Source organism: Leptotrichia sp. oral taxon 218 (genome assembly GCF_018128225.1).
In the GTDB taxonomy this organism is placed as follows: domain Bacteria; phylum Fusobacteriota; class Fusobacteriia; order Fusobacteriales; family Leptotrichiaceae; genus Leptotrichia.
The window spans coordinates 807,401-922,743 of record NZ_CP072377.1 but is presented as its reverse complement, the minus strand read 5'-3'; the positions used below and the strand labels follow the sequence as shown (position 1 = coordinate 922,743).

General features: G+C 28.0%; 89 protein-coding genes, 4 pseudogenes and 1 riboswitch (2 of these 94 running past the window's edge). Of the genes and pseudogenes, 8 read left to right on the top strand and 85 right to left on the bottom strand.

Going from position 1 to position 115,343, the window contains the following annotated elements:
* Window positions 1-551, top strand: partial view of an MATE family efflux transporter gene (locus J5A73_RS04270; protein ID WP_211616941.1) — the end only. 802 nt of this gene lie to the left of the window's left edge; the window shows 551 of its 1,353 coding nt (coding positions 803-1,353); its start codon lies off the left edge, out of view; its stop codon occupies window positions 549-551.
* A gap of 392 nt (window positions 552-943) precedes the next feature.
* Here J5A73_RS04270 and J5A73_RS04265 read toward each other — a convergent pair whose 3' ends face one another.
* Together J5A73_RS04265 and J5A73_RS04260 are read right to left on the bottom strand one after the other, a co-directional pair.
* Window positions 944-1,294: a hypothetical protein gene (locus J5A73_RS04265; RefSeq protein WP_211616939.1), complete on the bottom strand. Its 351-nt coding sequence runs from the start codon at window positions 1,292-1,294 to the stop codon at window positions 944-946.
* A 317-nt stretch (window positions 1,295-1,611) separates the two neighbouring features.
* The gene (locus J5A73_RS04260) at window positions 1,612-3,582 is read right to left on the bottom strand and encodes a lipopolysaccharide assembly protein LapB (protein ID WP_211616937.1); all 1,971 of its coding nucleotides are present in this window, start codon (window positions 3,580-3,582) and stop codon (window positions 1,612-1,614) included.
* A gap of 286 nt (window positions 3,583-3,868) precedes the next feature.
* Here J5A73_RS04260 and J5A73_RS04255 point away from each other — a divergent pair, with 286 nt between their 5' ends.
* A complete protein-coding gene (locus tag J5A73_RS04255; RefSeq protein ID WP_249069395.1) occupies window positions 3,869-4,168 on the top strand; it encodes a YciI family protein in 300 nt (99 codons plus the stop codon).
* A 70-nt stretch (window positions 4,169-4,238) separates the two neighbouring features.
* Here J5A73_RS04255 and J5A73_RS04250 read toward each other — a convergent pair whose 3' ends face one another.
* From J5A73_RS04250 to J5A73_RS04210, 9 genes are all read right to left on the bottom strand, one after another.
* Entirely contained in the window at window positions 4,239-4,973 is a 735-nt protein-coding gene (locus tag J5A73_RS04250) for an esterase family protein (protein ID WP_211616933.1), read from the bottom strand.
* A gap of 9 nt (window positions 4,974-4,982) precedes the next feature.
* Window positions 4,983-6,182, bottom strand: coding sequence for an acetyl-CoA carboxylase biotin carboxylase subunit family protein (locus J5A73_RS04245; protein ID WP_211616931.1), 1,200 nt, complete (start codon window positions 6,180-6,182; stop codon window positions 4,983-4,985).
* A gap of 37 nt (window positions 6,183-6,219) precedes the next feature.
* Window positions 6,220-7,434: a pyridoxal phosphate-dependent aminotransferase gene (locus J5A73_RS04240; RefSeq protein ID WP_211616929.1), complete on the bottom strand. Its 1,215-nt coding sequence runs from the start codon at window positions 7,432-7,434 to the stop codon at window positions 6,220-6,222.
* A 27-nt stretch (window positions 7,435-7,461) separates the two neighbouring features.
* Complete coding sequence (locus tag J5A73_RS04235; RefSeq protein ID WP_249069394.1) at window positions 7,462-8,382, bottom strand: N-acetylmuramoyl-L-alanine amidase; 921 nt, start codon at window positions 8,380-8,382, stop codon at window positions 7,462-7,464.
* A gap of 397 nt (window positions 8,383-8,779) precedes the next feature.
* On the bottom strand, window positions 8,780-9,553 hold the full coding sequence (locus J5A73_RS04230; protein WP_211616927.1) for an RNA methyltransferase: 774 nt from the start codon (window positions 9,551-9,553) through the stop codon (window positions 8,780-8,782).
* 122 nt (window positions 9,554-9,675) lie between these two features.
* Window positions 9,676-10,017, bottom strand: coding sequence for a histidine triad nucleotide-binding protein (locus J5A73_RS04225; RefSeq protein WP_211616925.1), 342 nt, complete (start codon window positions 10,015-10,017; stop codon window positions 9,676-9,678).
* A gap of 310 nt (window positions 10,018-10,327) precedes the next feature.
* Window positions 10,328-10,756, bottom strand: a complete 429-nt coding sequence (rpiB, locus tag J5A73_RS04220; RefSeq protein ID WP_211616923.1) for a ribose 5-phosphate isomerase B — start codon at window positions 10,754-10,756, stop codon at window positions 10,328-10,330.
* Window positions 10,757-10,802: 46 nt separating this feature from the next.
* Window positions 10,803-11,189, bottom strand: coding sequence for a thioesterase family protein (locus J5A73_RS04215; RefSeq protein ID WP_211616922.1), 387 nt, complete (start codon window positions 11,187-11,189; stop codon window positions 10,803-10,805).
* Between the two features lie 89 nt (window positions 11,190-11,278).
* A complete protein-coding gene (locus tag J5A73_RS04210; protein WP_211616920.1) occupies window positions 11,279-11,521 on the bottom strand; it encodes a KH domain-containing protein in 243 nt (80 codons plus the stop codon).
* A 330-nt stretch (window positions 11,522-11,851) separates the two neighbouring features.
* Here J5A73_RS04210 and J5A73_RS04205 point away from each other — a divergent pair, with 330 nt between their 5' ends.
* A complete protein-coding gene (locus J5A73_RS04205) occupies window positions 11,852-12,394 on the top strand; it encodes a C40 family peptidase (RefSeq protein ID WP_211616918.1) in 543 nt (180 codons plus the stop codon).
* A 239-nt stretch (window positions 12,395-12,633) separates the two neighbouring features.
* On the opposite strand, the gene galU is transcribed toward J5A73_RS04205, so the two are convergent.
* The 5 genes from galU to J5A73_RS04180 all read right to left on the bottom strand — a co-directional run bounded on the left by galU (window position 12,634) and on the right by J5A73_RS04180 (window position 18,824).
* Window positions 12,634-13,530, bottom strand: a complete 897-nt coding sequence (gene galU, locus J5A73_RS04200) for a UTP--glucose-1-phosphate uridylyltransferase GalU (protein WP_211616916.1) — start codon at window positions 13,528-13,530, stop codon at window positions 12,634-12,636.
* 34 nt (window positions 13,531-13,564) lie between these two features.
* Entirely contained in the window at window positions 13,565-14,155 is a 591-nt protein-coding gene (locus tag J5A73_RS04195) for a hypothetical protein (RefSeq protein ID WP_211616914.1), read from the bottom strand.
* Window positions 14,156-14,235: 80 nt separating this feature from the next.
* The gene (locus J5A73_RS04190) at window positions 14,236-14,862 is read right to left on the bottom strand and encodes a YdcF family protein (protein WP_211616912.1); all 627 of its coding nucleotides are present in this window, start codon (window positions 14,860-14,862) and stop codon (window positions 14,236-14,238) included.
* A gap of 294 nt (window positions 14,863-15,156) precedes the next feature.
* Window positions 15,157-17,097: an ABC transporter ATP-binding protein gene (locus tag J5A73_RS04185; RefSeq protein WP_211616910.1), complete on the bottom strand. Its 1,941-nt coding sequence runs from the start codon at window positions 17,095-17,097 to the stop codon at window positions 15,157-15,159.
* Window positions 17,097-18,824, bottom strand: coding sequence for an ABC transporter ATP-binding protein (locus tag J5A73_RS04180; protein WP_211616908.1), 1,728 nt, complete (start codon window positions 18,822-18,824; stop codon window positions 17,097-17,099). The genes J5A73_RS04185 and J5A73_RS04180 overlap by 1 nt, the downstream gene beginning before the upstream one ends.
* 392 nt (window positions 18,825-19,216) lie before the next feature.
* On the opposite strand from J5A73_RS04180, the gene J5A73_RS04175 reads away from it, so the two are divergent.
* Complete coding sequence (locus J5A73_RS04175; RefSeq protein WP_211616906.1) at window positions 19,217-19,474, top strand: SemiSWEET family transporter; 258 nt, start codon at window positions 19,217-19,219, stop codon at window positions 19,472-19,474.
* Between the two features lie 78 nt (window positions 19,475-19,552).
* Here J5A73_RS04175 and J5A73_RS04170 read toward each other — a convergent pair whose 3' ends face one another.
* The 13 genes and pseudogenes from J5A73_RS04170 to J5A73_RS04115 form a co-directional block, all read right to left on the bottom strand.
* Window positions 19,553-20,206, bottom strand: a complete 654-nt coding sequence (locus J5A73_RS04170) for an epoxyqueuosine reductase QueH (RefSeq protein WP_249069474.1) — start codon at window positions 20,204-20,206, stop codon at window positions 19,553-19,555.
* Between the two features lie 153 nt (window positions 20,207-20,359).
* Window positions 20,360-21,337: a sulfite reductase subunit C gene (asrC, locus tag J5A73_RS04165; protein ID WP_211616904.1), complete on the bottom strand. Its 978-nt coding sequence runs from the start codon at window positions 21,335-21,337 to the stop codon at window positions 20,360-20,362.
* 43 nt (window positions 21,338-21,380) lie between these two features.
* A complete protein-coding gene (gene asrB, locus J5A73_RS04160; protein WP_211616902.1) occupies window positions 21,381-22,202 on the bottom strand; it encodes an anaerobic sulfite reductase subunit AsrB in 822 nt (273 codons plus the stop codon).
* A complete protein-coding gene (gene asrA, locus J5A73_RS04155; protein ID WP_211616900.1) occupies window positions 22,202-23,233 on the bottom strand; it encodes an anaerobic sulfite reductase subunit AsrA in 1,032 nt (343 codons plus the stop codon). The genes asrB and asrA overlap by 1 nt, the downstream gene beginning before the upstream one ends.
* 51 nt (window positions 23,234-23,284) lie before the next feature.
* Window positions 23,285-24,046: pseudogene (locus J5A73_RS04150) on the bottom strand (formate/nitrite transporter family protein).
* 143 nt (window positions 24,047-24,189) lie between these two features.
* The gene (gene dusA, locus J5A73_RS04145; protein WP_211616898.1) at window positions 24,190-25,209 is read right to left on the bottom strand and encodes a tRNA dihydrouridine(20/20a) synthase DusA; all 1,020 of its coding nucleotides are present in this window, start codon (window positions 25,207-25,209) and stop codon (window positions 24,190-24,192) included.
* A 187-nt stretch (window positions 25,210-25,396) separates the two neighbouring features.
* The gene (locus J5A73_RS04140; RefSeq protein WP_211616896.1) at window positions 25,397-26,188 is read right to left on the bottom strand and encodes a M48 family metallopeptidase; all 792 of its coding nucleotides are present in this window, start codon (window positions 26,186-26,188) and stop codon (window positions 25,397-25,399) included.
* A 360-nt stretch (window positions 26,189-26,548) separates the two neighbouring features.
* A complete protein-coding gene (locus J5A73_RS04135; RefSeq protein ID WP_249069392.1) occupies window positions 26,549-27,913 on the bottom strand; it encodes a peptide ABC transporter substrate-binding protein in 1,365 nt (454 codons plus the stop codon).
* Window positions 27,877-28,149 carry a hypothetical protein gene (locus J5A73_RS10425; RefSeq protein ID WP_249069390.1) on the bottom strand — a complete coding sequence of 91 codons (273 nt, stop codon included), beginning with the start codon at window positions 28,147-28,149 and terminating at the stop codon, window positions 27,877-27,879. Before J5A73_RS10425 ends, J5A73_RS04135 begins: the two co-directional genes overlap by 37 nt.
* Before the next feature lie 91 nt (window positions 28,150-28,240).
* Window positions 28,241-29,392, bottom strand: a complete 1,152-nt coding sequence (gene metK, locus J5A73_RS04130; RefSeq protein ID WP_211616894.1) for a methionine adenosyltransferase — start codon at window positions 29,390-29,392, stop codon at window positions 28,241-28,243.
* Window positions 29,393-29,479: 87 nt separating this feature from the next.
* Window positions 29,480-29,580, bottom strand: a riboswitch (SAM riboswitch).
* Between the two features lie 122 nt (window positions 29,581-29,702).
* Window positions 29,703-30,881 carry a tetratricopeptide repeat protein gene (locus J5A73_RS04125; RefSeq protein WP_249069389.1) on the bottom strand — a complete coding sequence of 393 codons (1,179 nt, stop codon included), beginning with the start codon at window positions 30,879-30,881 and terminating at the stop codon, window positions 29,703-29,705.
* 39 nt (window positions 30,882-30,920) lie between these two features.
* Window positions 30,921-32,549, bottom strand: a complete 1,629-nt coding sequence (locus J5A73_RS04120) for a phospholipase D family protein (RefSeq protein WP_211616892.1) — start codon at window positions 32,547-32,549, stop codon at window positions 30,921-30,923.
* Window positions 32,550-32,559: 10 nt separating this feature from the next.
* Window positions 32,560-33,915 carry an MATE family efflux transporter gene (locus J5A73_RS04115; RefSeq protein ID WP_211616890.1) on the bottom strand — a complete coding sequence of 452 codons (1,356 nt, stop codon included), beginning with the start codon at window positions 33,913-33,915 and terminating at the stop codon, window positions 32,560-32,562.
* 300 nt (window positions 33,916-34,215) lie between these two features.
* Between J5A73_RS04115 and J5A73_RS04110 the strand changes: the two genes are divergently transcribed.
* From J5A73_RS04110 to J5A73_RS04100, 3 genes are all read left to right on the top strand, one after another.
* Complete coding sequence (locus J5A73_RS04110) at window positions 34,216-34,596, top strand: hypothetical protein (RefSeq protein ID WP_211616888.1); 381 nt, start codon at window positions 34,216-34,218, stop codon at window positions 34,594-34,596.
* A gap of 283 nt (window positions 34,597-34,879) precedes the next feature.
* On the top strand, window positions 34,880-37,561 hold the full coding sequence (secA, locus tag J5A73_RS04105) for a preprotein translocase subunit SecA (RefSeq protein WP_211616886.1): 2,682 nt from the start codon (window positions 34,880-34,882) through the stop codon (window positions 37,559-37,561).
* Window positions 37,562-37,800: 239 nt separating this feature from the next.
* On the top strand, window positions 37,801-38,898 hold the full coding sequence (locus J5A73_RS04100) for an RNA-guided endonuclease TnpB family protein (RefSeq protein WP_211616884.1): 1,098 nt from the start codon (window positions 37,801-37,803) through the stop codon (window positions 38,896-38,898).
* A gap of 153 nt (window positions 38,899-39,051) precedes the next feature.
* On the opposite strand, the gene J5A73_RS04095 is transcribed toward J5A73_RS04100, so the two are convergent.
* The 16 genes from J5A73_RS04095 to J5A73_RS04020 form a co-directional block, all read right to left on the bottom strand.
* Window positions 39,052-39,498: a hypothetical protein gene (locus tag J5A73_RS04095; RefSeq protein WP_211616882.1), complete on the bottom strand. Its 447-nt coding sequence runs from the start codon at window positions 39,496-39,498 to the stop codon at window positions 39,052-39,054.
* A 106-nt stretch (window positions 39,499-39,604) separates the two neighbouring features.
* Window positions 39,605-40,345, bottom strand: coding sequence for an orotidine-5'-phosphate decarboxylase (gene pyrF, locus J5A73_RS04090; protein WP_211616880.1), 741 nt, complete (start codon window positions 40,343-40,345; stop codon window positions 39,605-39,607).
* A gap of 82 nt (window positions 40,346-40,427) precedes the next feature.
* Entirely contained in the window at window positions 40,428-41,393 is a 966-nt protein-coding gene (locus J5A73_RS04085; protein ID WP_211616878.1) for a dihydroorotate dehydrogenase, read from the bottom strand.
* A complete protein-coding gene (locus J5A73_RS04080; protein ID WP_211616876.1) occupies window positions 41,383-42,264 on the bottom strand; it encodes a dihydroorotate dehydrogenase electron transfer subunit in 882 nt (293 codons plus the stop codon). The genes J5A73_RS04085 and J5A73_RS04080 overlap by 11 nt, the downstream gene beginning before the upstream one ends.
* Window positions 42,265-42,325: 61 nt before the next feature.
* Window positions 42,326-42,787, bottom strand: coding sequence for an aspartate carbamoyltransferase regulatory subunit (gene pyrI / locus J5A73_RS04075; protein ID WP_211616874.1), 462 nt, complete (start codon window positions 42,785-42,787; stop codon window positions 42,326-42,328).
* 83 nt (window positions 42,788-42,870) lie between these two features.
* Window positions 42,871-43,797 (bottom strand): aspartate carbamoyltransferase, encoded by a 927-nt coding sequence (pyrB, locus tag J5A73_RS04070; protein ID WP_211616872.1) that lies wholly within the window; start codon window positions 43,795-43,797, stop codon window positions 42,871-42,873.
* 369 nt (window positions 43,798-44,166) lie between these two features.
* Window positions 44,167-46,359 (bottom strand): ATP-dependent helicase, encoded by a 2,193-nt coding sequence (locus tag J5A73_RS04065; RefSeq protein WP_211616870.1) that lies wholly within the window; start codon window positions 46,357-46,359, stop codon window positions 44,167-44,169.
* A 21-nt stretch (window positions 46,360-46,380) separates the two neighbouring features.
* Complete coding sequence (locus tag J5A73_RS04060) at window positions 46,381-47,457, bottom strand: thymidine kinase (protein WP_211616868.1); 1,077 nt, start codon at window positions 47,455-47,457, stop codon at window positions 46,381-46,383.
* Between the two features lie 112 nt (window positions 47,458-47,569).
* A complete protein-coding gene (thrB, locus tag J5A73_RS04055; RefSeq protein ID WP_211616866.1) occupies window positions 47,570-48,463 on the bottom strand; it encodes a homoserine kinase in 894 nt (297 codons plus the stop codon).
* Between the two features lie 230 nt (window positions 48,464-48,693).
* Window positions 48,694-50,286, bottom strand: a complete 1,593-nt coding sequence (gene serA, locus J5A73_RS04050; RefSeq protein WP_211616863.1) for a phosphoglycerate dehydrogenase — start codon at window positions 50,284-50,286, stop codon at window positions 48,694-48,696.
* 192 nt (window positions 50,287-50,478) lie between these two features.
* A complete protein-coding gene (locus J5A73_RS04045; protein WP_249069388.1) occupies window positions 50,479-51,327 on the bottom strand; it encodes an endonuclease/exonuclease/phosphatase family protein in 849 nt (282 codons plus the stop codon).
* Between the two features lie 116 nt (window positions 51,328-51,443).
* Window positions 51,444-52,016 carry an elongation factor P gene (gene efp, locus J5A73_RS04040; RefSeq protein WP_211616861.1) on the bottom strand — a complete coding sequence of 191 codons (573 nt, stop codon included), beginning with the start codon at window positions 52,014-52,016 and terminating at the stop codon, window positions 51,444-51,446.
* 42 nt (window positions 52,017-52,058) lie between these two features.
* Entirely contained in the window at window positions 52,059-52,814 is a 756-nt protein-coding gene (locus tag J5A73_RS04035) for an SIMPL domain-containing protein (protein WP_211616859.1), read from the bottom strand.
* Between the two features lie 153 nt (window positions 52,815-52,967).
* Window positions 52,968-55,112: a S8 family serine peptidase gene (locus J5A73_RS04030; RefSeq protein WP_211616857.1), complete on the bottom strand. Its 2,145-nt coding sequence runs from the start codon at window positions 55,110-55,112 to the stop codon at window positions 52,968-52,970.
* A gap of 279 nt (window positions 55,113-55,391) precedes the next feature.
* Window positions 55,392-56,486: a DUF5710 domain-containing protein gene (locus tag J5A73_RS04025; RefSeq protein WP_211616855.1), complete on the bottom strand. Its 1,095-nt coding sequence runs from the start codon at window positions 56,484-56,486 to the stop codon at window positions 55,392-55,394.
* A gap of 42 nt (window positions 56,487-56,528) precedes the next feature.
* Window positions 56,529-58,676, bottom strand: coding sequence for a S8 family serine peptidase (locus tag J5A73_RS04020; RefSeq protein ID WP_211616853.1), 2,148 nt, complete (start codon window positions 58,674-58,676; stop codon window positions 56,529-56,531).
* A 625-nt stretch (window positions 58,677-59,301) separates the two neighbouring features.
* Between J5A73_RS04020 and J5A73_RS04015 the strand changes: the two genes are divergently transcribed.
* Window positions 59,302-62,442 carry an autotransporter outer membrane beta-barrel domain-containing protein gene (locus J5A73_RS04015; RefSeq protein WP_211616851.1) on the top strand — a complete coding sequence of 1,047 codons (3,141 nt, stop codon included), beginning with the start codon at window positions 59,302-59,304 and terminating at the stop codon, window positions 62,440-62,442.
* A gap of 550 nt (window positions 62,443-62,992) precedes the next feature.
* Here J5A73_RS04015 and J5A73_RS04010 read toward each other — a convergent pair.
* From J5A73_RS04010 to infB, 40 genes and pseudogenes are all read right to left on the bottom strand, one after another.
* Window positions 62,993-64,414, bottom strand: a complete 1,422-nt coding sequence (locus J5A73_RS04010) for a phospholipase D-like domain-containing protein (protein ID WP_211616849.1) — start codon at window positions 64,412-64,414, stop codon at window positions 62,993-62,995.
* Between the two features lie 126 nt (window positions 64,415-64,540).
* The gene (locus J5A73_RS04005) at window positions 64,541-65,965 is read right to left on the bottom strand and encodes a hypothetical protein (protein WP_211616847.1); all 1,425 of its coding nucleotides are present in this window, start codon (window positions 65,963-65,965) and stop codon (window positions 64,541-64,543) included.
* Window positions 65,966-66,214: 249 nt separating this feature from the next.
* Complete coding sequence (locus tag J5A73_RS04000; RefSeq protein WP_211616845.1) at window positions 66,215-67,339, bottom strand: N-6 DNA methylase; 1,125 nt, start codon at window positions 67,337-67,339, stop codon at window positions 66,215-66,217.
* On the bottom strand, window positions 67,329-67,916 hold the full coding sequence (locus tag J5A73_RS03995) for a restriction endonuclease subunit S (protein WP_211616843.1): 588 nt from the start codon (window positions 67,914-67,916) through the stop codon (window positions 67,329-67,331). The genes J5A73_RS04000 and J5A73_RS03995 overlap by 11 nt, the downstream gene beginning before the upstream one ends.
* A gap of 251 nt (window positions 67,917-68,167) precedes the next feature.
* Window positions 68,168-68,836 (bottom strand): IS607 family transposase, encoded by a 669-nt coding sequence (locus J5A73_RS03990; protein WP_211616841.1) that lies wholly within the window; start codon window positions 68,834-68,836, stop codon window positions 68,168-68,170.
* A 173-nt stretch (window positions 68,837-69,009) separates the two neighbouring features.
* Complete coding sequence (locus tag J5A73_RS03985; protein ID WP_211616839.1) at window positions 69,010-69,603, bottom strand: hypothetical protein; 594 nt, start codon at window positions 69,601-69,603, stop codon at window positions 69,010-69,012.
* A gap of 94 nt (window positions 69,604-69,697) precedes the next feature.
* A complete protein-coding gene (locus J5A73_RS03980; protein ID WP_211616837.1) occupies window positions 69,698-72,619 on the bottom strand; it encodes an autotransporter domain-containing protein in 2,922 nt (973 codons plus the stop codon).
* 295 nt (window positions 72,620-72,914) lie between these two features.
* Window positions 72,915-74,639, bottom strand: coding sequence for an AAA family ATPase (locus tag J5A73_RS03975; protein ID WP_211616835.1), 1,725 nt, complete (start codon window positions 74,637-74,639; stop codon window positions 72,915-72,917).
* A 39-nt stretch (window positions 74,640-74,678) separates the two neighbouring features.
* Window positions 74,679-75,116, bottom strand: coding sequence for a CGGC domain-containing protein (locus tag J5A73_RS03970; RefSeq protein ID WP_211616833.1), 438 nt, complete (start codon window positions 75,114-75,116; stop codon window positions 74,679-74,681).
* A gap of 223 nt (window positions 75,117-75,339) precedes the next feature.
* On the bottom strand, window positions 75,340-76,437 hold the full coding sequence (locus J5A73_RS03965) for an RNA-guided endonuclease TnpB family protein (RefSeq protein ID WP_211616831.1): 1,098 nt from the start codon (window positions 76,435-76,437) through the stop codon (window positions 75,340-75,342).
* A gap of 236 nt (window positions 76,438-76,673) precedes the next feature.
* Window positions 76,674-78,386: an AAA family ATPase gene (locus J5A73_RS03960; protein WP_211616829.1), complete on the bottom strand. Its 1,713-nt coding sequence runs from the start codon at window positions 78,384-78,386 to the stop codon at window positions 76,674-76,676.
* Between the two features lie 64 nt (window positions 78,387-78,450).
* Window positions 78,451-80,162 (bottom strand): annotated as a pseudogene (locus J5A73_RS03955) (AAA family ATPase).
* A gap of 250 nt (window positions 80,163-80,412) precedes the next feature.
* Window positions 80,413-82,647, bottom strand: a complete 2,235-nt coding sequence (locus J5A73_RS03950) for a tetratricopeptide repeat protein (protein WP_211616827.1) — start codon at window positions 82,645-82,647, stop codon at window positions 80,413-80,415.
* 18 nt (window positions 82,648-82,665) lie between these two features.
* Window positions 82,666-84,486: a tetratricopeptide repeat protein gene (locus tag J5A73_RS03945; RefSeq protein WP_211616825.1), complete on the bottom strand. Its 1,821-nt coding sequence runs from the start codon at window positions 84,484-84,486 to the stop codon at window positions 82,666-82,668.
* Entirely contained in the window at window positions 84,483-84,713 is a 231-nt protein-coding gene (locus J5A73_RS03940) for a hypothetical protein (protein ID WP_211616824.1), read from the bottom strand. The genes J5A73_RS03945 and J5A73_RS03940 overlap by 4 nt, the downstream gene beginning before the upstream one ends.
* Window positions 84,691-86,508, bottom strand: coding sequence for a tetratricopeptide repeat protein (locus J5A73_RS03935; protein ID WP_211616822.1), 1,818 nt, complete (start codon window positions 86,506-86,508; stop codon window positions 84,691-84,693). Before J5A73_RS03935 ends, J5A73_RS03940 begins: the two co-directional genes overlap by 23 nt.
* 42 nt (window positions 86,509-86,550) lie before the next feature.
* Window positions 86,551-88,299, bottom strand: coding sequence for a tetratricopeptide repeat protein (locus J5A73_RS03930; RefSeq protein ID WP_211616819.1), 1,749 nt, complete (start codon window positions 88,297-88,299; stop codon window positions 86,551-86,553).
* Between the two features lie 213 nt (window positions 88,300-88,512).
* Window positions 88,513-88,812, bottom strand: a complete 300-nt coding sequence (locus J5A73_RS03925) for a hypothetical protein (protein ID WP_211616817.1) — start codon at window positions 88,810-88,812, stop codon at window positions 88,513-88,515.
* Window positions 88,813-88,851: 39 nt separating this feature from the next.
* Window positions 88,852-90,477, bottom strand: a complete 1,626-nt coding sequence (locus tag J5A73_RS03920; RefSeq protein ID WP_211616815.1) for an Hsp70 family protein — start codon at window positions 90,475-90,477, stop codon at window positions 88,852-88,854.
* 415 nt (window positions 90,478-90,892) lie between these two features.
* Window positions 90,893-91,603 carry a hypothetical protein gene (locus J5A73_RS03915; RefSeq protein ID WP_211616813.1) on the bottom strand — a complete coding sequence of 237 codons (711 nt, stop codon included), beginning with the start codon at window positions 91,601-91,603 and terminating at the stop codon, window positions 90,893-90,895.
* A 105-nt stretch (window positions 91,604-91,708) separates the two neighbouring features.
* A complete protein-coding gene (locus tag J5A73_RS03910) occupies window positions 91,709-92,665 on the bottom strand; it encodes a hypothetical protein (protein WP_211616811.1) in 957 nt (318 codons plus the stop codon).
* A 367-nt stretch (window positions 92,666-93,032) separates the two neighbouring features.
* Window positions 93,033-93,749: a tetratricopeptide repeat protein gene (locus tag J5A73_RS03905; RefSeq protein WP_211616809.1), complete on the bottom strand. Its 717-nt coding sequence runs from the start codon at window positions 93,747-93,749 to the stop codon at window positions 93,033-93,035.
* A 309-nt stretch (window positions 93,750-94,058) separates the two neighbouring features.
* Window positions 94,059-95,780: an AAA family ATPase gene (locus J5A73_RS03900; RefSeq protein WP_211616807.1), complete on the bottom strand. Its 1,722-nt coding sequence runs from the start codon at window positions 95,778-95,780 to the stop codon at window positions 94,059-94,061.
* Between the two features lie 229 nt (window positions 95,781-96,009).
* Window positions 96,010-96,228: pseudogene (locus J5A73_RS03895) on the bottom strand (PD-(D/E)XK nuclease domain-containing protein); the annotation flags it as partial.
* Window positions 96,229-96,285: 57 nt separating this feature from the next.
* A complete protein-coding gene (locus J5A73_RS03890) occupies window positions 96,286-97,020 on the bottom strand; it encodes a hypothetical protein (protein WP_211616805.1) in 735 nt (244 codons plus the stop codon).
* Window positions 97,021-97,040: 20 nt separating this feature from the next.
* Window positions 97,041-98,345 carry a sel1 repeat family protein gene (locus tag J5A73_RS03885; protein ID WP_211616803.1) on the bottom strand — a complete coding sequence of 435 codons (1,305 nt, stop codon included), beginning with the start codon at window positions 98,343-98,345 and terminating at the stop codon, window positions 97,041-97,043.
* A gap of 481 nt (window positions 98,346-98,826) precedes the next feature.
* Window positions 98,827-100,155 carry a hypothetical protein gene (locus tag J5A73_RS03880; RefSeq protein ID WP_211616801.1) on the bottom strand — a complete coding sequence of 443 codons (1,329 nt, stop codon included), beginning with the start codon at window positions 100,153-100,155 and terminating at the stop codon, window positions 98,827-98,829.
* A gap of 82 nt (window positions 100,156-100,237) precedes the next feature.
* Window positions 100,238-101,212 carry a M48 family metalloprotease gene (locus J5A73_RS03875; RefSeq protein WP_211616799.1) on the bottom strand — a complete coding sequence of 325 codons (975 nt, stop codon included), beginning with the start codon at window positions 101,210-101,212 and terminating at the stop codon, window positions 100,238-100,240.
* 88 nt (window positions 101,213-101,300) lie between these two features.
* The gene (locus J5A73_RS03870; RefSeq protein WP_211616797.1) at window positions 101,301-102,926 is read right to left on the bottom strand and encodes an Hsp70 family protein; all 1,626 of its coding nucleotides are present in this window, start codon (window positions 102,924-102,926) and stop codon (window positions 101,301-101,303) included.
* Window positions 102,927-102,931: 5 nt separating this feature from the next.
* Complete coding sequence (gene grpE / locus J5A73_RS03865; protein WP_256438658.1) at window positions 102,932-103,519, bottom strand: nucleotide exchange factor GrpE; 588 nt, start codon at window positions 103,517-103,519, stop codon at window positions 102,932-102,934.
* Window positions 103,506-103,820, bottom strand: a complete 315-nt coding sequence (locus tag J5A73_RS03860) for a hypothetical protein (RefSeq protein WP_211616792.1) — start codon at window positions 103,818-103,820, stop codon at window positions 103,506-103,508. Before J5A73_RS03860 ends, grpE begins: the two co-directional genes overlap by 14 nt.
* 274 nt (window positions 103,821-104,094) lie before the next feature.
* Window positions 104,095-106,458, bottom strand: coding sequence for an endopeptidase La (gene lon, locus J5A73_RS03855; protein ID WP_211616790.1), 2,364 nt, complete (start codon window positions 106,456-106,458; stop codon window positions 104,095-104,097).
* Window positions 106,459-106,573: 115 nt separating this feature from the next.
* Window positions 106,574-107,824 (bottom strand): ATP-dependent Clp protease ATP-binding subunit ClpX, encoded by a 1,251-nt coding sequence (gene clpX, locus J5A73_RS03850; RefSeq protein WP_211616788.1) that lies wholly within the window; start codon window positions 107,822-107,824, stop codon window positions 106,574-106,576.
* A gap of 37 nt (window positions 107,825-107,861) precedes the next feature.
* On the bottom strand, window positions 107,862-108,437 hold the full coding sequence (clpP, locus tag J5A73_RS03845) for an ATP-dependent Clp endopeptidase proteolytic subunit ClpP (protein ID WP_211616786.1): 576 nt from the start codon (window positions 108,435-108,437) through the stop codon (window positions 107,862-107,864).
* A 436-nt stretch (window positions 108,438-108,873) separates the two neighbouring features.
* The gene (gene tig, locus J5A73_RS03840; RefSeq protein ID WP_211616784.1) at window positions 108,874-110,160 is read right to left on the bottom strand and encodes a trigger factor; all 1,287 of its coding nucleotides are present in this window, start codon (window positions 110,158-110,160) and stop codon (window positions 108,874-108,876) included.
* A gap of 61 nt (window positions 110,161-110,221) precedes the next feature.
* A complete protein-coding gene (locus J5A73_RS03835; protein ID WP_256438657.1) occupies window positions 110,222-110,896 on the bottom strand; it encodes a DHHA1 domain-containing protein in 675 nt (224 codons plus the stop codon).
* Window positions 110,897-110,937: 41 nt separating this feature from the next.
* Window positions 110,938-112,186, bottom strand: a pseudogene (locus J5A73_RS03830) (RNA-guided endonuclease InsQ/TnpB family protein).
* A gap of 602 nt (window positions 112,187-112,788) precedes the next feature.
* Entirely contained in the window at window positions 112,789-113,838 is a 1,050-nt protein-coding gene (locus tag J5A73_RS03825) for a DHH family phosphoesterase (RefSeq protein ID WP_249069383.1), read from the bottom strand.
* 34 nt (window positions 113,839-113,872) lie between these two features.
* The gene (rbfA, locus tag J5A73_RS03820) at window positions 113,873-114,226 is read right to left on the bottom strand and encodes a 30S ribosome-binding factor RbfA (protein ID WP_211616782.1); all 354 of its coding nucleotides are present in this window, start codon (window positions 114,224-114,226) and stop codon (window positions 113,873-113,875) included.
* A gap of 110 nt (window positions 114,227-114,336) precedes the next feature.
* Window positions 114,337-115,343, bottom strand: the end of a protein-coding gene (infB, locus tag J5A73_RS03815) for a translation initiation factor IF-2 (protein ID WP_211616780.1). The gene runs 1,897 nt beyond the window's last position; 1,007 of the gene's 2,904 nt are visible here — the last part of the coding sequence; its start codon lies beyond the right edge, outside the window — the gene reads right to left on this strand; its stop codon occupies window positions 114,337-114,339.

The window sequence follows — 115,343 nt, the reverse complement described above, 5'->3', positions numbered from 1 at the left end:
AAGTTGAAACATATGGAGCAATTTCTTTAAATGCTCAAGGAATCGCAGCCAATATAAATTCAATTTGCTTTATTTTACCAGCTTCTATCGGAATAACTGTCACAAATATGATAAGCATGAATATGGGAATTGGAAATATCAAAAAATCTAAAAAAATTTTTTATTGTGGAATAGCGACAAGCATAGCCATAGCAATTTTAATAATCGCTTTAATTTTACCTTTAGATAAAATACTAACTTTATCTTTCACAAGAGAAAAATCTGTTTTAGAAATTGCAAATAAAGCCTTAAATATTTACACTTACTCCGTAATAAGTTTTGGAGTTTTCTGCGTTTGTCAAGGAGTTTTCATCGCTCTTGGTCGAACAAAAGTTCCAATGTTTATGTCAATTTTAAGGATTTGGCTTTTTAGATATTTATTCATACTTTTTACAAAATCATTTTTAGGAGTTTACTCTGTTTTTTGGGGAAATTTATTTTCAAATATATGTGCTGGACTTTTATTTTTTATTTTAGTTTTAAAAATAAATTGGTTGAAAAAATGTGTTTAAATTAAATTTGTTAATTATGATCAAACACTCAACTTTATTTGTGAAATATTTACAAAAAAATTAAAGAATACATATAAAATATTGAAAATGTGATATTTAGAATAGTTAATTAAATAAATAAAATAATAAATAATGAAAAATCTGTTGTTTATTATTTTATTTTTTTTTTACTAAATTTTTTAAAAGGTTGTGTATTTTGTATTGATTTAAAATTTATATTTTTATAAAAATAATGTCCGATAATATTTTTTAAAAAATATTATTAATACTCTTTATTTTTATTTATTCAAATTATTTATTTTTTTAAATAAAAAACTCCAGTTCTTTATTTATAATTTAATTTTTATTATAAATAAACACTAGAGCTAAAAATTATTTTATTGTTAATTTATTTATTTTTTTTTTATAAAATTTGAATTTATTAATTCATATCCGTAAAATAAAATGCACATGATACCTGCTAATATTCTTAAAATTGCTGTTATATTTGCATCAAAATCCAACCAAATCATTATTGAATTTGCAAAAGTTAATATTGAAATTGCTATTAAAAAAAAATTTTTTGTGTTGCACATACAAAAGAATAAGGAAATTGAAAAAAATATGTACGCCACTCTTATTAATCCTATCCGTGTTGCCAATTCTTGCGAAGAAGTTACCAAATCATTAAAATATGGCGAACTTTCTAAAAAAACTCTTGAAATATCTACAGCCATTGAAACTGCGATAAAAATTAAAAACATGATATTAAAACTCAAATTTTCTCTATTTCCTTTTTTATAAACAAAAAAAATTGTCCAAAAAAGAAAAATCCAAAAAAGAAAACTTACAAAGGTCAAATGAGTTGTTATGTAATGAATTTTATTGTTAGGAAACTCTTTAAAAACAGTATTATAAAAATCCAAATTTAATACTATAAAACGAAGCGATATAATTATTCCAATCAAATTTCGAAAGAACTTTAAAATTTTTTTTATTTCTGAAGGATTTTTGTTAAATTTTTTTGATATTTTTTCTTCTAAATTTTTAATTTTTTTAGTTTTCATGAAAACTCTCCCAATTAACTTTCTTTTTCTTCAATAAATCTTTTTACCCATTCGACATAAGTTGAATCTGTTATATTCAATGCTTCTAAATTAGCTAAAAAGTTTTCTTCATCGTCAAAAATATTAAAAATGATCGGCGCCAAAACTTTCAATGTCTGAGTTTCAAATATTCCTTCAATATTCATGCTGTAAATTAAAGGTTTATGCTCTTTTAACAACTGGCTATTCGTTCTTTTAATTTCATACAGCAAAGCCAACAAATTTATTTTTTTCAAATCGTTTTTTCTATCTTCCAAAACTACATCAATTTGATCCGAAAGAAGTTTTTTATAACGCCAAGAATGATGTTTTTTATACTCTTTTGGCTCTAACAAAAATTTTAACTTTTGAGAAAATAAAACTAAATTTCCCATATCTCTTTCATATTTTATTGCAATATTTCTATCAAAAAATTCATTTATTTTTTTTAACAAATCATTTTGCAGCAAAAAAAGATTTTGTTCGTCATAAGTTCTGCTCACAAGTACCAATTTTTGTTCATTAAAGACATCATATAAATAAACTTCTATCTCATATCTTTCAACATTTTTACTTTTTAAAATATTTCCTGCCAAAACATAATTTAAATTTGTGTTTGATTCTCGAATTTTTTTCATATAATCAACACTATATTTAGTTTTTGAAACAAATAAATTTTCCCCACGATATCCAATTGCCACTTGATAATTCAAATTTGTTTTATAATGCAAATTTTCATTCAAATAAAGCGGCAAAGAAATCGCCAAGTTTTCTGCAATTTCAGACTTTTCACCAATTGAAGTCAATGGCAAAATCAAAATATTAGGTTTCACTCTTTTAGTCTGGTTTAGCAAAAACTCAGGTTTATTAAACACACTATACCAAAGTGGCTTATTTGTTGAAAAAAACTTATTTTTTGGAAGCAAGTGATTTTTTTCGATTTTGTTTTTACTTTTACTTTCAATTTTTTTAATTTTTAATTTTAAAAATTTTTCTTCTAATTCCATAAATTTTTTATAATATTCAATCCAAGGATATTTTGAAACAAATTTACAAAGTTCCAAACCTTCCTTATACTTTTTCTTTGAATAATAATATTCTAATATATTTAGAGTCGTTTGAACTCCATGTTTTTCAGGAGCATAATATGGCAAAACATACTTTTCAAATTCTTCATACATTTCATTTAAAATATAAATACTTGAAGTAAGACTCATTACTTCAGAATTATAACTAGATTCTTTAAGTGCCGTTGTCAAATAAAAGGTTCCCATTTCCTTATCTCCACGCTTAAAGAAAATTACCGCCTCCATAACTTTTGCACGCCAATTTCCTTTTATTGAAGATAATTTTTCTATTTTACTTTCATATTCCAGATTGCTTCTTTTTTTCACAATATCAAAATATCTTTTAAACGCCACCGATGAATTTGGATTTTTCTCCAACGCATCCAAATACTTTTTTTCAGCTTCCGAATGTTTTTCTTCCATTTCTAATGCTTCTGCATAAGAAATACAAAGTGATTCTGTCATATTCTCACTGTTTAAATTTCTCTCATAAAGTTCTATTGCTTGTTCTGGAGTTCCAGTTTTAATATAAAAAGTTCCAAGTAAATTTAGCTTTCTCTCAAAATTATGATCTTTGGCATAAAATCTAAAAACAGCTTCTTTTACTTCATTATATAAATTTTTTGAAAAAGCATCTATAATCACTGGATGTAAATTTTCTACATTATTCCAATTCTTTTTTATTGCAGGTTCTAATTTTTTTTGTATCCATTCTTTTTTTTTCATTTTTATTTCTTTCCCAAAGTTGTCATAACAAGAAACTTCTTCCAATTCACTGGCATCTCTCACTATTTTAAATTCATCGACAAACTTTTTTTTATTGATTTCAGTTTCTTTTTTTTTCTCTTCGGAATTATGCTTTTTTTCTTCAGGTTTACTAAAAAAATCAAAAATTCCCATAAATTTCTTCCTCCCAACTTTTAATCTCTAAAATTTTAAATTTGACTATTTTCTAGTCAATTATTATAATAAGTGATTTTAAATAAATTTTTTCTTATCCTATTTTTCAAATTTCAAAATAAACACTTAGCACTTCATATAACAGTATACCATAAAAAGGAATCTTTTTAAATAAATTTTTTTATTTTCACAAAAAATTTATTTTTTGTTTTTTATCTTTTATTAATTTAAAATTTATGATAAAATATATAAAATAAAAAAGAAAGGAATTTGATTAAAAATGAGTATGTTTGCAGTTATTTCAACTTACAAAAAAAGTTTAGACGAAGTTGATAAAAAAAGAGAAGAACATTTAGCTTATGTTAAAAATTTTATTCTCTCTGGAAAATTTTTAGTTGTGGGAAGAAAAAATCCTGTTGATGGTGCTGTCATTATCGCACACAACTTAACAAAAAAAGAATTGGAAGAAATTTTTAAAAACGATCCATACTATATGAATGGGTTAGCAGAATATTCAATAACTGAGTTTAATCCCGCATCTTTTGCAAATGGAGTAAAAGAAACTTTAGAAAATTTAGAAAAATAATAAAAATAACAAAAAAACATATAAAATTTTATTAGTTAAACTAATTTAATAATATATGTTTTTTATTAATTTATAAAATATGTTCCATAAAGTATCTTATTTGAATTCGCCACCAAGGCCAGTCATGAGCAACATCAAATCCCCAGTAATCAAACCAAGCAGGAACTTGTTTTTCACATAAAATCCTGTCAAGTTCTCTGTTACTAGGAAGAAGTTCTCCTTCCCATGCTCCTTGTCCAATACAAATAATTATATTTTTTTGTCTATACAAATCTAAATAAGGATGATCCCAAGGCATATCTCTTAAAAAGTCAACAACTGAATTATTGTAAACCAAGTCATCCATATAATTTCCAAAAAACATTCTTGCATCAAATTCTCCACTTAAAGAAATCAATGTATCAAATAAATCTGGTCTACGGAAAAATAAGATTCCAGCGTGAGCTCCTCCCATACTGCATCCTGTAACAATTATATCACTTCTCCAAGAAATATATTGAATTCTAGGAACCATTTCGTAACAAATGTGCTCAAACCATTTTTCCTGCATTTCAATTCTATATCTAGGATTTCCATTTAAATCCGACCAGCTTTCAAGATCAACACTTCCCACGCAAAAAACTTGAATTCTCCCTTGTTCAATAAAATCTGACAAAACATCAATCATTCCAAAACTTTCATATTGATTACAATCTCCATCTTGTGACGGAAATACCAATACTGGTTTTCCAGAATAACCGTATCTTTTAAATTCTACTTCTCTATCAAGTATAGGACTATATTCTCTTATGTATTCTATTTGCATCTTATCTCCTTATTTTCTCTCATGAACCATTTTTTTAAATTCGTTCATTTCTTCTTCAGTTTTAAATTTTGCAGTGTACATATAATTTCCCATTGCTCCAGCAAAAATATCTGGCATTCTTTCATCCATTACAATTTCATTTGCATATTTTTCTTTTATTTGTTCATGCGAGTAAACATATTCGTTATTATCTCTTCTACTTGCATAAAAACAATAATTTTTTTCAAGATTTTCATTCAAATCAGCATTTCTTATTTCGTCAAAAGCTACCATATCAGCCCAGATTTGATAAACATCAGTATTGTTTGCATAATTGTACATATCTGGTGTGTATCCACCTGCAGGACGCATATTTGTTTCAAGTCCGATATAATCACCTTTTTTACCCAATCCTTCTTTATCTTCTCTCAATTTAAAAAATTCTAAGTGGACAAATCTACTTTTCACTCCAAATCCTTTAATTGCTGCTCTTCCAATTTCAAGAAGTTTTTGCGGCATTTCTTTTTCAACATAATAATAAACATCTAACCCTTCATTTACAACATCCATAATTGTTGGCTCTAAAATTCCTGTTTCAAAAAGTGGTTCTCCTTTAGAATTTATTATCGCATCGTAAGAAACTAAATCGCCATCAATATATTCTTCCATTATATATTTCACATCTTTATTTAATGTTTTAAAAAAAGTTTTTAATTCTTCTTCATTTGAAATTTTGTGAGTGTCACTTGCTCCAACACCATTGTCAGGTTTTACAATAACAGGATAACCCACTTTTTCAATAAATTTTTTAGCTTTTGCCAAAGTTGTTACCATTGAATAATCTGCTGTTGGAATTCCAGCTTTTTTATAAGATTTTTTCATTTTTGATTTTTCTTTTATTCCAGAAACTTTATTAAATTGAATTCCTGTCGTAACATTAAAATCTGTACGAAGTCTTGAATCATTAACAAGCCAATATTCATTATTTGATTCAATCCAATCTATTTTTCCATATTTGTGAGTAAAAAATCCCACGGCTTTTAAAACTTCATCATAATTTTCCAAAGACGACACTTTGTAATATTCAGTCAAAGCATTTTTCAATTTAGGATCTAAACTATCATAATCAACATCCGCTATTCCTAAAACGGTTACTCCATCTTTTTTTAATCTATCACAAAATTCCCAGTTTGTTTTTGGAAATTGTGGTGAAATATAAACAAAATTCATATTTTATTCATCTCCTTTAAAAATAATTTAAAATAATTTATTTATTGTTTTTGTTATACTCTTCTAAGGCGTGTTTTAAAACTTTCATTCCATTTTCAATTTCAATTAAGTTATGTGTACAAAATGAGAATCTAGCTTCTTTATTCCCTTTTCCAGGTGTCGTATAAAATCCAGGCCCTGGCGCAAATGACAATGTCTGATTTTCATATCTAAATTCTTTAAGCAACCAAATTACAAACTTTTCAATGTCGTCCACAGGAAGTTCTGCAACCAAATACAATGCACTACTCGGTTTATAAGTGATAACTCCTGGAATCTTTGTTATATTTTTAAAAATCATATCTCTTCTAACTTTATATTCTAATTTTGTATTATCAATATAAGTGTCAAGAGTATTAATCAAATTTGCACTCGCATATTGCTCAATTGTCGACACAGAAAGTCTAGCTTGACAAAATTTTAGAGCTTGTGCAATAAATTCTTTATTTTTTGACGCGATAACTCCAATTCTTGCTCCACAAGCGCTATAATGTTTTGAAATACTATCAACCAAAATAACTCTGTCTTCAATTTCTTTCATTGTTAAAAACGATTGATATTGCGATTCAATTTCTTCATCATAAATAAACTGTCTGTAAACTTCATCAGAAATTACAAATAAATCATATTTTAATGCAATTTCTTTTATTATTTCCATCTCTTTTTTTGTAAATACAATTCCTGTCGGATTTGATGGATTTGAAAATAATATCGCTTTAGTTTTTGGCGTAATCAATTTTTCAATTTCTTCCTTTTTTGGAAGGTGATAATGATTTTCGATAACAGTTTCAATTGGAACCAATTTTGCATCAGCCGCTCTCAAAAAACTATCATAATTTGTGTAATAAGGTTCTGGAACCAAAATTTCATCACCTGGATTACAAATTGTCTGAAGTGAAATTTGAATTGCTTCACTCCCACCTTGAGTTATCAAAATTTCATCAGTTGAAATATCAATTCCCACTTTTTTGTAAGCCTTCACGAATGTTTCACGCAGTTCCAATATTCCTGCTGAATTTGCATATTTTACAATTTTTTCTTTATAATTGTCCAATCCTTCAAAAAAAGTATCGGGAGTTTCCACATCAGGTTGACCAATGTGAAATTGGTAAACTTTCACTCCTTCTTTTTTTGCTTCATCAATGTAAGGAACAAGTTTCCTAATCGGTGAATAATGCATATTTTGCACTCTATTTGAAAATCTATTTTTCATTTTCCCTCTTTTCTTGTATAAAATTAACTATTTATTATTATATTTTTCATTTAATGCCTTTAAAATTGCAAATGTTTCTAAATCAATTTTTCCATCATATTTTGATGGTCTAAAATGATGCTGAAACACTTTTATTACATTTTGAGTCTGTTTATCCCATGTATTTGTAACATTTATTGTATAACCAAATTTTTTCAACTCATTTTGTACTACTGACGGTGTAACAGTATTCCAAGCACTTGAATATTGTGTTTCATAGGCTTGTTTTCTATCATTATCATACCACATTCCAATATTATATTTTTGGTACAATTCTTGCCAAGGAAATAATGGACCTGGATCAGACTTTCTTTGTGGCGCTATATCTTCGTGACCTAAAATATTTGTTGCAGGTATCTCATATTTGTCAGCCAAATATTTTACAAGAACAGCGACATTTTTTATTTGGAAATTTTTATATGGAACAAATGATCCATGTGCGTCACCATCATTTACAATTTCTATCCCAACCGAACTATCATTTAAATTTTTAGTTGTTTTCCATTCACTGGCTCCTGCGTGCCAAGCTCTTTTATCTTCATCCACTAAATAATAAACTGGATCATTTTTCTGATCAGAAACTAAATAATGTGCACTAACTTCTTCTTTTGTCAAAGTTTTAAGTGAACCTTCCTTTCCAACCGCTGTATAATGAAGAATTATAAATCTTTGTCTATAATTCTGTCCTTGTGAAGTATAGTCAGAATTTACCGTAATACTTCCTATTGAATTTGTAATTACTTTATTTCCACCTCTAGTTGCACCTGGATTTGAATTACCATTATTACTTTCACCATTATCTATTATCACTTCAATTGGCTTTTTAACATCTTTTGAATTATCTTTATTATGAGCTGTCAAAGGAATAGCAGCTAATAATATTGATATTATCATCAAAATTTTTTTCAAAATTTTTCCCTCCTTAATAATTAATTAAATAAGACAAAATTAATTTTTTATTTCTTGCTTTTCACTTCTCAAAATTTTTAATATATATTTTTCTTATATTATTATATATTTATATTTTATGATAGCATTTTTAAAAACTAATTTCAATATGAATTTTTATAAAAAATTTTAATTTAAAAATTCAAAAAAATCATATATAATTCTTATTTTACCAAAATTCCACTGTTCTTTCAAGTGATTTTAAAAATTTTTTGAATATCTCTGTTTATTTTTATAAAATAACTAGACAAATAATAACAAATAATTTAGATTAAATTGCAAAATTTCTATAAAAAAATCACAATATATTAATTAAATAAAAAATAATTAAAATTAATTAATAACTGTGATATTTTTTTTATTTTTTTTTGATAATTTTTTCTCTCATTTTATACAAAAAAACTCCAGTTGCGACACTTACATTAAGTGATTCGATATTTCCATAAATGGGGATTATCGCTTTTATATCTGAATTATTTATCATATACTCTGAAACTCCGCCACCTTCATGTCCAAAAACAAACGCATTTTTTTCTTTTAATTTTATTTTTTCATATGAAACAGAATCTTCATGAAGTGCAGTTGAAATTATTAAATAATTATTTTCCTTCAAAAATTTTACGATATTTTCAGGCGTTTCATAAATAATATTTAATTTAAAAATTCCGCTCATTGTCGCTCTCACTGTTTTTGGATTATAAACATCTACAGAACCTTTTGTAAGAACCAAATTATAAAAACCAGTTGCAATCATTGTTCTAATAATTGTTCCAACATTTCCAGGATCTTGAATATCATCTAAAATTACGACATCTCCTTTTATATCAGAAATCGTATTCAAATTTTTGGAGTACAAAAAAATTATTCCTTGACTATTTTCTTGCGTTGAAACTTCGTCAAATAAATTATCTTTTAAAATTGTTAAATTTTCGTTTTGAGAAATATTATATTTTTTTTCAAAATATTCAAATTTTGATTCTTTCACAATAATTTTATTAAAATTTATATTTTCACCTAAAAATTTTTCTCCCTCAGCTTTAAAAATACTATTCTCATCTCTATACTTTTTTTTATCCAATTTTTTTAACAATTTATAAAATTTATTATCCGAACTCGCTATTATATCTTTCATCAAATTTATTTTCTCTTTCTCTGATTTTTTCTTTTTACTTTACTTTAACTTTTTTTTATAAAATTAAATTTATAAAATTAATCTTTCTATAATTAAATAAGTTTAATATTGTTTAAATTATTTTATTTAAAACTTTCTGGTAATTTTTCTCCACCCAAAATATGATAATGCATGTGAAAAACCGTCTGTCCACCATTTTCATTGATATTTGTAATAACTCTGTAACCATCTTTGGAAATCCCTAATTCACGAGCAATTTTCGCAATTGTAAGTTGTAATTTTCCTAATAACAACACATCTTCTTCAGTTGCTTCATCCAAATTCTTAATTTCTTTTTTAGGTATTACAATGACATGAACTTTAGCTTGTGGCTGAACATCGTAAAAAGCTAAAAAATCATCATCTTCATAAACTATATTTGCTGGTATTTCTTTATCTATTATTTTTTTAAAAATTGTTGACATAACTTTCTTAATCCTCTCTATTCTATTTTATCTTTTTAATTTTTTCTATTTTTTTTATTTTTTTTAACCTATTCCATTTTATTTTATTTTATTTTTATTTTTATTTTTTTTTATTTTTTATTTTTTATCTTTTTATTTCTTTATATTTTTTTTATCTGTTTTTTATTATTTTTTTATTTCACTTCTTTTTTTTCTTCTATCTTTTATATTTTTATTATATTTCTGTTATATTTCTATATCTTTCTTATTTTATCCCTATTCAATTATTTTTTTAAATCTCATTTAATTTTATTTTTTAATTAAATCAAAATTATTTTTCTATTTTACTAACTCTTCTAGCGTGTCTTCCTCCTTCAAATTCAGTATTTATAAATGTTTCAACACACGCAAGTCCCAATTCATCTCCAATTACTCTGGCACCCAATGCAATAACATTCGCATCATTGTGAAGTCTAGCAAGTTTTGCTGTAAATTCATTGTGAACAAGCGCTGCTCTAATTCCTTTGATTTTATTTGCTGCAATCGAAATTCCAATTCCTGTTCCACAAATAAGAATTCCAAATTTAGCTTCTCCATCCAACACTTTTTCTCCAACAAGTACAGCAATATCAGGATAATCAACTGATTCCAAAGAATCCGTCCCAACATTAATAACTTCGTGTCCTCTTTCTTCGAGTGCCTTTACTAATTTTTCTTTAAATTCCACTCCCGCATGATCATTTCCAATAACTAATTTCATAAAAATCCTCTTTTCTAAAAAATTTTTTATATGTTAAAAATTAATCTTATTTTTTCAAAATCTCTAACATTTCTTTTGAAATTCTTTTTAACTTTCCGCTTTTATCAACAAAAACATTCACTGTTTGCGCTTTTGCTTTTAAAACTTTGTTAGAATCGTACATTTCATAATAAAACTTTATTTTTATATTATTAATTTCTTCAATCTTTACAAAAACTTCAATTTCATCGTCATACTTAGCCGAATCAATATATTCAATATTAAGCGTCTTAACTGGCAGAATAAATCCCATCTCTTCTATGCTTTTATATGGAAAAATATCTCTAAAATATTCAGTTCTCGCCATTTCCATCCACTTTAAATAATTTGAATGATAAACAACTCCCATTTTATCGGTATCATAATAATATACTCTGAGTTTAAAATTTTTCATAATTTTATTTCCTTGTTTACTAAATATTATATTTTATTTTTTTTATTATTTTTTATATTTTTTTATTTTATTTTTCAAATTTTTTATTTTTACATTTCTTTTATTTCAATTTTTACAGATCTTTTGTCTTTTTTTGCAATTGAAGAAATAAGGACACGAAGTGCTGTTATAATTCTCCCATTTTTTCCAATTACTTTTCCCATATCTTCTTTTATCACATTAATTGTAACATCAATATGTCTACCTTTCTCACTACTTTCAATCGTATAATTTTCTGTAGAATCCAATAAATTTTCAATCCAAAAATTTATCGTTTCAAAATATTTACTCATTCTTTTTTCTCTCCTGTCTTTTAATTTTCTTTTTCACACTTAAATAATACAATATTGTAAGTTATTTTGTCAATATTATTTTAAACAAATCTTTATAAACAAGTCTTTAAAGATATTTTTTATTAATTTTCTTCAATTTTTTTAAAAATTAATAATTTTTTTAATTTTTTTTATACTTTACAAAAAACCTTTAATAATCAACATTCTATTGAATTTTTTCTCATTTTTTTGCTGTTTTTCTAAGATAAAAATAAATTTTATCAAACAATATAAAAAGTGTGTATTGCTATAATAAGTATACCAAAGTTCAAAGGTAGATAGGAGGTTACAATGAAAAAAATATTGATACTAGCTGGAGCTTTGCTTATTTCTGCAGTATCTTTTGCAGACTTAGAAAGTACAATCAAGAATCATTACAAAAATACTGATTTAACTATAAAAAGAGAGGTGGCGCCTGCGAATAGTTATAATAGCTATGCTAATCCTACTTCAAATGCAGTAAGAGATAAAGTTATCAGTTTTGCGCAAACTAAATTAGGTTCGCCATATGTATGGGGTGCTACAGGACCAAATACATTTGATTGTTCTGGCTTCGTTGGTTATGTTTTCAAAAAAGCTGCTAATGTAGACTTACCTAGAGTTTCAAGTTCACAAGCCGCATATAAACCAAGAATTTCATCAATGAACATGAAAAAAGGTGATTTAGTATTTTTCGAAACAACTGGAAAAGGTAGAATTTCACATGTAGGAATTTATATGGGAAATAGCCAATTTATTCATGCTTCTTCTGGAGGTAGAAAAGTAATGGTTTCTAGTTTAGACAGTAGTTTTTACAACAAAACATTCAGATGGGCAATTAATCCATTTGCTTAAAAATTGACAATTTGCATTTAATTTAGAATTTATTTTTTACATTATATTTATATCAAGTTTTCTAATACTTGTAAATCAATTAGAAAAATCAATATAATTTTCAAATTGTAAAATTGAAAATTAAAATAAAAACTTTGGAAGAGGTAATATCTATATTTTTAGATATTATCTCTATTTTTATTTTTTATAAAAAAAAGAATCTAAAATTAAGATTCTTTATAACTTTTTTATTTATTTTTTTATAATTTTTTTATCAACTCTTTTAAATAATCTTTTGCTCTATCTTTTAATTCTGGATGTCTAAGTCCAAATTCAACATTTGCAACAAACATTCCAAATTTATCTCCAGTGTCATATCTATTTCCATCAAAATTATAGGCATACAATTTGTCCTTATCTTTTTTCATAGCCAAAATTGCATCTGTCAATTGAATTTCTCCACCTTTTCCTGGTTTTGTATTTTTTAAATATGAAAAAATTTCCGGCTCTAAAACATATCGTCCCAAAGCTGCCATTCTGCTTGGTGCTTCTTCAATCGAAGGTTTTTCAATAAAGTCTTCCACCATCACCGTTTTTGCGTCAATTTGATTTTTAGGTTTTATAATTCCATATTTAGAAACATTTTTTTGTAAAACTTCCTGCACTCCCAAAATATTTCCACCATCTAACTCACTGTACTTTTCAATTAACTGTTTTGTCACAGGAACTTCTCCTTTAGATTTATCAGTATAAATAATATCATCTCCCAGAAGTACAACAAATGGCTCATTTCCGACGAATGCTTCGGCACAGCTTATTGCATGACCTAATCCAAGCGGTTTTTTCTGTCTTACATAATAAATATTGGACATTTCGGAAATTTTATTCACTTCTTTAAGCAATTCTAATTTCCCAGTTTCTTCCAATGTCTTTTCCAATTCAAAAGAATAGTCAAAATGATTTTCAATTGAAACTTTATTTCGACCAGTAATAATCAAAATTTCTTCAATTCCAGAATCGACTAATTCTTCCACCAAATACTGAAGTGCCGGTTTATCAACGATTGATAGCATTTCTTTTGGCTGTGCTTTTGTTGCAGGTAACACTCTTGTTCCAAGACCTGCTGCAGGAATAACGGCTTTTCTAATTCTTTTCATACTTTTTTCTCCTTTTTCTCCTTAATGATTTTTTTTAAAAATAAATTTCATCGCTGTAAGTCACAGAATCCAATCTATCAAATAAAGATATTCTGTCAAACAGTACTTTTCCTTGAGTACTTCCGACCATTCTAAAAGTTTTTGATTCCATATCATAAATTAATTTTCCAATTACAAAAAATTTATTTTCATCAATTTGACCGTAAAATCTCACAACTTCACCATCTGGAAGGTCTTCTTTTTTTATTTTTGAAGTATTTATAGATTTCAAAAAATTTTTATATTCATCTAATTTTTTATAAAAATTTTCTTTAAATTCAGAATTTGTCGTATTGTTGTCAACTTTAATTGCAACACCTATATTTAAGTCATAATTTCCGTCTTGCAACAAATAATATGCCATTTTTGTTCCATCAGAATCACAGAAAATTTCACCAGCCTTATTTCCAGCTTTTATTTGAGAAATTACTCTTTTTAAAAGGTCATCTGATTTATTTATAAATTCGCAAGAATTAACTTTTGTCAATTCATTTTGAGGTTTGTCTATAACATTAGCTTCTACTCCTACTTTCCCAAAAGATTGTAAACTAAGTCCTGCAATTAAAAATACTATTAATTTTTTCATGTTTTTTTATCCTTTCGTTTTTTCCTTGTTGTTTAATTATATAATATTTTTTTAATTTTCACAACATTTTTTATTTTTCATTAATTTTTTTTATTATCTAAAATAAAAAATTTTATATTTGATAAAAATTCTCTAAAATGCGATTTTGGTATAAAAATCAAAGGTGTTTTGGCTGGTAATCCGTAAAACTTATATCCTTCTCTTTCATATCCCAAAGATTTTGCAATATTTTTCGCTCTAAAAATATGGTAGTTATTTGTCACAATTAAAATATTTTTTTTATTTTTTTGCGGATTATCTTCTTTTATTTTTTTTAGTGAAAATTCAAAATTTTGAATGGTGTTTCGAGATTTATCTTCCAAAATAATTCTTTCTTCAGAAATTCCTAATTTCAAAAGTTCTCTTTTAATCGCAAGTGCCTCTGAAATTTTTTCATTAACTCCTTTTCCTCCAGACGCTATAACTTTTACCAATTTATTCTTATGTAAAAATTCACTAGCTTTTTTAATTCTCTCTACAAGAGACTGGCTAGGTTTTTCACCATAAACTCTAGCACCTAAAATAATTACATAATCTATATTTTTATTTTCACAAATTAATTTTTCATCATTTTTATATTCTTTTACCACAAAATATTCTTCCAAAATAAATGCCACAAAAATCAAAATAATAAATATTTTCAAAACAGTAAAAATTATATTTTTCATAAATTCTCCAATTTTTTATTTATTATTGCTTTTTTTTTATAACTAAAATTACGATATTTTTATTTATTATACAACAAAAAATGATTTTTTCAAAACATTATTTTTTTATAGTTAAATAAAATCAAATAAATTTTAATAAATTTAATTTATTTAAAATTAATTTTATAAAATTAATGTCCGATAATGTTTTTTCTTTAAATAAAATTTTTTTTAATAAAATAAAAAAGAAAAAATTCAAAATTTCTTCCTTTTTTATTTTTAAATTTTCAAATTTATTTAACTAAAAAAAATTAATTACTGATTTTCAAAACCACCCGTATATAATTGATAATAAGTTCCTTTTTGTGCGATTAATTCCTCATGATTTCCTCGCTCTATTATTTTTCCTTGATCTAAAACCATTATCACATCTGAATTTTTTATTGTTGAAAGTCTGTGCGCTATTACAAATACAGTTCTTCCAACCATTAATTTATCCATTCCATCTTGCACAATTTTTTCTGTTCTTGTGTCAATGCTGGAAGTCGCTTCATCCAAAATTAATACTGGCGGATCGGCAATTGCTGCTCTTGCTATTGACAAAAGTTGTCTTTGCCCTTGAGAAAGACTTGCACCATTTCCACTTAAGACTGTGTTATAGCCATTTGGCAAATGAGTTATAAAATAATCCGCATTTGCTAATTTTGCAGCGGCTCTCACTTCTTCATCCGTCGCATCTAATTTACCATATCGTATGTTATCAGCAACTGTTCCAGAAAATAAATTTGTATCTTGCAAAACTATTCCAAGTGAAGCTCGTAAATCTGACTTATGAATTTTATCAATATTTATTCCATCGTAACGAATTTTTCCAGAATTAATATCATAAAACTTATTTATCAAATTTGTAATCGTAGTTTTCCCAGCTCCTGTCGCTCCAACAAACGCTATTTTCTGCCCTGGCTTTGCAAATAAATTTATATTGTGAAGTACTGTTTTATTTTCATTATAACCAAAAGTTACATCTTCAAAGACGACATCTCCCAAAAGTTTTGTATAAGTTACTGTTCCATCTGAATGAGGGTGTTTCCAAGCCCATTTTCCAGTATGTTCTTTTACTTCTGTAATATTTCCGTGTTCATCAATTTTCACATTTATCAATTTTACATAACCTTCATCTTTTTCGGAAACTTGATCTAGCAGCTCAAATACTCTCTGTGCTCCTGCTGCTGCCAATATAACTGAAGTTAGCTGCTGTGCAATTTGAGAAACTGGCTGATTAATCACTTTTATAAACTGCAAAAACGAAACTAATCCACCAAGTGTAAATCCTGCAATGTTATTATAGACAATTATTGAACCAATAACGGCAGTCAAAACAAAATTAATATTTCCCAAATTTCCCACCGCAGGTCCCAATATATTGGCATATTTCATCGCTTTGTCGGCACTTTTAAATAATTCTTCATTATACTTTTCAAAATTTTTTTTCGCTTCTTCTTCATACGAAAAAACTTTTACAACCCGCAATCCTTCGATTATTTCTTCAACATATCCGTTTACAGCTCCAATATTTTTTTGCTGTGCGACATAATTTTTTGAACTTCTTTTAGAAATTTCTTTTGTCGTAAAAATCATTACGATTATCATAAAAACGACAAAAAAAGTAAGTGGCACATTTAAAATAAACATAGAAATTAAAACTCCAATAATTGTGACAATTGATGAAATTACCTGTGACAAGCTCTCCACCATCATCGCTCTTAAAGTGTCAATATCAGTTGAATAAACACTCATAATATCCCCATGCGCATTTGTGTCAAAAAATTTTATTGGCAAACTTTCCATATTGACAAAAACATCATCTCTTAAACTTTTTAGTGTTCCTTGAGCGATATAAATCATCATAAGTCCATAAATATATGAACAAATGACTGCAAATCCATAAACTGCTATCATTTTGGAAATAATCGCCAAAAGAAGTGAATAATCAATACTTTTATGTAATTTATATTGTTTTACGCTTGGCACGATAAAATTGTCCATCAGCTCTTTTGTAAACATTGTCCCACAAACCATTCCAAGGGTGCTTAATAAAATAAATATTATAACTAATACAGTCAAAATTTTATTATGCTCAAACATATACTTTAAAAGTCTGAGTAAACCTTTTATTTGAGATTTTTTTGAATCTTTTTTCTTTTCTTCTAGTTCTTCTTTTCTTTCTTTTTTATTTTTTTTCTCAATTTTTTTCATTATTTTTCACTCCCTTCTGTCTGTGATTCGTAAATTTCTCGATAAATCTGACTAGATTTGATTAATTCTTCGTGTGTTCCAAAATTTACGATTTTTCCTTCATTCATGACAATAATTTTATCTGAGTCAATTATTGACGAAATTCTTTGTCCGATAATTATTTTTGTAATATGTGGAATTTCATTTTTAAACGCATTTCTTATTAATTTATCCGTTTTCGTGTCAACTGCGCTTGTTGAATCATCTAAAATTAATATTTTAGGATTTTTAAGCAGTGCTCTTGCGATACAAAGTCTTTGTCTCTGTCCACCAGAAACATTTGTCCCGCCACGCTCTATATAAGTATCGTATTTATCAGGAAATTTTTGGATAAATTCATCAGCTTGTGCCAATTTACACACATGCTCAATTTGACTGTCCGTTGCATTTTTATTTCCCCAACGAAGATTTTCTTTTATTGTTCCAGAAAAAAGCACATTTTTTTGCAAGACCATCGCTACATTGTCACGAAGCGTCTTTATATCATAATTTCTAACATCTTTACCACTTACAAGAACTTCTCCGCTTATCACATCATAAAGTCTTGGAATAAGCTGAACAAGTGCCGACTTTGAACTTCCCGTTCCGCCGATTATTCCAATGGTCTGTCCAGAATTTATCTTTAAATTAATATTTTCCAAATTTAATATTTCAGGATTATTGCTATAGCTAAAGTTTACATTTTTAAACTCAATATCTCCATTTTTAACTTGTTTTATGGGATTTTGCGGATTTTTTATGCTTGGCTCTTCATTTAATACAAGTGCTATTCGTTCCCCTGATTCACGAGATAAAACGATATTCACCATAACCATAGCCATCATAAGCAAACTCATCAAAATATTTGTTGTATACGCAAATAAACTTGTCAGCTGTCCAGTTGTCAAATCTCCTAAAACAATCATTTTTGCTCCTAGCCAAGATAACAGTAAAATACATGAAAATATTGTTAACTGCATTGCTGGTGCAATAAAAACTATCATTCGTTCCCCTTTTAACATCAACTCTTTTAATTCTTTTGTAGCTTTTTTAAATTTATTTGTTTCATACTTTTCTCGAATAAAAGATTTTACAACTCTAATTCCATTTATATTTTCCTGCAAATTTATGTTCAAATCATCATATTTTCTAATTGCACGAGAAAAATAAGGATGAACTCCAAACATTATAAATGCTAAAACGCAGCTTAAAAATATAATTGCAACTAAAAATATAACTGAAAGTTTTGGACTTATTAAAAACGACATAAACATCGCTACAACAAGCATAACTGGCGCTCTGCAAAATGCTCTTATCAAAAGTTGAAATGACATTTGAATATTATTTACATCGGTTGTAAATCTTGTGATAAGTCCAGCTGTGGAGAACTTATCAATATTTGTAAACGAATATTGCTGTATTTTATTAAACATCGCCCATCTCAAATTTTTAGCAAACCCAGCAGAAGCATGTGACGCATATCTTCCCGCCAAAATTCCAGCTGTAAGCGAAACCATCGCAATAACTAGCGTAAATGCTCCAATTTTTATAGTAAAGCTCATATCTCCCTTATTTAATCCCAAATCAATGATTGAAGCCATAAGTGTCGGTATAAGCATTTCCAGAATAGCTTCTAGCGCAATGAAAATTGGCGCAATTAAAGTACTTTTTTTATATTCACCAATATGTGAAAACAATGTTTTTACCATATTCCTTCCTTTCTCAATACTTCAAAAATTTTTTTATATTTTTGAAAGTACATTTTCTTTTAATTTTTTTCTTAAAATAAAAAAAACTAGCAACCTTTATTGCTAAAATTTAAATTTTAATATTTAACTTTAATATTCAAAAATTTTTTTGTTTTGATATTATACCACAATCTTACTTTGAATTAAGTTATACTTTTATAATTTTTTTCTTTTATTTAGAAAAATTCTGATTTTAATTTTACTAAAAATATAAAAATTAATTTGAATTTTTAAATAAAAAGTAGTATAATTATCTAATAAATAAAAATAAAAAAATTAACACTCAATATTTTATAATTATATAATTATAGAAAAAATAAAAAACTAGAGTGTTAAAGAAAGAAGGAAGAAAAATGACTGAAAAAAATTTAAAAATTTTAGGATGGATTGGAACATTACTTTCAGTTTTGATGTATGTGTCTTATGTTCCACAAATAATGGGAAACTTACACGGAAATAAAACTTTTTTTCTACAGCCTTTAGCTGCAACAATTAACTGTACAATATGGACAAGCTACGGACTCTTAAAAGAAAAGAAAGATTATCCTTTGTCAGCAGCAAATCTACCAGGAATAATTTTTGGACTACTTGCAACAATTACAGCGTTTTAAATAATTTAATAAAAAAAATTAAACTCATTAAAATGATCATCTGTCATTTAATTAATGAGTTTTTTTATTTTCACAGTTTTATTTATATTCGTTTAAATCAATTCCTTGATCTAGCGCTGCAAATACGCAACCGCAGTAACATTGTCTGTAAATATCATATTCAGCACACATGTCAACTGAACGCTTGTAGCCATTATTTTTCTTAAAATCCGACGGCAAATATTTTACATCAAAAATTTCTTGAATTTCTAGCCCCAAAGTATTTATAAGCTGACTATTTTTATGTGGACTTAGTGTCAAGGCGCTCCCGAAGTAGTCAAATCCTAATTCTTGCGCTTTTTTAGCCACTATGTCAAGTCTCATTTGAAAGCAAGCCGTACATCTTTTCCCACCTTCTTTTTCATCTTCCAGACCTTTTACAGCACGATAAAAATCAGCAGGTTTATACTCATCTTCAATAAATCCAACATTATTTCCAGTTTTTTTATTAAAATTTTCAATAAATTCCTTCTGCACCAAAGCTCTTTTTTCATACTCAGCTCGGGGATGAATGTTGTTATTGGCGAAAAGTACGGTAACATCGGCATATTGCGTAAGAAACTCCAAAACATAGGTACTGCACGGCGCACAACAGCTATGAACCAATATTTTCGGTCGAATTTCATTTTTTTTCCAATCATCTATTAATTTCCCTAAAATTGTGTGATAATTAATTTTTTGATTTGGATTCATTTTTTCAAGTATTTCTTTCGCATTTTTTATATTTTCTTCTATCAATTTCTTTACTCCTTTTTTTATTAAATTAAATAAAAATGATACTATCCTTTTGTTAAATAGTATCAAATTATTATTTTCTTTTCAAGTTTATTATTTTTTTACAAAAAATTATCTAATTCCAGGATATTTTATGCCATTTCCCCAGTAAATTCTATCAATCATAATAGCTTCTTCAGGTAAGTTTACATCTTTTAGAACCCATTTCTTAAATTCATCAAATCCAGTTCTGTCAACGATATAACCAATATGCTCTTTTGGAAGACTTCTATCTATATATTTATCAACATATTCATAAGTATTTTTCATAATTTTTATAATTGATTCTTCGTCTGCCCACAAAAGCCAATCTTCAGCAAGTCTTGGATTTTGCTTTCCAGTTCTTCCCATTATCGCAAGTTTATAATACTTCTTAGGTGATCTTGTCCACGCTCCTGTAGGACAGTTTAAGACACATTCTCCACAACCTATACATCTGTAGTGATCTCTCACAGGTTTATAATTTTTATATGTAATTGCTCCTGTAGATAATTTTTTACATTTTCTCTCACACATTCCGCATGAAACACATTTTGATTCATCCAGTTCAGGTTTTGCCATTCCAATTATTCCAAAATCATGCATTCTCACTTTTTGACAGTCATTTGGACAGCCAGTTAGAGCAACTTTAAAGTGAAAATCATTTGGGAAGATTACTTTTTCTATTTTTTTAGCCAACTCAGTTGTATTGTAGGCCCCTTTTGGACAAACTTTGTTTCCAATACAAGCCGCCACATTTCTTGTCCCAGCTGCTGCATATCCTTTATCTTTGTCCTTGTAATTAATATCTAACTTTTCCATAATTGGCTGAACCATTTTATTGACTTTTTCAATGTCCTTCCAATTGATTCCCAAAACTTCAAATCCTTGACGAGTTGTAATATGCACATTTCCATCTCCGTAAGTATTTGCTATGTCTGCAACTAATCCCATTATTTCTGCTGTAATAGCTCCACCTGGAACTCTTACACGAAGTGCAGTTTTTGATCTATCTTTTGTCACTCTATATGCATTTTTTGTAACAACTTTTCTATTTAAATCCATACTCATTTTATTGCCTTCTTTCTTAAATTCAAATTTCTAAAAATTTTTTTTAATCCAACAATTTTTGTGCCTTATCATACTTAAATACAGGTCCTTCTAAGCAGATGTATGTTTCATCAATCTTGCAGTGCCCACATTTTCCAACCGCACACGACATTTTTCTCTCAAATGAAACCCATATTTTTTCAACTGGCACATTTAATTTCAAAATTTCAAGACAGGCAAAATGCATCATTATTGGCGGTCCCACTACGATAAATTCAGTTTCATCCATATTTTCAACTTTCAAATCTGGGATATATTTAGTTACCCTCCCTTCGTGAAACTCTTCTTCAGTTTTTCCTAAATTTCTTGCACTTTCAGCATTGTCCAAAGTAACTAAAATCTCGATATTTTCCCTCCAACGAGAAAACTCTTCTTCAAAAATCACGCTTTCATAATTTTTATAACCTACAATTATTTTAAAAGACTTCATTTCTTCAGGATGCTTTGTAAAATATTCAATAATCGGACGAACTGGTGCAATTCCACTTCCTCCAACGACCATTACAATATGTTTATTTTTATATTCCTCAATTGGAAAACCATTTCCGTAAGGTCCACGCAAGAATACTTTATCTCCAGCTTTTAATTTAAAAATTTCGTCAGTAACTTTTCCAACTTTTCTAATCAAAAAATCCAGATATCCTTTTTCCAAGTCAAAATTTGCGATTGAAATAGGAGCTTCTCCAACTTTAGGAAGCGACACTTGCATAAATTGTCCAGCATTTACGCTACTTTCATTATATTCCACACGAAAAAGCCATTCTAAATCCGTTGTCTGCTCTACAAGCAAAACTTTATGCGCTGTTGGCAAATAAACATTTTCCATTAGATTTCACCCCTTTTTTCTTTAGAAATTCTCTTTAGTTCCGCACTTAATTTATTTATGCAGTTTGAAAACGAAATGTATTCAGGACAAGCGTCATCACATCGTCCACACCCTGTACACATTTGATAGCCAAATCTCTTTTTAAAGTCAGAAATTTTATGCATAACTTTAAATCTCATTCTATCTCCATGTCTTTGTCTAAACGAATGTCCACCAGCCATATCAGTAAATCCATTTACATGGCACGAAGCCCACACTCTTCTTCGTTCTCCATTATTGTCATTTTCGCTATAAAATACATCTTGTGTCGTCGTACAAGTACAAGTTGGACAAACGAAATTACATTTTCCACAAGCTATACAACGGCTGTCATATTCACGCCATAAATCTAAATTTATAATATCAGAAAGTTCAATATTGTCTGGAATATCTACATGAATTTCATTGTCAGTTACAAATTCCATTTCAAAGTCTTTTTCTTTATTTTGTGTTTCTTCAAAAAACTCTTTCATTTCGTCATCTTTTATGTCAACAAAAATTTCATTTTCTGTAACTTTGATTCCCAAATTATATTTATCAGTCTTATTAGTTCCCATATCCACGCAAAAACAATTTTCAAATGAATTTGGACATCCAAATACGACAAATTTAACTTTATCTCTCACTTTTTTATAATAAATATCTAAAAATTTGTTATTTAAATAAATTTCATCCACTCTTTTTACTCCGTGAAAATCACAGCTTCTTAAAAATATTAAATATTTTTTATCCTGTTCTTCTGGCATTTTATATTCGTCGCCAGTGAAATAAAACATTGTTTGAGTTATTGGCAGCATTATTTCCTTTGCCGAAAAATGTGATTTTTTATCAAAGCAAATTTCTTCCACTTTATTTATTTTTGAATATCTGATAACAGGCGTATCAGAAAAAGTTCCACGATACGGTATTTCAATTGGAGCATAGATTTCATATTCTTTACTCAATTTTGAAAGTGCCGCATTAAAATTTTCGTAATCTAAACTTATTTTCATTTTTCCTCCCAAATTAGATTTTCTCTCCACTTTTAATTAGTAAAATTCTTTTTATTTATTTTTTTCTCTTCCAATATAGTAATATGCAAAACCGATAAATCCGCCACCAACTATATTACCTAATGTTACAAATAGTAAATTATAAGCGCTTCCTCCCAATGTAACTTTTGCACCGTTTAATAAATTTGCAATCGTAAAAAGTGTCATATTGGCCACACTATGTTCAAATCCACATGTTATAAAAACGAATAAACACCAGAAAACCATTATTAATTTTGCAGTTTCTTCTTTTAATTTTATTCCACAAAGTACAGCAAGTCAAACAAGAAAATTACATAAAATTCCTCTAAAAAATAATTGTCCCGCTGGTGCTGTCGTCTTTGCCACACCCGCTTTTACAAATGCATCAACTATTTGCGGTGTTGCAACTCCTGAAAAAACAAATAACGCTCCACCTATAATTGAACCAATAAGATTTCCAATGTATGAAAATATCCATAATTCAATCAATTCTTTTCCAGTTATTGCTCTATTTAAAAATCCTGCAAAACCAACCATATTATTTCCAGTAAACAGTTCCACACCAAGTGCAACTACCAAACTCAAGGCAACTGGAAAAGCTACTCCCATAACAACTTTAGTTGCCGGACTCTTTCCTAAAAGTCCTGAAATTACAAAAATAAGCATAATTCCAAATCCAATAAACAATCCAGCAAGTCCTGCTGACATTAAATATCTGGATTTACTTTGTTGCAGCAATTCAATTTTACCTTTTGCCGCATTTGAAACTTTAGATACTGTGTCTTCGTGCATAAATATTCTCCTTTTAAATTATTTTTTTCACTTAATTTGATATCAACATTATAATTATTACATATATTTTTTAATTTGTAAAATATTTTTTTATATTTGTTATGGCAATATTTTGATTATAAAATAATTTTTATAAAATTATTTTAAATTTTTATTTTATTTCTTAACTCTTTTAAAAAATTTTTTAACATAAAAGAATCTGCCTTTGGATCATTAATAGCTCTTTTCCAAAACTTGCTTCCTCGCTGTCCAAAAAATAAGCCATGAGTGTGCATTAAAAATAAATGTGGTCTTGTTCCTTCTAGTTCCATCTTTTCCACATATTTTATCATTTTTTCTATAATTTCTTCTCTTGTAATTTTGATATCTTTCCCATAATACTTCCCAAATTTTGTCAAAATCATTGGATCATCATAGATTTTCCGTCCAATCATTACAGAATCAACATGTTCCAAGTGTTTGTCAATTTCTTCAACTGTTTTAATTCCTCCATTAATTTCTACATACAAATCTGGCATTTCTTTTTTTATTTTATAAACTTCGTCATATCTCAAGGGTGGAATTTCTCTATTTTGTTTTGTATCAAGACCAGCTAATACGGCTATTCTCGCATGAATTATAAACTTTTTAACTCCAACTTTTTTTATAATTTCTACAAAATTTTTCATATCTTCATATGTATCAAGCACTTTTTTTGAAAGGTCATCAGGCAATATTTTTGTGCCGTCTATCCCGATTCTGTGCTTTACCGAAATAGGTTTTGAAGTAGCCGAATTCATTGCCTCCAAAATTTGTGCCACTTTTTCTGGATACGCCATAAGACAGGCTCCCATCATATTTCCAGAAACTCTGTCTGACGGACATCCCACATTCAAATTTATTTCATCATAGTCATACTTTTCTGCAATTTTAATAGCTTTGTAAGCATCTTCTGGATTTGTTGCCGCAATTTGCAAAACGATGGGATTTTCAATTTTGTCAAAACCTAAGATGTAGTCTAAATCTCCATTTATAATTGCCTGTGCTGTAATCATTTCTGTATATAAAAGTATATCTTTATTTATCATTCTCACAAAATTTCTAAAGTGTCTGTCAGTTCTATCAACCATTGGAGCGACACTTATTTTATTTTTTATTATATTTTTTTCTTTATCTTTATTCATATTAATATAACACTCCTTTTATTTTATTTTACTTTATTTTTTATTTTTTAATAATTTAAAAAATAGAGCAAAATATTTTTATTTTTAAATTTTTAAATAAAATTCAATTTTACTCTATCTCAATTTTTTTATTTTTTATTTTATTTTTTCAATTTTTTTATTTCTTACATATTTTTTATAATTTTTCTTATTTTTTATAATATTTCATTGCTTCAGGCAAAAATTTTCTCATTGCTTCAACTCTGTTTTTTCCAGATGGATGTGTTGATAAAATTTCGATATTTCCACCACCAATTGATTCCATTCTCTCTTGAGCTGTAATTGCATCTGCTGGATTGTAACCTGCTATTGCCATAAAAATCATACCGTATTTGTCAGCTTCATATTCCTGTGTTCTGTTAAATTTTAATAGACCTATACTAAGACCTTCTGATACAAGCGAAGTTGTCAAATTTCCTGCAAAAAGTCCTGTAACAGATGCCGCAACTCCAGCTAATGCTTGATTACTTGCACCTTCAGAATGATGTCCTCCAATGACATGTCCTATTTCATGCCCCATTACAAATGCTATTCCAGAATCAGTTTTTAATACTGGTAAAATTGCTGTATAAAAAGCGATTTTCCCTCCTGGCATTGCAAAAGCATTCACTTCGTTACTCTTTATCAAATTAAATTCCCAATTTAAGTTTTTTGCTTTGCTCGACAAATTATTGTCTCTCAAATATTGCTCAACCGCTGCAGCCATTTTATTTCCGATTCTTCTAAGTCTTTGTCCATCAGCCGTATCATTTGCAAGTAGCCCTTTTGCACTTGCTTGACTAATTAATTCATTGTAGGAAGACACAGATTTTTCTCTTATGCTTTCGTCACTTACAAGGCTAAGTTGTTTTCTTCCAGTAAGCGGTGCAGTAGTACAGCTTGATAAAACTCCTAAAAGTGTCAAGGTCAAAAGTATTTTGGAACATTTCTTTAATTTCATAATTACACTCCTTTAAATTTAATCTTAAAATTTAATATTTTTTATATTTTACTACAAAAAATAAATTATATCAAATCTTTATTTTTTATTTTTCTATTTCTTTAATTTTTTATTTTTTAATGCTTTCTGTGCTTTCTATATTTTCTATATTTTTTTCACTATTTTTTGCATTTTATTTTATAAATCTTCTTTTTTTATTCTATTATTCTATTCAATTCTATTTTAATTTAATTTAATTACTATAATTTTAAAAATATTTCGTAAAAAAAGGTTTCTATAAAATAAAATTTATAAATCACATTATTTTAAGAAACCTTTTTATATTTAAATTATATTATTAAAATTAAAATAAACTACAAATTATTTAATATACGCATATGTAAAATCTGTTATTCCTGTTATTTCTCTTCGAACAAGTCCGTAAATTTTAGGATTTGTGTAAGTATTTTCGATTGCAAAATAAATTGGTGCAATTACTGCGTCGTCAATTAAGATTTTTTCTGCTTCGTTAATTTTCTTATCTCTTTCGGCACTTTTTGGCATTTTGTAAATTTCATCAACTAACAAGTCATATTTTTGTTTTTGCCAAACAGAAGCGTTTTTATTATCTTTTGTCTTCCATCTGTCAAAATATGTAGTAGCATCGTCATATTTTGGCGACCAAGTATTTAGAACAATGTCGTATTTTTCGCTTCGTGTCATGTTTAGACGCTCTTTTAGCGATACAACTGTTATTTTTGTCTTTAATCCCAATTTTACTCTTAATTCTTCCTGAATATGCTGTATTTCCAATGTTTCAGGATCAGAATTTCCTGCGAGTAATCCTAGTTCAAGCTCTTTCACTCCAAGTTCTTTTAATGCTTCGTCATATAATTTTTTAGCCAATTTTGGATCTTTATCATTTATGTAATTATTATCAGGATATTCTTCTCTATATTTTTTTGAATATCCAGAAATTTGATTACTAATTACTGATCTTGCGGCTATTGAACCATCGTTGTTTTTTATTTTTTTTATATTCACATCTCTGTCAATCGCCATTGAAATAGCTTGTCTTAATTTTTGATTTTTCAAAAATTTGTTATTTAAGTTATAATCTAAATACCACAGTTTTCCTATTAAGAAAGAATTTAATGTTTTATCTTTTCTATATTTTTCAAGATTATAGTTTTCAACTCTCGAAATATCAATTTCTCCATTTTCTATTAAATTATCTACAGCATGAAAATCTGAAGAAACAATGTATTTTATTTTAGGTATTTTTATATTTTTAGCATTCCAATAATTTTCATTTTTTTCAAGTAATGTTTCCCCATCGCTTAATTTTGTTATTTTATACGGTCCATTAAATAAAAAACTATCTAAATTTACAGCAAAAGTCTTTTCGTGAGTTTTATAAAAATCTTCTTTAATAGGTGCTGTTATTGGAAGTGTTAAAATATATTTAAAGTAAGCTACTGGATGTTCAAATTCTATTTCAAGGTTATTATCATCTATCGCTTTAACTCCTAATTCATCAGCTTTTGCTTTACCTTCATAATATTTCTCTGCATTTTTTATTGGAAAAAGCATTTCTGAGAATCTTGCAGCTGTTTTAGGATTTAAAACTCTTCTAAATGCAAACACAAAATCATTTGCAGTAACCCTAGAACCGTCACTCCATTTGGCATTTTTTCTAATTTTAAAAGTCATCTTATTATTATTTTCTGTAAAACTTTCAGCCACTCCACCAGTATAGTTTCCTTTTTGTCAAGACGCAAAAGTCCTTCATAAATAGAACTATCAACTTGAACAGAAATCATTTCCGTAAATAAATGTGGATCTAATGTATTGTAGTTAATTCCTAAATTAAATACCACAGGATCATCATTTTTTGTTTTACTTTTAAAAAAAATACTTTTTATTCCTATTCCTAAAATTAAAATAACTATAACGAAAAATAAAATTTTAAATTTTTTCACAATTCCTCCTTAAAATATATTAAATGGTTTTGTACTTTTTCATTAATATGCTAAATTTACATAATTTATTTTACTATTTTTTTAATTTTTTTTATTTTAATGCTTCTTTTATTTCTTCAACTTTGTCAAGTTTTTCCCAAGGTAAATCAATATCAGTTCGTCCAATATGTCCAAATGCCGCCAAATCTTGATATCTAAACGACGGTTTTCTAAGACTAAGCGATTTTTCAATACCTCTAGGTGTTAAATCAAAAATTTTAGAAACAGCTTCTTCAATTTTAGTTTCGTCAACAGTTCCAGTCCCAAATGTTTCGACTCTTATTGATACCGGCTCAACAACTCCAATCGCATAAGACAACTGAACTTCACATTTAGTGGCAAGTCCTGCTGCAACGATATTTTTAGCAATCCATCTTGCCGCATAGGCAGCCGATCTGTCAACTTTTGACGGATCTTTTCCAGAAAATGCTCCTCCACCGTGTCTAAAATATCCACCGTAAGTGTCAATTATAATTTTTCTTCCAGTTAGCCCAGAATCCCCGTGAGGCCCACCGATTACAAATCTTCCAGTTGGATTTATATGAAATTTTCTAACTTCGTCAATTTTTAAATCATATTTTTCAAGCACAGGTTTTATAACTTTTTCTTTCAAATCAGCTTCAATTTGTTTTTGTGTAACTTCTTCATCATGTTGAACTGATAGCACAATTGTATCTACTCCTAAAACTTTTCCATTTTCATCATAAACAAGTGTAACTTGCGCTTTAGCATCAGGTCTTGCCCAAGAAAGCTCTTTACTTCTAGTAAGTTTTGTCAATTTTTGAATAATTCCACGAGATAGAACAAGCGCAAGCGGCATAAGTTCTTCAGTTTCGTTTACCGCACCACCAAACATAATTCCTTGATCCCCAGCTCCACCTGTATCAACTCCCATTGAAATATCTGGCGATTGAGAGTGAATAGTATTTAGCACACCACAGTCAGCGTCAAATCCCATTCCAGGTCTATATCCAATTTCAGTTATTTTTTCTCGCACTATTTTTTGCACATCTACATAAGTTTTAGTCGTAATTTCTCCACCTATAACAACTAATCCAGTTGTTGCAAACGCTTCACAAGCAACTCTCGAATTTTCATCATCTTTTAAACAAGCGTCCAAAATTGAATCAGAAATTTGATCACAAATTTTATCTGGATGCCCCGGTGATACAAATTCTGATGTAAAATAAACTTTTTTTCCCATTCTTTTTTCCTCCTAAATTTTATTAAATTTTTATTTCAAAATATTTTTTTTAAAAAAAATCTCTTCCTGCTAGGAAGAGAATTATAATTCTTATCTTCGCATTCAATGCCAGGATTTAGCACCTTGTAAAAATACAGGTTGCTGGATACTCAAAACGGGCCTGTCCCTAATATCTCTCTTGATAAGCTATTTAATTTTAATTGTTATGTATTAAGTATACAACATTTTTTTAAGAATGTCAATATTTTTATCTACTTTATTTACTATTTACTATATTCTTTTGCTTTATTTTTCATAATTTCATCTATATTTACTTCTTTTTCTCGTTATTATGATTTTCATTTGTGTCTTTCTTTTCTTCTATTTTTTTCTCTTCTTCAGCTTTACCCTTACTTTTAACATTATTTAAAGTGCTTTCAGTAAGACTTTTTGAATCTGAATTTCCTAAAAAAGTTGAAGAATTTCCAGATTTTCCTGCTTCACCTTTAGTCACAGAATGACTTTCTCCCGAAGAATTTGGTCTTTCAAGTCTTTCAAGTGTCGCTTTTGCATTTTTATCCCCATTTTGTGCTGCAATTTTGTACCATTTTACAGCTTCAGCTGTATCTTTTTGATTGTGATATGACATTGCAATCGGCATTGCTAGTGATTTATTTCCCGCTTTGTAGGCTTTCATCAAATAAGGTCTAGCTTCTTCTTGTTTTCCACTGTCGTAAAGCATTGCTCCAACTTCAAAATTTGCTTCTTTTACACCACGATTAGCTGCTTTTTGAAACCATTTTACAGATTCAGCCGTATTTTTTTGCTCTTTGTTAATAAGTGCTATACGAACATCTGCTTCTTTTATTCCGGCATCGTAGGCTTTTTCAAAATATTTTTTAGCTTCATCATATTTTTTTGCTCTTACTAAGTCTACTGCTTTGTTATATTCTTCAGCTCCAGGTCGCATTCTAAGCTGTCTAATCATAACAGGTCCTCCACCACTTACAACTCTTCTGCCACCTTGTCTTCTCACAACTCTTTCAGTTGTTCTTGGAAGTTGTGCCATAAGTTTATTTGCTTGTTCTGTATTTCCTTCTTGTTTTAAAATTACTGCCAAGTTATAAATTGCTTCAGGATAACCTTTATCAACTCCATATTGCAAAATTTGTTTTACTTTATTAGTGTCTTTTAAGTTGTAATAAAGTTGCGCAAGTGTCATAATCGACTCTTTATCTCCATTTTGCGCCTTTGTCAACGCTTCTGATACTTTTGCTGGATCAATTTGATTGTCAATTAATTTTTGCTGTTCTTCAGGAGTCAAGTTTTGGATATTTGGATTTCCTTGTCCTTGTTTTGCTCCTAAATTGAAAATATCTGTATTTATTGGTTTGTTTGAAATTTGCGTCTGTGATGTTTTATTGTCTTTTGCTTTCTTTTTACAAGATACAGTCATTGTTCCAAGCGCTAATATAATTAGCAAAAATGTCAATTTTTTTCTCATTTTCATAGTTTTTTCCTCTCTTTTAAAATTATTTATTTTTTTATTTTAAAACGAACCTAGTTGTGCCGCATCTAATATTTTATACATAAAATCTTGACTAGCTTTAGTTGTCGGCTCATCGTCAAAATTTATCGTAAAAAGTCCATCTCTATTTTCCCACAATCTGTCAAAATAATTATAGACATCTTTTGTCAATTTAGAATCTTTATTTGTTAAAACTCTTAAATTGGCGTCCATTATGTAACCACGAATATTTTTTTTTATATAATTTGCAGAACCTGTGTGTATTATAACATTTCCATCTGTTTTTTTCATTAGCATTATCTTTGTATGAAATTGTTCATTATTTGTAAAATACCATTTTATTTCTATTTTATTCTTTGTTTTTTTCTTTAATTTTTTTGAAACAGGTTTATTAGGAAGTCCATTTGTGCTCATTCCAAAAGCATCTCTGCTTCGATCAAAAATAATTCTCACTTTAACTCCACGGTTAGCCGCTTTAATAAGTTTATCTATAACTGGTCTATCGGCTAAAAAATACATTCCCATAAGAACTTCGTCCCCAGCCTTTAAATTATCAATATCCTTGTCCAAATTTTCACCTATTTTAGCTTCTGACTCAAATTGAACTCTGTAGCTGTTATTTGGATCATCACTTTGCAAAGCATCTCCAGTTTTCGTAAGTTCTCCAGTTTTATAAAAATCCTGTGTTCCCTTATCAACAAAATTTCCTTTATTTTTCTCAATTTCTTCAATTTGCTTCTGCAAATCTGATTTCAAATTTTCATCTTCTCTAAATTTAATTTTTGATCCTTGCGAATTCTTTATATTATTAATAGGTTTTTTAGCTTCACTTTTATTTGAAACATCTATATTTCCACCTGAAAATTTTGCAACAAGCTGTAAATCTTTTAAAATGTCTTTTGTAATTTCCCCATCTGCAGAAATTGCCACATTTTCGTGGAAATAACTTGGATCATGAATATTTGCACTTGCAACTACGACCTTGTTTTCATTCAAAAAAATCTTTCTGTGATCAGCTTTTACATTTAAAGCACGAAATAAATTTCTAAGTGTAAGTTTTGGCCACATCGGTCCATAAAAATTAGTAATCCATCCTTTTCCCTGCGGATTTCCAAAAGGCTCTATGACACTTCTCCAAATTGGCGAATACCATGGAAAAGTATCTTTTAATTTATAAATATCCACATCTATAACATCAATTCCAGCATTTTTCATCTCTGTGATAAGCGGATGTTCAAATGCTCCATACAAATTATTATTTTCATCTGACAGTACATATACTTTTAAATTTGGATTTTCCATCTTCTTTTTCACAAGTCTTCTCGTATACTCCTTTGCAAATTCAGGAAATTTATCCACATCTTTATTATAAATATCGTTAAATAAAAACATTTCAATTATCAAATAATCATTAGCGTTATCAACAACTTCGTAAGTCGCATCCCAAATTTTTCTGTCATACTTAATATTTCCATCTTTGTCCAAATAAGTCAAATCATAGTGAAAATCGACATTTTTACTATCTCTAATTGGACTTTCATAATCGACTCCCTCAGGCGGTGTCTTTATTGTTGTACAAGACATAAGAAAAAATAAAATTCCTATTGTGAAACTTTTTTTTATTATATCTTTTTTTTTATTTTTATTCATATTTTTCTCCTTAGCTCACCAAATTATTAATCCATTTTTTACTTTTCAGTCTTCTAATACAAGGCCAAATTTTTATAACTTCGTCGCTGCATGAAAGCAAATAAACAATGTAAATTGGCCATCCTAACTGAAGTCCTGTAAAATATGTGATTGGAATTGCAACGCACCAAAGTGGAACTAAATCCATAAATATCGTCCAAATCACATCTCCACCAGCTCTTAAAATTCCAACTAAAAGCTGCAAACTCAATGATTTTACAACAATTATAAAAACTTCTGATTTTACAATTTGCTTAGTTAATGGATAAATGCTTTTAGAAATTCCCATAAGTGATAAAATTAATGGACTGAATAAAAGCACAAAAAGTCCAACTAGAATTCCACAAAAGAATGACACTCTCAATAAAATCATAGAATAATTGTAAGCATTTTCTTCGTTTCCAGCACCAATTTCATTTCCAATAATTGCCGAAGTTGCACTTGAAAGTCCAAAAAATAATGTTAAAACTAAGCTGCTTATCGCTTTTACTGTTTGAATTGAAGCCGCATAATTTGTTCCCATTCGTCCGAAAATTACAATGTAGACACTTGACCCCAAAACCCAAAGTATTTCATGCAAAAATACAGGAAGTGAAATTTTCATAACTTTTACAAAAAAATGTAGCGATAAATCAAATAATTCACTTATTTTTCCAGCAATTGGCAACTTTAATTTATAAATTATAAAAATAATATAAAATGTGCTTATAATTCTTGCAATAACAGTCGCAGTTGCAGCTCCCCTAACTCCTAGCGCAGGAAACCCCAAATATCCAAATATTAAAACAGTATTAAACATCAAGTTTACAACTAGTCCGATAATGCTTGAATAAAACGAATATTTTGTCTTTCCAATAGCACGAAGCTGCATATTAAAAGCAAGTCCAACTCCCATTAAAGGATATATCCAAGCGACTATTCTCATATATGACGCTCCCACTTTTATAACTTTCGCATCTTTTGTAAATACCGAAATTATGACTTCTGGAATAAAAATTCCTGCAAAGAAAAAGATTAGTGAAAATACAAATCCAACTATTACTGTAATTCCAAGACATCTCTTTAAATTTTTATAATCTTTATTTCCAAAATACTGAGCTGCCAAAATCCCACCTCCACTATTCATTCCAAAAAGTGAAGTCACAAAAATCATAAAGATTTGATTAGCAAATCCTGTTCCAGCAACTGCGATCGTTCCAAGTCCAAGAGCTACATTATTTTTTCCAACCATAAATATGTCAATAAAATTCATAAGGCTGTAAATCATATTTTCTATTGCAACTGGAAGTCCCACAGAAAAAACTTTTTTATAAACTGTTTTTTTCATTTTTCTCCTTTATTTTAATAAAATTATACAAGATTAATATTACCATTATTTTATGATTTTTTCAATCTAAAAAAAACAAAAAATAAAAGTTAAAATTCTTTTTTTTATTTTTTATTGATATAATTTTATAGATTTGCTATAATACAAATTAAGTATATTAAGTTTTATAAAAAAGTTTTTAAAATAAAAAAAGAACAAATAAATTAAATTATTTATTAAATTATAAATTAAATAATAAAATAAATAAATAAAATAAATAAAATTAAAAATAAAAAAAAAGAGAAAGAGAAAAGAAAAATTATGAATAAGAGAAATATTGTACTAGTTGTTATGAGTATTATCTTTATGATGACTTATTCAAGTCTTTTGGGAACACCAAAATTTACGAGTAAACTTAATAATTTTGTAAACGAAAATAATTTGTCGCATAAAGATATTGACGATATAGCAAATGAAATTAGCAAGATGAACAGTGAAAAAAACGATGTTTTTGCTAAAGAACTTAAAAAAATTGGAAAAAGAAAAAAAATCGAAAGTAATTCACGGAATGAATTTCATGTAATTACAAAAATTAATGGAAATATAGATTTTTTTGACGATGTGATAAGAAATAGAGATTTATTTCAAAATGACAGATTTTTTGAAAAAAGAAAAGAAAATGATTTGAGGATAAGAGAATAAAAAATTTTGATTTTGATTTTAATTTACAAAAATTTTTTTTGTTAAATTAGAGCAAAAATAATATAATTATTATTACAAATAGTAAGTAATAAGATAAGATAAGATAAGATAAGATAAAAAATAAAATAAAAAAAGATAGAATAAATTAAATTAAACTAAATTTAAATTAAATTAAAAAAATAAAGATAAAGATAAAAAATAGAGAAGAATAGAAAAGAATTTAGAAAAGAAAAAAGAAGAAAAAAGAAGAAAAAAGAAGAGAAGAAAGGAAATAAAAAATAAAATGCTTAAAAAACTTGGAGAAAAAATATTTGGTACTTCAGACGAAAGAGAAATAAAAAAAATGAGAAAAATAGTGAATAAAATCAATGAAATTGAACCACTATTTGAAAAGATGACAGATGAACAATTGCAGCACAAAACTGTAGAATTTAAAGAAAGAATTTCAAAATCAGAAACTTTGGACGACATTTTGGTTGAAGCGTTTGCGACAGTAAGAGAAGCATCTAAAAGAATAATGGGAATGCGTCACTACGATGTTCAATTAATTGGTGGAATGATTTTGCACAGAGGATGCATTGCAGAAATGAAAACTGGGGAAGGTAAGACACTTATGGCAACACTTCCTATTTACTTAAACGCACTTACTGGAAAAGGTGTGCATGTCGTAACTGTAAATGATTATCTAGCTAAAAGAGATAGAGATATTATGGCTGAGCTATTTGAGTTTTTGGGATTAAGATCTGATTTTATCGGTGGAAATATTACTCCAGAACAAAGGAAAATTGCTTATCAAGCAGACATAACTTATGGAACAAACAGTGAATTTGGATTTGACTATTTGAGGGATAACATGGTTGGATCTCTTGAAGAGAAAGTTCAAAGAGGACATAATTTTGTAATAGTCGATGAGGTGGATTCAATTTTAATTGACGAAGCGAGAACTCCACTGATTATATCTGGAGCCGCTGAAGAAACAACAGAGTGGTACAACACTTTTGCAGAAGTTGCTAAAAAATTGAAAAGAAGTTATAAAACTGAAGAAATAAAAGATAAAAAAAATACGGTAATTCCTGACGAAGACTGGGAAGATTATGAAGTTGATGAAAAATCACATACTGTTACAATTACGGACAAAGGGATTAAAAATGTTGAAAGAATTTTGAAAATTGATAATCTTTATTCACCTGAATATGTTGAACTTACACACTTTTTAACACAAGCGTTAAAAGCAAAAGAACTATTTAAAATTGACAGAGATTATATTATCAACGACGATGGAGAAGTTATAATAGTAGACGAATTTACTGGAAGACTTATGGAAGGTAGAAGATATTCAGATGGACTTCACCAAGCGATTGAAGCCAAAGAACATCTGGAAGTTGCAGGAGAAAACCAAACTTTAGCTTCAATAACACTACAAAATTATTTTAGAATGTATGAAAAACTGTCAGGAATGACGGGAACAGCAAAAACTGAAGAAGAAGAATTTAAACAAATTTATAACTTAAAAGTTATAGTTGTTCCTACAAATAAACCTGTTATAAGAAAAGATTTGCCAGATGTTATTTATATGAACAAAGATGCTAAATACCGAGCAATTGCAAGAAAAATTGAAGAATTGTATCACAAAGGTCAGCCAGTTTTAGTGGGAACTGCGTCTATCCAACATTCGGAAGAAGTTTCTGCGCTACTTAAAAAAGCAAGAATTCCTCATGAAATATTGAATGCAAAACATCACGAAAGAGAAGCAGAAATCGTATCTCAAGCCGGAAGATTTAAAACTGTAACAATTGCAACAAATATGGCAGGTCGTGGAACCGATATAAAACTTGGAGGAGATCCTGAATCTTTTGCTTCGAAAGTTGCTATAAAAGGAACGCCTGAATATGAGGATATTTACCACACTTATGTAAAAGAGTGCGCTGAAAATAGAAAAAAAGTGCTGGAAGTTGGAGGACTTTTCATTTTAGGGACTGAAAGACACGAATCTCGTCGTATTGACAATCAGTTAAGAGGTCGTGCGGGTCGTCAAGGAGATCCCGGAGCATCAGAATTTTATTTGTCGCTAGATGATGATTTAATGAGACTTTTTGGTGGAGATAAATTAAAATCTATGATGAAGATGTTAAAAATTGACGAAGATGAAGAAATCCGTCACAAACAAATTACTAAATCAGTTGAAAACGCACAAAGAAGAATTGAAAGTCGAAACTTTTCATCAAGAAAAAGTCTTATTGAATATGACGATGTAAATAACACTCAAAGAGAAGTCGTTTATGAACAAAGAGATGCCATTTTGAAAAATGAAAATTTAAGAGAATTGATTGAAGGAATGATTTCAGAAACTGTTGATATTATTGTAAATAATGCATTTGCTGGAGAATCTGGAGAAAAAGATTTGAATTTATTGGAAGATAAATTGAATGAAACATTTGATTATCAAATTGATCTTAATAAAATCGAAGGAAAATCGGCAGAAGAAATTTCAAATTTAATTTATGACGATTTGATAAAAATCTATGATGAAAAAGAAGAAGCTGTCGGAGATGAAGTATTTAGAAAAATAGAGCGTTATATAATGTTAGAAGTTCTTGATTCAAAATGGAGACAGCACTTGAAAGATTTGACAGAATTGAGAGAAGGAATTAGACTTCGTTCTTATGGTCAAAGAAATCCAATTCACGACTACAAAATTGTTGGATATGATGTTTACAACGAAATGATTGACGCAATCAAGAGAGAAACTAGTTCATTTATCTTGAAATTAAAAGTTCGTGGGGAAGAAGATACAAATAATTTGACTCACGAAGAAGTTTCAAATGTGAAATATGAACACACTGATGACAAAATTAATGTAATTGGCGATGATTACCAGCAAGAAGTTATTCCAGAAAAACCTGAACAACCTCAAAGACCGCTTTCAAGAAGAGAAAGACGAGAACGAGCAAGAAGAAATGTATAATTAAAATAAAAAATTATTTCAAAATTAAGTAATTTGACAATTTTCTTAATTTATAAAAAAATCTCTTGAAATATTTAACAAAAAGATAGCAAGAAGTCTCCGACTTCTATAAGTGGGAGATGAATTGCTTTTTTTTTTTAAAGTTGAAAAAAGGATACACCTATGATACAATTTTTGTATAAAATATTGAAGAGAAGTCATTAAAAATAATATTCAAAATCAAAAGGAGGTGTAATTTTATGAAATATAATTTGGCATTCAAATACAGAATTTATCCAAATAAAGAGCAGGAATTGTTGATAAATAAGACTTTTGGATGCGTTCGTTTTGTTTACAATACGATTTTGTATAATGCTAATAAAATTTATGAAGAAACTGGAAAAAATAAAATAATTACACCTGCCAGTTTGAAAAGTGAAAATCAATTTTTGAAAGAAGTGGATAGTCTTGCACTTTCAAATGCTCAATTGAATGTGAGACGATCATTTACGAATTTTTTTCAAAAGAGAGCGAAGTTTCCAAAGTTTAAATCTAAAAAGAATAATGTTAAAAGTTACACGACAAATTGCGTGAATAATTCAATAAGAATTGAAGAAAATAAATATTTGATTTTGCCAAAATTGAAAAAAATGAAATTGAAATATCATAGAGAAATACCAAAGAATTATAGAATAAAGTCGGTAACATTGACAAACAGTAATGGAAATTACTATGTTTCTGTTTTGACGGAATTTGAAAAAGAAATTCAAAAAGTGCCAAGTAATGATAAAGTAATTGGACTTGATTTTTCAATGTCTGAATTATTTGTCAGTTCTGAAAACCAAAGGGCTGATTATCCAAGATATTTTAGGATGTTGGAGAAAAAATTGAAAGAATTACAAAAGTCATTGTCAAGAAAAATGAAATTTTCTAAAAATTGGTATAAACAAAAAATGAAAATATCAAGATTACATGAGTATATTAAAAATTGCCGAAGAGATTTTTTGCATAAATTATCGAAAAAATTATCTAAAGAGTATAATGCTGTGGTTGTTGAGGATTTGAATATGAAAGGGATGAGCCAGGCATTAAATTTTGGTAAAAGTGTAGGAGATAATGGGTGGGGAATATTTTTGAGAATGCTTGAGTATAAACTGATGTTTTTAGGGAAACAATTTTTGAAGATAGATAAGTGGTTTCCGTCATCAAAAACTTGTAGTGGATGTGGAAATGTTAAAGAGGAACTGAAATTATCAGAAAGAAGTTATAGATGTGAGTGCTGTGGAATTGAAATTGATAGAGATTATAATGCGGCACTGAATATAAAAAACATTGGGAAATTGATGTTGGAATATTAGGAAATAAAAAGACAGGGTAGGAACTACCCGAAGAGCTTGGTAAATATATTTGGCTAACAAAAGCAGGTACTTCCCAAGAAGCTCCCGCTTCTAAAAGCGGGAGTAGTTCACTTATTCAAGAGATTTCTTTTTTTATTATGTTTTATTTTATTATTATTTTCCTTCTAAATTGTCCAACATACGAGAAAGATTTGACAATTCTGAATCTAATTTTTCATCTAAAGTCATTTTTTTAGCTTTTTCTTTTCTTGCTTTTGTTTTAGTTTGAGATTTTTTAGTTTTATTTGTTCTTTTTGTTTTAGTTTCTTTTCTTTTAATATTTTTATTTGTATTTGCATTCGTATTTTCCAAATCTTCTTCTTCGTCTCCAATTACTGTTGGAGTCAAAACTGTAGCTTCATCTGACCCATCATTTACAGTATTTTGAATTTCTTCTGAAGTTGCAGCTGTATTTGAAGTTTCGTCAGTCAAATCTGGATATGCATGTAAAAGTACATCTCTTGGTAAATTTGATTGATTAACATTTTCAACTTTACTTGCCGCATATGACAATTGACACAAAAAAAGTGCTGCTACTGTCATTATTGCTTTTTTTCTCATAATTTTCTCCTTAAATTTTTATTTTAGTTATTATAATCTAACTTTATTTGAATTTAATTTGTTTAAACTTTTTTATTCCTTTTTTAAAAAATTTTTTTCAAAAAATTTATAAAGCCTGAGAAATTTCTTCCAAAATCAATTTAGCGCTTTCCACAGGATCTTTAGCTTTTGTAATTGGTCTTCCAACAACTAAAAAATCTACATTATTTTTAATTGCATCAAACGGAGTCATTATTCTATTTTGATCATCGTCACTTTTTCCTTGTGCATTTAATGTAAACGCCGGTCTTACTCCAGGACAAACAGTTACAAAGTCTTGACCTAATTTTTCTTTAATTTTAGCTGATTCCAAAGGTGAGCAAACAATTCCATGCATTCCGCTATTTTTGGCAATTGTCGCCAAATTTAGAACCATTTCTTCAACATTTAAACTACTTTTGAACATTTCCAAAATGTCGTCGCCAGATAAATTTGTCAAAACTGTAACTCCGATTAAAAGACTTTCTGAACCAGTTTCTTTTACTAAATTTGAAACTTCTCTCATAGTTTTTCTTCCATTTGAGCAATGAATGTTAAACATGAAAACATTTTTTTGAATAGCATTTTTACATGCCATTTTTACTGTATTTGTAATGTCGTGAAATTTTAAATCTAAAAATACTTTTTTCCCTTTTTCGTGCAAATAATCAACCAATTTCCCATCTGTGCTCAAATAACTCTCAAGTCCAACTTTGTACATTGAAATATTATCTCCAAGTTGTTCCACCAATTTTTTTGCGTCTTCTAAATTATCAAAATCCAACGCTACAAATATTTTTTCTTTAGCTTTTTCATTTATTTTATTCAAAATTTTTCTCCTTTTTTTATTTTATTTTATTTAATTATTTTTAAAAGACCACAAAATAATATTAATCAAAATAATTTTAATTTTATTCAATTTCCAGTCTTTTTCTATAAGAAATTCCATCGTCAGGATGAGAAAATCCAATAATTTCTGAAATATTCGATAAATTTTTCTTTTCACAATATTCCAAAAGTCCTTTTTTTACTTCAAGAGCTACTAAAGGATTTCCAAAAAAAGCCGTTCCTATTGAAACTGCCGATGCTCCCGCCAAAAAGAACTCAATCGCATCTTTTGCACAGCTTATTCCACCCATTCCTAAAATTGGAATTGACACCGCTTGTGAAACTTGATGTATCATTCTTAATGCAATTGGCTTAACCGCAGGACCCGACATTCCGCCATAAGTGTTTCCCAAAATTGCTTTTCCAGTATTTGTGTCAATTGCCATTCCAAGCAAAGTATTTATCATCGAAATTGCGTCTGCTCCTTCACTTTCTACAATTTTTGCAATTTCCACAATATTTGTCACATTTGGTGACAATTTTACCATTAACGGCTTATTTGCAACTTTTCTCACTTCTCTTGTAACAAGTCTTGCCATCTCAGGATTTGCTCCAAAAGCCATTCCGCCGTCTTTTACATTTGGACATGAAATATTCAATTCCAAAATTTTTATTTCTTCAAGTTTATCAAGTCTTTTTGTAAGTTCCACATATTGCTCAACTGTACTTCCATTGATATTTGCAACTATTGGCACATTTAAATGTTCTTTTATTTCTTTTAGCGTATTTTTCTCAAAATAGTCAATTCCAGGATTTTCAAGACCTACGCTATTTAGCATTCCCGCTGGAGTTTCTGCAATTCTTGAACCTGAATTTCCATCTCTTTTTTCCAAAGTCAAGCCTTTTATGACAACTGCTCCCAATTCATTTGGGTCGAAATAATCCATATATTCTGTTCCAAAAGCAAAGCATCCACTTCCTGTAAAAATTGGATTATTTAATTTTACTCCCAAAAAATTTGTTGAAAGTTTACTTGTTTTATTTTCCATTTAATTCACCTCCATTTTTTACATTTCCAGATTTTTTATCAAAAATTTTGCTGTAAAAAACAGGTCCATTTTTACAAACTTTTTTCATTCCTTCTTCGCTTGGAATAGAACATCCCACACAAGCTCCGACTCCACAAGCCATTCTCTCTTCCATTGAAACTTGTGAAACTATATTATTTTCATTTGAAATTTCACTAATCAAGTCCAAAACTTTTTCTGGTCCACATGAATAAATTATATCAATTTTTTCGCCAATTAAAATTTCTTTTTTTAATAATTCAATAACATTCGTTTTTTCTCCTAGACTTCCATCATCGCTACAAATTTTAAGCTCAATTCTTTTATCTGAAAAATCAAAATTTTCAAGCATTTCTAAAGTTTTTTTATCTCTACCTCCAGCGATAAAAACAATTTTTTTATTATTCTCATCACTTTCAGTTTTATTTTTCAATAATTCTTTTAATAACTGTTTTAACGGAGCAAGTCCAATTCCTCCACCAACAATTACTATTTTTGATGTTTCTTCTATTATTTCAAAACCATTTCCAAGCGGACCTTGAATATTTATGACATCTCCTTTTGCATAACTTGTCAACTCTTTTGTACCCTTTCCCAAAACTTTGTACAAAAACTCTATTTCTCCAGTTTGAGAATTTACGCTGTGCAAACTTATTGGTCGTCTTAAAATCATGATTTCATTTTTTAACTTTAACATATAAAACTGTCCCGCAACTGGAATATTTTTTTTATTTTTGACATTTTCAGATTTCACTCTCATCAAAAAATTATCTCCGCCGACAGCTTTATTTTCCAAAATTTCCACATTTTCTAAAAATTCCGTCTTTTTATTTTTCTCACAATTATTTTGCATTTTAAATTTTTCTCTCCATTTCAAATTTTTATTTTTTTATTTTTTTATTTTTTCAGGAAATCTATTTAGTTTTTAGATGAATTTCATCTTCTGAAATAATTTTTTCGCAATAAAAACATTTATATTTATTTTCTTCTTTTAATCTCACAAATTTTGTCTTAATATTTTCATGATTTGAAATACATTTTGGATTGTCACATTTTACAAGCTCTTCAACTTCATCCAGTCTTTCTAATTTTGTTTTTTCTACAACTTCATAATCTTCAATAATATTTATCGTTGCATCTGGCGCAATAAGTGAAATATTATTAAGCTCATTTTCCTGCAAAATTTTATCTTCAATTTTTATAATCCCTTTTTTCACAAGTGAACTACTTGGCATATTTGTAGCAACTGTAATTCTTTGCGAATAATTTTTTAACTTTAAAATTTCCACAATTAAAAAAACTTTTTTTGACGGAATATGATCAATTACAATTCCGTTTTTTATAGCTCCAATTAATAATTCTTTTCCTTTACTCATTTTATTTACCTTTCATTTAAAAATTAAACAATAAATTATTATTTTTATTATAATTAAAATTTATAAAAAAATAAAATAAATTATTATACCATTTTTTCTTTTTCTAAAACTTTTAACATCATAGCTTGCCTAATAGGAATCCCATTTTTAGCCTGTTTAAAATATAGTGCATGTTTTGTCGAATCTAAATCTATTGAAATTTCGTCAACTCTTGGAAGCGGATGTAAAATAATCATGTCATCTTTACATTTTCCTAAAATATTTTTTTTGTTTATTATGTAAATTCCTTTTAATTTTTCATATTCATCAACATCGAGAAATCTCTCTTTTTGAATTCGAGTCATATAAAAGACATCAATTTTATCAAGACAATCTCTGAAATCAGATAAAATTTCATATTTTATGTTATTTTTACGCAAATCTTCCAGCAAATAATCTGGCATCTGTAAAATCTGCGGTGCCACAAAATAAACCGTTGGATTAAAGTGAGTTAGTGCTCTCATAAGCGAATGAACTGTTCTTCCATATTTTAAATCTCCAACAAACGCAATTGACAAATTTTCAAGCGTCCCTTTTTCTTCTAAAATTGTGTATAAATCTAGCAAAGTTTGACTTGGATGCTGGTTTGATCCATCTCCTGCATTTATGACAGGTTTTTTTGAAGTGACTGAAGCAAGTCTTGCCGCTCCGTCAAATGGGTGTCTTACAACAATTACATCGGAATAGCTTTCCACCATTTTTATTGTATCCGAAAATGATTCTCCTTTTTTTAGTGAAGAATATTCTGCTGGTGGCAACTGCAAAACATTTGCTCCCAATCTATAAGCTGCCGACTCAAAAGACATCTTTGTCCGTGTGCTCGGTTCAAAAAAAAGAGTGGAAACAATTTTGCCACTTAAAATTTTTAATTTTTCTTCTTCTGAAGTATTTTCAATTCTCTTTGCCAATTTTAAAATTTCCATTATCTCTTCTTTTGTCATATCATTCATTGAAATAATATCTTTTTTCATCTTTTTCTCCTATTTTTTATTTTCATTCCAAAAATTTTTCTTAATTAAATAATAACATATTTTTTTTGGTAATTCAATAAATCTAAAAAAAATCTAGAATTTTTTTCTTTATATTTATTCAGTTTTTTATCGAGAACTTTAAAATTAAATTTAGATTTTTTTCATTATCTTATATCTACTTACTTTTTAAATTTTAATATTAATTTATTTTAATTTCATTATTTCAAAAATTATCTTTTTAAATTATAAAAAATGATTATTTAATAATAAAGAGTAGAATTTTTTCTACTCTTTAATTTTTATTTTTATTTTTGTTTTAATTTTTATTTTAGTTTAGTTTTAATTAAATTATTTTAATTTTTTAAATTTTTAATTTTCTAAAATTTTATCAGCAAGTATCAATGCAATTTTTTTCTCTCCAACTTTAAATTCCACAGTCATACTTTTTGTGTCAACTTTTTTTATTTTTCCCAAACCAAATTTTTTGTGAGTCACAGTTTGTCCCGCTTTGTATTTTGAATTTTCAGTTTTTTCAACTTTTCTTGGTTCAATTTTTCTTCCAAATCCGCCTTTTGAAAATGGATTAAAATTTTCAACTTTTGGAATGCTTTTAGCTACGGCAGATCTTTTCAAAGTTCCAAATCTTCCACCGACATATTCCAAATTATCTTGCTTCATTTCATGCAAAAATCTTGATGGCTTTCTAAAATTATCATCTCTTCCCCAAATTTTTCTTGTCGAAGCATATGAAATAAACAATTCTTTTTTCGCACGAGTAATTGCCACATAGCAAAGTCTTCTCTCTTCTTCAATCTCGTCTTCTGGTGAATCAAATGAAATTGAAGGAAATAATCCTTCTTCCATTCCCACTAAGAATACATAATCAAATTCTAGTCCTTTTGAGCTATGAATTGTCATAAGTTTTACATAATTTTCATCTTCTTCAATGCCGTCCGATGATGAAGTCAGTGAAATCATATCAAGATATTCTTCCAATGTAATCTCTGGATTTTGTCTTTCAATTTCAATTATACTGTTCAAAAGTTCTTCAATATTTTTTATTCTATCTTCTTTGTTATCTTCAAGACTATCTATATATCTCGTTTTTGCCAAAATTTGATCAAATATTTCTTTTATTGATAAATTTTCAAGGTTAGAATGAATATTTTTCATCATTTTATAAAAACTTACTAAAGTTGGTTTTACAGTTGAACGAAGCGAAATTTTATCCACATATTGAAGCGCATCAAACATTGATATATTATTTTTACTTGCAAACTCTGAAATTTTCTGAATTGTCTTTTCTCCAATTGCTCTTTTTGGAACATTAATAATTCTAGCAAAATTATGATTATCATTTTTATTATTTAACAAACTTAAATATGCTAAAATATCTTTTATTTCTTTTCTTTGAAAAAACTGCATTCCGCCATAAATTTTATATGGTACATTTGCATTAAGCAACTTTTCTTCTAATATTCGAGATTGTGCATTTGTACGGTAAAGTATTGTCATATCTTTATAAGAAGCTCCATCTTGGACTTTTTTTACAATTTCTCTTACAATATGATTTGCTTCATCAAAATTATCCGTAGCATTATAAACTTTAATTTTTTCCCCTTCGCCAGAATCTGTCCAAAGATTTTTTCCTTTCGAACTTTTATTATTTTTAATAAGCTCATTTGCTGTATCAAGTATTTTTTTAGTTGACCGATAATTTCTCTCCAATTTTACAGTAAACGCATTTTTATAATCTCTCTCAAAATTTAATATATTATTAATGTTTGCTCCACGAAATGCATAAATACTTTGATCTTCATCTCCCACAACACAAATATTTTTATATTTTTCCGCAATCAAATTAATTATTTCATATTGAAGGTTATTTGTATCTTGATATTCATCAACCATAATATATTTATATCTTTCCTGCACCCTTTCAAGAACATATCTGTCATCCAGCAATTTTCTCGCATTCACAAGCAAATCTGAAAAATCCATCGCATTATTTTTTTTCAAAGTTTCGTTATAGCTCTGATAAATTTGCGAAAAAATTCTATTCGCAGAAATTTTCAAGTCAAAATACTGATCAAGTTCTTCGACTCCAATTCCTTCCTCTTTTAATTTACTAATTCTATTTGCCAAAGCTCCTGGTTTTGTACTATCATTGTCTCCTAAATTCATTTCTTTTTTTATTTTAGTAATAATAGATTTTTGATCATCAACATCATAAATATTAAAATTTCTGTCGTATCCAACCCTTTCAGCATACATTTTTAAAAGTCTTACAGAAAAAGCGTGAAATGTTGAAACAACTAAATTTTGTGCCTCAGCTCCAATAAGTTCTTCTGCTCTTTCTTTCATCTCTTTTGCAGCTTTGTTTGTAAAAGTTAGAGCAAGTATATTAAGCGGAGAAATTCCCCTTTCTTTTATCATGTGTGCCATTCTGTAAGTGACTGTTCTAGTTTTCCCACTTCCAGCTCCAGCTAAAATTAGCACAGGCCCATCAACTTTTTCTGCCGCTTTTCTCTGTTCTTCATTTAATTTATCTAAAATACTCAATTCTCTTCTCCTTTTTTATTTTTAAATTATTCTATATTTAATTCCTATTAATTTAGAAATTTTTTCAATTATTTGATTTTCTTCAATTTCATTATTATTGCTAGTCTTTTTATAAACAATTTCTCTTAAATTTAAATCCGATTTTTTTATCAAATCAGCCATGACCAAAATTTGATTCAAAACTCCCTTTTTATTTTTTGAAACAATTATAACTTCAGAATCTTTTCGCAACTCACACATAAAATCCAAAATTGTATAATTTTTTTCAATTGGAAGCAAAATCCCACCTGTAATTCTCACAAACAAAAAATCATTTTTTGAAATTTTTTCTTCAACTTTTTTTCGCAAATTTTTTAACGCATTTTTTTCACAATTTAAAATATTTCCACTCAGAATTATCGTTTCACTTTTAATATTTTTATTTTTTGCCAAATTTTTTATATACATTTCTTCAACAAACTTTTTCCCAACATTAATTTCAGTTCCAACAAAAAAATAAACTTTAGCTTTTTTTTCATTTCTGTGATTTATAATAAAATGCCTTTTACATCTAGCTTCGTAGTTTTCACTTGTTCCAACCATCACAAGCGGATCTTCATAATACGCAGGTTTCCCATCCAAAAGTCTTTGACTCGCATAAGCAGGCTTTCCGCAAACAGTGCAAATCGCATGTAACTTTTCAACTTCATCAGCAATTGCCATAAGTTCTGGTACAGGTTCATACGGCTCTGCTCTAAAACTTAAATCAAGCCCCGCCACAATCACTCTTTTCCCAAAATTGACATATTTCTTACAAAATTTCACAATTTCATTGCCAAAAAACTGAACTTCGTCAATTCCAATAATTTCGGCATCAATATTTTCATCCATAATTTTTTCCATTTCTTCAATATTTTTTACTGGATATGCAAAAACGCTTTCCTTTCTATGAGAAAATATTCCATTTTCTCCGTATCTTTTGTCAACTGAATGTTTGAACGCAATAATTTTTTGTTTTGCAAATTGTGCCCTTCTAAGCCGTCTTATAAGCTCTTCACTTTTCCCAGAAAACATGCTTCCAGTTATTACTTCAAGAGTTCCTATTTTAGGATTTTCCATCTTTCCCCTTCCAATTTTTTATAAAAAAAATAAAAGATATAAACTGTAAAACACAGTAAATATCAATTATTTTTTATTAAATTTATTTATTTTAAAATTTTTATTTATTTATTTAAAAAACTTCAGCTCCATATAAATTTATTTTTTTCTTTTCAATAGTCCATTTATCTGGCAATTTTTCAAGTTCTTTTCTCATATTTTCCAAAAATTCATCGTTGTCATAATTAAGCGAGATTAAAGTTGGTCCCGCACCACTTATGTACTCTCCCAATGCTCCATATTTTTTGGATAATTCAAATATTTTTTCAGAATCGTTTATAAGCGCAAATCTATAAGGCTGATGAATTTTATCTCCCAATAAAAATCTTAAATTTTGATATTCTCCTTTGCTAAAAGCATTCACCAATAACCCAAGTTTTGACATATTGTTAATTGCGTCCGAAACTAAATAAGAATTTGGAAGCACACTTCTAGCTTTTTCAGTTGACAATTTAAAATCTGGTATCATAACATAAAAACATAAGTCATCTGAACTAAGAAGCGAACTATACACCAATTTATCCTTGTCGTGAGCAGTTAAGACCATTCCACCAAATATTGCAGGAACAACATTATCTGGATGTCCTTCCATCTCCACAGCTAATTCTGCAATTTTATCTACATCCAAAACATCTCCCGCAAATTTATTTGCAATTAAAATTCCCGCAACAATTGCTGATGAGCTACTTCCAAGCCCACGAGAAATAGGAATGTCGTTTCTTGTAATATTCACTTTGTAACTTGGAATATTTTTTACCAAATGTTTTTCAGTATATTTTATCGCTTCAAAAATTAAATTTTCTTCAATCGGTATTGGAAAAGGTTTTCCATTTTCAAAAAACTCAATTTTATCGCTCTCTTCAACTTCCATTTCTAAGAAATAATCTAGTGCAACTCCCAGGCAATCGTAACCAACACCAATATTTGCAGAAGTTCCAGGTACTCTAACTTTAAATTTTAAACCCATTTTTTATCTTATAAATTGAAAAATTTTAATTTAATTAAAACTTTCCAATCAATCTCCTTTCTTTTTCTTTTTTTTCTTTTTTTTTCTTATTTTTATATTTTTCTTTTACTTTTTATTTTTTTATATTTTTATCTTTTATTTTCTTTCTTTTTTCCCTATTTTTATATTATGGCCGAGTTTATTTGCTTATTTTTATTTTTTTATTGTATTATTGTTTTTTGTTATTTTGTTTATAATTTTAAATCTAAATAATGAGCCCATTTAATTTGACTTAATTTTCTCAAATTTTTAAGCGCATTTCCTTCTACTTCACTATCCACAGTAAGTAACATTATAGCACTGTTATCTCTTCTTCCAACATTCATTGTTGCAATATTTACACCAGCTTTTCCTAATGTTGCTCCAACGGCTCCAATTACTCCTGGGACATCGTCATTTCCAAGATAAATCATATTATCTGAAATCGCCATATCGACATCGTGTTTTTTAATGTTTACTATTCTCTCTTCGCCATTTATTCCAATTGTTCCGACAACATGAACTTTGTGTCCTTCTTCGTTACTTACAACAAATTCAATTGCTGATGCATAATTTTTGTACTTTTCATCTTTTTTATTTATTGAAATATTAATTCCTCTTTTTTCAGCAAGCGGTCTTGAATTTATGTAATTCACTTCTTCTTTTAACACAGGTTCTAAAATTCCTTTTATTGCAGTTGCATCAACTAATGCTGTCTCTTGCTGTGCTATTTCACCATAATAATTAATTACGATATTTGAAATTGGATTTTTCTCAATTTGAAAATAAATTTTTCCTAATTTTTCAGCCAAGTTTATATAAGGTTTTACGATTAAATATTCTTCTCTTCCAATTGACGGCAAATTTACCGCTGTTTCCACGATTTCTCCACGAAGTCCGTTTAATACTTGTTTTACAACTTGAGTTCCAACATTTCTTTGCGCTTCATAAGTTGTCGCTCCAATATGCGGCGTTGTAATCGCATTTTCAAATTCATAAAGTACACATTCACTTCTTGGCTCAACTGAGTGAACATCGTAACCGAAACTTGCTATTTTTCCACTTTTTAGACCTTCTGCAACCGCTTCTTCGTTAAATAATCCACCACGAGCAGCATTTACAAGCCGTACTCCATCTTTTAATTTAGAAATATTTTCAGAATTTATCATATTTAATGTTTCACTTGTTTTTGGCGTGTGAATTGTGATAACATCTGATTTTTCTAGAAGCTCATCAAGTGTATTTGCTTTTTTGCAGCCATTTCTTTTGAAAACTTCATCAGAAATATACGGATCATATGCGATCAAATTCATTCCAAACGCTTTCATTCTCTTTGCCATAAGACTTCCAATTCTTCCCAGTCCAATAATTCCCAATGTTTTTTCAAATAATTCATTTCCAACAAAAATTTCTCTTTCCCATTTTCCGCTTTTTATAAAATTATTTGCTGAAACTATATTTCTTGCTGACGCTATCATAAGTCCAATTGCAATTTCACAAGCCGAAACTGTGTTGCTGTCAGGCGTATTTGCAACAATTACTCCGTGTGCAGTAGCTTCGGGAATATTGATATTATCAACTCCATTCCCAGCACGACCTACTATTTTTAAATTTTTAGCTCTATCAAGCAATTCTTTGTCAACTTTAATAACACTTCTCACAATTAAAGCGTCATAATCTTGTATAATATCTAAGATTTCTTCTCTTTTAATTCCAATTTTTACATCCACTTTTATATCTTTTGCCTCTTTTAAATGTGAAATTGCTTCATCATCAATATATTCTCCAACTAGTATTTTGAACATAGCCTCTCCTTTTTTGACTTTAAAATTTCTGTTTTATATACAAATATCTTATCATAAATTTAACTACAATTCAACATTTTTATAAATTTTCATAACTAAACTATATTCTAAAATGTATTTTTTACAATAAATTCTACTCTTTTTCTGTCGAATATTCTGAAAAGATGAGCAAATGGTCTGAAATATATTTTTTTATTTCAGCATAATTATTATTTGATATAAAATTATAAACTCCATAATTTCCAGTAAATTCTTTTGTTTTTTTTGATTAATAAAAAAATTGTCATATGAACTTACAAGTTTTGTGTCCGATAATGTTGTTGGGTTTCCCTTTGGGTCTAAAATATACGAAACATCGTATTTTTCAGACAAATTTTTAAAAGCTAAGCTATCCGCAGACATATTGAAATCTCCAGCAATAATTATATCATCTTCATCTGTGAGTTTTGAAAAATATTCGTAGACATTCGCATAATTTGAAGCTTCGATAAGTCTTTGTTTTTCTTTGTCACCAAAAACTGAATGCGCTATGATGTAGACAAAATCAAAGTTTCCACTTTTAAAATATGCACCAAAAGGTTCCCGCATAAACTCATTTTCATCTTTTTCCGCATAAAATCCGACTGGCTTTGCTTCAAAAAATTTATTTTTTCTGTAAATAAAAGCGTAAAATTCCCGATAATTCTCACTTCCCACGGAATGATCTGAAATTATATAATCCCAATTTTCTTGCGTCAATTTTTCCAAATGCGCTCTCACTTTTTTTACACCTTTTTCATTCATCACTTCTTCCAGTCCAATCAAATCAAAATTTGACAAAATTTTTGCAAACGCACTATAATCTTTTTGCTTTTCTCCAAGTCTTAACGCATTAAACGAAGCTATTAAAACCGTATTTTCACTGCGAGAAACTCCGCTTTGAGAATTAAAATCTGAAATTTTCTTTTTGGAACAGCAAAATAAACTTAAAATAATAATTACAAAAATTAGTTTTTTTATTATATTATTTTTTACATCAATCACTTTAATCAATTCAAACAATTCAATCAACCCCTTGATTTTTTATTTTTTTAATATAATATTAATTATAACTTATTTTTTAAAAAAAAGCCATCGTTTTTTTACGATGACTTTTAATTTTTTTTTAGTTTTTATTATTAGTTTGCTCTTTCGATGTACTCTCCAGTTCTTGTATCAATTTTAATTTTATCTCCAATTACTACGAATAAAGGAACTTGTAAGCTGTAACCGTTTGCAATTGTGGCTGGTTTTGTCGCTCTTCCGATTGTATCTCCTTTTAATCCTGGTTCTGTATAAGTAACTTCTCTTATAACAGTATTTGGCAATTCAACTCCAACTGGTCTTCCTTCATACATCAAGACTTGAATAATCATTTCTTCTTCTAAAAAGTTTACAGCTTCCCCTAAATCTTCTGCAGTTAATGCAATTTGCTCAAAAGTTTCCTGATCCATGAAGTTGTAATCTCCTTCACTTTCGTATAAAAATTGCATTTGATTTCTGTCTAAAATGATGTCGTCCATTAATTCAGTTGCAAGTACTGTAATTTCTTGAATTTTTCCTGAAATTAACTCTTTTGTTTTAAATTTTACTTCTGCCGCTCTTTGTCTTTTTCCTGATGTCGATTGGTGTCTTTCAGCTTTTAGTATTAAATAAGGTATGTTGTCCTTTCTGTATGTACTTCCTTGTCTTAATTCTGCTGCTGGTTTCATTAATTTCCCTCCTGATTTATTTTATTATTTTTAATTAATTAACTAATATCTTATAAAATAAGTGGCTGTCACAACTAGTCGCATTCTTTTGTAAATTTGGTTTTGTATTTCTTCATCTTTGTTTAAAATATCTTCATTGTCTTTTAATACTTCAAATTGACCTTGCGTCATACTTTTTAAGCCATTTATTTCATTGCCATTTACTTTTAGCATTTCAATTGCTCTATTTTCCGCATCTTTTGTTGCATCAACTAGCAAATCTTTTTTATATTTATCAATATTTGTAACAACATATTCAGGTTTTGTAATTTCAATATTGTCACTTTGTAATTTCAACTCCAATAAATTTTCATAAAACTCTTTGACCTTGTCAATATCCCCAGTAACAATTGATATAATTTCCTGTCCGTCATAGTTTGAAATATTGGTTGCCGAAACTTGTGTTTCTTCACCGCTTTGAGAAGTTTTTTCTGCTTCTTTGTCATAATTTGGCTGAATTTTTAAATTTTCAATGTCGTAACTATTTTCATTGATTTTTAAACTTTTTAATTTTTGAATCACAATTTTTTCTTTATCATCAATATCTTGCCTTAAATTATCCAAATTTTCATTTTTTCCTGAAATTATTATCCTGATGAGCGCTTTATCTGCCTTGATTCTCTTTTGCGCAACTCCTTTTACAGTAATTCTGTTGTCAAGTTTATTCGTCTTGTCAACCGCATTTGAAATTAATGCCGCCGACACAATTAAACCGAACGACAATATTGTAGAAATTATTATAAATTGTACTTTTTTCAATTTGTTTCACTCCTTAGTCATTGAAGTTTTTATCTTTTAAATTATAATTTATTTTAAAAAAAATGTCAAATTAATTTTTATGTGTAAAATTTAGTCCTATTTTCTTTTCTTTTCTTTTTTTACTCATTTATTTTAATATTTATTTATTATTTACTATTTATCTATGAAAATTTCGCTGGCATCTCCGAAATTCATATCCTTTTTTTTGCCAAGCTTTGTTCTTGCACCGACTATTCTGTTTGACATGCCGAACATGTCATCAAGATGGAACGGGTCTATGTCAGGGTCTTTTTCAAAGTAAGGGTTTTCAGGAAGATGTTTGTATCTTTTTTCAAGTTCGCTATAATATTTCTGAAAGTTTCCTTGTGAAAAGTCGCTAATATATTTTGGCGCTGACTTAAAGTTATTGAAGTAAAACTCACGAGGTATGTCGGCAAATTTCTTCTCGTTAATTTCTACATCTTTTATCTTATAGTTTTCGTTAGCGACTGAAAACTTTTTGACATTATACCCGTACTTAGCGCATATCGCCTTAGCTTCTTCCATTCTGTTTTCAGGTACGATGAGCTTGTCCACGACGATGTTTTTTCCGTTTCCGCCAAAGTTTGCGCCGTCTTCAAGGAAAAGGTTTGCTATATGTACATTGTTTCCTGTCACTTTAAAATACCCATTTCTTGAAACCTCAATTTCACTTGTGACATTCTGATTGCTTCCGTTAAGAACTAGTGTGGCGCTGTCAAATACTGTAATATCTGTATTTGAAACATTCCCCTCAAGAACAAGCGCTCCTCCAAGCACTTCAGTTTTTCCACGGTATGAAATATTTCCTTTTATTGTAAGTGTCTTGTCTCCCGCTTTACGAAGTCCGCCTTTATAGTCCGAAGTTTTTTCATAGAAGTTTTTTTCCCTTGAAATATAATTCTTGAACGGAACATTGTCAACAACGGAAAACTCGTCCAAACCAGATACAATATCACCTTTTTTATTATCAAACTGCTCAACGGCTACATTGTACGAAGTAGTTCCGCTTGGAAGGTAAGTCAGCTCTCCTCTTATATCATTTGTCCAAGTCCAGTCGCTAAGAGGTTCAGCCCAGAAGTAAGCCGTATCGCTATTTGGTTCAAACACTTTGTCATAAAATCCTGTAAAAAATTTCTGCTCCTCAATAAGCCCGGCATTAAAATTGCTAGGTCCGTTCAAGACTTTTCTCTCGTCAACGAATCCCCATCCGTAGTCATTTGACAATGCGTCCTTTTCCCTGTAGGCTGTTGTAAGTATCATCTGCTTGATTTCGTGGTAAGTTATTCCAGGATATTTCTTCTGAATAAGCGCCGCAATTCCTGCAAGTTTTGGTGCTGAAAAGCTTGTCCCTGTATTCTGTTCCTCCTTTTTCCTGTCATATATGTCACCGTTAGCCATTACTGAAGATGAACGTGAATAAACTGGACGAGCCTCGGCATCATCAGGTTCTGAAGAAGTTCTGCATGTGCTTGAAAATTGACTTGCACGACCTGCAGAGGTTTTTGCTTCGGCTGTTGAGCTTAGGGTTGCAGGATTAGTCACATCAGTTCCCTTATTGTTTTTAACGCATTCAAACTGGCCTACATATATTCTTTCAGAATCAAGAAGCTTAAAGACTTCGTCCCCATACATGTCATATTTCATAGTTTCAGGTGTAAGATAGGCAAGGTTTCTTCTTACCCCTGTGGAATTTTTCATAATTTCACTGTCAATTGTGAATACAGGATTTCCTAAAGGTTTTAAGAAAAGGTTTACATTTCCTGTCTCGTCATCTCCATAAACTCTTCTAGGACTCATTGAGCTTATTGCTGTCTCATTTATTATATCGCCAAAATAAAACATTTTTGAAGTTGAGTCCCATCTGTTTCTGTCATCTACTGTTCCTGAATACGAAGCTATTCCGTAAAACATGTTCTGTTCTGACATCATTGAATATGAAATAAGTCTTTGTCCAAATCCAGTTCCGGCGGTCAAATAAAAGGCATGAAGCACATTTGCGTAATGCTCAGACTTTCCTACATTCGTTCCTCCGACAGACTTGCTGTAATAAAATTTCGGCTTAGGAATTCCGGGATTTATTTTATCCCAGTATGCGTCCGTAGTGCTTGGATCAAATACGGCAATATAGTCATTTAATCCTGTATTTGGGTGTACTTTTTTTGCGTATTTTACTAAAACTTCACTTTTTGATGGAGTTTTAGCTTTTGTATAAAATAAATTTGCGGCATTTAGATTTGCTGTAAAAATTAAAGATATTAATAAAAAAATTTTTTTCATATAATTTTTTCCTTCCAATTTTTTTTAAATATTTTATTTATTAAATAAATATTTTTTAATTTTTGTTTTTTAAAATTAAACAGTAAATAACTTTATGTTTTTTATAAAATAATTATACATATTTTTTTTAAATTTTTCAAGCACTTTTTCTAACTTCCGTTTTTCTAATAAATTTAAAATAATTTAAAATAAAAAAAGAGAGAGTTATTATTTTTTCTCTTTTTTTATATTTTTTGTTTTAATATTTTTTTTTATATAAACTATTTTTTTAAATAAATTTTAAACTCTGAATAATGCTTTTATTTTTTCTAAAAGACTTTTATCATTTTCTATTTCAGTCTTATTTTTCTCTATATCTTGAGTTACTTCAATATTATTTTTTTCGCTTTTACCATAATTAAATATATTATCTTCAAACTCTATTTTTTTTATTCTTTGTTCTTCTTTTATATCACAGAAAAATTTATTTAGTTTTTTTATTAATTCTTTGTTTTGCTCGATATTTCCATTTACAAAAAATAAAGTTTCGTAATTTGTTTTAAGACCTTGTTTTGTCAAGTTTGCTGAACCGATGAAAGCATATTTTTCGTTGATTAAATAGATTTTGCTGTGCAAACTGAAGTAATTTTTTTCGTTCGCCTCGTAATCTTTTGGAAAAGAATGATATTTTAGTGGATAAATTTCGATATTGTCTTCAAAATTTTGCTCTTTTACAGTTTTTCCGTTACCGTAAGTTTTTTTGATATAATAAGTTAAATTTTCTAAAAATTCTCTGTTTCTTTTAAGTCTTAATCTTTCTTCGTATGAATCTGACTTAACTTCTTCGGATGAAATAACAAATACTTTTTTTGAATCTTTTGTTAAATTAAACGGATTTTCCTTGTCCTTGTCTAATAAATATTTGAAATCAAGATATGGCATCACAACTTTTAAAGAATTAATCGATACTTTTTTATCTTTTTCGGTAATTTTATACGCTTCCCTTAATTTTTTGAATATAAAGCCTTTCATTCCTTTGTCGATACAAATATCAGCTACAATTCCATCTAAATTTATTGCAAATTTTTTATGAATATAATATTTTTCACCTTTATTTTTCTGATTTTTTTTCCAATCTAAAAATTTTTGTGCATCTTCCTCTTTTTCAAATTCCCATTTTTTCTTTTTTGGATTCCATCTAGCTCCAAATTCTTTCGCTTTTTCTCTGTCTTCGTAACTAACATCTACTTTAGTTTTCTGATTTTCTTTCCAATCCAAAAACTTTTGTGCATCTTCTTCTTTTTCAAATCCCCATTTACCCTCTTTCGGATTCCATCTAGCTCCAAATTCTTTCGCTTTTTCTTTGTCTTCGTAATTAACATCTAAATATCTCATAAAACTAACCTCTTTTTTTTATTTTTTTAATTATATCATTTTTTAATTTTCTAGTCCAGCTTTTTGTCTAGCATCATAGAAGTTAGACCATTCAACTGAAGAAGGTGAAATTTTGTAGTTATCATTTGAAGCAATTGGATTAGTTAATTTGGTAAATTCTTTGTCATAATCACCAGGAGCGTAAGCATCTAACATAAATTGACCATTTGAATAACCAGGCACGATATTTTTGGCACTTTCAGGTGCTTTATCCATTTCAGTATATCTTTTTAATAATTTTGGGTATATGTTATCACCTTTAACTTTTTTTATTTTATCTCCAAAGCCTGAAAAGAAATATTCTCTTTTTAAATCTTGATATTTATAAGGATTTACATTTACATCTTCCACATCTATTTTAGTTATTTCTTTTTCAGCTTTTAATGTACCATTTTTAAACAAAGATTTAAATTTATCAAGTTTTTCTCTTTTGGAAGCAATTGTTCCAATTGTTATTCCTTTTCCTTCATTTTCGATATTTATGTAAGAAGGGATATTTGGATCAAATTCTAAAGTTCCAATAACAGCCCCTTCTTTTAAGTAGACATTTCCTCCAGCCATTATCAAATGATTTACATTACCAGAAATTACAGCAGTGCTGTTTTCATAAACAATTACAGTTGATTTAGGTACATTTCCATTTAAGACAAGAGTTCCTTCAAGGATTTGTGTAGGCCCTTCATAATAGATATTACCATTAATAGTAAGAGTTTTGTCACCTGCTTTTCTTAAACCTGGTTTAAACTCTGCTGTATCAGCATAATAATTTTTTTCGGATGGAATAAAGTTTTGGAATGATACATTTCTTATTGTTTGGAAAGCCAAACTTGTTTTAGGAATATCACCATCTTTATCTTTAGTTGTTGCAACTATATCATATTTAGTAGAACCTGAAGGATGTTTAGGGAGGTTTCCATAAATATCGTTGCTCCAAGTCCAATCGCTAGTAGGGGAAGCCCAAAAATAAGCATTTCCATTAAAATCGAATACTTTATCATACATTCCAGTATAGAATTTTTGTTCTTCGATTAAGCCTGTATTTATAGCACCTGGTCCTTTTAAAGCTCTTAATAAATTTGCAACTCCCCAGCCATATTGATTATCTAGTATATCTTTTTCTCTTGTAGCAGAAGTTAAAAGAATTTCTTTTGCATCTAAATAAGAAACACCAGGAAATTTTTGCATTATTTTAGTTATAATGGCAGATAATCTTGGAACAGCAAATGAAGAACCTGTTCTTCTTTCACCTGCCGCTGTTATTTCACCATCTGCAAGAATTGTGTTAGCTCTTGAATATAAGGCAAAGAATGGGTAATAACCTTTATCTGGATTATCGTTTACGCCACATCCTTTATAAGGATTCTCCTGTCTAGGTCCATCCATATTTCTTATGTCAGTAAAAGTTCTATTTGATTTATATCCATTACAAACGAAGTCTTTTACTTTTATTATATCGCTTCTTTGCATTTTTTGAACTTCTTCTCCAAACATTGGAAAGAAAAAACTTTGTTGCGATGGATGTATTGCATAAATATCTTCACCTTTTTTTCTTGCTTTTGGGGTTAGAGTGTCATCATTTCCATAAGCTGAAACAAGTAAATTTGTATTATCTGATGTATATCCATTAAATCTTGGTGTTTGCATCACTTCACCTGCCAATTCATTTATGGTATCTCCAAAATATACTGATTTACTTGTCATAAATCCTGTTGATCCTGTTATATAATACATTGATAATGACAGAATCCCTTTTGGTATTGCATTAGGTACTATTACTGAAGCTGCTGTTACTTCATCTAAATGATTTTTTACATATCCACCTGACATTTCCACATCAAATGCTTCAAACATTGAAAGCATATGAGCATTATCATTATAAAATCTTTTTTCATTTTCTGTTGTTCCTCTTAATACTTTCACATCTTTTAAATTTATCCCCAAATTATCTTTCCAATAATGTTCTGTTGACATTCCTGCTTCTCCATCATAAAGCATATTAAATATTGGATAGCTTCCTTGTTTTTCTTTGGCAAATTTGACTATTTCTCCTTTATATTTAATTCCTTTATCTGTTGTATAATTTAATTTTGCACTAAAACTTAATGTTGATAATACTAAAATTCCTAATAATATTTTACTTTTAATTTTCATAGTTGTATCTCCTTATAGTTTTTAAATCATTTTATTTTCTGTTAAAATTTATATTTTTATTTAAGTTTCTTTTTTGTAAAAACTGTATTTTGTTTTAAATTATATTTTACATATTTTTATTTTCTGTTTTTATTATAATGTGAGTATACTACAGAATTTTATGATTGTCAAGTAGTTTTTCAAAATATTTTATCTTTTTTTTACTATTTTAAATTAAAAAATATTTTTAAAATATTATTTTTATATATTTATTTACTTTCTTTAATTATATAAAATAAATAAAATATGAATATTACTATTTTTTAAAAAATATTAAAAAATATGGTAAATTAAAATATTTATATTTTTCTTGACTTTTTTAAAATTATATACTATACTTATAACATAAACGAAATAAAAAATATTATTTAAAAACAGAATATTAATTTCTTTGTTAATAAAACAAAAAAACACTTAAATTTAAGCAGAATGATATATTTTATATTTTTGTTTATTCTTTAAATTCTATGTAATTTCGTTTATACATTTTTCTTATTCATACATAATCTAAAAAAATGAAATATATTGGAAAATAATATAAAGTAATTTTTTTAATAAAAATAAATTTTAAAGGAGAGATTGATTTATGAACAAGACGAAAAAATTTTTATTGATGGTATTTGCATTAATTGCTATTATCAGTTGTGAAAGCAGTGGAGGAAGCGGAAGTGGAAGTGGAAGCGGTATAAATAATGGTAGTGGAACACCTATTGCTAAAAATGGACCATCTTATTCGCAACCAAGTACAGGAGCGAGATTTACTCTTCCAAATTTTTCAAATTTAAAATTAAATAAGAGTTATGCAACTCCAACTATTGTAAAAGAAGATATGGAGCAAGCTACTTCTAATGTAATTGCTCTAACTCATTATAATGTCGGGGAAAATGAAATAGGATTTAAGTTGCCTGATAATTATAACAGCTTATCCCCAACACTTAACATTGCATCCCCAACAACAATGGATGTAAAAGGGTTTGCAATTTCTAGAAATATGGCAGGTACTGCGATAAATCCGGAACAGTTAGTTAATGATATGCTTACAAAATATATGACTAATTCCAATAACTTAACACTTAACATGCATCCAGGATCATCTATATTTTTGTTTGAATCTGTAACTGCAGATTTATCAATGACTGATTCTAATAGTTTAATGTCATTAGTTCCTCGAAATCAAAGACCAACAATTAATGGAATAGATTATAATGTAGCTGAATTTCATAATTCACATATTTTTATCGACAAAGATGTGAATTTAGATGACCCAAATGATTTATATAATAAATTGAATGCTCCAAATTCAACTTTTGAAGTTCCTAAGTATTTAGTTAGAAAACAGGTTACTATATCTGGATCTAAACCTAATCAAATTGCCATTCAAAGTATTGATTCTAGGGAATCAGGCGTCAATATAAACGGAGGTGTTATCAATTTAACAGGAGATAGCAGTTTTGGAGCATATATTAAAAATGGTGAATTCAAAAACCAGGGATTTATTTATGTTGGAAAAAATTCTATTGGAATTTATAGTTATGAAGATGGAAATGGAAAAGCACATGAGTCTAACGGTTATATTGTAAATGAGAACACTATTAACTTAGGAGAAAATTCTATTGGAATGTACTATTACAAACGTTACAATGATGTATCAGGAAATGCTATCAATGACGGAAAAATTGAAAGTGAAGCAAATAACGCTATTGGAATAGTAGCAAATATCAATGATCAAAAATTAGATCCTGCATCTATTATTGACAGTTATAGTAGCGATGATTATGTATCTTCGTTAAATAATGTCCTAATTGATCTATCAGGTGATAAATCAATTGGATTCTACGTAACCGGAAAAGGAAGAACTAAAGCATTTAATAAATCTTCTAATGCTAATGAAACCAATAAAATTAAAATAGGAGATTCATCTGATAAATATAATCCAAGTATGGGAATGTACAGTGATAATCCAAATGCAAACTTAGAAAATTATGGAGAAATTGAAATTGGTAAAAATTCAATTGGTATGGCTGGTATTGGTACTTTAATAAATGATAATTATGGAATTATTAAAATTACCAAAGATGGCGGTGTCGGAATGTATCTTGGAAAAGATGCCATAGGTGTTAATAATGGACTTATAACTACTGAAGGAACTCCAAATGATGCAGTTGGTGTAGTTGTTGGAAAAGATGCAGAATTCACAAATAACGGAACAATTCATATCGACTCTAACGGCGGTGCTGGAATCGTTATTGCCGGTGGTACTGTTAAAAACTATGGAAATATCGAAATTAGCGGTGGAGCTGTAAGAGATCGTGTTGATAATTCTTACCAAGTGACTGTTCAGTCATCAGATAGAAAACTTTTAAGCAGCGACATGAAAGTATATGTGGATTCATTGGGAAGAACTAAACCGATTGAAGGACTTGCAAACTTGGGATTAAAGAGTGCTGACTTGTTAATTGGTGCTGAAGCTACTGAAAAAACTAATGATACTGAAGTTACAGTTGGAGACGATGTATTAGCTCCATTTAATAATTCGATGCAAACAAGCAACATTAAAAACTGGAATGTTAAAACTGGTTCATTAGTTTGGCAAGCAAATCCTGAAATTTTGAATAACAAAATCGCAAAAGTTACTTTGAAAAAATTATCTTACACAAATTTTGCTGACGATGAAATGACTCAAGATGTGGCTAGAGGACTTGACGAAAAATATAAAGTTGCAAATTCTAATGATAAAGAAATCTTTAATTACTTAAACACTGTAAACAGCAAGAAAACTTTTGCAGACACATACCGTGAAGTTAGCGGAAATCAATATGCAAATGTTCAGCAAAGAATTTCAAAAACAGATGATATTTTAAATAACAGAATTTCTGACTTGCAAAAAGAAAATGCAGATGAATCTGGACACCATGTTTCAACTTTCTTTGATAAAAACAAACACAGCTCAAAAGTTCAAGGAATAGCTGATTCAGACAGCTCAGCTTACGGAATTTCATATTTATTCAACAACGCTGACGCAAAACAAGGAATTTATGCAGGTGCAATAAACAACAACTTTAAATTAAAAGATAATGGAAGATCTAAAGAAAATATCTCAATGCTTGAAGTTGGTGGATACAAAACTTTTGATGTAAACAGTCTTGAATGGACTTTGGATGGAAACGGATTTGTTTCACAAAATAATATGAAGAGAAGATTTGTTGTAGGAAATAACTCTTACGAAAATAAAGCTAACTACAACGCTTACGGAGTTAATTTGACAAACGAACTTGGTAAGACTTTCAATGTTGGTGGAAACTTCACAGTTAAACCTTACGCTGCATTAAAACTTGGTTACGGAAGATTTAACAAGATTAAAGAAAAAGATGGAACTCTAAATGTGGAAGTTAAAGCAAATGACTACTATTCAGTAAGACCAGGAGCTGGAGTGGAATTTGGATTCTCTAGTCCAGTATCAGCAAAAGGAACTAAATTTAAAGCGTCACTTGGACTTGGTTACGACCACGAACTTGGAAAAGTTGATGACAGAGTAAATGAAGCTAAATTTACTGACACAAATACTAGAATTAGACTAAAAAGTGCTAAAGATGAGAAAAAAGGAAACTTCAGAAGCGACTTAAAAGTTGGATTTGAAACTGGAAAATTCGATGTATCTGTAAACGGTGGATATGATACGAAAGATAAGAACTCGCATGTTGGTGTGGGATTAGGTGTTTCGTTTTAATTAATTAATTACTAAAATTTTACTAAAATTATAATTTTTAAACTTTCAAAAAAGCTCCAGATTTTAAGAATTTGGAGCTTTATAGTTTAAGAACTAAAAAAAATAAATAAACTACAGAAAAGACTTTTATGAAATTTAAATTATATTTTATTCACTGACAAGGTGTTTTGGATAAATTCTGTATTTGAATGCTAAATTATATTTCACAAAATTACACCTTCTTTTGATTTTGAATATTATTTTTAATTATTTCTCTTCGATATTTTATACAAAAATTGTATCATGGATATACCCTTTTTTCAATTTTTTTACAAAAAAAGCAATTCATCTCCCACTTATAGAAAGCCTACGACTTCTTGCTATCTTTTTGTTAAAAAAATAAATTACAAATTACAGGAAGAAATTTTATGAATTAAAACTTTTTTAGAAAAAATTATCATAATACTAAAAAAAGCTATCAGTCAAAAAATCTCGATTGATAGCTTTTTTAAAAATCAAAATTATAAATTATTTAATAAACCCCTCGCTAAAATCTTATCTTTAGAATCAGCTAAAAAGCGCCAATTCCATTCACTTCCAAGAATCTAAGAATCAAATCATTAGACCTTTTCTCATTCTTTTCTGTATCGTAAGGAAGTGTAAAATCTCCATCTCTATTTGTCCAAAGTCTGTCATAATAATCTGTAACTTGTTTTGAAATCTTTTGATCATAAGTAGAAATTATTTTTAATTCGTTTTCTAAATTATAATCTCTCATATTTCTTCGTGTAAAATTTGTCGATCCGCCATATGTTATCATATAGTTCTTTTTGTAAATCGTCATCATTTTCACATGATACATCTCTGCACCTTTATTATAAAATTTCACATCAATGTCATATCCGTGTTTTCTAGCTAATTTCATAAGTTCCCCAGAAGCCGCCTTATTTGGAAAAGCAGCTGTCGAATTATTTAATATCAGTCTAAATTTCACTCCCCTTTTCGCCGCTTTTTTAATGTCCGTTAATATTTGTCTGTCTGATAGAAAAAATTGTGCGATAAACACCTCATCGCCAGGCTGAGCATTTTTCAATTCTCTTGTCATATCCTCGCCAGTTTGACCTTCAGTAAAGTATTGCAGTTTTATCTGATTATTTTTTGAAGGTTCAATATCAAATTTTTGATACGGTAAAGTTCTATTTAAACTTCCATCTTTTTTGGTGATTTTTGCAACTGGAATCTCTGCATTGTAAAGGTCTTTTAATATTGGTGATGAAAATTTGAATGCGACATTTGAATGTCTTGAACCTTCTGCATGTGGATTTCCAGTCGTTAGCATTGCGGTTTTTTCGTTCATTATAAGTTTTCTGTGATCCGCTTTTCCATTTAAAGCTCTTAAAATGCTTCTAACTGTGACAGGATCAGTTCCTTCGTGAAGTGGGTTTTTAGTTTTTCCGACATTTTTCGGATTTCCAAAAGGCTGAATAAGAAGTCTCCAAATTGCTGAATAAACTGGTATTGGATCAGGTAACTTCGCCAAATCAACAATTCCTATCTTAACTCCAGCCGCTTCCAATCTCTTATACATTTCATTGTCATAAGCTCCGTAAAATGTGTTCCCTTCATCCAAAATCAAGTAAATCTTCACATTCGGATCTTTTTTTCTCTTTTCCAGAATTTTCTGTGCAAACTCTTCAGCAATCGGCAATGGATCCAGTTTTTCCTTCACTCCTTTTCCAACATAATCGTGAAACACGAAAATATCCATCAGGAAAAAATCCTGCGCCTTATCCAAAATGTCATACGCCTGATCCCAAATTTGCCTTTCATAATGGGTTTCTCCGTCTTTTTTATATGTCAAGTCATAATAGAAGTCAACATTATCAGCATTATAAACTGGTGTTTTAACAGCTAATCCACTTGGCAAGGATTTACAAGAAAATATTGTACTGATAATAAAAATCGACAACAAAATAAATTTTAATTTTTTCATTTAACAGCTCCTTTTATTTTTATTTTTTTGTTTTTGGTTTTTTATTTTTTACTTAATTTAATGTTATTATACTGTATTTTTTTTTAAAAATCAATTTTTTGTATTTTTATTTACTGTTTTTATTATTTATTCAAAAAATCTGTTATATATAGGTTTTATTTTTTCTATATATTTTTTTGTTTTGTTAAATGATTCAGCAACATTATTTATATTAGGAAAATGATAACGAAGCATTCCTGTTACTTGAGAACTAACTGGAATTGCTGGAATTAAAGAAGTTTTTTTACCTCTTTTTCCTTCAGATGCTCCAACTTTTTGTTCCAAAGTATTTAAATTACCATAAGTCCCTGTTATTTCTGATACACGGTTTAAAAAGGCTTCTCCATTTCCTGGAACAATGGCTAAAATTTTGTTGTTGTCAATATATCTTCCTGCATTGACAACAGGGGAAGGATCGATAATTAATGCTTTCAAGTCTAAATTTGAAGCAACATATAATGCTTCTCCACCACCTTTAGAAAAACCATTTACTGCTTCTAAAACTTGGTATTTTTTACCGTCTTCTGAAGTATAAACTTTTTTACTTATTTTTATTGCTATTTCTAAAGCCGCTTCATAATTTTTTGAAACTTTAACACTTGACATTATATCATTTTTCCAATCTTTTATTGAATTCATATTAGAAAAAGGCATATTAGAACCACCATAAAATATTTCTAGTTTTCCTGTCTTTTTATTTCCAAAAACACAAGCGATTACAGCAGTTTTCGTATCTTCTACCATATCAACTGGTTCATAAATATCGTAAAACCATTTTTCTAATTTTGCTTTTTCTATTTCTTCTTGAGTATAATTTTCCGTATTTTCTTTTTCTTTATCTTTTTTATTTTTTTCATTTCCTTTAATTTTTTCAGATGATGTAATCTCTCTTTTTGCAATGGCTTTCAACGCTTTTTCTCCAATATTGTTTAAATTCATATCAATCGCTAGAATGTGATCAGTTTTTCCAGAAACATAATTTTCTTCTCTCTCTTTAAGTTCTCCCAAAACTTTTTTGTTATTAGCAAGAGTTACTAAATAATGTGTTTTTCCAGCTACTTCTTCTTCTGTAAAATTTTTCATCGTCTCAAAAAATGTTCTTTCTGCTTCACCATTTAGGTTTCTTTCTTCTCTTAATTTTTCCGATTTTTTATCTTTATGTTTAAAATTTCGAAGTCCCTTTTCTGTGCTAAATAAAGTATATCTATTTTCTTTATTAATTTTTGAAAAATAGTCTTCTTTTCTTTCTTCGCTTAATATTTTAGTCTTATTTATATAATTTTTTTCAGCTTTAACTGGAGTATAAAGTAAAAAATCATTGTTTTTATTAACATATTCATTTGATGATTGATATTTTATAGTTGCTAAATTTATAGAACTAATAGATAAAAATGCAAATATTGATATTTTAACATACATAAAATTACTGTATTTTTTTATTTTTTTATTATTTTTAGATTTTTTTAAATTAATTTTGCTATTTTTATTATTTTTATTATTTTTTTCATTCATATTATTAACCACCTTTGTTTTCATAATATACTTTCTTTAATTTTTACAGTATAATAATAACTTATTTTTGTAAAAAAGTCAAGAAATTTTTTCGGTATTTTAATTACTGTCTTTTTATGCAAAAATATATTATGTTTATTTATAAAATATATATAGTAAGTTAAAATATGAAATAAATTTATATAAAAAAAGTTATCTTATTTATATCTATCTATAAGATAACTTTTATAACAATAATATTTTTACTTTTTATTGTTCATCCGGTAAATATTCTGCTATTAGTCTATCACATTCCTTTCTGTTTTCTTCCATCTTGCTAGAAAGCTGATTTTTTTCAAATTCCAATTCTTTTAAATCTATCTTTTCTTTTGTTTTAAAAACATAAGTTAAAATATCTAAGTTACAATTTTTAAATAATATTTTTTCATTTGATACAACTTTTGAAACACCGTTAATTTCTTCTCTATTTTTAAATACTTTTGATAACTTCTCATAATTTTCTGCTTTTATTTTATCATTTGCCTTTTCAAAATAATTTTGTGTTTGAATAAATAACACATCATCTTTTAACTTTTCTTTATTTAAAACAACTATTTGATTTCTTAAAATATTATTATACGGTATAGAAATTACTGCTTCAACCCAATTGTTTCTAATTATTTCTTCTTTATTTTCAAAAAGTTCAAAAGTCTCCAAATCCATTATCATTTTATCATTTTTATTAAGCAATTCTGAAATTAAATTCTTTGAATCGCTATTTTTCGTCAAAATTACTACTGTTTTATTTTCATTATTAGAATTTGCCATAGAAAGAAGTATTTTCAAAATTTCATTTTTTTCATTTTCATCAACTACTTCATTATAGAAATTATTTAATTCAAAAAAATCAGCATTATATAAAAGTTCGTTACTTTTTACATTTAGAAAATCCACTAAAAGATTAGTAATTTTTTCTTCTTGAATAATCGGTAAATTTATTACTTTACTCACAAAGTTTTGTGCAATTTTAGTATATCTTCCTCTCAAAATATCAAGTTTTAACTCCAGCTCCATATCCGTCATATTGCTCAGAACTTCTCTAACTTCAAGATTTTCAACTACAAAATTATACGATTCTTTAAATAATTCTATCTTTTCTGATAATATTTTCATATTTTCCAAATATGTTTCTTTTAAATTATACTCAAAATCATTATCTATTAAATACTCTAAAAATAAATAATTGTCATCCCGTAAATTTTCAATTTCTTCAAAAACCACTTTACTTATGCAAGCTACATACAGAAATAACCATGCTTTAAGCGCATCCGTCTTTTTCACATCTTTATTTTCTTTTATTTCTTCCACTGCAATATCAAAAAATCTACTTCTCATTTATTTTCACCCCATTTTTAGAAATTATGCTCTCTTCAATATATTTCTTTTTACTTTTCAAATACTCTAAAGTAATATTATGTTCTTCTTCAAAACTTTCTATTATTTCAACCATTTTATCCTGAACTTCTCTTTCTGGAAGATCTATATCCAATTCCACAATATCTACTTTATTTACTGCACGAACTACATTCATAGTTTTATATTTCTTTTCAAAATAAAGTAAAAGTAATTCTGTTTTTAATAGCCATTGAAGATACTTTGGATTAATTTTCTCATTTGGTCTCAAAATAAAATAAAGTGTTGCTGGAAGTGCTTTTTCATACTCCTTTTCAACATAAACGACTTCTATTTTACTTCCTTTTGCCTGAAATAGAACATCTCCCTTTTGAATAAAATACTTATCATCAATTTTATTCTTTCCGCTTTTATACCTATTTGGCACTTCTGCGTTTTCAAATCCTTTTATTTTACCGTTACTTACAAGAGTAGGATTTAACAGATAATAACCTGTTTCCCTATCCGCAGTTTTTACATTTAACGGTGCAATTATATCTACATTATCTCCTAATTTCATATTTTCACATCCCTTTTCTTTTTCTATAATCTAAAATCCAATTAAAAATTAATTTTAAAAAATTATTTTTAATTATAATACTTTAAATTTATATATTTTATATATTTTATATAATAAATAATACTATTCTATAAAATATTATACCATAAAAACTTATATAAAATTATATTTTTTTTCTTTATATTATGTTTTATATTATGTTATATTTTATTTTGTTTAATTTTTATTATTTTATTTATTTTTATTTATTTTTATTTCATTATGTCATCAATTTCAAAATCAGTTTTTTTATTTTGTTTATTTCTTGTTTTAGAAATTTTTCTTGAAAATGTAGTCATAAGTGACTTAATATCGTCTATAAGTTCCTGTTCTATTGAGTTTTTTACATCAACATCGACATTATTCTTGACAACGATAATTTCAGTTCCGTGCATTTCACACATCGTCTTTAAATATTCAAATCCAAATCTCGTCAATCTGTCCTCGTAAGTGATGAAAACCCTTGAAACTTCATTGTTTAAAATCATTCTAAGTAATTTTTGAATTTTCTTTCGATTGTCGTTCAATCCGCTTCCAACTTCTGACAAAATTATAGGATTTACAAGATTGTCACAACTGTCTATAAGAAATCGGATTTGTCTGTCTAATTCTCCACGCCTTTTTTGTTCAATACTTGATACACGGCAATATATGACATCTTTTTTCTGCAATTTTTCAATTGCTACACTCCAAAGATTATTTGCCTTCAATAATTTAATCAATTCATCCTTCGTCAAACTTCTTGTGCCAAAATCCGTTTTTGAAAAATGAACTTTCCCCATTTTATCCCATCTTCTAAGAGTCGCAGTCGTAACTCCAAGAAATTTAGCAATTTCTCCCAATTTGTAAACTTCTTTTTTCAAATCATTGATCGAGTACATTTTCTCTACTCCCTTTTCCTTAAGTATTATACAATAAAAAAATAAAAAATCCAAGTTTTAAATTACCAAAACTTGTATTTTTTTATAATTTTTTATAACTTTTTTTCAAAATTATTAATAAATTTTGCCAAACAAGGCAAGAAATTTGTATCAGTAATTTTATTTTTTATTTTTTAATCAGAAATTATAATTTTCCATTCTCCATTTTCTTTAATTCCTTGCAATTCAACTTCATTTGTTTCATAATCACTTACTTTTGCTTTAGAAATTATTTTTTTTAATGTCTCCAACAGGCAGTCATAAAATAATTTTTCATAAGCATCTGTTATTGTTTTCTCTTGTAATACTCCCTTATGTGTATAATCATAATAATTTTGTCCCGTTTTTTCCTTAAAAACCTCATCTAATTCTTTAATAAAAGTTTTTGCTCCTACATTCATATTTGGATATTTTACTTCAAGAAAAACTTTTATATTATTTTCTGAAACATAAGAAACTTTTTTTATTTTATAACTTAAATGTTTATATAGGTCAAATAATAGCTTTGAATAGAATTCTCTCTCATTTTTTGACATTTTTTCATATTCTTTTTCAAACAGGATTTCCAAATTTTCAAATGTATAAAATTTTGAAACTGCTTTTTCAATTTCAGGATTTAATTTATTAATTTGCTCCATTTGATAACCGTTATTTTTAGAAACTTCATAATTCTCTTGTGCAAAACTCAAACTTCCAATAGCCAATATTCCCAATATAATTTTTTTCATTTTCAATCTTTTCCTTTCCTTATTTTTATTTTTATTTTCATATTATATCGAAACAAGAGGTCAAAAAACAACCCCTTGTCATTTTGTCAAATCATTAAAAACTAACTTTAAATCCTGTTGTAACCATATGATTAGTGTCTTTCTTGTCTGTCGCCTTCTTCAAGTCGTAATTCAAGTGCAATGAAACATTTTTAGCCACTTCATGTTCAACACCTACACCAACTTTAACTTTACTTCTCGACATGTTAATTCCTTTAACTCTAAATTTAGAACTTGGATTATTCACATAACTTGCGTCAAAGTCCAAATCTTTATCTCCAAGTCCTTTTTCATAACTTGCATAAGTGCTAAATGTTGTTTTTAGTCCGCCATTTCTAGTTAAAGTCTGTTTTGCTTTTAATCCTGCAATAGCATTTGGCATAGAATAAGTTTTTTTGTCGGATTTTAATCCGTAAGAAGAATTTTCTTCCTCAAAACTTCCTCTTTTAACTGTGTCATAACTTGCTCCAACAAATGGTGTTAAAGTAAATCCTTTACCTTTTTTAATGTCGTATCCAGTTTCTACATATGCTGAAAATACATTGTCATTATGTTTAATCGAAGACTGTTTCCAATCATTAGAATTTATAATAATATCTCTTTTAACATCGCTGTCAACATTGCTGTATCCTAATCTTCCACCAACATAAGCATTTCCAATATTTTGTCTACCATAAGCAGAAATTCCAACTGAATCCGATTTACTTTCTCCATTATAATGATCAAATTTTACTTTCCCTTTTGAATAATCAATCGCAACTCCAACCATCGCACTGTCATTAACTTTAGCTTCAAATCCAGCAATTCCACTATTTACTTTAGTTTTCCCTTTAGCAAAGCCATCTCTTTCAATTTTCCCTTTAGAAAAAGCTCCATCCATCCAGAAACTATAGTTGGCATCACTTTCAATACTATCTCCAAGTCCACTAATTCTATTAGAAATATCTCTATTAACATTTTCCTGCTGTTCAAATGTCAAGGCTTGAGCCGAAGCATAAATTTGTCCAGACAAAGTATCAAGCGTAGTTTTATTTAAAGACTGCAATTTAGCTGCATTAGACAAAGTTTTTGCCGAAGCTGTCCCACTTTCAAGCTGTCTGTCTGTCCCTTGCAACGAAGTTTCAATTTGCTGTGCTGTATTAACTTCCTGCTCAGTCGCACCAATTCCTTTCGCATATTCAGTCACATCTTTTCTTGAAACAACTGCTTGAACTCCAATTGTATTATTTTCTGCTTTTGCATTTAAAAGGTCAGATTCAGTACTTATATTTGCATTGCCAGTCACATTTCCTGTAATAACATTGGCTGTTCTTCCGTTTTTAGTAAAATATTCACCGCTATTATTTGTAAGTTTTACTTCACCGTTTATTTCAGCAGTATTAGTTGCAATTGTACTATTTACATCTGTAACAATTTTTGAACCATTTTCTGCTCTTAATTCTTGAATTTGAGAATTTGTATTATTAACAAATGTACCATTTGTTGAAACTTGCACTGATGGAATACTCATTGATTGACTTCCTGTCGCAACAGTTCCTCCATCTTTTACAAACATTCTACTTCTTGAATCTTTTCTAACTATTAAGTATGCACCTGAACCTACTGTTGTTTTACCAGTATATGTTGTTAATCCATTTAATGTAAGACTTCCATTTCCAGTCAAATTCAATCCCGCATCTCCTGAAATATTATTTCCAAAACCATAATTTCCTCCATCAAGCTGTATTTCCACATCTTTTCCTTGTGTTAATCTTCTATCAAATAATGCAGGACCTTTTAATGCCTTATCAATATTTAACAATCCCCAACCATAAACATCATCTACACCTGGATCTCCTATATCAGTTGCAGTAGATAAAAGAGTTTGTCTTATTAAATCTCCATTCATAAATGGATATGCTTGTTTAACTAAAGCTGCTGCTGCTGTAACACGAGGTGCTGCAAATGAAGAACCATAAGTTGTCTCTGTTTTTCCTTCATCATAATCATAATAATCTACCGAACCTAATGCTGATATTGACCAATATTTAGAACTTCCTGCTGGTGTTAATGGAATAAGTTTATTCCAACTTACATTAGCTATTGTATTACCTTTATAATAGTCTTTTGACATAAGACCTACAACATTAATCCAACCTTTTTCTAAACTTGGATCAACTCTTGGTAAATTACCGAAAGCTCCTGCTCGATCAAGATTTTCTTCGTTTCCACCAGACCATATAAATAATGCTCCTCCTTCATTTATTGCTTTCTTTAAAAAAGCATGTGTATCTGTTCCAAGCGAAGAATCAACAGAAGTTGGAATATAAGTTATGTTTCCATACGAATTATTAAAAATTCTTACTCCTTTATCATAAAGTCTTTTATATTCTTCATATTCTGGTGTTGCACTAATTCTTTTAACAACATCCATTGCATATATTTTTACTGAAGGAGCATTTTGTAAAAGAGACTTTATAACTCTATATCCATGTGTTGTATCTGTATTACCTTTTCCTTGAACTCTTTCAATGTTATTTGTTAATTTATTTACTTGTTCCCAATTTGTTTCATCGTTAAATCCACCATCAAATACTCCAACTGCTACACCTTCTCCTTTAAAAGCACTATGATTGTTGTCTGGATTTTTAGAATTATAAATTCTATCAGTATCATTTATAGCAATTCTTCCTGAAGAATCGAATCTATTGTTTTCTAAATGATCAACTGGTGAAAATGGTCTTGAATATGGCGTTGTTTCATTTGCCACATAAGTTGCACCAGTATAATAATCAAAATCGTTTGCTGTTAATTGCTGTCCTGAATTATTTGTTCCTGAACCACTTGTTGAACCATTTCCACTGTCACTGTTATACTGATTTTCACCAGTTGGTGTTGAATCTGAAGTTGCTCCAGAACCGCTTCCTCCACTACTACCACAGCTTACTGCTAGCATTATTGATATTACTGTTAAAATTAAAAGTTTTCTTTTATTCATTTTAATCATCCTTCCAAAAATTAAAATCTTTATTTTTACATATTTTTATTTTCTGCTATTTTTTACATTAAGAGTATATCACAAAGAAATATAAAAGTCAATACTTTTAAATAAAAATTATATATTTTTATTTTATTTTTTTTACAGTATAAAAAAATTTAATTCATATTATATTTATAATTTTTTTGTTTTTTATAAAATTTAAAATATAAAAAAATGTAAACTAAAAAAATATAAATATTTTTCAAGTTTACACTTATCTTTTCTTTTTTTAATAATAAAAATTATTATGTTTTTAATAAATTTCTTTCTCTCTCTCAAATTTCACTTCAAATTCTTTTCCTAAAAATGAAATCCCAATCTTCAAAATCTTTTTAACCCCAGCATTTCTCAAAACCGAACTATATTCTTTTTCATCAATCTGTTTTAACGCAATTTCGCATTCTTTCTCAAGTTTTTCATGAATTGCTTCAAAACTAAATTCACTTTTTATATTTAAAATTTTTAACTCAAAAATAATCCCTTCTCTTCCAGTTAATTTATTTAAAATATTTTTAGGTTTCAAAAGCAGGTCATACCGACCTTTCCCAGCAAAGCCATTTGATGTAATCTCATATTCATTTCTTAATTTCAAAATCAACCCCAACATCAATCCATGATAAAATTGCTCTTTATAACTTCCACTAATATCAAAAATTCCAGTATTTTCCAATAAAATTTTATTTAATTCAAATTTAAATTTTTCAATATCTCCACTTTTTAATGCATTAGTAAATTTTGAAAAATTATTAGAATCTCTAAAATAAACTTCTATAAACATTTTAGAAAACATCTTCAAAATTTCTTCATTTGGAATTTTCAAATAAACTTCTTCTTCATCTTCATCGTTTTTTTTGGCTAAAGTTAAGTATCCACTATGAAAAAATAAGTTCCATATATTTTTCTCAAAATTAGCTTCTAAATTTCCAAAAGTCATGCTATCATTAATCGTTTCAAAAATATTTTCTTTATTTAAAAGTCTTGAAAACTCATCAAAAATCTCATTCTTTAATTTTTCCAAATATAGCTGAATCAATCCATTCCCACTAGTATTTACCCAATAAGGTCGCAATCTTCCCTTTTTCAAAAAATTAATAATAGACCAAGGATTATACACTTTTGTATCCCCAAATAAATATCCATTGTACCATTTTTGAACATCTTCCAACTCATATTCCAAATTAAAATCTTTCAAAGCCTCTTCAACTTCATCTTCCATAATCCCAAAATATTCTGTAAATTCACTATCTAAAATCGTATGAACTTCCAAATTATTCAACCCTGAAAAAATATTTTCTTTCGCAACTCTTAAAATTCCAGTTATTACACTCATTTCAAGATATTCATTATCCTTCAAAACAGATCCGTAAAAACTCTTGAAAAAATCAATGGTTTCACTATAATATCCTTTTATATAGGAATTTATTATCGGCTGATCATATTCATCAATTAAAATAATAACTTTTTTTCCATAATAGTCAAACACATATTTTGTCAAATTCAATAATGATCTTTCCCAGTCACCTTCATCTTTTTCTAGCCAAATATCTTCAAATTTTTTCAAATCTCTCTTATTCAAATGTTCCATTAAATATTCAAATTTTGCATAAATATCTGAAATCGTTGACTTTATCGACTTAAAACCACTTTCCCAGTCATTTTTATTGTAATTTTTAAACGAAATTGAAATTACAGGAAATTCTCCTTGCTTTTCAAAATACTCACTTTTGGAAATATTAAGTCCTTCAAATAGTTTTTTATTTTCTTCTCTGTTCTCAACATCAAAAAAATATTTTAACATCGACAAGTTCAATGTTTTTCCAAATCGTCTTGGACGAGTAAACAATTTTACTTTTGAACGCTCTTCCAAAATATTTTCGATAAATTTAGTTTTGTCAAAATAATAATAATCGTATTCTATAATTTCTTTAAAATCAGACAATCCAATTGGTAATTTCTTTTTATTTTTCTTTCTTTTCATAATAATCCCCTCTTTTTATTTTTTAATTTCTTAATTTTGTTAATTTCTATTTGTTTTATAAACTCCCTCCAAACGCCTTCTAGTCGCAGTTTTTGAATACCAAGTGTCCTCCAAAATAAGTGCATCTTTAAGTGGCGTTTTCAAAACTTGCTGTTTCATATGATTAATAAACATACATCTCGAAGAATGATGATTATCTAGCGTAACACAAGATGCAAAGTGTATTGCCACTTCTTCTGGCTTAATTTTCCCTTCCTTTTTAAGACATTTTCCTACATTTGACAAAAGGGAATTTACACCTTTCCCATTACATCCTCCGCATTGAAACATAAGAAGTCTCATATCTTGATCTTGCGAATATTTTGAAAATCCGCCACTTCTCTCATAAAATGACTGACTGCAATGATACCCACTACATCGTCTTTTCGCAATCTCACATTGAATTATGACAATTAATTTAATTTTTGATAAATCCATATTTTTCATTCCTCCCAAAAATAATTATTTATTAATTTAAATTTTTAATCTTTTAATTTTTTATCAATTATCTTTTATTAATTATTAGTTATTAATTATTCTACTTTTAGTGAACTACTCCCGCTTTTAGAAGCGGGAGCTTCTTGGGAAGTATCTGCTTTTGTTAGCCAAATATATTTACCAAGCTCTTCGGGTAGTTCCTACCCTGTCTTTTTTTATTTTTCTAATATTCCAACATCAATTTCCCAATGTTTTTTATATTCAGTGCCGCATTGTAATCTCTATCAATCTCAATTCCACAGCACTCACATTTATAGCTTCTTTCTGATAATTTCAGTTCCTCTTTAATATTTCCACATTTACTGCAAGTTTTCGACGATGGAAACCATTTATCTATCTTCAAAAATTGCTTTCCTAAAAACATCAACTTATACTCAATCGTCCTCAAAAACATTCCCCATCCATTATCTCCTACACTTTTTCCAAAATTTAATGCCTGGCTCATCCCTTTCATATTCAAATCCTCGACAACCACAGCATTATATGTTTCAGACAATTTTTTCGATAATTTATGCAAAAAATCTCTTCGACAATTCTTGATATACTCATGCAATCTTGATATTTTCTCTTTTTGTCTATACCAATTCTTAGAAAATTTTACTTTCCTTGATAATGATTTTTGTAATTTTTTTAATTTTTCTTCTAACATCCTGAAATATTTTGGATAATCAGCCCTTTGGTTTTCAGAGCTGACAAATAATTCAGACATTGAAAAATCAAGTCCAATTACTTTATCATTAGTTGGCACTTTTTGAATTTCTTTTTCAAATTCTGTCAAAACAGAAACATAATAATTTCCATTACTGTTTGTCAATGTTACTAACTTTATCTTGTAATCTTCTGTTATTTCTCTATGATATTTTAATTTTATTCTTTTCAATTTTGGCAAAACCAAATATTTGTTTTCCTCAATTCGTATCGAATTATTCACACAATTTGTCGTATAACTTTTAACACTAGTCTTTTTAGATTTGAACCTCGGAAACTTCGCTCTCTTCTGAAAAAAATTCGTAAACGATCGTTTTACATTCAATTGAGCATTTGAAAGTGCCAGACTATCTACTTCTTTTAAAAATTGATTTTCACTCTTCAAACTGGCAGGTGTAATTATTTTATTTTTCCCAGTTTCTTCATAAAATTTATTTGCAGCATACAAAATCGTATTGTAAACAAAACGAACACATCCAAAAGTCTTGTTTATCAATAATTCTTGCTCCTTATTTGGATAAATTCTGTATTTGAATGCTAAATTATATTTCATGAAATTACACCTCCTTTTGATTTTGGATATTATTTTAATTATTTTTTTAGAAATTTTATTATTTATAACTTCTCTTCAATATTTTATACAAAAATTGTATCATAGATATATCCTTTTTTCAATTTTTTTTACAAAAAAAAGCAATTCATCTCCCGCTTGTAGAAGCCGGAGACTTCTTGCTATCTTTTGTTAAAAGTTATAATTTTTTTTATCTTTTTTTATTTTTAGCACACTTTTTAAATCTTTTCTTTTTGAAATTTCACTTCAAATTCTTTCCCAAAAAATGCAACCCCAACTTTCAAAACTCTCTCAACTCCAGCATTTCTCAAAACTGAAACATATTCTTTCTCGTCAATTTGCTTTAATGCAATTTCACACTCTTTCTCAAGTTTTTCATGAATTGCTTCAAAACTAAATTCACTTTTTATATTTACAATTTTTAACTCAAAAATAATCCCTTCTCTTCCAGTTAATTTATTTAAAGTATTCTTAGGTTTCAAAAGCAGGTCATATCGACCTTTCCCAGCAAATCCATTCGATGTAATTTCATACTCATTTTTTAACATCAAAATTAACCCTAACAGCAGTCCATGATAAAACTGCTCTTTATAATTTCCACTTACATCAAAAATCCCTGTATTTTCCAGTAAAATCTTATTCAATTCCAATTTAAATTTTTCAATATCCCCATTTCTTAATGCATCTGTCATATCTAAAAAATTATCAGTATCTCTAAAATACACTTCAATAAACATTTCAGAAAACATTTCTAAAATTTCCTTATTTGGAATTTTTATGCTAACACTTTTTTTCATTACATCATATTTTTCAGCCAAAGTCAAATATCCGCTATGAAAAAATAAATTCCAAATATTTTTTTCAAAATTATCTTCCAAATTTTCAAAAGTCATGCTGTCATTTATTCGCTTATAAATATTTTCTTCATTCAAAAGTTTTGAAAAATCTTCAAATATTTTTTCTCTCAATTTTTGTAAATACAACTGAATCAATCCATTTCCACTCGTATTCACCCAATATGCTCCAAGCCTTCTTTCATCCAAAAAATTAATAATCGACCAAGGATTATACACTTTAGTCTCCCCAAATAAATACCCATTATACCATTTCTGAACTTCTTCCAAATCATATTCCAATCCAAAATCCTTCAAAGCCTTCTCAACTTCACTCTCCAAAACTCCAAAATATTCTGTAAATCTTTTATTCAAAACGCTATGAACTTTTATATTATTCAACCCCGAAAAAATATTTTCCTTCGCAACTCTCAAAATACCAGTCATAACCCCCATTTCAAGATATTCATTATCCTTCAAAACTAACCCATAAAAACTTTTAAAAAAACTGATGGCTTTATCATAATACCCTTTAATATATGAATCTATTATCGGCTGATCATACTCATCTATTAAAACAACTACTTTTCTCCCATAATATTCATACAAATATTGCACCAAATTCCGTAACGAATTTTTCCAATCTCCTTCATCTTTTTCCAGCCAAATGCTCTCAAATTTTTCTAGTTCCCTTTTATCTAAATTATCCATCAAAATTTTATGTTCTGCATACGCATTAGCAATTGTTGTCTTTATTGTTTTAAATCCTTCTTCCCAATTCTCTTCATCATAATTCCTAAACGAAATCGAAATCACTGGATATTTCCCTTGCTCTGAAAAATACTCACTTTTAGAAATTTCCAAATTCTCAAACAACTTTCTATTCTCTTCTTTATTCTTAACATCAAAAAAATACCTCAACATCGACATATTCAATGTTTTTCCAAATCGTCTTGGACGAGTAAATAATTTTACTTTTGAACGCTCTTCTAAAATTTTTTCAATAAATTTAGTTTTATCAAAATAATAATAATCATACTCTATTATTTCTTTAAAATTAGATATTCCAATTGGTAATTTTTTCTTTTTAGTTTTCATAATAATCCTCCCTTTTACTTTTTTGTTTTTATCAAACTTATTTTCATTCTCATTATAATTTAGTTCATTTTATTTCTCTCTCAAATTTCACTTCAAACTCTTTCCCAAAAAATGCAACCCCAACTTTCAAAACTCTCTCAACTCCAGCATTTCTCAAAACTGAAACATATTCTTTCTCATCAATTTGCTTTAATGCAATTTCACACTCTTTCTCAAGTTTCTTTTTTAAATTATTTTTTTCTAATTTTTCAACTAAATTTACAATTTTTAACTCAAAAATAATCCCTTCTCTTCCAGTTAATTTATTTAAAGTATTCTTAGGTTTCAAAAGCAAATCATATCGACCTTTCCCAGCAAATCCATTTGATGTAATCTCATATTCATTTTTCAACATCAAAACTAATCCTAATAACAGTCCATGATAAAACTGCTCTTTATAATTTCCACTTACATCAAAAATCCCTATATTTTCCAACAAAATTTTTCTCAATTCAAATTTAAATTTTTCAACATCTCCATTTTTCAATGCAATTGTCATATCCAAAAAAGTTTCGTAATTCTCAAAATATATTTCAATAAACATTTCAGAAAACATTTTCAGAATTTCTTCATTCGGTATTTTCAAATAAACTTCTTCTTCATCTTCATCATATTCTTCTGTCAAAGTCAAATATCCACTATGAAAAAACAAGTTCCATACATTTTTCTCAAAATTAGCCTCCAAATTCCCAAAAGTCATGTTGTCATTTATTCTCTTTATAACGCTCTCTTTATTCAACAATTTTGAAAAATCATCAAATATTTTGTCTTTCAATTTTTGTAAATACAATTTGATTAACCCATTCCCACTCGTGTTTACCCAATAAGACTTTAATTTCCTTCGCTTTAAAAAATTAATAATCGACCAAGGATTATACACTTTCGTATCTCCAAACAAATACCCATTGTACCATTTTTGAACATCTTCTAAATCATATTCCAAATTAAAATCTTTCAAAGCATTTTCAACTTCATCTTCCATAATTCCAAAATATTCCGTAAATTCACTATCCAAAATCGTATGAACTTCCAAATTATTCAACCCCGAAAAAATATTTTCCTTCGCAACCCTCAAAATACCAGTCATAACTCCCATTTCAAGATATTCATTATCCTTCAAAACTAACCCATAAAAACTTTTAAAAAACTTATCGCCTTATCATAATATACCTTAATATACGAATCTATTATCGGCTGATCATACTCATCTATTAAAACAACTACTTTTCTCCCATAATATTCATACAAATATTGCACCAAATTCCTCAATGAACCTTCCCAATCTCCCTTATCTTTTTCTAACCAAATATCCTCAAATTTCTGTAGTTCTCTTTTATCTAAACTATCCATTAAATATTTATTTTCTGCATACACATTAGCAATTGTTGTTTTTATAGTTCTAAAACCTGTTTCCCAATTTTCTTTATCATAATTCCTAAATGAAATCGAAATCACTGGATATTTCCCCTGTTCTTCAAAATATTCACTTTTAGAAATTTCCAAATTCTCAAACAATTTTCTATTCTCTTCTTTATTCTTAACATCAAAAAAATACCTCAACATCGACATATTCAATGTTTTCCCAAATCTTCTTGGTCGAGTGAATAATTTTACTTTTGAACGCTCTTCTAAAATTTTTTCAATAAATTTAGTTTTATCAAAATAGTAATAATCATACTCTATTATTTCTTTAAAATTAGATATTCCAATTGGTAATCTTTTCTTTTTAGTTTTCATAATAAATCCCCTTTTTTTATTTTTTCGTTAAAATTTTAAACTTTTTTACAAAGTCAATTCATTTTTAGTCTTGCTAAATTTCCTATCTTTCTGATTCTTCACTCAACATTTATTCTTCTCTTTAATTATTTTTTTAATCTTTTATTCATCTTCTTTTGGATCAAGATAAAAATCAAGTTCTAATATCTCATACCAGTTATTTTCCACTTTTTCTGACATTTGCAATACCTCTTTTAACTAAATATTACTTTTAATTTTTTTTCATTTTTTCCAATGCTTCTTTTGCTTCTTTAATCCCTTTAGCTGCTGCTTTTTCATACCATTCTTTTGCTTTTTCTTTATTTCCTTTTTCGTAATAAAATTCTCCTAAATTATACATCGCTTCTGCATCACCTTTCGATGCTGATTTTTCATACCATTCTTTCGCTTTTTCTTTATCTCCTTCATTGTCATAAAGTACTCCTAAATTATACATCGCTTCTGCAAAACCTTTCGATGCTGATTTTTCATACCACTCTTTCGCTTTTTCTTTATCTCCTTCATTGTCATAAAGTACTCCTAAATTATACATCGCTTCTGCAACACCTTTCGATGCTGATTTTTCATACCATTCTTTCGCTTTTTCTTTATCTCCTTCATTGTCATAAAGTACTCCTAAATTATACATCGCTTCTGCAAAACCTTTCGCCGCTGATTTTTCATACCACTCTTTCGCTTTTTCTTTATCTCCTTCATTGTCATAAAGTACTCCTAAATTACTCATCGCTTCTGCAACACCTTTCGATGCTGATTTTTCAAGCCATTCTTTCGCCTTCGCTTTATCTCCTTCTTCATAATAAAGTAATCCTAAATAATACATCGCTTCTACATTCCCTTTCGATGCTGATTTTTCAAGCCATTCTTTCGCCTTCGCTTTATCTCCTTCTTTGGAATAAAGTAATCCTAAATAATACATCGCTTCTACATTCCTTTTCGATGCTGATTTTTCAAGCCATTCTTTGGCTTTTATCTCATCTTTTATACTCCAATAAAACTTTCCTAAATAAAACATTGCTTTTGTATTACCTTTTATTGCTGCTTTTTCAAGCCACTTTTTTGCCTCGATATCTCCATCATCTAAATAAAGAATACCTAAAGCTGCCATCGCATCCACATTTCCTTTTATTGCTACTTTCTCATACCACTCTTTCGCTTTTTTCTTATCTCCTCCCTCATTGAAAAAATTTCCTAATGCATTCATCGCTTCAGCATTCTCTTTTTCATACCACTCTTTTGTTTTCTTCTTATTTTCTTTCTCATAAAAAAAACTTTTTAAAATAACCAATGCTTCCATATTACCTTTTATTGCTGCTTTTTTAAACCACTTTTCGGCTTTTTCCCTATCTCCTTCTCCATAAAAAATACTTCCTAAAATACCCATTGCTTTTATATTACCTTTTATTGCTGCTTTTTTAAACCACTTTTTGGCTTTTTCTCTATCACCTTCCTTATTAAAAAAATTTCCTAAAGTATTCATTGCTTCTGTATTACCTTTTATTGCTGCTTTTTCGTACCACTCTTTTGCCTTCTCTTCTTCTCCTTCTTTTTCATATTGTTCTGCTCTGTTAAATAACTTTTTGGCTTCTTCTTTATTAAACTGGTTCCAAGAAAAAACTATTATTGAAATAATTAATGCTACACTAAAAAAAGATTTTTTAGATAACTTTATTCGTTTCATACAATTTATTTCTTTTGATTTTCTATCATCTTCAAAATTATTTTCAAAAAATTTCAAAAAAATTTCTCTTGCCGTTTTTTCTTCAACTACATCTCTAAATTTATCCACAAAATTTTTAATTTCAATTTCTGCAATTTCTTTTCCAAACTCTCGATTCGCATCTCTTATATTTTCCAATTCTTTTTTTATTTTTAAACATTCCATTTTTTCCAAATACTCATTATATTCTTCTATTTTATTTTGTTTTACCAATTCCCCACAAGAAGAATATAATTTTCTCTTTGCATCATTTTCAACATTATTCTTTTTCAATAATTCTCTTTTACTTTCAATTTCTTCTTCATTCCAAAAATTCAATGATAGTCCTTCAGAATGTAAAAAATCATATATATTTGCCTTGTTTAATACTTTCAAATTTTGATCTATCGCATTAAATTTCGATTGCAATATAGGAATAAATGTTTTATTAATTTTCTTTTCAAAATCTTCATAACCAGAAATTGCTATTTTTTTACCTTCACCCCAAATTTGCTCTTTTAAAAGTTTTCCATCTATCATTTTAGATTTATTTTCTTTATCTAAAATACCTTGTATTTTTTTCTCTGTTATTAACTCATTCTCAAAATCTTCTAAATATAAATCAATTTTTTTTAAAACTTTTTCTGAATTATTTTTTTTTAATTTTTTTTTATTAGATGTTTCTTTATTTTCTTCATGATACCCCATTTCACACATCATATCTTTACTATTTTCTAATTTTTCTGACATATTTATTTTCCTTTCTTATTATTCTGATAATTTTTTTAAAATTACCGCTTTTTCATATAATTCTTTTGCTTTCTCTTTTTCTCCTTCTTTGTAATAAAATTCCCCTAATTTATTCATAGCTTCTGCATCCCCTTTTGACGCTGCTTTTTCATACCATTCTTTCGCTTTCTCTTTTTCTCCTTTTTCGTAATAAATTTCTCCTAATTTATTCATAGCTCTTGTATAATCTTCTTCAATAGCTAATTTTTCATACCACTTTTTCGCTTTCTCTTTTTCTCCTTCTTTGTAATAAAATTCCCCTAATTTATTCATAGCTCTTGTATTTCCTTTTATTGCCGATCTTTCATACCACTCTTTTGCCTTCTCCTTTTTTCCTTTATCATAATAAAATATCCCTAACTCAACCATTGCTTCTGTATCCCCTTTTACCGCTGCTTTTTTATACCATTCTTTCGCTTTCTCTTTTTCTCCTTTATCGTTATAAAATTCCCCTAATTTATTCATAGCTTCTGTATCCCCTTTTACCGCTGCTTTTTCATACCATTCTTTCGCTTTCTCTTTTTTTCCTTTATCGTCATAAAATTTCCCTAATGCAGTCATTGCTTCTGCATTCCCTTTCGCTACTGCTTTTTCATACCACTCTTTTGCCTTCTCTTCTTCTCCTTTATTATAATAAGCTAAACCTAAGCCATACATTGCATCTGTATTCATATTTTCTTTTTTTATTGCCTTCTCTCCCCATTCAATTGATTTATCTACATTTTTATATAAATAAAAATGTGTTAAACTAATCATTGCTTTTACATTTCCTCTTTCTGCTGCTTTCTTATACCATTCCTCCGCTTTAAAAGATTCTTTACTATCATAATATTCTACTGATTTATTCATCGCAGCAGCAATTTCATAATATTTTCCTAATTTATTCATCGCATCTGTATTACCTTTTCTCGCAGCAACTTCATATCTCTCTTTTGCTTTTTCTTTACTTCCTTCTTTTCTATATTTTTCTGCCTGCATAAATATTTTTTTTGCTTCCTGCTCATTATATAAATTCCAAGAAAAAATTACCACAAAAATAAATACCAATCCTACAGCTATCTTAACCAAAGTTTTTTTTCGTAATTTCATCCGCTCTTTTATTTTAGAAATGTCGATTTGTCCCAATTTTCCCTTATTTTTATCACTCACAAACTTATACCCAAAATATTTTGAAAAAAATTCTCTTACAATTTTATCTTCAATTGTATCTTTAAATTTACTTTCAAAATTCTCGATTTCGCTCTCAATTTTCTTCCTTCTCAATCTTTTTTTCTCATTTTTTATAACTTCCAGTTCTTTCTCAATCTTCAAGCATTCCATTTTTTCCAAATATTCATTATATTTCTCAATCTCATCTTTTTCTACCAAATCTTTACAAAAAAGACACAATTTCTTCTTCAAATCATTTTCAGAATCATTTTTTTCAAAAGACTTTATTTTTTCTTCAATCTCCCTTTTATTTAAAAAATTTAATGTCAATTCTTGTGAATTTAAAAAATCATAAATATTCGCTTTCCCAAATGCCTTCAAATTTTTTTCTATATTCTCAAATTTAGAACTTAATTTCAAATCAAATGCTCTCTTTAAATTTTCCTCAAACTTTTCATAACTCCCAATTCCTACTTTCTTACCCTTTGACCAAATTCTCTCTTTTATAATTTTTTCATTAATTATTTTATGTTCTTCTTTTATTTTATTCAAAATATATCGTATTTTTTCTTCCGTCATCACTTCATTCTCAAAAGTTATCAAATATCTGTCAATTCCTTCAAATAACTTTTTTTGAACATCTTTTATCATCTGACTTCTTTTTTATCATCAAGTATATCTTTCAATATTTTCCCCTTTTTATTATATTCGATATACTTTGTACACAACATCCCAATTTTTCTATCCCTTTGATTTCGCACCCAATATTTATTTTTCTCTTCAATTATTTTTTTTATCTTTTGTTCATCTTCTTTTGGATCAAGATAAAAATCAAGTTCTAATATCTCATACCAATTATTTTCCACTTTTTCTGACATTTGCAATACCTCTAATTTTTTTCATTTCTTCTAATGCTACCATTGCCTCTATACTTCCTTCCGCTGCTGCTTTTTCAAATAACTCTTCTGCTTTTACTTTGTCTCCTTCTTTGTAATAAAGTACTCCTAAACCATGCATTGCTGAAACATTTCCTTTCACTGCTGATTTTTCAAGCCATTCTTTCGCTTTTACTTTGTCTCCTTCTTCGTAATAAAGTGCTCCTAAATTATACATTGCTCCTACATTTCCCTTCACTGCTGATTTTTCATACCATTCTTTTGCTTTCACTTTGTCTCCTTCTTCGTAATAAAGTACTCCTAAATTATACATTGCTTCTGCAGCACCTTTCGATGCTGATTTTTCAAGCCATTCTTTCGCTTTTACTTTGTCTCCTTCTTTGTAATAAAGTGCTCCTAAATTATACATTGCTCCTACATTTCCCTTCACTGCTGATTTTTCATACCATTCTTTTGCTTTCACTTTGTCTCCTTCTTCGTAATAAAGTGCTCCTAAATTATTCATCGCTTCTATATTTCCTTTCACTGCTGATTTTTCATACCATTCTTTTGCTTTCACTTTGTCTCCATTATTTTCATAAACTATTCCTAAATTATACATTGCCCCTACATTTCCCTTCACTGCTGATTTTTCATACCATTCTTTTGCTTTCACTTTGTCTCCATTATTCTCATAAACTATTCCTAAATTATACATTGCTCCTACATTTCCTTTCAGTGCTGATTTTTCAAGCCATTCTTTCGCTTTTGCTTTATCTCCTTCTTCGTAATAAAGCAATCCTAATTTATTCATCGCTTCTACATTTCCTTTGATTGTCGCTTTTTCATACCATTCTTTCGCTCCAATTATTTTTCCTTCTTTTTCATACTTTTCCGCTCTATTCAACAACTTTTTCGCTTCCTCTTTATTAAACTGATTCCAAGAAAAAGTTACTGTTAAAATGCATATTATTACTATTGCTGCTAAACTAAAAATAGATTTTTTAGATAACTTTATTCGTTTCATAGAATTTATTTCTTTTGATTTTCTATCATCTTCAAAATTATTTTCAAAAAATTTCAAAAAAATTTCTCTTGCAATTTTTTCTTCAACTACATCTCTAAATTTATCCACAAAATTTTTAATTTCAATTTCTGCAATTTCTTTTCCAAACTCTCGATTCGCATCTCTTATATTTTCCAATTCTTTTTTTATTTTTAAACATTCCATTTTTTCCAAATACTCATTATATTCTTCTATTTTATTTTGTTTTACCAATTCTCCACAAGAAGAATACAATTTTCTCTTTGCATCATTTTCAACATTATTCTTTTTCAATAATTCTCTTTTACTTTCAATTTCTTCTTCATTCCAAAAATTCAATGATAATCCTTCAGAATGTAAAAAATCATATATATTCGCCTTGTTCAATACTTTCAAATTTTGATCTATCGCATTAAATTTCGATTGCAATATGGGAATAAATATTTTATTAATTTTCTTTTCAAAATCTTCATAACTAGAAATTGCTATTTTTTTACCTTCACCCCAAATTTGCTCTTTTAAAAGTTTTCCATCTATCATTTTAGATTTATTTTCTTTATCTAAAATACCTTGTATTTTTTTCTCTGTTATTAACTCATTCTCAAAATCTTCTAAATATAAATCAATTTTTTTTAAAACTTTTTTTGAATTATTTTCTTTTTTTATTTTTTTTTTATTAAATGTTTTTTTATTTCCTTCATGATACTCCATTTCACACATCATATCTTTACTATTTTCTAATTTTTCTGACATATTTATTTCCCTTCTTTAATTTTTCTAATAAAATATCTAAAATTAATCCTTTTTCATTTTTTCTAATGCTTCTTTTGCTTCTTTACTTCCTTTAGTCGCCGCTTTTTCATACCATTCTTTTGCTTTCACTCTGTCTCCGTTATTTTCATAATATACACCTAAATTATTCATTGCAATTGTATCTCCTTTGGCTGCTGCTTTTTCATACCATTCTTTTGCTTTCACTTTGTTTCCATTATTTTCATAAAATACACCTAAATTAGCCATTGCAACCGTATTTCCTTTGACCGCTGCTTTTTCAACCCATTCTTTTGATTTTACTTTGTCTCCATTATTTTCATAAAATACGCCTAAATTATTCATCGCAGTTGTCTCTCCTTTGGCTGCTGCTTTTTCATACCATTCTTTTGCTTTCACTTTGTCTCCATTATTTTCATAAAATTTCCCTAAATTATTCATTGCAATCGTATTTCCTTTGGCTGCTGCTTTTGTCCCCCATTCAATTACTTTCTCATTACTTGAATATCGATTATAAAAATTCATTAAATTTTCCATTGCCTTTATATTTCCCCCTTTTGCTGCTTTTTTATACCATTCCTCCGCTTTAAAAGAATTTTCTTTAGCATAATAATATTCTCCTAATTTATTCATCGCATCTGTATTCCCTTTTCTTGCAGCAATTTCATATCTCTCTTTTGCTTTTTCTTTATTTCCTTCTTTCATATATTTTTCTGCCTGAACAAATATTTTTTCTGCTTCCTTCTTATTATATAAATTCCAAGAAAAAATTACCACAAAAATAAATACCAATCCTACAGCTATCTTAACCAAAATTTTTTTTCGTAATTTCATCCACTCTTTTATTTTAGAAATGTCGATTTGTCCCAATTTCCCCTTATTTTTATCACTCACAAACTTATACCCAAAATATTTTGAAAAAAATTCTCTTGCAACTTTATCTTCAATTGTATCTCCAAATTTACTTTCAAAATTCTCGATTTCGCTCTCAATTTTCTTCCTTCTCAATCTTTTTTTCTCATTTTTTATAACTTCCAGTTCTTTCTCAATCTTCAAGCATTCCATTTTTTCCAAATATTCATTATATTTCTCAATCTCATCTTTTTCTACCAAATCTTTACAAAAAAGACACAATTTCTTCTTCAAATCACTTTCAGAATCATTCTTCTCAAAAAACTTTATTTTTTCTTCAATCTCCCTTTTATTTAAAAAATTTAATGTCAATTCTTGTGAATTTAAAAAATCATAAATATTCGCTTTCCCAAATGCCTTTAAATTTTTTTCTATATTCTCAAATTTAGAACTTAATTTCAAATCAAATGCTCTCTTCAAATTTTCCTCAAACTTTTCATAACTCCCAATTCCTACTTTCTTACCCCTTGACCAAATTCTCTCTTTTATAATTTTTTCATTTATTATTTTATGTTCTTCTTTTATTTTATTCAAAATATATCGTATTTTTTCTTCCGTCATCACTTCATTCTCAAAAGTTACCAAATATCTGTCAATTCCTTCAAATAATTTTTTTTGAACATCTTTTATCATCTGACTTCTTTTTTCATCATCAAGTATATCTTTTAATATTTTCCCTTTTTTATTATATTCGATATACTTTGTACACAACATCCCAATTTTTCTATCCCTTTGATTTCGCACCCAATATTTATTTTTCTCTTCAATTATTTTTTTTATCTTTTGTTCATCTTCTTTTGGATCAAGATAAAAATCAAGTTCTAATATCTCATACCAGTTATTTTCCACTTTTTCTGACATATATAATACCTCTTTTAACTAAATATTATTTTTAATTTCTTTTAGTTTTATTATACCAAAAAATTTAAAAAATTTGAACTTTTTCGGCAATATTTTGTTCTATTTATCCCATATTTTCTGCACTTTTCAAAAAAATTTTTATTTAAAATAAAAAAAGAATCAACTCCTGTTTTACAAAGGAATCAATTCTTTTTTATTAGTTATAACTTTTAATTATTGTGATTGCGATAAGTCTTCACTTTCACTATTGTCTAAATGTTTAAGATACTCTGATAATCTCTTTTTCCCATCTTCTGTATCTCCAAGACTTATTCTACGCAAACCTCTAGCATTAGCCTTTTTCTGTAGATAATATTCTTTAGATTTTAGAGTTGGACTTTGTTTTTGCTTCTTTACTATTTTTTCAGTCTTTACTCTTATTTCTCCAAATTTTTCAGAAAATCCAAATGATAACCCTCCTGCCACCAAAAAAATTAATGCAACTTCTGAAATTATTTTATTTTTTCTTGACATATTTATCCCCCTCTCTACATTTAATTATACAATTTATCTTTAAACTACTAACATTCCTTGGAATTTTTCTTTTATTTCTTCCAATTTTTTCTCGGTCATAGCATCTTTTGTTTTAAGTTTTACATTTACTTTTTTCCCGCTTGTCTTATCTATTCCTGTCACTTCCAAAATTCCCTCTTTGTTAAGTTTCAAAATAACTTCGATTGAAGAATCTTTTGAAAGATTTCTAGGCAATTCTAATATTGCGTTTCCAATATAAAAATCATCATCTACATCAATTACATCATCCATATAATCACTTTCATATATTTCTATATTTACTATTTCTTGATTATCACTCATTGTCTTAAATATTCTTTTTTCTTCGATAAATCCTTTTTCCATCAACTCATTTTTCTTAATCATGTTCAAGCAAATAGGCTCTCCATCTTTAACCGCTTTCACACCAAAACTTTTTGTAGTAGCAGTCACTATTTCTCTAAATACTCCGCCAACACCTATCATTTCAGTTTCAACACTCAAATTTTCTTTGTAGTCATCTGGATTCAATTTATTTTCTTTAATTATATCACTTGCTTCAGTTTCAACAATTTTTTTGTTATTTAAATAAACATCTACCGCATAAATTGCCGCTCCTTTTGCCACTGCTTCATCTGGTTCAAAAATTTTTACTTTTTCTTTTCCAAATTTTTCACATATTGTATCTTTTACTTGCAGCATTCTTGTCGAACCACCTACTAAAAGTACCTCATCAATTTCATCATATCCTTTACTTTTAGCAATTCTAACAACTTCATTTGTTTTATTTAAAGTTTCGTTAAGCAATATTTTAGTTATTTCATCAAATTCTTTTCTAGTTACTTCTAATTTTATTCTCTTTCCATCAATTTCAAATGTACCATTAACTTTTTCCCTAAAACTCAATTTTTTCTTAACTTCTTCTACTTTCAATCTAAAATTTTGCTGCATATATTCATCAAACTCGCCATCGTAACCTTCCTGTTCACGAACTTTATCAAAAAGATAATCCATTAACGCATCATCCCATCTTTTTCCACCTAGATCGTGATCTCCGTCAGAACAAATAACTTCTATTTTATCAGCATTTACTCTCATAACAGTAACATCAAAAGTTCCTCCACCAAGATCATAAACCATAATTGTTTTATTTTCAGAATCTCTTGTACATCCATAAAATAGTGCTGCTGCTGTCGGCTCATTAATTACTTCAAGCACATTCAATCCAGCGATTTTTCCAGCATTTTTAGTAGCAGTTCTCTGTGCAGTCCCAAAATACGCAGGACAAGTTATTACAACATCTTTAACCTCTGTATCTAAAGCTTCTGAAGCATCTTGAGCCAATTTTTTTAAAATATATGAAGAAATTTCTTCTGGAGTTCTTGCTTCATTATTATGTTCAATTGCAAAATCTGTTTTCCCCATTAATGATTTAACAAATTGTACTGTATTATCTTCATTTAAAACGGTATCTTCTTTTGCATCTTCTCCAACTATTATTTTATTGTCTTCTTCAAATTCCACAACTGACGGTGTTAAATTATCCCCTTCACTATTTTTTATAACTTGTGAATCTCCTTTTTCATTAACATACGCAATACAAGAATATGTTGTTCCTAAATCTATTCCAAATACATATTTTGACATTTTTTGTCTCCCTTCACTTTTTACATAATATTTTTTCTTATTTTTTGATTATCTTTATTTAATTTTATTGAACATTTATATTTTAACACATTTTTTTTAAATTTTGTAGACTAATATGTTTTTTTAAGTTCATAAAATTTTTTTTATTGAATTATAAACAGTTTATAAAAATTTTATTTTATTATTTTATATTTTTTATATTTAAAATTTAAACATATTTTTATTTACTGCTTTTATAATTACAAAAATAGTATACTATATTTTGTTTAAAAAGTCAAGAAAATTTTTTCTAAAAATTATATATTTTTATTTACTTTATTTTTAGATTATAATAAAATATTTTTATTATTTTGTTTTTTATATTAATTAAATTAAAAACAAGAGACTTTCGTCTCTTGAAATATTTTTTATTAATTTAATGCCACTTTTGTTCATTGTGCCATCTTTCTTGTTGGCGTTCAATCACACGATCTCGTTCTCTTTGATTTGCTTCTTCTCTCATTCTTCCTGCTCTTGCAAGTCTAGCATGTTCCTCAGGTGATAAATTTTTTAACCATTCGAAATAGTTTTTAATCATAGTAGGAATTTGTACTGCAACAATGATCAGAAACATTACTCTTGTATGCACTGGATTTCCTTCGATTTCACGACTAAATCCAATAAACCAAGGATACGCATATGCTGCCAATACTGGAAAAAACAATTTTAAGTCATATCTAACTTGTGATATTGCTACAAATAATACAATAATTAGAATTGCTGAACATATTTTTACATCTATAAAATCATATTTGAAAAATGTATCTTTCAATTGAAGTATAATCCAAGTTAATCCCAATCTTATACCCATATTAAAAACTTCTCCAATAACTCTCCAAGTTGTTCTCATAAATTCAAATCCTGAAAATATTATACTAATTATAATAAATACCCAAATAAGTCTCGCATCAAACTTTTCATTAAAAGTTATTCCAAAATTTATTAAAGATTTTTTTCCAACTGTAAGTAGTGCTATACATACAGCAAATATTACAAGTGTTTTCCATATTTCTAATCTTTCAACTCCATTTTTGTCAGCTCTTTCATTCATCTTTCTAATTCTTTCATTTATTTCTTCTTCTCTCATTTTTGATCCTCTCCTTTGATTTTTTACTTTTTTATTTTTTTACTTTTTTATTTTTTTACTATTTTATTTATTTTTTTTTATTTTACTTTTATTTTTACTTTTATTTTATCCATACATTTTCTTTATAATTTGACATATTTGCGATGATTTTCTTTTTTTTCTGTTTATATCTACTTCTTTTATTTCATCTAAACTCGTATTATAATAATCTTTTTTTCTCATTCTTTGAAAAGTTTCATAATCAAAGTGATTTCTTCCACCCGTCATTTTTCTAATTTTAGAATCTTTTCCCAACTTTAATGCCAACTTTACCACACCAACTATAAGATTCCCTTTTACAATACTTTTAGCCATTTCTCCAGCAACTGTGGCTCCCGCTCCAATCACTTTTCCAGGTCCGTGAACTATCATCTTTTCAGCCATTTCATCTCTTAATCGTGTATTTATGTAATATCTGCCATTACCCATATCATGTTTTATCGGCGCTATTATGTCCAATGCTTCGTTTTTTCTTCTTATTTCGCTTTCCTTACACTCTTGTTCCATTCCAGATTCTCTAAAAAAGTTTCGAAATCTTATTCCTTTATCAAAATTAATTGCAGTCGCATTCATTATTTCATATAATTCTTCAAATGTTTTATTATTTATCACAAATACAACATTTCTAAAATTGATTTTTGATGGAACATTACTTTGGTCGCATAATTCTTGTAAACTATCCGTTCTCAATTTCCCCGTATCAGTCAAATAATGGGGAATCTCTATAACTTGTCCACTTACTTCAAAAGACGAAGATTGCAAACTTTCATAAAAGTTACTGTCTAGGTAATTAAATGTATTGTCAACCATATCTTTTCCAATTATATCCAGCTTTCTCATAAATGCTTCCACTTTATCCATATCCTGTCCATCTTCAAATGCTTGTTTTATAACATCAAAAACATCTTTTGGAGTCGCATGTTTATTATTTTGGTCAAAACGAAAAGATTTATCAATTTCTTTACCGTCATATCCACCTTCAATTAAAAAAGTGTCTTCAAAATATTTGTTAAATTCTGTCATAATTTTAACCGCCTTTTTTATATTTATTTATTAGTATTTTTATTTACTGTTTTTTAATTACAAAATTAGTATACTATATTTATTTTCAAAAGTCAAGGACTTTTTTATAATTTTTTGTAATTTTTTATATATTTTTATTTACTTTTATTTTAAATTATTTAAAATATAAAAAGTTAATACATTTTATTATGTTTTATTTTAAAAAATATATAAAAAAAAAGTAAACTTAAAAACCATAAATAATTTAAGTTTACTATATATTATGAACTGCTCCCGCTTTTAGAAGCGAGAGCTTCTTGATAAGTATCTGCGCATGACTAGCCAAATATATTATTTAATTTTTTTTATTTTATTATGATGAATTTTTTTACTCTACTTTTTCTAATATTTTTTTTGCATCTAAATTTCCTTTTTCAGCTGATTTTTGAAGCAATTCTTTTCCTTTCTCTTTATCTCCTTTAATATAATACTTCATTCCCATATTTATATTTTCCTCATCTTTAAATTTATCAAACCACTCTTTCGACTTTGAAATATCTCCTTCTTCATAATAAATTGATCCTAATTTAGCCATTGCATCTGGATTTCCTTTTTTAGCCGCATTTTCATACATTTCTTTGGCATCCTTTTTATTTCCATCTTTATAATAAATATCTCCCAATTTAATCATTGCGTCCAAATATCCAATTTCTTCCGATTTTTGCTTTTCTATTGCTTTTATATACCAAATCTTAGACTTTTCCTTATCTCCTTTTTTATTATAAAGCTCTCCTAAATCATACATCGCTTTTGAATCTCCGTCTTCCGCCAATTTTAGATACCATTCTTCAGCTGCTTTATTATCTCCTTTTACTTCATAAATACTTGCAACAAGACTAGACATATACTTATTTTCCTTTACCGCCTTTTTAAACCATTTTTCTGCTTCTTCTTTTTTCCCTAAATCAAGATATTTTGATCCTTTATCAATGTATCTCTCATCTCTTGTATTTATATAATTATATATGGAAAATCCTGATACTGCCAATACGCCAATTACCATTGCAACTTTTATTTTTTTATTTTTAATTTTAATATTTTTCATTTTTCTATATTCTCCTTTTAAGTTTTTAAATTTATTTTTTATTTTCTATAATTATTAACATTAATATTTTTTCTGTTTTTTATTATACTACAAATAATAAAAATAGTCAATATGTTTTTAAAAAATGTATACTTTTATTTACTGTTTTTTTAAGTATAAAAAAAATAATTTTTATAATACATTTTATCTCTCACTATTTTTTAACAAAAAAATTTATAAAAAAAAATAAACTTAAAAAATATTATTATTTTTAAGTTTACAATTATTATCAATCTATATTTTAATTTATTTTAGTTTTTTATTATAATATTATGCCTTTCTTTCAAATTTCACCTCAACTTCTTTCCCAAAAAACGCAACCCCAATTTTCAAAACTCTCTCAATCCCAGCATTTCTCAAAACTGAAACATATTCTTTCTCGTCAATCTGTTTAAGTGCAATTTCACATTCTTTCTCAAGTCTTTCTTTAATTTTATCTTCACTCAGTTTTTCCGTAATATTCAAAATTTTAAATTCAAAAATAATCCCTTCTTTTTTATCTGATTTATTAAATTTATCAAAAATATTTTTCGGCTTCAAAAGCAAGTCATATCGTCCTTTCCCGGCAAACCCATTCGACGAAATTTCATACTCATTTCTCATTTTTAAAACCAATCCAAGCATAAGTCCATGATAAAACTGCTCTTTATAAGTTCCGCTCACATCAAAAATTCCTACATTTTCTAATAAAATTTCATTTAATTCCATTTTGAAGTTTTTCATATCTCCATTTTTTAATGCATTAGTCAATTTTAAAAAATTCTTCGGACTACCAAAATACACTTCAATAAACATTCTGGAAAACATCTTCAGAATTTCCTCATTCGGTATTTTTAAATAAGCTTCTTCGTCACTTTCATTATATTCTTCAGCTAAAGTTAAGTATCCGCTATGAAAAAACAAGTTCCAAATATTTTTCTCAAAATCGGCTTCCAAGTTTCCAAAAGTCATGCTGTCATTAATCGTTTCAAATATTTTTTCTTTATTCAAAAGTTTTGAAAATTCATCAAAAATCTCTTCTTTCATTCTTTGCAAATACAATTGAATCAGCCCATTCCCGCTTGTATTCACCCAGTAAGCCCCAAGCCTTCTTTCATCCAGAAAATTAATTATCGACCAAGGATTATACACTTTCGTATCTCCAAACAAGTACCCATTATACCACTTTTGAACATCCTGCAAATCATATTCCATTCCAAAATCTTTCAATGCATCTTCAACTTCATTTTCCAAAATTCCAAAATATTCCGTAAATCTTTTATTCAAAATACTATGAACCTTTATATTATTCAGTCCAGAAAAAATATTCTCTTTCGCAACTCTCAAAATTCCAGTCATTACACTCATTTCAAGATATTCATTATCCTTCAAAACTGTGCCATAAAAGTTTTTGAAAAAGTCAATAGCTTCTTTGTAATAGCCTCTTATGTATGAATTTATTATTGGCTGATCGTATTCATCAATTAAAATAATAACTTTTTTCCCATAATAATTATACAAATATCTTGTCAAATTCAATAATGATTTTTCCCAGTCGCCTTCATCTTTCTCAAGCCAAATATCTTCAAATCTTTTCAAGTCTCTTTTATTCAAATGTTCCATTAAATATTCAAATTCTGCATAAATATCTGAAACTATCGATTTTACAGACTTAAAGCCACTTTCCCAATCATTTTTATTGTAATTTTTAAACGAAATCGAAATTACAGGAAATTCCCCTTGTTTATCAAAATACTCGCTTTTAGAAATATTAAATCCTTCAAATAATTTTCTGTTTTCTTCTTTATCTTTAACATCAAAAAAGTATTTCAACATCGACATATTCAATGTTTTCCCAAACCGTCTTGGACGAGTAAATAATTTTACTTCTGAACCTTCATTTAAAATATTTTCAATTAGTTTCGTTTTATCAAAATAGTAATAATCATTTTGAATAATTTTTTTAAAATCAGATACTCCTATCGGAAGTTTTCTTTTTTTATTAGTTTTCATATTATCGCCTCCCTTTTCTTAATATTATATCATACTCATAAATAAAATAAAAATTTTGAGAAATTTATTATTTTCTTTAATTTGAGATAATTATTTTCTTTTTTAATAAAAAAAGTAAACTTAAAAAATATTATTATTTTTAAGTTTACAATTATTATCAATCTATATTTTAATTTATTTTAATTTATTTTAGTTTATTTTAATTATTTTTTAGTTTTTTATTATAATATTATGCCTTTCTGTCAAATTTCACTTCAACTTCTTTCCCATAAAACGCAACCCCAATTTTCAAAACTCTCTCAATCCCAGCATTTCTCAAAACTGAAACATATTTTTTCCCATCAATTTGTTTAAGTGCAATTTCACATTCTTTCTCAAGTCTTTCTTTAATTTTATCTTCACTCAGTTTTTCCACAATATTCAAAATTTTAAATTCAAAAATAATCCCTTCTTTTTTATGTGATTTAGTGAACTACTCCCGCTTTTAGAAGCGGGAGACTTCTTGCTAGATATTGTTAAAATAAAAAACAAAAAAAGTTATCCAAAGAAAAAGACAAACTAAACTTAAACAAAATAATACCTTCGCATCTTTTGCATTCATTTTAACTTCTGCTCTTTCACTTTTATTCTCATTTGAATTTGAATTATAATTTTTTCTATATCTTTCTTTCCTATCTTCTTGTGACTCTTTATTTTCATTTTCAGTATTTTTATAATCTCTTTCAACAGTATAAGGTATTTCTTCTTCTCTGCAGAAGCCATAAAATATATTTCGTGCATCTGACTCATTTTTTATTTTTAAATTAATTTGTGAAACATAATTTTCTATTTGATTTAGTTTCAGTATTCCATCCCTTTTATATACTTCTTTTGAATTTTTAAGTATTTGATTTACTCCAGCATATTTTACTTTTTTCAAATAATTATCATATTCTTTTTCTTTATTAATATCATTTAAAATTATTCTATATGATTCTAATAGTTTACTTTTTTCAGAAGCTCCACTTCCTCTTCTTTTTGAATAAAAGTTTTTCAATTCTCCAACTTTTTCCAATTTTTCACTTTTACTCATTCTTTGAAAAATTCCTTCTCCTTCCAAAAAATCTTCTAAAGTTTTATCTTTCATTCCTAAATTTTCTAAATTTTCTTCAATTGTAATTAATTCCCCAAGATTAATTTTTTTATTTAAAATCTCGCAAAATTCATTGTAAACTTTCTCATCAAAAGTATTCTTCGCCATTATATTTCCTATCTCCTATTTTATTCTGTTTCATTTGAACTCGATTCTGAATTATCTTCATCCGATTGAGAAGAATCATCGTCTGTTTGATTGTCATCTTCAGACTGTGTATTATTCTCTTGATAATTTTGATTATTTAATTCATTATATTTTTTTGCTGCATCTAAATCACCTCTATCAGAAGCATCTTTATACCATCTCATAGCCTCTTCAGTTTCTCCTTTATTATAATAAATCTCTCCTAAAAAATACATTGCTCTTGCATTTTTAAAGTGAGCAGATTTTTTAAAATATACTATTGCATTAGTGATATTTTCTTTATCATATTCTAATATCCCTTTATTTAAAAATTCTTCACCTTTTTCTTCATCTGTTTTTTCAGGTATTTCTTTTGTTTGTTCAGGTTCTTTGGATACTTCTTTAGAAACTTCTTCTTTTGGTGTATTATTCGTAGTTTGCTTTTGCGAAATATCTTGTTGAACATTTTGTGATCTATTTTCTTGTCTTTGATTATCTTTTTTCGAAATAGCTAATACTGCAATCACTATCGTCAGCATTGCTACTATTATCCAAACAAATGCAGCTCCGCTTGATTTTTTCTTTTTCGTGTCAGATTTCCAATTATTATTATTATTTCTATTATTACTGCTTCTATTATCACTATTTCTGTTATTGCCATTGTTATTCTGGTTTTGACCAGTATTTCTCTGTTGTGACTGAGAGCCTGTGCTTGACTGATTTTTTCTTTCGTTTTCTTTTTCGCTTTGGTTTTGATTCTGATTTTGACTTTGATTTTTTTGATTCTCTTGAATATCATAAGGTATTCTTTCCGCTCTGCAAAATCCATAAAATATATTTCGTGCATCTGACTCATTTTTTATTTTTAAATTAATTTGTGAAACATAATTTTCTATTTGATTCAGCTTCAGTCTTCCATCCCTTTTATACACTTCTTTTGAATTTTTAAGTATTTTATTTACTCCAACATACTTTGTTTTTTTCAAATAATTATCATATTCTTTTTCTTTATTAACATCATTTAAAATTATTCTATATGATTCTAATAGTTTACTTTTTTCAGAAGCTCCACTTCCTCTTCTTTTTGAATAAAAATTTTTCAATTCTCCAACTTTTTCCAATTTTTCAGTTTTACTCATTCTTTGAAAAATTCCTTCTCCTTCCAAAAAATCTTCTAAAGTTTTATCTTTCATTCCTAAATTTTCCAATTCTATTTCTATCATAATTGATTCTTTAAAATCTATTCTTTTATTCAAAAATTTACAAAATTCTTCATAAGCTTTTTCATCAGACATTTTTTCTGCCATTATAACTTAACTCTCCTAACTAACTTTTCTCTCTTTTTGATTATATCAAAAAATATAAATATTTCAAAGCATTAATTATTTTAATTATAGTAGTCTCTAATTTTAGTTTTTTTTATTCTACTGATTTTAACAATAAATATATTTCTGTTATCATTACATTATAATATAAACTATAAAAATAGTCAATTTTTTTTAATAATTTTATATATTTCAATAATTAAGGGATAAATTCAAATAAATATATTTACTGTTTTAAAAAGCAAGTTCAACATAAAAATATAAAAAAGTTTATTAAAAATATAAAATATTCATAAGTTTATAATTAATACTATTTACAATTATATGCTTACTAACATTTTCGTGCAATTTATCTCACAACTAAAGTTCGACTGTTCTTGCACTATTTCATAAAATAGAATCTAGTACAATATCAAACTTCATATTTTAATAGTTTCGAATAATTTTTTATTATTTATTCAGTTTATTTTTTATTATAAGGATTAATGTTTTTTATCCTATAAAGTACTAAAATTATTAAAACCACAAGTACTATATTATAGGGGGTTGTTTCGTACATATTATTAAAATTCAAAAATACAAGTATAAAGTACATTAATAAACATATATAATATGAACTGCTTTTATTCTCAAAATTTAGACAAGTCATTAATGATACTAGTATTATACCAAACACCTTAAATAAGTTTAAATAATCATAATCATTAATTAAAATCAAAAAACCAAATAAAAGAAAAATCAATAGAAATATTCCGTTCATCCAAAACGATATTTTCATTTGAGATTTCTCTGTTACTTCAAAATTCTCATCAAATACATACGGACAATTTTTTATTAAAGACATTATTAAAAATGCTGCTCCTGTACTTCCTAAAATAATAATGGCGTTTCCAAATGCTTGTGATATTTCAATCATTTTTGCCGTTGTAAAAAAATATATCAATACTATATTTAGTATACAAATTAAACAATAATAAAAGGGATATCTATAATTTAATAATCTGCTTTTTTTAATTAATATAGATTTTATATAGATAAGCAATATTATTGTAAATATTATTGTCACTATTACTAACCCAATTACATTTAATTCCATAATCTTCCCCAAAAAAAGACAAACTAAGCTTAAATAAAATAATACCTTCGCATCTTTTGCATTCATTTTAACTTCTGCTCTTTCACTTTTATTCTCATTTGAATTTGAATTATAATTTTTTCTATATCTTTCTTTCCTATCTTCTTGTGACCTTCTATTTTCATTTTCAGTATTTTTATAATCTCTTTCAACAGTATAAGGTATTCCTTCTTCTCTGCAGAATCCATAAAATATATTTCGTGCATCTGACTCATTTTTTATTTTTAAATTAATTTGTGAAACATAATTTTCTATTTGATTTAGTCTCAGTATTCCATCCCTTTTATACACTTCTTTTGAATTTTTAAGTATTTTATTTACTCCAGCATACTTTGCTTTTTTCAAATAATTATCATATTCTTTTTCTTTATTAATATCATTTAAAATTATTCTATATGATTCTAATAGTTTACTTTTTTCAGAAGCTCCACTTCCTCTTCTTTTTGAATAAAAGTTTTTCAATTCTCCAACTTTTTCCAATTTTTCACTTTTACTCATTCTTTGAAAAATTCCTTCTTCCTCCAAAAAATCTTCTAAAGTTTTATCTTTCATTCCTAAATTTTCTAAATTTTCTTCAATTGTAATTAATTCCCCAAGATTAATTTTTTTATTTAAAATCTCGCAAAATTCATCATATGATTTATTTTCAATTGCCATTTCATTTTTCCTTTCTAACTTACAAAAATTCCCCAAAAATATTTTTGGGGAACTTTTTTGTTAAATTTTATATATTTATTTTTTAATTAACTCTTTCATAAGGAACTCCCAATTCTTGAAGTTTTGCTATTCTTTGATCTGTACTTGGATGCGTTGACATCAATGTAAGAAACAATCCTTTAGATTTTTCTCCAGAGTAACCATCTAAATGATCTAATGCTTCTGCCAAGTCATACCCATATCCAGTATCATTAGCAAAGCTGTCAGCCTCAAATTCTTGTGATCTATTACTTTGTAAAACAAGCAAAGTTCCAATTTTAGTCCAAATATTAAATAATCCTACCAAAATAGCATCAAGTATAACTACAATAGCAATTGATGATGTATAATCTGTAGTTTCTTCATAACTTCCATCCCATCTTCTTTTTCTTCTACGGGATCCTCCAGCAAACATAGCAAGTATGAATCCTAATACAAAAGTTAATATTCTTATCAAGACAAACATTATATTAATAATAAAATTTCCCACAGTTATAAGCAATATTAAATCTGTATCTTTATGATGAAGATGTCCAAATTCATGAGCAAAAATTGCTTTTATCTCATCATCTGAGTATTCTAATAATCCACGAGTCAAGCAAATTGTATTTCTACCAGTCGCAAAAGCATTAGGCTCTTTATCATCATTTATATATAATTGTATATTAGGTGATATTGACGGATCAAGTATTTGAGCTCTTTCATAAACTTCATGAAATAACGGTTTTAATCTATCAAGATCTTCTTTTCTTGTTATTTTTTCACATTTATTTAATTTTCTAAGCAGCCATTCTCCTATTGGAGATAATGCTATTGAAATTGAAATTATATACATTATTATTCCAAATATAATTGCCATAATCGCCATAACGGGAGTTATATTTCCATCATTTGCAAAAATTAAAGTAAAAACATTAGCAAATATAATTACAACTACAACTATATTTATAACCAAATACAACAATATCCCCCAATTTTTCATTTTAAATATTCTTTTAAAAAATTCTATTACATACATAATTGCATTTCTCCTTCATTTATAATTTTTTTCAATAACTTACATATTTTAAGTTACTGAAAAAATATATCTTTTTTTCAAAAAAATATTAAAGTACTGTCATTCCTTTTACTTTTTCTTTTACTTCTTCAAATTTTTCATCTGACATTACACCTTTTGTTTCCATTTTTACATTTACTTTATTATTTTCAACTTTATCTAAACCAGTTACTTCCAAAATTCCTTCTCCACTTAATTTCATAGTAATTTGAATTGGTGAACCAGCAGGAAGATTTTTAGGTAATTCTAATATTGCATTTCCAAGAAAAAATTCTTCATCTACATCAAATTTTTTATCCATATAATCATTTTCATATATTTGTATATTTACAGTTGCCTGATTTCTAAATAAAGTATAAAACTCATCTGAAACTTCTATAAATCCTTCTTTCATAGGCTCATTTTTTATAATCATATTTACACATTCTTCAGTTTTATCTTCATGTGTAACTTTTACAGCAAAACTCTTTGTTGTCGCCATAATTATTTCTCTTTGAGCTCCACCAACACTCATTGATCTCTCGTCAACTTTTAAGTCTTCTTCATAATCATTAGGATTCAAATCATTTTTTCTTTCTGAAGAAATAAAAGTTTTATCTTCAAGAGCTTTTTGATTTTTTACATAAACATTTACTGCATGAATTGCTGCTCCTTTTGCTACAGCTTCATCTGGATCAAATACTTTAATTTTATCTTCTCCATATTTTTCAGATAATGCATTTTTAACTTGTGGCATTCTAGTTGATCCACCTACTAAAAGTATCTCGTCAATTTGATCATATCCTTTACTTCTTGCAACTTTTATTGCTTCTTCTGTCTTGTTTAAAGTTTGACTCAATAAAGTATTAGTTATACTGTCAAATTCATCCCTGTTTAACTTCATGACTTGCCTTTTACCATTAATGTCAATCATACTGCTAGCCTGTGGCTTCGAACTTAACTGCTTTTTTAATTTCTCAACTTTTAATCTTAAATCTTGCTGAGAACTTGCATCAAGTTCAACAGATCCATTCTTTTCTTCAAATTCTTTTAAAATATATCTCATTAATAATGCATCCCAGTTTTTTCCACCTAAATCATGATCTCCGTCAGAGCAGATAACTTCTATTCTATCAGAAGTTATTCTCATAATTGTCACATCAAAAGTTCCACCACCAAGGTCATAAACTAAAATAGTCTTATCATCATGTGTTTCTGCACATCCATAATCTAAAGCTGCAGCTGTCGGTTCACTAATAATTTCTAATACATTTAACCCGGCAATTTCTCCAGCTTTTTTAGTAGCCATTCTCTCTGCAGTTCCAAAATATGCTGGACAAGTTATTACAACATCTTTAACTGGTTCTGACAATTGTTCTGAAGCATCATTAGCTATTTTTTTCAAAATATATGATGAAACTTCTTCTGGTGATATATTTTTTCCATTATATTTAATTACAGTATCTGTTTTTCCCATCTTTGATTTTACCAATGACACTGTTTCATTAGGCTTCAATACCGCTTCTTCTTTTGCAGCCTCTCCTACTGTTATAGTTTTTCCATCAAATGCTACCACTGATGGAGTTGTAGTATTCCCATCACTATTTTTAATTATTTGTGCTATTCCTCTATCATCCACATAAGCTATACAAGAGTAAGTTGTTCCCAAATCTATTCCAAATACATATTTTGACATTTTTATTATTCTCCCTTCAATTCTTCTTTAGCTTTTTCATTATAAACATAAACTTCCACTTTTTCAGGTGAAATTACTTTCCCTTTGTAAATATAACCATTACTTTTTACTTTAAAAACTTTTCCATGATTTTCTTTCTTATCTGTTTCTATTTTTTCTATTATTTTTTGTTTTTTAACATTAAAATTTTGTTCATTTGTTATATCAGTTTCATAAATCTCTATATCATTTTTTTCCAAAATCGTATCAATTTCAAAGATAAAAGTTTCTAAGAAATTAATTTTTTCTGCTTCAGTTTTTTGTGAAAAGTTTTCAATTCCTCTTTTAAAACTATTTTTCATATCAATTAAATCCATTAAAGTAGGTTTTATCAATTTGAAATAAAGATCGTCTTTATATCCTTGTAATTCTTTATGAAGATCATTTACTACATTTTTTTCAAACTCCATACTTTGAATTTTTTTCAAAAACATATTATTCAAATTTGCTATTTTTTCATTTAATGCTTTTATTTCTTCAAACATTTTTTCAGAATTTTCATCATTTTTCGCTTCTGATTTTGTCTCTGTTTCTCTCTGCTCAGTTTTTACAATCTTCTCTACATTTTCTTTGAAGTTTCATTAACTTCTTCTTCTCTTTTTTTTCAGAATTTTCTTCATTAACAATTACTTCACTTTCTTTTATTTCTTTTTCAATTTTTTCTTTTTTTTCATTATTTTTCATTTTTTTACAAGCTTCATCAAATTTTTTATCTTCAACAATTTTAGAACCATTTGCTATTTTTGTACCACTGTAATCGTATTCTTGTTTTTGTTTTTTCTCTTCCACTTTTTCATCCTCTTTCTTTTTCTCTTTTTTTTTAAAAAAATTCAATGGATTTTTAAATTTTGACAATTTTCTCCACAAACTCCTTTCTTAAAAAAATTTCTTCAACATAAAACACATTACTTTTTTATGAAAACAGTATACAACATTTTTAAAATCTTGTCAACTACTTTTTTAAAAATTTTTATTTATTTACTGTTTATTTTGTTTTATTTTAAATATATATTTTTTAACATTTTACAATTTACCGTAATTGTAAAATGATTATACATTATTTTTATTTTTTTGTCAACTATTTTTTATAAAAAAAATCAGATGTATAAAACATCTGACTTTTAATATATTATTTTTCTTCTTTTTTTGCTGTTTTTTTAGTTATAGCTTTTTTCGATTTTTTTTCATCTTTAAAAACTACTTTTTTTACATCGTCATAAGTTTTAGCGAAATAAAACTTCATTTGACTTGAGATTTCTTTTGGCAATTCTTCTGTATCAATTTTATTGTCAAAAGGCAACACAACTTCTCTTATCCCAACTCTGTGAGCTCCTATGACTTTTTCCTTGATTCCACCGACTGCCAAAACTTCCCCAGTAATTGTGATTTCTCCAGTCATTGCCACATCTTGTCTTACTTCTTTGTTTGTCAAGACAGAAATTATCGCTGTAGTTATTGTAATTCCTGCAGAAGGTCCATCTTTTGGCACAGCTCCTTCAGGAAAATGTAAGTGAACATCGCATTTTTCATAAAAATTTTCTTTTATTTGCAATTTATCTTTTATATATCTCACATAAGAATAAGCAACTTGTGCAGATTCTTTCATTACATCTCCCAATTTTCCAGTAAGCTGCAATCTTCCTTTTCCGTCCATTTTAACCGCTTGAACTTCCAAAGTAGTTCCTCCGACAACCGTCCAGGCAAGTCCATTTACAACTCCAACTTTTCCTTCTTCTTTTCTAATTTTATCTGGTCTAAATTTAACATTTCCCAAATATTTTTTAATTTTTGTTTCTGTAACCGACAATTTTTTAGTTTTTGAAAGAACCGCTTCTTTAGCCATCTTTCTAAATAGTTTCCCAATTTCTCTTCTTAAATTTCTAACTCCAGCTTCTCTCGTATACTCGTTAATAATTTTTAAGATTGAATTTTCTGAAAATGGAATTTTATAATCTTTCAATCCATTTTCTTCTTGAGTTTGCGGAATCAAATATTTTTTTGCAATATTCAATTTTTCAAATTCTGTATAAGATTCAATAAAAATGATTTCCATTCTATCTCTCAACGGTCCTGGAATTCCACCCAAGTCGTTTGCTGTACAAATGAAAAATACTTTAGATAAATCAAAAGTGTGGTCAATGTAATGATCCTCAAAATTATTATTTTGTGCCGGATCTAACACTTCAAGCATAGCAGATGCTGGATCTCCTCTAAAGTCAGACGCCATTTTATCAATTTCGTCAAACAACATAACTGGATTATTCACTCCAACTTGTTTTAGTGAATTTACAATTCTACCCGGCATAGCTCCCACATAAGTTCTTCTATGTCCACGAATTTCCGCTTCATCTCTAACTCCCCCAAGTGAAATTCTCGTAAATTTTCTATTCATTGCACGAGCAACTGAGTGCGCAAGTGAAGTTTTTCCAACACCTGGAGGCCCAACAAGGCAGATAATCGAACCTTTTAGTGTATTATTCAACTTTTTAACCGCCAAAAATTCCAAAATTCTCTCTTTAACTTCTTGCAAACCATAATGATCTTCGTCCAAAATTTCTTTAGCTTTTTCAATGTCAATCTCATCTTTCGTAGACTTGCTCCAAGGCAAATCCAAGACCGTTTCAACATAACTTCTAATAACCGACGCCTCCGAAGAAAAATCTGGCATTTTTCTAAGTCTTGCCACTTCCTTCAAAAGTTTTTCCTTCAAATCTTTCGGAACTTTAGTCTTCTTAATTTTTTCGTCCAATTCCTGCGCATCTTCTTCGTTATCAATTTCTTCGCCCAGCTCATCCTTTATAACTTTAATTTTTTCACGCAAATAGTAATTTTTCTGTAATTCTGCCATCTGTTCTTTCACACGACTCTCAATATTCATATCAAGAACAAATACTTCCATTTCAACAGTCAATACTTCCAAAATTTTTAGAGCACATTTTTCAATATCCGTAATTTCTAAAATTTCCTGCTTTGTAACTGCTTTTATTGGTAAATGTGTACAAATTAAATTAAAAACTTTTTCCACATCTTCAATTTCATTTATATTTTGAACAATATCAGGTAAAATTTTCTGTGTCTTTTGCGCATATTCTGAAAATTTTTCCAAAACCTTTTGTCTTAAAGCCTGAGATTTACTTTCAGAAATAGGTTTTAAAAATATTTTTTCATATTCTCCAAAAATAACATTATTTTTTTTATCAAATTTATTTATTACAACTTTAGATTTAGATTCAACCAAAATTTTTATATTTCCATTTGGCATTTTAACAGATTGAATCACTTTTACCAAGACACCAGTCGTATAAACATCTTTAGGTAAGTTTGGCTCTTCCATCTCCGCATCTTTTTGCATCGAAAGAACTAAGTTCCCGTCAAAATTATTTATCGCTTCTTCCAAACTTCTTAAACTAGCTTCTCTTCCAATAAAAATTGGTGTTACAGTTTCTGGAAATATAACCAATTCTCTTGTCGCTATATATGGTTTATTTGACATTCTTTCCCCTTTCATAATCAAATTTTTTTATTTTTAAATTTTTAACTTTCTTTTTTTATTTTTATTTTATTTATTTTTTACTCTTTTTTTATTTATTTATATTTTATTTATTTTTTTATTTTTCTTTTCTTTCGATTTCCACTTTATTTTTATCTGTAACAGATTCTTTTGTTATAATAACTTTTTTTACATCTTTTTCAGACGGAATTTCATACATCAAGTCTGTCATAACATTTTCAATTATCGAACGAAGCCCTCTTGCCCCAATTTTTCTCTTTAATGCAAGTTTAGCAATTTCAACAATCGCATCTTTCTCAAATACAAGCTCCACATTTTCCATCTCAAAATATTTTTTATACTGTTTAGTAAGCGAATTTTTAGGTTCAGTAAGTATTTTAATCATAGCTTCTTCATCAAGTCCGTGAAGCGCCGTAATAACTGGAAGTCTTCCAATTATTTCAGGAATTAGACCAAATTTAATTAAATCTTCAGGAAGCACATTTTCAAACAAAGTCAAATCGTCTAACTTAACATTTTCAGTTTCCAATCCAAATCCAACTTTTTTTTCATTAATTCTATTTTTAACTTTGCTTTCAAGCCCTTCAAATGCTCCACCGACGATAAATAAAATATCTTTTGTGTTAATTTCTATCATCTCTTGATTTGGATGCTTTCTTCCACCTTGTGGCGGCACACTCGCAACTGTCCCTTCGATAATTTTAAGCAGCGCCTGTTGCACCCCTTCTCCAGAAACATCTCTTGTAATTGACATATTTTCCGATTTTCTAGCAATTTTATCTATTTCATCAATATAAATAATCCCGTGTTCAGCAGCTTCGATGTCATAGTCTGCAGCTTTTATCAATTTAAGTAGCACATTTTCCACATCATCTCCAACATATCCAGCTTCTGTAAGAGTTGTCGCATCAGCAATTGCCAAAGGTACATTCAGCGTTTTAGCAAGTGTCTGTGCAAGTAATGTCTTTCCGCTTCCTGTAGGTCCAACCAAAAGTACATTTGATTTTTGCAGTTCTACATCATCGTCAACCGATTTATTCTGTTTATGTGTAATTCTTTTAAAATGGTTGTAAACTGCGACAGATAAAACCTTTTTTGCCCTTTCTTGACCAATTATATACTCGTCCAATTTCGCTTTTATCTGAACTGGCTTTAAAAGCGTTATTTCTTTATTTCTATTTTCAAATTCGTCATATTCTCTAAAACTTTCAAGTAATTGTTCACTTTCTTCTATACATTCGTTACAAATAAATACATCTTCTTCTTCTTGACTTTGAATAAGTCTTTCTACTTCTGATTCTTCTTTACCGCAAAAAGAACAGTAATATTTTTTCTTATCTTTTGGCATTTTGTCACCTCTTTAAATTTTTAAATTTTTAAATTTTTTATAATATCTTATCTACTAATCCATATTCCACAGCTTCTTCGGCTGACATAAAATTATCTCTTTCAGTATCTTTATAAATTTCTTCAACTGATTTATTCGTTGCTTCAGATAAAATCTTGCTTGTAATTTCTTTCATTCTTTCAATTTCTCTTGCCTGAATTTGAATATCTGTCGCTTGTCCTCTTGCTCCTCCAAGCGGCTGGTGAATCATTATTCGAGAATTTGGCAATGAATATCTCTTTCCTTTAGTTCCAGCTGCCAAAAGAACCGCTCCCATACTGGCAGCCTGTCCCACGCAAACTGTCGAAACATCACATTTTATATGACGCATTGTGTCATAAATTGCAAGTCCCGCTGTAATTACACCTCCTGGACTGTTAATGTACATAACTATATCCTTTTCCTTGTCTTGCGCATCTAAAAACAAAAGTTGAGCAACAATCGCATTTGCCATATTATCTTCAACTTCTCCGCTCACAAAAATTATTCTATCTTTTAGCAGTCTTGAATAAATGTCGTAGCTTCTTTCTCCACGACCGTCATTTTCAATAACTACTGGACTATATACTGACATAAAACTCTCCTTTTCTCATTTTTTATTTTTTTTATTTTTTTTCTTTCTTTAGTTTTTTATATTTTTTTCTCTTTCTTTTTTTTCTTTTTTTCTCTTTCTCTTTTTATATTTTTTTTTCTCTTTTTTTCTTTTTGCTTTTTGCTTTTTGCTTTTTTTCTTTTACTCTCTATACTATTTTTTTTGTTTTTTTTTCTTTTCTTTTCTTTTCTTTTTTACAAATTTAATTCTTTTAAGTTTAATTTTTTTTAATTTTTAAATTTTGAAGTTTGAAGTTTGAAGTTTTGAAATTTTTTCAAACTATTTTTACTATATCATAATATTCCCATAAAATCAATAATTTTAATTTATAAAATTATATAAAAAAGAATCTTGCAATAAAGTATATCACAAAATTCTTTTGAAATCAAAATATATAACAATTAAAATTTATTAATTATTATTTTACTTTAGTTTCTTTTACTAATAAATCAATAGTTTTTTGGTTTACCAATCTATATTTTGCTTCATCGACAAATCTTTGGTAATTTCCTGATTTTTTAACTTCATCCAACATTGTCGCTTTATCCATTCCATACATTGTAGCCATTACTTCAAATTCGTTGTCAACTTCTTCGTCAGTAACTGTGATATTTTCAACTTTTGAAATTTCAGAAAGAACTAATTCAGTTTTAACAGATTTTTCTGCCATTTCTCTTGAATCTTCTCTCATTTTGTCAATAGTTTGACCAGTCATTTGGAAATATTGACTCAAGTTAATTCCTTGCATTTGCAATTGTTGTGCAAATCTATTAATTTGGAATTCAATTTCTCTGTCAACTAATGCTCTTGGAGCTTCAACATTTGTTCCGTCAACAACTTTTTCGATTATTTTATTTTTAAATTCGTTTTCTACTCTAGCTTCTTCTCTTTTTGTAATATTTTCTCTAGTTTTAGCTCTCATGTCGTCAACTGATTCAAATCCTAATTCTTTTGCTAAATCATCGTTTAATTCAGCTTCTTCTTTTCTCTTAATAGAATTTACTTTTACTTTAAATAAAGCAGGTTTTCCTTTTAAGTTTTCCGCATGATACGCTTCAGGGAATTTAACATTTACATCAAATTCGTCATTTTTTTTGTGTCCTACGATTTGGTCTTCAAAAGTGTCAATAAAGCTGTGAGAACCCAAAGTCAAGTCATATCCTTCAGCTTTTCCTCCATCAAATGCAACTCCATCAACAAATCCTTCAAAATTAATATTTACAACATCATCATTTTTAGCTTCTTCATCTTCAGCAACTTCTTTTAATTTAGAAGCATTTTTTCTCATTCCTTCGATTTCTTCATTCACTTTTTCATCAGTTACTTCAAAGTTTTCTTTTTCAACTTCTAGTCCTTTATATTGTCCCAATTCAAACGAAGGTAATACAGGAATTGTAAATACAACTTCAGCTTTATCTGCTTGAATTTCATATTTTTCCAATTTAATATCTGCAATTGGTTTCAATTCATTTTCTGCAACTGCTTTTTGATATTCATCAGAAATTATGTGATTCAAAATTTCTCCATCGATTTCTTTTTTAAAGTTTTTTTCAATAACATTCGCAGGTACATGTCCAGGTCTGAATCCATCCACTTTAGCATCTTTAAAATGCACTAAAACATGTTCTTTTAAGTGTTTAAATTCTTCTCCTTCTCTAACTGCTGATACTTCGTAAGTTGTTTCATCTAATTTTTTTACTGCCATTTAATTTTTCCTCCTAATTTTTTTTATTTTATATATTAATTAAATTTAATTAATTTATTATTTAAATAAAATCTTTTATTCTAAGTTCGATATACAAATCAGAATGAACTGACTTAAATATCGGCGTATAAATAACTCGGTACTTTCTTTTATTTTCGTTTTTAGTTTTTAATTTATGTCCCAAATTATATCCAATTACAGAAATAATTCTATCATTTTTTTTTACAAACCCTTTAAAGTGCCGATTATCTATTCCAAATTTTGAAATTTTTATAAATTCGACTTCCGTGTCTATGAAGTTTGGCTCTAAATTGTCCAGACCAAATGGAGCAAGTCTATTTATATCGCACAATTTTTTCTTATTAATACTTTTAATATTTAGCCAAGAATCCACATTTAAAACTTTTTCCACATCTTCCCGATTTTTTCTGACCAGTTTTTGCCGCAAATATCTCTCCACTTCAAGAAGATATTTTTCCGAAACCAAAAATCCAGCCGCCAAATCATGCCCTCCAAACCGCTCCAACTTTGTAGAAATTTCTTTTAACATATCAAAAATATTAATTCCTTCAATACTTCGGCAAGACGCCTTCCCATACCCATTTTTTATTGAAACCAGAATCACAGGTATGTTATATTTTATAGAAATTCTTGAACAAACAACGCCAACAACGCCAGAATGCCAACTTCTACTTTTCCTGAACCTCCCACGACTAAAGTCGCAGGGTTCTAAAATCTTTAAAAATATTCAAAAATTTTCTAAGAAGTTTGATAGCTTTACACTACCCTTATTCTTTTAGGTGTGTTCAGCTCACCTCTATTGTATAGGACGCTTAAGTCCACAACTTTACTTTTTCTTAAAATATTTAATGCTCCATTACAATCCGCATTTAATTGATAGCCTTTACTTGTTTGATATAGTCCTCTTTTTATTCTTTTTCCACTGAATATATATTCTTTTTGATTTTCTTTATCATATATTGGAATTTCATCTCCATCAAAGAAACTTGCTTTTGATGTATAACTCTCTTCTTGCAGTTTAAATTCTATTCCATATAGTTTACATAGATATATTAATTTATCTCTTAATTTTCCATATGGTATATTTACAAAATTTTGATTATTTATACTTCCTATATTTGAATTTCTTTGAAAATCCTCATTATGTCCTAGAACTACTTTTCCTATATCATTATTAAGACAATAATTTATTATTATTCTTGCTGCTTTTGAAAGATAATCATTTATACGATTATTTCTCTTTCTGGCTATTCTCTTTTGCCTTAATGTTGTGCGGGAGGTCTTTTGCTTATCTTTTATACTTTGTAATTTTGCATTTATCTTATTATAGTATTGATTAATTGACTTTAATTTTCTACCATCTATTATGAATGATGCTCCATTATTAGTTACACAAGTACATAGATTGTCTATGCCTAAATCAATTCCTAGTGCATTGTTTTCATTTAATTCCCTCTGAACTTCTTCTACCTCATAAGTATATTGAATTTCAAAGTACCTAGAATGTTGTTTTGGTATTATTCTAATCTCTTTTATTTTCTTGCCTTTTAATACTGGTGGCAGCTTAATTTTAACTTCCTGATGAGTTTTCTTAAACGAATTTGAATAAGGAACTCTCAGAATATCATCTTTTAATCTTACAAAACCTATAACAAGAGTTGTAAAACCATCTTTAGCAAGATATTTAGGTAATTTTATATCTTTAAAATTATATTGACCATTCTTAGCAAGTTTTAAAAGTCCAAAAAATGATTTGAAACTTCCGTCTACTTCTTTTAGAATTTGTTGTGCCATATTAGAATTTAACTTCTTAACAGTTCTCACTGTTTTTAAGCATTTTATAGTTTTCATTATAACTTAAATACTTTTTCTTATTAAAATAGTATTGTCTAATATTATATATAGCTTCATTAGTTAAGTTCTTGGCTATATGAGATAAATATTTTAAATTTCTAAACTCCTTTTTACTAAGATGTTTTACCTGTTGTTTTAAAGTTAAATACATAGATATCACCTCCTTTTCATCAGAGATATTATACCATGTATTCTACATTTTATCTGTCAAAAAAGTAATATTTTTTAAATGTTTTTAAAGTTTTTAAAACCCCACAACAGTGGGAAGCGTCGTTCACACAAGTGCGCTACTACTTATGCAGTTCTCTTGGCATATATACTCCTTAATAAATTAAGGAGATTAGCCTTGAACTTCTTGTTATCTCTAACAAGCACAGACTATATCTTATCCATATCCTATTTCAAGGACTTAGGCGAAACCACTTCCAATACCAATCGCTTGTATTGTACTCCCCTCACGAGGGATAGTCGTTGAACTTTCCTTTTCAGGCTTAGCTGCTGATTGTCTATTATCATAATGTTTAGGATTTAACCTTGCACCATCTAGTATATTTTTTCTGCTTTCGCTACCTTCACACTTATACCATATTTGAACGAAGGTATTATGTTGTGGTCATACTAGCTTTAAGAGTTCCCAGCAATTCAGTTTCTTTGTTGCACAGTTCTTTCTGTGTCTACATACAAGTTTCCCTATATGCTTACTAAAATTTTCGTACAATTCATCTCACGACTAAAGTTGCGAGTGTTCTTGTACTATTTAATAAAAATATATTTTGGTCTATTTAACCTTTGTATTTTTTCTTCAATTTCATTGTAAATTTCATTTTCTAAATAACGCCGTATTTTATTAGCTCTTTTCATTTCTTCAATAATGGAAATCAATTTAAAATCATCTTCCTGAATAAAAAAGTTTACTACAATTTTTGAGTTATCAATTCTTCCAAGAGCATTAAAAATTGGTGCAATCAAAAATCCAATATCACTTGTCGTAATATTTTTCGGATTTATTTTCAAATAATTAATAATATACTTTAAACCTTTTATTTTTGTTTTTTTTATATTATTTAATCCTTTTTTTATAATAAATCTATTTTCATTGACCATCGGAACTACATCTGCAACCGTCCCAATCATAACAATATCCAAATAATCGTAAAGTATTTTTTTACTCATTCCAAGTCTCTCATAAATAGCACAAGCCACTTTAAATGCGACTCCAGATCCAGATAAATATTTATTTGGATAACTTTTACTTATTTTAGGATTAATCGTTAAAATTTCCATTTCATCACAAACTGTTGTCTGTCTGTGATGATCGGTTACGATTATGTCAATTCCATTCTTTTTTAACAGTGTTATTTCTTCACGGCTATTTATAGAAATGTCAACTGTTATAAATAATTTTGTATCTCTTCGCTTCAAAAAATTTATTGTAGATCTATTTATTCCAAAACCTTCATGCACACGATTTGGAATGTAATAATCAACATTCAATCCCAATTTTCTTAGCATAATAACCAAATATGCAACTCCTGAAATGCCATCTACATCATAATCTCCATAAATTACAATTTTCTCTTTTTTCAATTTTGCTAATTTTATTCTTTCAACAACTTTTTCCATATTTTCAAACAAAAATGGATCTAATAAGTCATTTTCACTCGTATTTAAAAATTTTTCAACTTTTTTTCGTGTATCTATGCCTCTGTTTAACAAAAGTCTAGTAATCAGCTTACTTTCGCCAAATTCTGAACTTTTTTTTGTCAAATATTTTATATCATATTTTTTCAATTCCCATTTCATCACAAATTAAATCGCTTTCTAAATTAATATATTATTAATTTTTTTTAATATCATTTAATATTGATGATATTTTTACTCCATACTCAACGCTGTTATCCATATGGATTCTCACTTCTGGAACAAATCTTATCGAAAGATGTGAACCAATTTTTTTTCTAAAAAAACCTTTTAACTTATTCAAATCCGCTTCGATTTTTTCTTTATTTACATTATTTTTCAAATCCAATATAGAAAAAGTCAAATCCAGATAACGACCATCTTTTGTCAACTCAACTTTATGAATCGACACAAGATTTTTTATCTTTTCATTTTCAATATCTGTCAAAAGCATCATTCCAACAATTCTTGAAATTTCTTTTTCAAGACCTTGTCTTCTTCTCTCATTCATATTCTCACCCCTTTCTCTCAAAAACTAATTTATATTTTTTTGACAAGGGGTAAAAAAATCCCCTTGTTCTCACAATAATTATTTAAATTTTTCAAAATTATTATAAATTATTATCTAGGAATTTCTTCCAAAATATATGATTCAATAATATCTCCAGATTTTATATCGTTAAAGTCCTGTATACCAATTCCACACTCTTGTCCAGTCACAACTTCTTTCACATCATCTTTGAATCTCTTAAGTGAACCTAATTCTCCATCAAAAATGATTATTCCGTCACGAATCACACGAATTTTAGAATCTTTTGTAACTTTTCCGTCAACAACAATTGCTCCAGCAATATTTCCAACATTTGACACTTTAAACACCTGTTTAACTTCAATTCTTCCAAAATATACTTCTTTATATTCGGGATCAAGCATTCCGTTCATCGCTTTTTCGATTTCTTCTGTTGCATGATAAATTACATTGTAGTTTCTAATTTCCACTCCAACTTTTTCTGCAATAATTCTAGCTGGTGTAGTTGGTCTTACTCCAAATGCAATAATTATCGCATTTGACGCTTCGGCAAGTTTCACATCCCCTTCTGTTACCGCTCCAGCACTTCCTTGAATTATATTTACAACAACTTTTTCATTATTCAATTTTTCAAGCGACTCTCTCAACGCTTCAACAGACCCTTTGGAATCCGCTCTTATAATACATTTCAACTCTTTTAATTCCTGCTCTTCCAATTCCTGAGACAAACTTTCAAGTGAAATGTGTTTTTTCTTGTTCTGATCATTAACTTTTTTCTCACGGATGAAATCTTCAACTATTTTCTTAGCATGTTTATCACTTTCCACACCATACAAAATGTCTCCAGCATTTGGAACAACATTAAATCCAGTAATTTCAACTGGTTGAGAAATTAGAGCTTTGTTAATCTTCTTACCTCTGTCGTCAACCATCGAACGAACTCTTCCGTGTGCTTCTCCCGCAACAAAAATATCTCCTATTTTAAGCGTTCCTTCTTGTACTAAAACATCGGCAACTGCTCCCATTTTCGGATCTAATCTCGACTCTACGACAACTGCCTTTGGTCTTTTCTTAGGATTTGCTTTTAACTCTTCTAATT

Bases quoted from the DNA above. Each gene is read 5' to 3' on its own strand.
- J5A73_RS04030 (WP_211616857.1), bottom strand. From the start codon at position 55,112: ATGAAAAAAATTTTTTTATTAATATCTTTAATTTTTACAGCAAATCTA.
- J5A73_RS03825 (WP_249069383.1), bottom strand. From the start codon at position 113,838: ATGAAATGGGAATTGAAAAAATATGATATAAAATATTTGACAAAAAAA.
- asrA (WP_211616900.1), bottom strand. From the start codon at position 23,233: ATGAAAATAAGTTTAGATTACGAAAATTTTAATGCGGCACTTTCAAAA.
- J5A73_RS04000 (WP_211616845.1), bottom strand. From the start codon at position 67,339: ATGAGAAGTAGATTTTTTGATATTGCAGTGGAAGAAATAAAAGAAAAT.
- J5A73_RS04185 (WP_211616910.1), bottom strand. From the start codon at position 17,097: ATGAAAAAAATTGAGAAAAAAAATAAAAAAGAAAGAAAAGAAGAACTA.
- J5A73_RS03925 (WP_211616817.1), bottom strand. From the start codon at position 88,812: ATGTCAAGAAAAAATAAAATAATTTCAGAAGTTGCATTAATTTTTTTG.
- J5A73_RS03890 (WP_211616805.1), bottom strand. From the start codon at position 97,020: ATGGCGAAGAATACTTTTGATGAGAAAGTTTACAATGAATTTTGCGAG.
- J5A73_RS03935 (WP_211616822.1), bottom strand. From the start codon at position 86,508: ATGTCAGAAAAATTAGAAAATAGTAAAGATATGATGTGTGAAATGGAG.
- J5A73_RS04085 (WP_211616878.1), bottom strand. From the start codon at position 41,393: ATGGAAAATAAAACAAGTAAACTTTCAACAAATTTTTTGGGAGTAAAA.
- J5A73_RS04265 (WP_211616939.1), bottom strand. From the start codon at position 1,294: ATGTTTTTAATTTTTATCGCAGTTTCAATGGCTGTAGATATTTCAAGA.
- J5A73_RS04120 (WP_211616892.1), bottom strand. From the start codon at position 32,549: ATGAATAAAAATAAAAAAAAAGATATAATAAAAAAAAGTTTCACAATA.
- J5A73_RS04060 (WP_211616868.1), bottom strand. From the start codon at position 47,457: ATGGAAAATCCTAAAATAGGAACTCTTGAAGTAATAACTGGAAGCATG.
- J5A73_RS03930 (WP_211616819.1), bottom strand. From the start codon at position 88,299: ATGTCAGAAAAAGTGGAAAATAACTGGTATGAGATATTAGAACTTGAT.
- J5A73_RS04245 (WP_211616931.1), bottom strand. From the start codon at position 6,182: ATGAATTTTGTTTATATTTCACCACAATTTCCAAAAACAAACTGGGAA.
- J5A73_RS03875 (WP_211616799.1), bottom strand. From the start codon at position 101,212: ATGTATGTAATAGAATTTTTTAAAAGAATATTTAAAATGAAAAATTGG.
- efp (WP_211616861.1), bottom strand. From the start codon at position 52,016: ATGAAACCAGCAGCAGAATTAAGACAAGGAAGTACATACAGAAAGGAC.
- J5A73_RS04210 (WP_211616920.1), bottom strand. From the start codon at position 11,521: ATGAGTAAATATTTTGAAACGATAAATTTTTGGATTGAAAATTTATTG.
- J5A73_RS03985 (WP_211616839.1), bottom strand. From the start codon at position 69,603: ATGAAAAAAATTATATTGGGAATATTGGCTATTGGAAGTTTGAGTTTT.
- J5A73_RS04115 (WP_211616890.1), bottom strand. From the start codon at position 33,915: ATGAAAAAAACAGTTTATAAAAAAGTTTTTTCTGTGGGACTTCCAGTT.
- J5A73_RS04215 (WP_211616922.1), bottom strand. From the start codon at position 11,189: ATGAAAAATTTTAAACTCAGAGTATATTATTATGATACCGATAAAATG.
- tig (WP_211616784.1), bottom strand. From the start codon at position 110,160: ATGGCAGTAAAAAAATTAGATGAAACAACTTACGAAGTATCAGCAGTT.
- J5A73_RS04175 (WP_211616906.1), top strand. From the start codon at position 19,217: ATGACTGAAAAAAATTTAAAAATTTTAGGATGGATTGGAACATTACTT.
- J5A73_RS04125 (WP_249069389.1), bottom strand. From the start codon at position 30,881: ATGAAAATGAGAAAAAAATTGACATTTTTGCTAATTATATTAGCGCTT.
- J5A73_RS03990 (WP_211616841.1), bottom strand. From the start codon at position 68,836: ATGTACTCGATCAATGATTTGAAAAAAGAAGTTTACAAATTGGGAGAA.
- J5A73_RS04110 (WP_211616888.1), top strand. From the start codon at position 34,216: ATGAATAAGAGAAATATTGTACTAGTTGTTATGAGTATTATCTTTATG.
- J5A73_RS03945 (WP_211616825.1), bottom strand. From the start codon at position 84,486: ATGATAAAAGATGTTCAAAAAAAGTTATTTGAAGGAATTGACAGATAT.
- J5A73_RS03975 (WP_211616835.1), bottom strand. From the start codon at position 74,639: ATGAAAAGAAAGAAAAATAAAAAGAAATTACCAATTGGATTGTCTGAT.
- J5A73_RS03970 (WP_211616833.1), bottom strand. From the start codon at position 75,116: ATGGATTTATCAAAAATTAAATTAATTGTCATAATTCAATGTGAGATT.
- J5A73_RS03965 (WP_211616831.1), bottom strand. From the start codon at position 76,437: ATGAAATATAATTTAGCATTCAAATACAGAATTTATCCAAATAAGGAG.
- clpP (WP_211616786.1), bottom strand. From the start codon at position 108,437: ATGTCAGTATATAGTCCAGTAGTTATTGAAAATGACGGTCGTGGAGAA.
- J5A73_RS03880 (WP_211616801.1), bottom strand. From the start codon at position 100,155: ATGGCAATTGAAAATAAATCATATGATGAATTTTGCGAGATTTTAAAT.
- clpX (WP_211616788.1), bottom strand. From the start codon at position 107,824: ATGCCAAAAGATAAGAAAAAATATTACTGTTCTTTTTGCGGTAAAGAA.
- J5A73_RS04205 (WP_211616918.1), top strand. From the start codon at position 11,852: ATGAAAAAAATATTGATACTAGCTGGAGCTTTGCTTATTTCTGCAGTA.
- J5A73_RS04025 (WP_211616855.1), bottom strand. From the start codon at position 56,486: ATGAGATATTTAGATGTTAATTACGAAGACAAAGAAAAAGCGAAAGAA.
- J5A73_RS03915 (WP_211616813.1), bottom strand. From the start codon at position 91,603: ATGAGAGAAGAAGAAATAAATGAAAGAATTAGAAAGATGAATGAAAGA.
- J5A73_RS04080 (WP_211616876.1), bottom strand. From the start codon at position 42,264: ATGCAAAATAATTGTGAGAAAAATAAAAAGACGGAATTTTTAGAAAAT.
- J5A73_RS04020 (WP_211616853.1), bottom strand. From the start codon at position 58,676: ATGAAAATTAAAAGTAAAATATTATTAGGAATTTTAGTATTATCAACA.
- J5A73_RS04190 (WP_211616912.1), bottom strand. From the start codon at position 14,862: ATGAAAAATATAATTTTTACTGTTTTGAAAATATTTATTATTTTGATT.
- J5A73_RS03980 (WP_211616837.1), bottom strand. From the start codon at position 72,619: ATGAATAAAAGAAAACTTTTAATTTTAACAGTAATATCAATAATGCTA.
- J5A73_RS03960 (WP_211616829.1), bottom strand. From the start codon at position 78,386: ATGAAAACTAAAAAGAAAAAATTACCAATTGGAATATCTAATTTTAAA.
- J5A73_RS04260 (WP_211616937.1), bottom strand. From the start codon at position 3,582: ATGGGAATTTTTGATTTTTTTAGTAAACCTGAAGAAAAAAAGCATAAT.
- J5A73_RS04095 (WP_211616882.1), bottom strand. From the start codon at position 39,498: ATGAGAAAAAAAGCAATAATGACAGTAGCAGCACTTTTTTTGTGTCAA.
- J5A73_RS03995 (WP_211616843.1), bottom strand. From the start codon at position 67,916: ATGAAATTAGGAGATAATGTAGATATAATTGCACCGTTAAATGTAAAA.
- J5A73_RS04140 (WP_211616896.1), bottom strand. From the start codon at position 26,188: ATGAAATTAAAGAAATGTTCCAAAATACTTTTGACCTTGACACTTTTA.
- asrB (WP_211616902.1), bottom strand. From the start codon at position 22,202: ATGGAAAATGTTTATTTGCCAACAGCGCATAAAGTTTTGCTTGTAGAG.
- thrB (WP_211616866.1), bottom strand. From the start codon at position 48,463: ATGGGTTTAAAATTTAAAGTTAGAGTACCTGGAACTTCTGCAAATATT.
- J5A73_RS04170 (WP_249069474.1), bottom strand. From the start codon at position 20,206: ATGAATCCAAATCAAAAAATTAATTATCACACAATTTTAGGGAAATTA.
- rpiB (WP_211616923.1), bottom strand. From the start codon at position 10,756: ATGAAATTAGTTATTGGAAATGATCATGCGGGAGTGGAATTTAAAGAA.
- serA (WP_211616863.1), bottom strand. From the start codon at position 50,286: ATGTTCAAAATACTAGTTGGAGAATATATTGATGATGAAGCAATTTCA.
- dusA (WP_211616898.1), bottom strand. From the start codon at position 25,209: ATGAATAAAGATAAAGAAAAAAATATAATAAAAAATAAAATAAGTGTC.
- J5A73_RS03940 (WP_211616824.1), bottom strand. From the start codon at position 84,713: ATGTCAGAAAAAGTGGAAAATAATTGGTATGAGATATTAGAACTTGAT.
- J5A73_RS04180 (WP_211616908.1), bottom strand. From the start codon at position 18,824: ATGGTAAAAACATTGTTTTCACATATTGGTGAATATAAAAAAAGTACT.
- J5A73_RS03870 (WP_211616797.1), bottom strand. From the start codon at position 102,926: ATGTCAAAATATGTATTTGGAATAGATTTGGGAACAACTTACTCTTGT.
- J5A73_RS04255 (WP_249069395.1), top strand. From the start codon at position 3,869: ATGTTTGCAGTTATTTCAACTTACAAAAAAAGTTTAGACGAAGTTGAT.
- galU (WP_211616916.1), bottom strand. From the start codon at position 13,530: ATGAAAAGAATTAGAAAAGCCGTTATTCCTGCAGCAGGTCTTGGAACA.
- J5A73_RS03900 (WP_211616807.1), bottom strand. From the start codon at position 95,780: ATGAAAACTAATAAAAAAAGAAAACTTCCGATAGGAGTATCTGATTTT.
- J5A73_RS04010 (WP_211616849.1), bottom strand. From the start codon at position 64,414: ATGAAAAAATTAAAATTTATTTTGTTGTCGATTTTTATTATCAGTACA.
- J5A73_RS03905 (WP_211616809.1), bottom strand. From the start codon at position 93,749: ATGAAAAATATTAAAATTAAAAATAAAAAAATAAAAGTTGCAATGGTA.
- J5A73_RS04005 (WP_211616847.1), bottom strand. From the start codon at position 65,965: ATGAATGAAAAAAATAATAAAAATAATAAAAATAGCAAAATTAATTTA.
- J5A73_RS04250 (WP_211616933.1), bottom strand. From the start codon at position 4,973: ATGCAAATAGAATACATAAGAGAATATAGTCCTATACTTGATAGAGAA.
- J5A73_RS04195 (WP_211616914.1), bottom strand. From the start codon at position 14,155: ATGAAAAAATTAATAGTATTTTTAATTGCAGGACTTAGTTTACAATCT.
- J5A73_RS04230 (WP_211616927.1), bottom strand. From the start codon at position 9,553: ATGAAAGATATAATAGCGAGTTCGGATAATAAATTTTATAAATTGTTA.
- J5A73_RS04015 (WP_211616851.1), top strand. From the start codon at position 59,302: ATGAACAAGACGAAAAAATTTTTATTGATGGTATTTGCATTAATTGCT.
- metK (WP_211616894.1), bottom strand. From the start codon at position 29,392: ATGGGAAAAAAAGTTTATTTTACATCAGAATTTGTATCACCGGGGCAT.
- rbfA (WP_211616782.1), bottom strand. From the start codon at position 114,226: ATGAATGAGAGAAGAAGACAAGGTCTTGAAAAAGAAATTTCAAGAATT.
- asrC (WP_211616904.1), bottom strand. From the start codon at position 21,337: ATGAGTATGGATTTAAATAGAAAAGTTGTTACAAAAAATGCATATAGA.
- J5A73_RS03910 (WP_211616811.1), bottom strand. From the start codon at position 92,665: ATGACAGAATTTAACAAATATTTTGAAGACACTTTTTTAATTGAAGGT.
- J5A73_RS03950 (WP_211616827.1), bottom strand. From the start codon at position 82,647: ATGTCAGAAAAATTAGAAAATAGTAAAGATATGATGTGTGAAATGGGG.
- J5A73_RS04225 (WP_211616925.1), bottom strand. From the start codon at position 10,017: ATGTCAACAATTTTTAAAAAAATAATAGATAAAGAAATACCAGCAAAT.
- J5A73_RS04100 (WP_211616884.1), top strand. From the start codon at position 37,801: ATGAAATATAATTTGGCATTCAAATACAGAATTTATCCAAATAAAGAG.
- J5A73_RS03920 (WP_211616815.1), bottom strand. From the start codon at position 90,477: ATGTCAAAATATGTATTTGGAATAGATTTAGGAACAACATATTCTTGT.
- J5A73_RS04240 (WP_211616929.1), bottom strand. From the start codon at position 7,434: ATGAAAAATAGATTTTCAAATAGAGTGCAAAATATGCATTATTCACCG.
- pyrI (WP_211616874.1), bottom strand. From the start codon at position 42,787: ATGAGTAAAGGAAAAGAATTATTAATTGGAGCTATAAAAAACGGAATT.
- lon (WP_211616790.1), bottom strand. From the start codon at position 106,458: ATGTCAAATAAACCATATATAGCGACAAGAGAATTGGTTATATTTCCA.
- J5A73_RS03885 (WP_211616803.1), bottom strand. From the start codon at position 98,345: ATGGCAGAAAAAATGTCTGATGAAAAAGCTTATGAAGAATTTTGTAAA.
- pyrB (WP_211616872.1), bottom strand. From the start codon at position 43,797: ATGAAAAAAGATATTATTTCAATGAATGATATGACAAAAGAAGAGATA.
- secA (WP_211616886.1), top strand. From the start codon at position 34,880: ATGCTTAAAAAACTTGGAGAAAAAATATTTGGTACTTCAGACGAAAGA.